This is a genomic window from Brachybacterium paraconglomeratum, assembly GCF_003994255.1.
Taxonomy (GTDB): Bacteria; Actinomycetota; Actinomycetes; order Actinomycetales; family Dermabacteraceae; genus Brachybacterium; species Brachybacterium conglomeratum.
This window is the reverse complement of sequence record NZ_ML133855.1, coordinates 114,692-230,034: the sequence shown is the minus strand read 5'-3', so window position 1 is coordinate 230,034 and position 115,343 is coordinate 114,692. Positions and strand designations below refer to the sequence as shown.

Genomic DNA, 115,343 nt, shown 5'->3' with positions numbered 1-115,343 from the left:
ATGTCGCCGTACTTGTCCGACTGCATGCCGGAGGAGCGCGTCGCGGCCCAGCCGCCGACGGTCGAGTACGTGAAGGAGTCGGGGAAGTGGCCGACGGTCCAGCCCAGCGCGTTCAGCTGCTCCTCGAGGTCCGGGCCGTACGCGCCCGCCTCCACGCGGGCGAGGCCCGCGGTGTCGTCGATCTCGAGGACCTCGCGCATGCGGCCGAGGTTCATGGTGAGGATCGGGCGCTGCTCGTCCACGTCGGGGGTGACGGAGCCGGAGATGGAGGAGCCGCCGCCGTAGGGGATCAGCACCATGTCGTGCTCGAGCACGAGGCGCAGGACCGCGGCGACCTCGTCCTCGGAGGCGGGGTACACGATCGCGTCGACCAGGCGCTCGAAGCGGCCATTGCGAACGCGGAACAGGTCCGGCAGGGAGCGGCCGAAGGAGTGGACGACCCGGTACTCGTCGTCGTCCAGCAGGTTGTCGGCGCCGACGACGGCGACCAACGCCTCGCGGGCCGGGGCGGGCAGCCGGCTCTCCGGCACCTCGAAGTCCGACAGCTGCGGCTCGACCGGCTGCTTCGAGTCGAGGTCGACGCCGATCTTGTTCCGCGCGAGCGGGGCGAAGGCGGGCTTGTTGTCGTAGCGGAAGGTGATGTCGTCCAGGCCCCAGCCCCACCACTTGTGCCGCTTGACCTCGCGTGCGCTCGGCCGATCGCTCATGCGTCCTCCTCCTCGTCCCGGACAGCGCTGCCCAGGACCTCGTCGTGGTGCTCGTCGTACAGGTCCTTCACGCTGTCACGGATGCGCGTGATGAAGTCGCTCGCGGGCTCGTCCACCCCGCCCAGCAGCGGCTCGCCGAAGACGACCCGCACGGGCGGGCGGCCCGGCACGGGCCAGCTGCGCCCCTTGGGCATCGCCTCGTAGCCGCCGATGATCGCGGCGGGCACGACGGGGACGCCGACGCCGAGGGCGAGCGCGGCAGCGCCGGCCTTGAACTCCGCCATGGTCCCGGTCTGCTGGCGGCCGCCCTCGGGGAACACGAGGATCGGCACGCCGCTGCGCAGCAGCCTCTTCGAGGTGCCGGCGTGCTTGCGGGAGCCGCCGCGGTCGATCGGGAAGGCGTTCATCATCAGGCGCACGAAGATGCGGCGGTGCCAGTGATCGAACCAGTAGTCGGCGGCGACGCCCGTGGACAGGAACCGTCCCTGGGTCCAGGGCAGGCTCATCGCGAGCAGCGGTGCGTCGACGTGGCTGGTGTGGTTGGCGACCAGCACGAACGGACCGCGGATGCTCTTCACACGGCGGTGCACCTGCACCTGCGGGCTCACGGCGGAGTTCACCACGGCCCGGAACAGCACCCGCTGCAGCACGAAGCGCATCCCGGCGCGCCAGCCGGAGCGGTACTTGGCCAGCTCGCCCGTCGGCTTCTCCCATCCCTCCCCGCGCGAGCGCGCGGAGAGCGAGGCCAGCAGCCGACGGGAGCGGTCCTTGAGGTCGTCAGCGGCCTTCGCGGTGGCGTCCGCGGCGCGGCTCGAGGCCTCGGAGAACCGTGCCGCGGCCTCGGCCCGTCGCGAGCTCTCCTGCTCCTCGGGCTCCTTCTCGCTGTCCTCGTCGGTCACGCGATCACTTCTCCCGGTTGCGGCGATGGCTGAGCAGCGCGCTGAGCCGCGCGACGAGTCCGCGCGGGGTGGTGCGCAGGACGGCGGAGATCAGCTTCCAGCGCTTCGAGGGGACCGAGACTGGCCTGCCGCGGGCGACGTCGCGCAGGCAGTCCTCGACCAGGCGGTCCGCGTCCAGCCACAGCACGCCCGGGATCGAGGAGCCCTTGATCCCGGCGCGGGAGTGGAACTCGGTGCGGACCCAGCCCGGCATCAGGGCGGTGACCTGCACGCCGGTGCCTGCGAGCTGCACGCCGAGGGACTCGGAGTAGTTGCCCACCCACGCCTTGATCGCGGAGTAGTTGTTCTGGGTGACCAGCGCGGAGACGGAGCCGACGTTGATGATCCAGCCGCGGCCGCGACGGCTCATCCCTCGGCCCGCCGCACCGCCGAGCTTGAGGACGGCGCGGATCATCACCTCGAAGCCGAGGTCGTGGGGGGTGAGGTCCTCGTCGAGCAGGCCTGCGCGCACGGAGAAGCCGGCATTGTTCACGAGGACGTCGACGGGGTCGGTGTCGGACTCGAGGCGATCGGCGACCCGCTGCTGGGCGTCGCGGTCGGCGAGATCCGCGACGATCGTCTCGACGTCGACGCCGTGCTCGCGACGGAGCTGCGCGGCCGACTCCTCGAGGCGATCGGGATCCCGCGCGACCAGCACGAGGGCGCTCCCCCGGCCGGCGAACGCTCTGGCGAAGGCCGCCCCGATGCCTGCGGTACCGCCGGTGATCAGGGCCCTATGCATGGCGGCTACGATACACTAGCGCCGCCCTGACCAGCGCGGAGAAGCCGCCGGGCAGTGACACCGCGGGCGCGTCGCGCGCGCAGGCCCGCCCGGGCCCTGCCGCTGGCCTCCCGGGTCAGTCCGGCACCTCCGCCCCCGTCCCCAGAGGATCCCATGTCGCACACCTCCCCCGCCGCCGCCCCGTCCACCCCCGGGGGCACCGGGGGTCGACGGATCCTGCTCACGGGCGTCACCGGATTCCTCGGCCAGGCCGTCCTGCGCTCGCTGCTGGAGACCACCGAGGACGTCCACGTCACCGCCGTGGTGCGCCCCAAGGGCTCCGTGACGGGCCGCAAGCGCCTCGAGCAGCTGCTGCGCAAGCCCGTCTTCGCCTCCTGGGGCGAGCTGCTGGAGAAGGAGGGCGCGCTCGGCGGCGCGGCCGACGGGAAGGCGCGCCTGAAGGAGATCTTCGACGCGCGCGTCGGCGTGCTCGAGGGCGACCTCACCGACATGCCCGCGATCACCGAGCCCGTCGACACGGTGATCCACTCGGCCTCCTCCGTCTCCTTCGACCCGCCGATCGACGACGCCTTCCGCACCAACGTCGGCGGCGCCCGCAACCTCTACGAGGCGCTGCTGGCCTCCGGCCAGGACCCGCACGTGATCCACGTCTCCACCGCCTACGTCGGCGGCATCTCCAAGGGGCTGCGCCAGGAGGGCTCGCTGCGCTCCGACGTCGACTGGCGCGCCGAGTTCGACGCCGCCCTCGCCGCCCGCGAGCGCGTCGAGGCGGAATCCCGGAAGCCCGAGACCCTCCGCTCCCAGATCCGCACTGCGAAGCTGCAGGTGGGCCGCATGGGCCCGAAGTCCGTCGCGAACGTCTCCGAGGAGGCGCGGCGCGACTGGGTCCAGCAGCGCCTGGTCGACTTCGGCCGCACCCGCGCCCAGTCCGTCGGCTGGACCGACATCTACACGTTCACCAAGGCGATGGCCGAGCAGGTCGCCGAGGAGCTGTGGGCAGGGAACGGCCATCGCGTCTCCTTCGTGCGCCCCTCCATCATCGAGTCCGCCATGAAGAAGCCCTACCCCGGCTGGATCGACGGATACAAGGTCGCCGACCCGCTGATCATGGCCTACGGCCGCGGCATGCTGCCGGAGTTCCCGGGCCTCGCGGACTCCATCCTCGACGTGATCCCCGTCGACCACGTCGTGAACGTCATCGTGGCGCTCGCGACCCAGGACGTCTCCCGTCGCGGCGACGACGCCTACTACCAGGTCGTCTCCGGCGCCTCGAACCCGATGCCCTTCCACGAGATGGTCACCGCGGTGCGCGAGTACTTCACGAAGCACCCGCTCGAGGATGAGAAGGGCCGTCCGATCGAGGTGCCCGAGTGGTCCTTCCCGGCGGTGGAGATGGTCGAGCAGCGCTTCCGCGCCAAGGAGCTCACCGCGAAGATCGGCTCGACCGCGGTCGCCTATCTCCCGGCCACCAAGCGCACCCGCGAGTGGACCTCGAACCTGCAGAAGGCCACCTCGGGACTGACGATGCTGCGCAAGTACATCGAGCTGTACCGCCACTACACGAAGACCGAGATGGTCTTCGACGACGCGAACACGCGGGCGCTGCGGGCCGAGCTGCCGGAGGAGTTCCTGGCCACCCACGACTTCGACGTCACCGGGATCGTGTGGAGGGACTACTTCCAGCAGCAGCACCTGCCCGCCGTCACGGAGCTCACCAAGGCGTACTCCCGGGCGAAGTCCGCCCAGAAGCGCCGCGCCTCCCGCCCGACGCCCGAGCTGAAGCAGTCCACGGACTCGCTCGCGATCTTCGACCTCGACGGCACCGTGCTGGCCACGAACATCGTCCAGCAGTACTTCGCCGTGGTCCGCGCGACCCGCCCCCGCCGCACCTGGCCGGCCGAGATCGGCGGCCTGCTCGCCGCGGTGCCGGGCTACCTGCGCGCCGACCAGCGCGACCGCTCCGAGCTGATCCGCCTGGTCAACCGCCGCTACAAGGGATACCGCGCCGAGGAGCTGCGCGCCCTCATGAAGGGCGAGGCCGGGCGTCGCATCCGCGCCTCGATCCGTCCGGAGGCGCTGGAGACCATCGAGCGCCACCGCGCCGCCGGGCACCGCACCGTGCTCGTCTCCGGCGCGCTGGACGTGCTGGTCGAGCCGCTTGCGGACCTCTTCGACGAGGTCGTCGCCACCCACATGGATGAGGACGGCAGCGGGGTCATGACCGGCTATCTCGCCACTCCCCCGCTGGTCGACGAGGCACGCGCGAACTGGCTGCGCAAGTACGCGGCCCTGCACGGCGCGGACCTGTCGACCTCCTACGGCTACGGCGACTCCCACGCCGACGCCGCCTGGCTCGCGCTCGTCGGCACCCCCGCCGCGGTCGCGCCGGACCTGGGGCTGTACGCCGTGGCGAAGAAGAAGCGCTGGCAGATCCTGGAGTGGTGAGCCGGGGCTGAGCCGGCGACGGCGTCCCGGCCCGGCCAGTTCAGCCCTGCCCGGCATCGGACAGGTTCGTACAACGCCCACGCCCACGCCCACGCCCACGCCCACGCCCACGCCCACGCCCACGCCCACGCCCACATAATTCTGCGTCCTGTGCGTGACCTCAGCCGCCTATGGCACGTGAGGTCACGCACAGGACGCATTTGTGTGCACCCCCTCTGCCGACCGCCCCGCGCACGCCCACCAGGTCCGCTACCCCGTCTCGTGACAACCCGGCAGGGCGCTCTCCGCGGCCGCGCCTCTCCTCCCCAGGCCGGCCCTGTCCACACCCGAGCCCAGCTTGCTGCAGCCGGTCGCCGGGCACGGCACGCTCGGGGCCATGCACCACGCCAGCGATCTCGTGCTCCCCGCGTCGGCCTGGCCCTGGCCCCGCCCCGTCGGCCCGCCGCAGGGCACCCGGCACCTCACCCAGGAGGAGCTCGGCCTCGCCTCGCGCCGGGAGCTGCTGGCGATGGGATACACCGACTCCCGGCTGATCCGATCCGTACGCTCGGGTCGGCTCCGACGCGTGGCACGCGGCTGGTACGGGAACGCGGTCGCAGTCCCGCGGGCCCGACGCGCCCTGCGCCACGGATACCGCCTCACGTGCATCGATGCCACTGAGCTGCATGGCGTGTGGACCCCGTACTGCGACGAGGAGGAGCGCCACACGCTGCACGTCTACCGTCCGAACGGTTCCACGGTCGCGCCGGGGAGGATGCTGACCCATTCCTCACGCAGCCGGTCGTGGACCGAGCCGGATGCCGTCGCCTCCCTGCCGCTCGCTCTCGAGCATGCGATGCGTTGCCTGAGCGGGGAGCGGGCAGCGATCCTGCTCGAGTCGGCGATGGCGCGTCGACTGATGGTGCCGGCCGAGGTGCAGAGGCTGCTCGATGACGCTCCCGCGGCAGTGCGCTCACGCATCGGCTCGCTGTCCACGGCGAGCGAGTCGGGATCGGAGACGCGTGTGGTCCGGTGGCTGCGCCGACGGGGCTTCCAGGTCGAGCAGCAGGTGTTCGTCGACGGTGCGGGCTACGTGGACCTCTACGTCGGCGGGGTCCTGATGGAGATCGACGGGCGCGACGGGCACTCCGGCCCCGACGCCTTCGCGAAGGACCGCCGGCGGGACCTGCGCACGGGCCGGCACGGACTGCAGATCCTGCGGCTGAGCTATGAGCAGGTCTGGCTGACCTGGGAGGACACCCAGGACGCGGTGCTCGAGACCATCGCCGAGGTCGGCCCCTTCGGCCGGCGGAAGATGGAGCGGCTGCTGGCGAGCTGAACCGTCGGCTCCCCTGCGTGGCCTGCCCTCTGCCCCGTCGGAGGTTGCCACGTCACAGCCCTGACCGTCGCCGCCGTTCTCGCCCCCCCCCCCCTGCCCGCACACAACTGCGCCCTGTGCAGGACCTCAGGAGCCATATGCACCTCAGGTCACGCAGGCGACGCAGAATTATGCGCGGGGATGGCGGGCAGGCAGCGGGCGTCGACGGGGACGGACAGGTCGGGGAGGGGCAGAGCTGCTCACAGCACCGAGGCGAGGAAGCCCTTCAGGCGCTCGGACTCGGGGTGGTCGATGACCTGCTCGGCCGTGCCGGACTCGAGGATCCGGCCCTCGTCCATGAACACCACCTGGTCGGCGACCTCGCGGGCGAAGCCCATCTCGTGGGTGACCACGACCATGGTCATCCCGTCGGCCGCGAGGTCCTTGAGCACGCTGAGCACCTCGGAGACCAGCTCGGGGTCCAGGGCGCTGGTGGGCTCGTCGAAGAGCATCAGCTCGGGGTCCATGGCCAGTGCACGGGCGATCGCGACGCGCTGCTGCTGCCCGCCGGAGAGCTCGGAGGGGTAGTGGTCGGCGCGGTCGCCGAGGCCCACCCGCTCGAGCAGGTCCCGTGCCTTCTTCTCCGCGGCGGCCCTCGGCAGTCCGCGCACCTGCACGGGCGCCTCCATCACGTTGGCGAGCGCGGTGAGATGCGGGAAGAGGTGGAAGCGCTGGAAGACCATGCCGATGCGGGAGCGCTGCGCGGCGATCTCGGCGGGACGGAGCTTCTGCCAGCGCCCGTCGGGCAGGGGCTCGGCGCGGTAGCCCTGCACCACCCCGTCGATCAGGACGCGGCCCGCGGTGGGCTCCTCGAGCTGGTTGATGCAGCGCAGCAGGGTGGACTTGCCGGAGCCGGAGGGGCCCACCAGCACGGCCACCTCGCCGGAGCGGACGGTGAGGTCGCAGCCCTTGAGGACGTGGAGGTCGCCGAAGGTCTTGCGGACGCCCTCGACCTGGATCACGACAGGGTTCTCGTCGTTCTGGCTCATCACAGCTCCACCTCCGGGAGCGGGTCCTGCGGGGTCGTGCCGGCGCTGTTCACGGCGGCCTGGCGGGAGCGTCCGCCGCGGCCGGGGCGGGCGGGGGTGCGGGCGTCGAAGCCGCGGCCGAAGTACCGCTCGAGGTAGTGCTGGCCCACCATCAGCACCGAGGTGATCGCGAGGTACCACAGCGCCGCGACGATCAGCAGCGGGATCGGGGTGAACAGCTTGTTGGCGATGCCGTTGGTGGCGAAGGTGAGGTCGAGGGTGAAGGGCACCGCGAGCACCAGCGAGGTGGTCTTCAGCATGCCGATGGTCTCGTTCCCGAGCGGCGGCACGATCACGCGCATGGCCTGCGGCACGATGATGCGGCGCAGGATCGTCCCGTTCCCCATGCCGAGCGCCTTGGACGCCTCGGTCTGGCCCTTGTCCACGGAGTTCAGGCCGGAGCGGATGATCTCGGCGAGATAGGCGCCCTCGTTCAGGCCCAGCCCGATCACGGCCGCCCAGAAGGCGGTGAGCAGGTCGCGGGTGGAGAAGCTCCACAGCTCGGGCCCGAACGGCACTCCGACCACGATCTTGGGGACGATCACGGTGAACAGGCCCCAGAACACGAGCTGCGTGTACACCGGGATGCCGCGGAAGACGAAGATGTACGCCCAGCTCACGCCGCGCAGCACGGGGTTCTCGGAGCGGCGCATGATCGCGGCGGTGAGCGCGACGACGGTGCCGAGGACCATCGACAGCAGGGTCAGCAGCAGCGTCCAGCCGACGCCCTGGACCACCTTCACGTCGAGGAGATAGGTCGCGACGGTGCCCCATTCGAGCACGGGGTTGGTCACCAGGAAGCCGACGAGGCCCGCGGCGAGCAGGGCCACGATCACGGCGGAGATCCAGGTGCCGGGGCGCGGCGCGGCCTTCGCGCGGATCGGGGTGAAGCCGCCCTCGGTCGCGGGACCGGCGGGGCTGGGGGTCTGGGTGGTGGTCACGGCTGGGGGTTCACTTCCGCGGTCGGGATCATTCCTGCCTCGTTGCCCCATGCAGCGAGGATGCGCTCCATGTGGCCGTCGTCGATGAGGTGCTGCACGGCGACGCGGATCGCCTCGGCCAGCTCGGGCTGGTCCTTGGAGACGACGATGCCGTTCAGCGCCGACTCCTCGATCTCGCCGATCGGCTCGAGCGTCCCGCGGGAGCGGGCCACGGCGTAGGCGGTGACCGGGGAGTCGGCCATGAGGATGTCGCCCTTGCCGCCGGCGACGTTGGTCGCGGCGTCGGAGTTCGAGGCGTAGGCGAGCATGTCGTAGCCGCCGAGGCCCTGGTCGCGGCACTCCTGGGAGCGCTCGATGGAGAGCTCCTCCTGGTAGGTGCCGACCTGGAGGGCCACGCGCTTGCCGCACAGGTCGTCGGGGTGGATGTCGTAGGGGTTCCCGGCCTTCACCGCGTAGGAGATGCCGGCCTGGAAGTAGGACACCATGTCCACGGCGGCCAGGCGCTCCTCGTTGACGGTGAAGCTCGACATGCCGACGTCGTAGGTGGAGCCGACGGCGGGGATGATCTGCGCGAACACCGCCGCCTCGGTGCGGGTGGCGAGGCCGAGGACGGCGCCGATCCCGGCGAGGATGTCGATGTCGTAGCCGATCGCCCTCCCGCTCGAGCCGACGAACTCGCCGGGGGCGTAGTTCAGGGCGGCGCCGTTGACCAGCTCGCCGCGCGCGCGGATGTCCGCGGGGACGAGGGCGGAGATCTCGGGGACCTCCTCGATGCCGGAGAGGTCCACCTCGGGCACGGCGTTCGACTCGGCGTCCAGGCGCTCGGAGGCGCGGGTGCAGGAGGCCAGCACCGGGGTGAGCGCGCCCGTGGCGAGGGCCAGGGGCGCGGCGCGCAGCAGGGTGCGGCGACGGGGTCGGAGGGAAGTCACCAATGAATAGTATTCATAACCCTGCATGGCCACAACTCGGTGTCAGGTCCCTCACCCCATCGCGATCGGCCCGGTCGTCGTCGGCGCCTCCTCGCCTCCGGCGTCCTGCGCGGCCAGCTCCTCCTCCGCGTCGAGGTCGACCGCCGCCCCCTCGAACTGGGAGCGGTACAGCCGCGCGTAGGCGCCGCCGGCCGCGAGCAGCTCCTCGTGGGAGCCCTGCTCGACGATGTCCCCCGCCTCCATCACGAGGATCAGGTCCGCGTCGCGGATGGTGGAGAGGCGGTGGGCGATGACGAAGCTGGTGCGCCCCTCCCGCAGGCGGTTCATCGCGTTCTGCACGAGCACCTCGGTGCGGGTGTCCACGCTGGAGGTCGCCTCGTCCAGGATCAGCAGGCTGGGCCGGGCGAGGAAGGCGCGGGCGATGGTGACCAGCTGCTTCTCGCCGGCGGACAGGGTGGATCCGTCGTCGTCCACGATCGTGTCGTAGCCGTCGGGCAGCTGGCGGGCGAAGTCGTCGACGTGGGTGGCGACGGCGGCCTCGATCACCTCGTCGTCGGTCGCGTCCAGCCGCCCGTAGCGGATGTTCTCGCGCAGGGTGCCCTTGAACAGCCAGGTGTCCTGGAGGACCATCCCGGTGCGTTCGCGCAGCTGGGCGCGGGTGAGGTCGCGGATGTCGATCCCGTCGATGGTGATCCGTCCGCCGTCGATCTCGTAGAACCGCATCACGAGGTTCACCAGCGTCGTCTTCCCGGCCCCCGTCGGCCCGACGATCGCGACGGTGTGGCCGGGGTCGGCGACGAGCGACAGGTCCCGGATCAGCTCGCGGTCGGGGCTGTAGGAGAAGCGGACGTGCTCGAACTCGACGCGCCCCTCGCGGATCCCGGCCGCGGCGGAGGCCTCGGTGGTCTCGGGCTCCTGCTCCTCGGCGTCCAGCAGCTCGAAGACCCGCTCGGCGCTGGCCACGCCGGACTGCAGCATCGTCGCCATCGAGGCGACCTGCGAGAGCGGCTGGGTGAACTGGCGCGAGTACTGGATGAAGGCCTGCACGTCGCCGAGGGTGAGCTGGCCGGAGATGATCCGCAGCCCGCCCACGATCGCGATGACGACATAGCTGAGGTTCCCCACGAACATCATCAGCGGCATGATCAGGGAGGAGACGAACTGGGCGCCGAAGGTGGCGCGGAACAGGCGGTCGTTCTTCTCCTCGAAGCGGGCGGCGACCTCCTCGCGGCGGCCGAAGACGGTCACCAGGGCGTGCCCGGTGTAGGCCTCCTCGACCTCGGAGTTCACCACGCCCGTGGCGTCCCACTGCTGGGCGAACAGCTTCTGCGCGCGGGCGCCGACCACGCCCGTGAGCACGAGCGCCACGGGGATCACGGCGAGCGCGATCAGCGAGAGCTGCCAGGAGATCAGCAGCATCATCACCAGCACGCCGAGCACGGTGAGGATCGAGTTCACCAGCCCCGTGACGGTGTTCATCAGGGTGTTCTGGATGTTGTCGATGTCGTTGGTGACGCGGGAGAGGATCTCGCCGCGCTTCATGCGGTCGAAATACTTCAGCGGCAGGCGGTGCAGCTTCTCCTCGACGTCGCGGCGCAGGCGGGAGACCATCCGCACCAGGATCCGGTTCAGGGCCACGCCCTGCAGCCACATCAGCAGCGCGGAGACGGCGAAGAGGCCGACGGCCAGTCCGAGGGTCTGGTAGAGAGCGCCGAAGTCGATGCCCTCGCCGGGGGTGAGGGTCATCCCCGAGAGCATGTCCGCGAACTGCTCCTCGCCCTGGGCGCGCAGCCCCTCGATGACCTGATCGGGCTCGGCGCCAGCGGGCAGCCCCTTCGAGATCAGGCCCGTGAAGATGATGTCGGTGGCGCGGCCGAGGATCCTCGGCCCCACCACGGAGAAGCCCACGGACACGACGCCGACGAGGATCGCGGCGATCAGGTACGCCCGCTCGGGGCCCATCTCGCGCAGCAGGCGCTTGGTCGAGGGCCAGAAGTTCTTCGCGCTCTGGCCCGGACGCAGCCCGCGCTCGGCGTCCTTCTCCGCGGCGATCTCGTCGGCGGGGGTGCTCTCCTCGGTGCTCATCACGCCACCTCCTCCTCGACGCCCTGGCTGCGGACGATCTCGCGGTACGTCTCCGAGCTCTCCAGCAGCTCGACATGGGTGCCCTGCCCGACGATCCGGCCGTTGTCCAGCACGAGGATCAGGTCCGCGCCGGTGATGGTGGAGACGCGCTGGGCGACCACGAGCTGGAGCGCGTCGCGGGTCTCGGGCACGAGCGCGGCGCGCAGGCGGGCATCGGTGGTGAGGTCCAGCGCGCTGAAGGAGTCGTCGAAGAGGTACAGCGACGGCTTCGCGGCGAGCGCCCGCGCGATGCAGAGCCGCTGCCGCTGCCCGCCGGAGACGTTCGTGCCGCCCTGCGCGATCGGGGAGTCGAGCTGCTCGGGCATCGCGGCGACGAAGTCCCGGCCCTGCGCGACGGTGAGGGCGTGCCAGAGCTCCTGCTCGTCGGCGGTCGGGTTCCCGAAACGGAGGTTCGTCGCGACGGTGCCGGAGAACAGGTAGGGGCGCTGCGGCACGAGGCCGACCCGGTCCCAGAGCACGCGGGCGTCGAGGTCGCGCACGTCGTGCCCGTTGAGCAGCACGCGTCCCTCGGTCGCGTCCATCAGGCGCGGGACGAGGTTGATCAGGGTGGTCTTGCCGGCGCCGGTGCCGCCGATGATCGCGACGGTCTGCCCGGCGCGGGCGGTGAAGGAGATGTCCTGGAGCACGGGTCGCTCGGCGCCGGGATAGGTGAAGGAGACGTCCTCGAAGGTCAGCTCGATCGGGCCCTCTATCTCGCGGATCCCGTCGGTGCGCTGGTGGACGCTGGTCTCGGTCTCGAGCACCTCGGTGATGCGCTCGGCGGAGACCATGGCGCGCGGGATCATCATCGTCATGAAGGTCGCCATCATCACCGCGATGAGGATCTGCATGAGATAGGCGATGAAGGCGGTGATCGAGCCGATCTCCATCTGGCCGGAGTCGATGCGCGGCGCGGCGACCAGCAGCACGAGGACGCTCGACATGTTCAGGATGAACATGATGATCGGGTTGATGAGGATCATCAGCAGGCCGATGCGACGGTTCAGCTCGGTCAGCTCGCCGTTGACCACGGCGTAGCGCTCCCGCTCGCGGTCCTCGCGCACGAAGGCGCGCAGCACGCGGATGCCGGTGATCTGCTCGCGCAGCACGCCGTTGATGTCGTCGATCTTGCCCTGCATCTGCTTGAACAGGGGCGCCGCGCGCGCGATGAGCAGGCCGACGGCGACGAGCATGACCGGCACCATCACCGCGATCAGCCAGGCCATCCCCGGCTCGACCCGCAGCGCGAGGATCACCCCGCCGATCCCCGTCACCGGCGCCTGGACCAGCATGTTCAGGGAGAAGAAGATCAGCATCTGCACCTGCTGCACGTCGTTCGTGGAGCGGGTGATGAGGGAGGGGGTGCCGAACTCGGCGAGCTCGCGCGGGGAGAAGGAGTTCACGCGGCGGAAGATCGCCTGGCGCAGGTCCTTGCCGACCCGCATCGCGGAGCGGGCGGCGAAGAAGTTCGCCGCGACGAGCGCGATGATGTTCACCAGCGAGATCACCAGCATGATCCGGCCGAGCTCCCAGATCACGGGGACGTCGGCCTTCGCGACGCCGTCGTCGATGATGTCGGCGTTGAGGGTGGGGAGGTAGAGGGCGGCCAGCACGCCGGCGATCTGGAAGAGCACCACGAGGAGCACCCAGATCGCGTACGGCTTCAGTCCCCCTAGCACGAGGCGCAGCAGGGTCACGAGATTCCTTCCGAAGGGCCGTCCGGGCCGGGCAGGATCCGGTCGGCCCCGGAAGCATAGGCACAGGCGCCTGACAGGGGCATCCGACTATCGACGGTTCCGCGCAGGGCGGAGCCGGTGAGCGTCGGGCGGGTCAGCCCGCTGCGCCGCCCGCATCGGAGGCCGCGCCCTCGGGCGGGGCGATGGACATGTCCGTCACGCGCCAGCGCTCCCCGTCCCAGGCGACCGTGGCGATCAGCTGCCCGGTCACCTCGTCGAGGGCGTTGGCCTGCAGGCTCGGGTCGTCGACGAGGATCGAGGCCTCCTGCGTGAACTGCGCGGTGACGGTGCCGGTCGCGGGCGGCTCCCCGGTGCCGGCGAAGCTGGTGGAGTGCACCTCGAAGGCGCCGCCGGTGAGATAGCCGTCCTGGGCGGCGAGCTGCTCGGCGTTCTGCAGGAAGGTTACGCACACCTGGCAGTTCGGGTCGACCTTGTCCTCCCAGACGGAGATGTCGCCGCTGCTCATCATGTAGTCGTAGGACCCGAGCAGGTAGGTCAGGGTCGCCTCGGCCCCGGCCTCGCTCTGCTCGGTCAGCTCTGCCGGCTCCTCCGGGCGCGGCAGGTCCGGGCGGGGCGGCTGCTCGGCGGGGTCGGCCGTCGGCCGGTTCTCCGGGTTGCCGGGATCAGCCGCGTTCTCGCTCGCCTGCTCCTCCTGGCCGCCGGGGTTCAGCAGCTGCGAGATGCCGAGCGCGCCGACGGGGACGAGCAGCACGAGCGCGAGGGCGACGACGATGAGGCGTTGGACGGGGCGGTTCACGGGCTCCACGGTAGAGGACGCGGCGGGGAGGCTCCCTCAGCCGGCGCGGTACAGGAACAGGTCGGTGCGGTAGGGCACGCCGACCCTCGCCCCGCGGGGGTGGCCGAGGTGGTCGTGGAGGTACCAGTCGAGGTTCGCGAGCACTTTCTGCCGCCGCTCCTCGGTGGCGGTGATCACGTAGCTGCGGGTGCGGGCGAGGTCGATGACGTCCTGGGTGGGCATCGGGTCCTCCCAGGTGAGGGCGCGGCGCTCGGTGAGCTCGAGCCCGGGGCCGACGGTGGGGTCGAAGTCCTCGCGATGGATGTCGCCGGCGTGCATGATCCGCGACAGCCGGTGCACCCAGGGGATCGTCACGTCGAGCATGTTCCACACCAGGGCGAGCACGCCCCCGGGAGCGAGCAGCCGCAGCACCTCGGCCGACGCCGCCTCCGCGTCGAACCAGTGCCACGCCTGGGCGACGGTGACCAGCTCGGCCGACGCCGCGGGCAGCCCGGTCGCCTCGGCGGGAGCGACGCGGGTGGCGAGAGCGCCACGGGCTCCGCGACGACGGGCGGTCTCCAGCATCGCCGCGCTGGTGTCCACCGCCGTCACCTCGAATCCCCGCTCCACGAGCGCCCACGACAGCTTCCCCGTCCCTGCCCCGAGATCCACGGCCCGGAGCGACGAGGAGGCATCGGAGGACGGCGCACCGTCGGAGGTCGACGCGGTGCCGGAGAGCGGTGCGGGGGCATCGGCCAGCGCCGCGAGCATCGCCTCCAGCGCCGCGGGCGGATACCCCGGCCGCAGCCGGTCGTAGTCCTCCCCCTGCCCCGCGAACGCCCCGGCGAGCTCCGTCTTCCGCTCCTCGCTCCCGAAGCGGGGTTCGTCGCGGGCGGAGATCGGCGGGGTCGGCGGGTGCAGGGGGTCGCTCATCGCACCGCTCACCGCTCCGCCCGGTGCGCGACCCAGGACCGGTGCAGCCCCGCGTAGATCCCGCCCTCGAGGTCGACGAGCTCGGCGTGGGTGCCGTGCTCGACGAGGTCGCCCTGGTCGAGCACCATGATCCGGTCGGCGCGCTCGGCTGTGGAGAGCCGGTGGGCGATGGTGATCGTGGTGCGGCCACGGGCGAGGCCGTCGATCGCCTGCTGGAGGCGCACGTCGGCGGCGGGATCCACGGCGCTGGTCGCCTCGTCCAGGACGATGATGTCGGGGTCGGCGAGATAGGCACGGGCGAGCGCGACGAGCTGCCGCTCCCCCGCGCTGAGGGACTCACCGCGCTGGCCGACAGGGGTCTCCAGCCCCTCCGGCAGCTCCTCGGCCCAGGTCCCGAGCCCCAGCTCGTCCAGCGCCTGCCGCATCTGCGCCTCGCTCGCGTCGGGACGTCCGTAGAGCAGGTTCCCGGCGACGGTGGTGTCGAAGAGGAAGCCCTCCTGCGGCACCATGATCACGCGGGAGCGCAGCGAGTCGTAGGGCACCAGGTGCAGCGGCACCCCGCCCACCTCGATGGTGCCGGAGGCGGGATCCATCATGCGGGTGAGCAGCTTGGCGAAGGTGGTCTTGCCGCTGCCGGTCTCCCCCACGATCGCGATGCGGGAGCGGGCGGGGATGGTGACGTCCAGGCCGTGGATGACCTCGGGGCCGGTCGGGTAGCGGTAGCGCAGCTCGCGGATCTCGATGTCGAGCAGCCCGTCCGGCAGCGGCGTCGCACCGGGGACGGGCTCGCCGCGCCGGCCGGTGCGGGGGTCGATGGCGCCGCCGGGGTCGGCGACGTCGGCCGGGGTGTCGAGCACGCCGAGCACGCGCCGCCACCCGGCCACCGCGTTCTGCGCCTCCGAGAGCATCTCGATGCCCATGCGGACGGGCTGGCTGAACAGGGAGACGAGGAAGACGAAGGCGACCACGCCGCCGGCGGTGAGGTCGGCGCCGGGCAGGTCGATCCCGAGCGCTCCGGTGCCGAGCACCACCCCGACCACGACCACGACGGCGGTCGCGAGCCCGTCGGCCGTCTCCGAGAGGAAGAAGGACGCGGACTGGGGGCGCAGCACCGCGAACTGGGCGTCGCGCACCGCACCGATCCGGCCGACCTGAGCCTGGCGGGTGCGCTCCTCGGTGCCGTAGGCGCGCACGGTCGCGGAGCCGACGAGGGACTCCGAGACGGTGCCGAGCATCTCGCCGACCTTCGTGCGCACCACCTGGTAGCGGGCGCGGATCCGCTTCTGCAGGGAGCCCATGATCACGAGGATCGGGAGGTAGCACAGCCACACCACGAGGGCGAGCGGCCAGGAGTAGAAGGCCATCACGGCGGTGGCGAGGACGAGCTGGAAGCTCATCACCACCAGCATGATCCCGCCGAAGCTCATGAACTGGCTGACGGTGTCGACGTCGCTGGTCACGCGGGAGACGAGGGCGCCGCGCTGCTCGGTGCCCTGGGTGAGCAGGGACAGGTCGTGGATGTGGCGGAAGGCGCGCTTGCGCAGGGTCGCCAGCGACGTCTCGGCCAGGCGGAACAGGCGCCGGTTCATGAGCACGTTGCAGGTCGCGGTCGCGAGCAGGACGAGGGCGGCGAGTCCCGCGGCGCCGGCGACGAAGGCGACGTCGGGGGTCTCGGGCGCGATGATGCCGCGGTCCAGGATGGCCTGGACGGCGATGGGCACGACCACCTTGCCGGCGGTCGCGATCACGGCCAGCAGCAGCGTGATCCACAGCCCGCGCAGCAGCTCGGGCGTGAGGGCGAGGCCGCGGCGGATGGTCGCGATCGCGCCCTCGTCGGCGGCGGCCTCCCCGCCGAGGGCGGAGGAGGTGCGGGATGCGGGTGCGGCGGTCATCGCCCGGCCTCCTGGTCGGCGTCGACGGCGGGGAGTCCGCCGGTGCGAGCGGGCGGCTCGCACTCGGCCTCGTCGGCCCCTGCCTCCTCGTGGCGGTGGCGTGTCGCGCCGTGGATCTCGATCGCGCCGGTGACGGGGTCGGGCTCCTCCTCGGGAGCGTCGCTGGGCGGGGGCTTGGAGGCCTCGAGCAGGCTGTGGGAGATCGCGGCCTCGTCGTAGGCGTCCACCAGCGCGCGGTAGCCGGCGCTGCGCGCCCGCAGCTCCTCATGGGGGCCGATATCGGCGACGCGGCCGTGGTCGAGGAACACGACCTGGTCGGCGAGCGAGATCGTGGACTTGCGGTAGGCGATCAGCAGCAGCGTCGACTCGGTCATCTCGCGGCGGATCCCGTCGAGGATGGCGAGCTCGACGCTCGGGTCGCAGGCGCTGGTGGCGTCGTCGAGGATCAGCAGGCGGGGCCGACGGGCCAGCGCCCGGGCGAGCGCGATGCGCTGGCGCTGCCCGCCGGAGAGGGAGCCGCCGCGCTCCCCGAGCTCGGTGTCGAGCCCGTCCGGCAGCGCGTCGACGAAGGCCTCGGCCTGGGCGACGCGCAGCGCCCAGCGCACGGTCCGCTCGTCGATGTCCTCGCCGAGGGTGACGTTCTGGCGCACGGTAGCGTCCATGACGAAGGCCTGCTGCAGCACGAGGGCGACGTCGGCCGTGAGCGCCTCGGCGGTGAGGCTCTCGAGGCGCGCACCGTCGAGGCTGATCGTGCCGCTGCTCGGCGGGACCAGGCCCGCGGCGAGCAGCGCGAGGGTGGACTTCCCTGAGCCGGTCGCGCCGACGACGGCCAGCACCCGGGTCCCGGCCGTCGGGTCGGCGCGCAGGGACACGTCGGTCAGGGCATGCCCCTCGCGCACGGCGAGCTGCTCCTCGCGCACGCCCCGGCCGAGGATCACGGCGGCGGGGTCGTCGCGGTAGACGAAGGAGACCTGGTCGAACGCGAGCACGCCGGGTCCGCTCGGCAGCGGGTCGGGGCCGTAGGTCCGCTCCTCCTCGACGTCGAGGATCTGCTGCACGCGGCCGCCGCCGACGACCGTGCGGGAGAGGTCCCCGAGCACCCAGCCGAAGGACCGGATCGGCAGGGACATCAGCGTGAACAGGTAGGCGACCTCGACGAGCTGGCCGGTGCTGAGGTGCCCCTCCCCGATCCGCCAGGCGCCGAGCACGGCGACGGCGAGGATGCCGAGGTTCGGGAGGGCGTCGATGGCGGGGTCGAACCAGCCGCGGATGTAGCCGAAGCGGATGCCTGTCTCGCGCAGGTCGTCGGCGGCGCGGGTGAAGCGCCGCTCCTCGACGTCCTCGCGGCCCAGGGACTTCACGACGTTCGCGCCGTCGAAGGACTCGTGGGCGATCTCGGCGACCTCGGCGCGCAGCTGCTGGGAGCGCATCGCGATCGGGGTCGCGAAGCGCTGCAGGAGCACGTTGAGGATGATCAGCAGCACGATCAGCGCGAGCATGACCAGCAGGATCACCGGGTCGATCCGGGCGACGACCACGGTCGCGTAGGCCAGCATCACCAGGGTGGACAGCGCGAAGGGGAAGGGCGCCATCGCGAAGAAGGTCGCCTCGACGTCGGAGTAGACGGAGCTGAGCAGGGTGCCGGTGGCCTGGCGGCGATGCCACAGCAGCGGCACCTTCGCGTAGACCTGGACGATCCGCTCGCGGTAGAGGCGGAAGAGGTCGAACTGGGCGGCGGCGGCGAAGACGCGCCGCGCCATGACGGTCACGGCGCGGGCGACGGCGATGCCGAGGATCGCCGCTCCCCCGCCGAGGACGAGCGCGGGGGCGACCTCGCCGCTGGCGAAGGAGGGGACGACGACGTCCTCGGTGACCCAGCCGATGATCGAGGAGGTCGCGATCTGGAGCAGCGCGAAGGCGGTCGCGCCGAGCACGGCGAGGACGAACCAGCGCTTCTGCTCCCACGAGCCCTTCAGCAGGCGCTTCAGTCCGGGGACGAGGACGGCGGGGTGCTGCGAGGTGGTCATGCGGTCACGAAGTGCACGATGACCGCGATCGCGAAGGTGAACGTGGACAGCACCGCCAGGGAGAACTCGATGAGGATCCCGGTGCCGAGGGCCTTCAGCGCGATCCATGTGTTGTCCAGGCCCTTCCTCCAGTCCTTCAGCCGCAGCGACTCGGCGACGTACAGTCCGGCGAGGAAGCCGATCGGCAGCCCGAGGAAGGGGATGACGAAGAAGCCGACGACCGCCGCGGCGATCGCGACGTAGACCGGCCACATCGGCACCTCGGCCGCGTGGAGGCGGCGCCCGGTGAGGACGTAGCTGGCGGTCATGCCGGCCGCGCCGAGCAGGAGCACGATCCCGAAGGCGACCCAGGCGGGCCAGCCGCCGATCAGGATCGCCCAGACCAGGGTCGCGATGACGATCGTGATGGTGCCGGGCAGGACCGGCACGATGATGCCGGTGAGGCCGACGGCGTAGGCGAGGCCGGCGAGGACCGTGACGATGATCTGGACGGTCAGGGAATCGACCACGAGGTCCTCCGGGGCGCGGGAGCGGATGGGGCCTCGTCGATCCTATCGGCAGCCCGTCAGGGCAGGCGCACCACCTGGCCGGCCCAGGAGAAGCCGCCGCCGAAGCCGACCAGCAGCGCGGTCGCGCCGGAGGGGATCCGCCCGGCCTCGCGCATCCGCGAGATCGCCAGCGGGATCGTCGCGGCGGAGGTGTTGCCGGAGGTGATGATGTCGTCGGCGACGATCGCGTCCTCGCGCAGGCCGAGCGCGGCGGCGAGCGGCTCGATCATGCGCAGGTTCGCCTGGTGGGGGACGAACACGTCGATGTCCTCCATGGTCAGTCCGGCGGCCTCGACGATCCGCTGCGAGATCTTCGGCGCCTCGCGCAGCGCCCAGCCGAGCACCTGCCGTCCCTGCTGGGCGAAGGCGGGGCCCTCGCCGTTGATGGTGACGGCGTCGGCGAGCTCGGGGACGGTGCCCCAGACGACCGGCGCGATGCCGGGCTGGTCGCTCGCGGTCAGCACCATCGCGCCCGCCCCGTCGGCGGTGAGGATGCAGGTGGTGCGGTCGGTGTAGTCGGTGACGGCGGAGAGCTTCTCCGCACCGATCACGAGGGTGGTGGTCGAGGCGCCGGTGCGGATCGACATGTCGGCCACGGCGAGCGCGTGCTCGAAGCCGGAGCAGGCCGCGCCCACGTCGAAGGCGGCGGGCGCGGGGATGCCGAGCTGCTGGGCGACGCGGCCCGCAGCGCTCGGGGAGCGCTCGTGGTTGGAGCAGGTCGCGACGATCACCTGCGTGATCTCGGAGGGGTCGACGCCCGCGTCGGCGAGCGCGCTGCGTCCGGCGATCGCGGCGAGGTCGCCGACGTCGACCCCGTCGGCCGCGATGCGACGCTCCTCGATGCCGGTGCGCTGGCGGATCCACTCGTCGCTGGTCTCGACGAGCTGCTCGAGGTCGGCGTTGGTCATCACGCGGTCGGGCCGGTGATGGCCGGTGCCGAGGATCCTCGATCCGGCCGCGGGGGCCTGGGCGGCGAAGGGGCGGGGGCTCGTGGTCATGGTGCTCTCCTGGTCCGACGGATGCATCGATGGTAGGCGCAGTCCTCAGCGCAGGTTCGCCAGCGGTTCCACGTGCCGCGGCTCGCGGCGGCGTCTCGAAGGTCTCCTCCCGCTTCGCGATGAAGGTCCTGAAGAGCCCTCGCCCCACGCGGGGTGGTCTCAGGCCGTGACGGTCAGGGTCGAGCGGGCGTCGGCGCCGCGGCGCACGTGGATCTGCTCGGCGATCTGGGACTTCATGTCGCCGACGTGGCTGACGATCCCGACGGTGCGGCCGCTCTCGGTGAGCCGCCCGATCTCCCGCACGACGGTCTCGAGGGTCTCGGGGTCCAGGGAGCCGAAGCCCTCGTCGATGAAGAGGGTCTCCATCTGCACCCCGCCGGCCTCCCCCATGACGATGTCGGCGAGGCCCAGGGCGAGCGCGAGGGAGACGAAGAAGGTCTCGCCGCCGGAGAGGGTCTCGGGCACGCGCACCTGGTCGGTGCGGCGGTCGAGGACCAGCAGGTCCAGTCCGGTCTTCCGCGCGCCGCGTGCGCCGCGGTCGCGCTGCAGCTCGAGCTCGGAGCCGGAGAACAGGGCGAGGCGGGCGTTGGCCGCGTCGATCACGGCGTCCAGCCGCCACATGAGCACGTAGGTCGACAGCTGCACCCGCTCGCCGTCGGCGGAGCGGCCGGTGGCGAGGTCGGCGACGCGCACCACGACCCCGGCGTCCTCGCCGACGGCGCGGACCTGCTCGGAGGCGGCGGCGAGGGCCTCGCGAGCGGAGCCGGCGCGCTGGGCCACGCCGGCGCTGCGGGCGGCGAGCCCCGCAGCCTCCCTCGCGGCGGTCTGCGCGGCGGTGAGCCTCTCCCCCGCGGCGACCAGCGCCGCCTCGGCCTGCTCGCGGGCCTCGTCGGTCGCGACGGTGTCCGCGATGCCGTCCTCGGCGAGACCGTCGGCGAGGCGGGTCTCGTCGACGGCGCGGGTCTGGACCTGCTTCTGCAGACGGGTGCGCTCCTGGGCGGGCAGGACTGCGGCGCGGGCGGTCTCGGCGGTGGCGAGGCCGCTGGCGGCGAGGGCGCGGTCGGCCTCGGCGGCGAGCTCGGCGGCGGAGCTCTCGGCCTGGACGCGGCTGCGCAGCGCCTCGCGGAGCGCGGTCGCGGCGCGGGCGCGGGCAGTGTGGCCGCGGCGGCGCGCTGCGATGGAGCCGTCCTCGCCGCGGGCCTCGTCGATCCGGGTGCGGTCGGCGGCGAGCGTGCGGCCGGTCTCGTCGATGCCGGTGCGCTCACGGGCGATGTCGAGGGCGAGCGCCTCCTTGGCGCGGGTGGCCTTCTCGGTCTCGGCGTCGAAGGCGTTCAGCTGCGTCTCGAGCTCGTCGGCACGGGCGGCGGCGGTCGTCGCGGCGGTGACGGCGGCGGTGCGGGTCGCGACCTCGGCGTGGGCGGTGTCGGGGGTGTGCTCCCCGGCGTCCTCGCGCAGCGCGGCGAGCTCCCGCTCGGCGAGGGCGAGGGCCTGTGCGTCGGCGGCCTGTGCCTGCTCGGCGGCGCGGCGGGCGGTCTCGGCGGCCTCGACCTGCTCAGGGCTGACGGCGTCCTCGGAGGGGTCCGCGGGGTGGGGGTGCTCGTGGGATCCGCAGACGGGGCAGGCGGAGTCGTCCTCGAGGTCGGCGGCGAGCTCGGCGGCGATCCCGGCGAAGCGGCGCCGACGCAGCGTGGCCTCCTCCTCAGCGCGGGCGCGGGCGGTGCGCAGGGAGCGCTCGGCCGTCTCCTTGGCCTTCGCGACGGCCTTGACCTGGGCATCTGCGGCGGTCGCGGCCTTCAGCACGTCCTGCGCGGCGGCGAGGGCGAGCCGCGCTTCGGCGAGGCCCGAGGCGGCGGTGCGGGCCTCCTCGCGCGCGGTGACGAGGGCACCGCGGGCAGCGGGGCGCTCCTCGAGCCGGACGGTCGCAGCCTTCAACTGCTCCTCCCGGGCCGTGAGGGCCTCGCGTCGGGCGTCGAGCTGCTTCTCCCGCTCGGGCAGCGCGGTCTCGAGGTCGACGAGGTCCTTGAGGGCGCCGGCGGCGCCGGTCGCCTCGTCGGCCGCGGCGGCGAGTGCGGCGGCGGGGTCCTCGGCCTGCTCCGCGAGGAGGTCGACGAGGTCGGGGTGCGCGGGTCGCGTCTCCTCGGCGCGCGCGGCGAGGGCCTCGATCGCGGCCGAGGCGGCCTGGGCGGCGGTGTCGCGTCGCCGCAGCACCTCGACGACGGGGCGGGCGGTCTCGTCGCGCTCGAGCGCGGCCGACGCCTTCGTGACCTCGGGCTTCTCCGTCTCGAGGCGGGTCGCGAGCTGGTCGAGCTCTCGGCGGCGATCGATTCGGGTGCGGGCGGTGCGGGCGGCCTCGGCGGCGGTCCGCGCGGTCTGCTCCACCTCCTGCGCCGCGGCGGAGGAAGCGGCGGTCTCGGCCGCGCGGGCGGTGACCTGCGCGAGCTGGGCGTCGGCCGCGGAGGCGAGGGACTCGAGGCGCAGTGCGGCGGCGTGCTCGGTGAGCGCGGCGGAGTCCTCGTCCTCGAGGGCGACGGCCTCGGTGAAGCGCGCCAGCGCTGTGCCGAGGGTCTGCTGGGCGGCGTCGACCTGGCGCTTGGCCTGTTTGCGCATCTCCTCGAGCTGCTTCTCGACGGCGGCGTAGGTCTCGGTGCCGAAGACGCGCTGCAGCACCTGCTGGCGCTCCCCGGTGCCGGCGCGGAGGAAGCGGGCGAACTCGTTCTGGGGCAGCAGGACGGTCTGGGTGAACTGCTCGCGGGTGAGGCCGACGGCGCGCTGCACCTCGCGGCCCACCTCGTCGAGGCGGCTGGCGATGACCTCGCTGCCGTCGCCGGCGCCGGCGGTGTCGGCGATCGCGGCGGGCAGGGCCTGTGGGGACCCGATCCGCCACATCAGGGCCTTGGCCTGCTCCTTCGTGGTGCCGGTGCCGCGCAGCTTGGGGCGCTGGAACTCCGGGGAGCGGCGCACGCGGTGCAGTCCGGAGGGGGTCTCGAAGACGAGGTCGACGATGCTCGGCTCCGTCGGCGCGGCGAACTGGGAGCGGATCCGGTCGGCGCTGGTGGCGGAGCCGGCGACCTGCCCGTAGAGGGCGTAGACGATCGCGTCGAGGATCGTGGACTTGCCGGAGCCCGTCGGCCCCTCGAGCAGGAAGGTGCCGGAGGCGCCGAGGGCGGCGAAGTCGATCTCGACGGTGCCGGCGAAGGGGCCGATCCCGGTCATGCGGAGGTGGTGGAGCTTCACGAGGCCTCCTGCTGGCGGCGGACGGCGGAGTAGGCGCGCTCGAGCACGTCGTGCTCCGCCGCGGTGGGGTCGCCGCCGGTGACGTGGGCGAGGAACTCGTCCATCACCTCCAGCGGGTTCTGCTCCCGGCGCACCACCGGGGTGCCGGCGCTCGCGGCGCGGCCCTCGGGGGCGTACTCGGTCAGGAGCAGGTGGGGGTAGGCCTCACGGAGCTGCTCCTGCAGGTGGGCTGGGCGGGCGGGGTCGGTGACGACGGCCTTCAGCCAGTCCCCGGCGTGCTCGTCCCGGCGGGCGAGGATCTCCTCCAGGGTGCCGCGCAGCTCGGTGAGACGGCGCGGGACGGGGGTCTCGATGCGGCGCACGTCGACCTCGGCCCGCTCCCCGTCGGCCCCAGGGGCGCCCAGTTCGACGAGGAGGACGGACTTGCGGTGGCTGCGCTCGGAGAAGGAGAAGGCGAGCGGGGAGCCGGAGTACCAGGCGGGGGCGCCGACGCTGCGGGTGAGGTCCTGGCAGCCGTGGAGGTGGCCGAGGGCGAGGTAGTCGATGCCGCCGAGCACCCCGGCGGGCACGGAGTCGACGCCGCCGACGGAGAGGTCGCGCTCGGAATCGCTGGCCTCGCCGCCGGTGACGAAGGTGTGGGCGAGGACGACGGTGCGGGCACCGGGCCGGGCCGCGGCGCGCTCGCGCACCCGGTCCAGGGCCGCGCGGGTGACGGCCTCGTGGCTGCGGGGCAGCGGCTCCTCGCCCTCGCGAGCGAGCTCGGTGCGAGCGCGGTCCGGCTCGAGATAGGGCAGGCCGAAGAACAGCACCTCGCCGTGCTCGTCCTCGACGGAGACGGGATGCTCGATCGCGGGCAGGTCGGTGAGCAGGTGGATGCCGGCGCGCATCAGGGAGCGGCCGAAGCCGAGCCGCTCCGGGGAGTCGTGGTTCCCGCTGGTGAGGACCACGGTCGCGCCGGTGTCGGCGAGGCGGGCGAGGGCCCGGTCCAGGAGGGTCACGCTGCTCACCGCGGGCACGGCGCGGTCGTAGACGTCGCCGGGGATCACGACCACGTCCACCCCCTCGGCCTCGACGAGGTCGACGAGCCAGTCGAGGAAGGCGGCCTGGTGCTCGTGCAGGTCGACCTTATGCAGGGTACGGCCCAGGTGCCAGTCCGAGGTGTGCAGGATCTTCATGTCATCGAGCCTAGGGGTGGGGTGCGACGGACGAGGGACGGGCGCGCGGCATCAGAAGGGCGGCGGACCGTAGTCGCCCCATCCCTCCGGCGGGGGCTCCGGGAGCTGGGCACGCGGTGTCGGAGTCTCGCCGCGCGAGGTCGTCGCGGTCGGCGGGGGCCCGGGCGGCGCCTGGGTCTGCAGGGTCGGCTCCCCGGCCACCGGTGTGGTGAGCACACGCCGGTCAGCGGGATGCCCCGGTGGGCTGTTCGGGCTGGTCGCGGGGCTGCCGACGTGGGCGCCGCGCAGGAATCCGGTCCAGGCGGCGGTGAGCAGCTCGACCATCTCGAGGCTGGCGTGGTCGAGGTCGTCGAGGACGGCGACGGCGTCGCCGTGGCGGCCGATCGTCCAGCGGGTGCGGCCGGGCTTGCCTGCCTGCGTGGGGAGCCGGGTGGGGTCCAGCAGGCCGCTCGTCTTGTCGAGGTGGTGCTGCCAGCACAGGAGGTGCAGGTTCTCGACCTCGGTGGCGCCGCCCTCGCCCGGGGTGCCGCGCAGGCACTCCTCGATGTGGTCGCACTCGGAGGCCCAGGAGGTGGGGCGCGTGCATCCGGGGACGGCGCACTGTCCGTTGCGGAGCCGGAGGTGCTCGAGCATCGCGGGGGTGGGGATGACGCGGTCGGCCGGGAGCGGGAGGAAGGCGCCGCTGCTCGCGCTGGTGAGGACGCGGTGCCAGACGGTGCAGCTGCCGGCGAGGGAACGCGCCATCGAGGGCGGCAGCGGGGTGACGCCGTCGAGCATGCCGGGCTGGTCGGAGGCGCCGAGCAGGGTCAGCACGGGCACCGTGACGTTGAGGCGGAACCGCTCGGCGGGGACGGCGACCCCGTCGACGTCGAGTTCGGCGGTACCGATCAGGGCGTAGCGCAGCCGGGTGAGCGGAAGGGCCCTGCCGGTCTCGAGGACGATGCCGTCGGGGTCGTGCGGGATCGGTGTGCCGTCGCGGAGCGCCGCACGCTGCGCCGCCTGGACGGCGCGGGCGGACTCGTCGATCGACTTCCACCGGGCGAGGATCTCGGGGATCGGGCCCGTGATCCTCAGGGTCCCGGTGCCGGCCTCCGCGCCGGGAAGCAGCTCGACGGTGCGCTCGAGCGCGGCGACGGGATCGGGACGGCTCTCGCGCTCGGCGAGATGCTCGATGAGGGCGCGCAGGAGCGTGAAGAATCGTTCCGGGCTGATATCCGTGGACCATGTCGAGATCACGGCATCGAGATCCCTCCTGGAGGATTCGGAGAGCTTCTGCGAGGTCTTCAGCATCTTCTGGAACCAGGCCGACGGCATGCTCCCGGATTCAAGGTTCTCGAGGGTGCGCGGGAAATGGTTCACGGCCTGGTATGCGTCGCGCAGTCGCCAGCTCGCGGCACTGCGAGTGACCCGGAGGCCGAGTGCGGCGCGGAGCGTCTCGACCTCGTCGAGCTCGCAGGCGTCCTCGTACTCTCCCTCGAACTCGTGCAGGGCGGCGAGGGCGCGGTACTGCGCCGCGAGCGCGAGGGCAGTGGCGCGCTCCGCATCCCACACGCGCTGCGCGGCCTCGCTCAGGGCGGGGTCGTCGGCGCAGCCGCCGAGATCGGGCAGCGCGTCACGAGTACGAGCCTGGCGTGCGCCGACCCGGCGGAAACGTGCAGGAAGCGACGCGATCAGGGCATCGTCGACGGGGTCCGGGGAGGTGGCGGCAGGAGCCGACGGTGATGCCGTCACCACCGGCGACGAGGCGGGAACCGAGGGCAGGGAGACCTCCCACGCGGAGGTATCTGGGGCGGCGGCATCCGACCGCTCGGAACGCACCGCGTCGCGTGCGCCGTCGGCGATCTCATCGCCCGGCGAATGCTCCGGCTGCGTGATGCCCATCGGCCCCTCCTCCCCGTCCGCGTCGGCGATGCGTCGATGCACCGCCCTTCTCGATCCGACCCCTTCAGACTAGGGACCGACACCGACAGAAGAAAGGCCCACAGAGAATATGTGGATAACTTTCTGATCGAGTGGCGGATCTCGAGCGCAATGCGGCTCTCGATCCACACCTTTCCTCCACAGCTCCTCGTTTTCCACAATGCCATCCACAGATTTCCGAGGGGCCGCCTCGTCTGTCGGACCCCTGCGGTAGAGGGGCATCGACCCCGGACATCCCGGCCCCTCCGCCGCCGCCTGGCCTACACTCGGCTGCTGGACACGGGGTGCGCCCGAGGCGCTGAGATCACACCCGTGGAACCTGATCTAGTTCGTACTAGCGAAGGGATGTCCGCATGAGCTCGGATCCTTGCACCCTCTTTCCCGCTGCCCTCCCCCGCGCCGCCGCGCCCGATCGGCCCGCTACCCGCCGGCCCGCGTCCGGCCATCCCGCAACGTGCCATCCGGTATCCGACCGCCCCGCGCCGTCGGCCCCGCGAGTGCTCTCGATCGCGGGCACCGACCCGACGGGCGGCGCCGGCACCGCGGCGGACCTCAAGTCGATCACCGCCGCGGGCGGCTTCGGCATGGCGGCGGTCACCGCGGTCGTCGCACAGAACACCCACGGCGTGAGCGACATCCACGTCCCTCCCGCGCAGTTCCTCGCCGCGCAGCTCCGCGCGGTCTCCGACGACGTCGAGCTCGAGGCGGTCAAGACCGGCATGCTCGGCACCGCCGAGATCATCGAGGCCGTCGGGACCTGGCTCTCCGCGCACCCGCCGCGGGTGCTCGTCGTCGACCCGGTGATGGTCGCGACCAGCGGCGACAGGCTGCTGGAGCCCGAGGCGGAGCAGGCGATGATCCGCTTCTGCTCCCTCGCCACCGTGGTCACCCCGAACATCGACGAGCTCGCCGTCCTCACCGGCGAGCCCCGCGCGCACGACGAGGACGAGGCCCTCGCCCAGGCCGCCCGCTGGTCGGAGGCGACCGGCGTCGCGGTCGTGGTGAAGACCGGGCACCTCGACAGCCGCGAGGTCACCAACACCTGGATCGGGACCGACGGTACCCGCCACCCCGTGCACTCGACGCGGGTGGACACGACGAGCACGCACGGCACCGGCTGCTCCCTCGCGGCGGCGCTCGCGACCCGGCTCGGCGCCGGTGAGGACCCGGCCACGGCCCTCGCCTGGGTCACCGACTGGCTCCACGAGGCGATCCTGCACGGCGCAGAGCTGCAGGTCGGGAGCGGGAACGGCCCCGTCGACCACGCCCACCGGGCACGGCGGCTCGCGGCGGCGGGATCGGCCGCGCCGTGGGTCGCCGGCGGCGCGGTGCCGGACCGGTGGGAGCAGCCGGCCCAGCTCGCCGCCCGAGCGACGGCCGACGGCCCGACGGGTCCTGCCGCCTCGGTCCCGCCCGTCGGCCCGTGGACCGAGGCGCTGTGGGCGGCCGGGGCGCCGCTCGCCGGCGCGATCGAGGGCTCCGGCTTCGTGGCGGCGCTCGTGGACGGGAGCCTGCCCGAGGGGCAGTTCTCCTTCTATCTCGCGCAGGACGCTCACTACCTGCAGCGCTACTCCCGCGCCCTCGCGACCCTCGCCGCGACCTCGGAGGACCCTGCCGCGCGGGAGTTCTGGTCGGACTCCTCCCGGCACTGCGTGGATACCGAGCTCGAGCTCCACCGCGGCTGGCTCGCGACCCGTCCTGACGCGGCGGAGGTGGCCGTCAGCCCGGTGACCAGTTCATACACCGACTTCCTGCTCGCCCGGGCGCTCGGGGACCCGACGGCCGTCGGAGCGGCCGCGGCGCTGCCCTGCTTCTGGCTGTACGCGCAGGTCGGGGCGAGCCTGCCCGAGGTACCGGACGAGCACCCCTACGCGGGGTGGCTCCTGACCTACCGCGACCCCACCTTCGTGGAGGGGGTGCGCGGGGCGCTCGGCGTCGTCGAGCGCGAGCTCGGGGCCGCCGATCCCGCCGTGCGGGCGGAGGCGGCGCGCGCCTTCCTCCTCGCCTGCCGCCACGAGCTGGAGTTCTTCGAGCAGGCACGGCGCGTGGCCCCCTCAGCCGTCGCCCCGAGCCCGGCCCTCGCGGGGGCGACCCGATGACCGCCGCCTCGATCGCCGCGACCGGCACCCGCGCCCTGCCGCCCGAGGGCCGAGCCGCGCTGCGCGCCGGCGTGGTCGGGAACTTCATCGACAACATCCACGTGTTCCTGCCGGTCACGGCGCTGGCCCCGGCGATGCTCGTGATCGCGGGCCCATCGGCGACCGCATCGGCGGCGGCGCTGATCATCGTCGCGATGCTGCTGGGTCGGCCCGTCGGCGGGGTGGTGTTCGGGCGGATCGCGGACCGCATGGGACGCACCCGCACCACCCGCCTCGCCATCGCGGGCACCGCGGCGTGCGCGCTCGCGATCGCCCTCGTCCCCACCCACCAGGTGCTCGGCCCGGGCACCGTCGCGCTGATCCTGGCGCTGCGCTTCCTCGGCGGGATCTTCGTGGCCGGCGAGTACTCTGCCGCGATCCCGCTGGCGATGGAGTGGTCGACGCCGCGCCGACGCGGGCTGATGAGCGGGCTGATCCTCTCGATGGCGCCGTGGGCGCAGGCCACGATCGCCTTCGCCGTCGCGGCGCTGCTGGCGGCCCTCGGGCCGGAGCAGTACGCGGCCTGGGGCTGGCGGGCGCTGTTCGTCGCGGGCGCGGCGCTGTCGATCGGGATGATGCTCTACTACCGGCGGCACGTGGTCGATGCGCCGCAGGCCCGGCGAGCACCGGCGTCGGCCGCCCCGTCGGCCCCGCGACCGGGCCTGCGCAGCCTGCTCACGGGACGCTGGGCGTCCGCGTTCTGGGCGGCGTTCGTGCTGATGACGGGGCTGTGGCTGCTCACCGACTCGACCGTGCTGCTGCTGACGGCGCGGCTGTCCACCGACTCGCCGATCGCCCCGGAGGCGGTGCCGCTGGTGATGGGCGCGGCCTCGATCGCGCAGGCGCTCGTGATGGCGCTCGCGGGGCACCTCTCGAGCCTCGTCGGGAGGCGGCGCCTGCTCGTGGTGTGGGGCGCCGTCGCGGGGATCCTCGGCCCGGTGCTGTGGTGGGCGGCGGTCACCGCGCCGACCCTCGCCGTGGCGGCGCTGCTCGCCGCGCTGCTGCAGGTCGCGACGGTCTCCGCCTACGGTCCGATCGCCGCCTATCTCTCCGAGCGGTTCCCCACCGCGATCCGCTCGACCGGCTACGGCTCCGCCTACAGCCTCTCCCTCGTGCTGCCGGCGCTGTACCCGTTCTACGTGCCGGCGCTCGAGCCGCTGCTCGGCCGGCACACGACGGTGATGGGGATGGTCGCGCTCGGCGGGCTGCTCGTGGTGGTCGGGGCGCTGCTCGGCCCGCGGCTCTCCCCGCGCGAGATCGACGCGGACCTCGACGCGGTCGCCGAGCGGAGCACGCGATGAGCCCCGCCGACGACCCCGATCTCGCCCGCGCCCTGCCCGTCCTGGCGGCGGTGCGGGAGGCGGCGCCGCTGGTCCACTGCCTCACCGCGACCGTGTCGATGCAGCTGGTGGCCGACGGGCTGCTCGCCGCCGGGGCGCGCCCGATGATGACCGAGACCGTCGTCGAGGCGCCCGTCGTCACGACCGTCGCGGACGCACTGCTGATCAACCTCGGCACCCTCTCGACCGACGCGATGGACGGCATCCCCGCCACCGTCGCGGTCGCGCGGGAGCAGCAGCGGCCCTGGGTGCTGGACCCGACGGCGATCGGGATCGCCCCGGTCCGCACCCCGCTCGCGCGGCGGCTGATCGAACAGCGGCCGACGGCGGTGCGGGGCAACGCCTCGGAGATCCTCGCCCTGGTGGGCGAGGCGGGAGGCGGGCGGGGCGCGGACTCGACCGCCGCCGCGGAGTCCGCCGCCGGCGCCGCGGCCGAGGTCGCCCGCCTCACCGGCGGGGCCGTCGCCGTCTCCGACGCGGTGGACCTGGTGCTGGATGCGAGCCGCGAGGCCCGCCTAGCCCGCGGCTCCGCGCTGCTGCCGCGCGTGACCGGGACGGGCTGCCTGCTGGGGGCGCTGACCGCCGCCTGCACCGCCGTCTGGGAGGATCCCTTCGAGGCCGCGCTCGCCGCGACCACCTGGATGGCTCTGGCCGGGGAGCGCGCCGCGTCGCGCGCGACCGGACCTGGCAGCTTCCGCATGCACCTGCTCGACGCCCTCGACGAGATCGGACGACGCCCATGACCGCCCCCTCCTCTCCGCTGGACCTGCGCTGCTATCTCGTCACCTCCGGCACGGGCCCGCGCACCGTCGAGGTCGCCGCCGAGGCCGCGGCGGCCGGGGCCGGGGTCGTGCAGGTGCGGGCGAAGGAGGCGAGCACGCGGGAGCTGCTCGAGCTCGTCCTCGCCGTCGCCGAGGCCGTCCGCACGGCGAACCCCACGACGAGGGTGCTGGTCGATGACCGGGCCGACGTCGCCGCGGCGGCCCGGGCCCGCGGGGCGCACGTGCACGGGGTCCACCTCGGCCAGGACGACCTGCCCGTCCCCGACGCCCGCGCCCTGCTCGGCCACGACGCGGTCATCGGGCTGACCACGGGCACGCTCGACCTGGTCCGCGACTCGGCCGGCGTCGCCTTCGACCTCGACTACCTCGGCGCCGGGCCGTTCCGCCGCACCCCCACGAAGGACTCCGGCCGGGAGCCGCTGGGCGTGGACGGCTATCCGGCGCTGGTGCGGGCGACGATGCTGCCGATCGTCGCGATCGGGGACGTCACCCCGGCCGACGCCCCGGCGCTGTCCCGCACGGGCGTCGCCGGGCTCGCGCTGGTGCGTGCGGTGATGGAGGCGCCCGACCCCGCCGCGGCGGTGCGCGAGGTGCTCGAGGGGATGGGCACCCGCCCCCGCCCCTGACGAGGCCGTGACAACGCCCGGGCCCGGGCGTAGCGTCGGACCATGGCTGCTGATGCTCCCTCCCCCGATGCTGCGACCTCCTTCGACGTGATCGTGCTCGGCGGCGGGGCGGTCGGCGAGAACGTCGCCCAGTACGCGACCGAGGGCACCGACCTCACTGCAGCGATCGTCGAGGGCGAGCTGCTGGGCGGCGAGTGCTCCTACTACGCCTGCATGCCCTCGAAGGCACTGCTGCGCCCCCTCGCCGTCGCGGACGCCGCCGCGAACCTGCCCGGGATCACCACGCCCGAGGTCGACGCCGAGGCGCTGCTGGCCCGGCGCGATACCTGGGTCTCCCACTACTCCGACGCCGGCCAGGTCGACTGGGCCGAGGGGGCGGGGCTGCAGGTGGTGCGCGGGCACGGTCGGCTCGTCGGCGAGCGCGAGGTCGAGGTCGTCGGGGCCGACGGGCGCGGCCCGCAGCGGCTGCGCGCCGAGCGCGCCGTCGTCCTCGCGACCGGGTCGGTGCCCGTGATCCCTGCGGAGCTGCGGGAGCTCGCGCCGTGGACCTCGCGCGATGCGACGGGCGTGGTGGAGGTGCCGGACGAGCTGGTGATCGTCGGCGGCGGCGTGGTCGCGGTCGAGGCCGCGACCTGGATGGCCGCGCTCGGCACCCGGGTGACGATGCTGGTGCGCGGGGACGCGCTGCTGCGAGGGCTGGAGCCCTTCGCCGGCGAGCACGTGCTCGAGGCGCTGCGGGGCCTCGGCGTCGACGTGCGGCTCGGCGCCTCGGTCGTCGGCGGGGAGCGCGAGGGCGCCCGGGAGACGGGGCTGGGACGGCTCCACGGCGGTCGGGTGCGGCTCGAGGTCGAGTCCGACGACCGTCGCGACACCCTCGAGGCCGACGAGGTGCTCGTCGCGACCGGGCGCCGGCCGCGACTGGACGACGTGGGCCTCGAGACCGTCGGCCTCTCCCCCGAGGACGTCACCGGCGGCGGGGCGCTGCCGGACTGGCTGCACGCGGTGGGCGATGCGAGCGGGGAGGCGCCGCTGACCCACTGGGGGAAGTACCGCGCCCGCGTGATCGGGCAGCGGATCCTCGCCGCCGCGACCGGGGAGGCGACGGAGCCGGTGCCCGACCAGGTGCCGGTGCCGCAGGTCGTGTTCACGGATCCGCAGGTCGCGGCCGTCGGCCTCACCGAGGCGGACGCCCGCGAGGCCGGACACCGGGTGGTCACCGCGCAGGTGCCCTTCAGCGGGGCGGCCGGCTCCGCGCTGCTCCGCGACGACGTCACCGGCACCGCGCAGATCGTCGTCGACCTCGGCACCCGCACCCTCGTGGGCGCCACGTTCGTCGGCCCCGAGGCCTCCGAGCTGCTGCACGCCGCGACGATCGCGATCGTCGGCACGGTGCGGGTGCACGCGCTGCGCCATGCGGTGCCGAGCTACCCGGCCGCCTCGGAGCTGTGGCTGCGACTGCTGGAGGAGCTGCCGCGGGCGCTCCGGGCCGGCTGAGCCGACCCCTCTCCCTTCCCCGCCGCTCCTCCCCCGCCGGCGCAGCTCCTCCCTTCGGAGGAGATGACAGATCGCACTGGCGTCGCTCCTCCGCATCCGATGGGATGGAGGCGTTCGACGCCCCACGGCCATGCGCCGCCTGCCCCGGGAGGACCATGTTCCAGCGACTGCGCCGACAGCGAAAGCTCGGCCGAGCAAAGCCCGGCGACGGCAGCGCACTGAAGGACCTGCGCTGGTGGCAGACGCTCACCCGCACCCAGTTCGCCCTGGACCCCGACCACGGGGCAGGTCGCGAGGCGTCGTACATCGTGGACGTGCGCTATCTGGCCACCGAGCTCGAGGGCGGGAGGATCGCCGAGGGCGTCCGGCACGCGCCGATCGCCTTCTACCGCGACGGCCGACAGCTCCACATCGCGAACTCGCCGGTCGCCTTCGAGGTGCCGGGAGGGACGGTCGAGGTCGCGATCGGCAGCTACGGCCTCTCCCGGATGCACCTCGTCCCCTCCGACGACGGCCCGGCCACGACCCTGCGCCCGCACCCCCGCTCCCTCGAGGGCCTGCGCGCCCGCTTCGGCCGACGCCACCCCGGGGCGAGCCGGCTGCTCGGCGCGCTCGCGATCGTGGTGCTGCTGATCGGGGTGGTGCTGATGCTGCCGCAGGCCGCGGAGCTGATCACGAGCATCCCGCCGGTGGCCGAACGGGTCGGCGCCTTCACCTCGCCGATCCAGCTTCCCGCCTGGCTGAACGTCACGGTCACGGTCGCCGGTGTGCTGGCCGCGGTCGAGCGCGCCCTGACACTGCGCAACCACTGGCTGATCGACGCCGAGACCACCTGGACCTCGTTCGTGTGAGCGCGGCGGAGCGCCGGACCGCCCGGGCAGGGAGTTCGTGGTGATCGCCCGGGCGGTCTGAAAAGGGCTGCGGGGATCAGGCCTCGGTGCCGGTGTAGAAGCCGTAGGTCGCGTCGGCCCGCTGCTGGGCGACGGCAGGGTCCTCGCCGGACGCCGCGTGCGCGACGGCCCAGCCGTCGGCGGCGCCGCGGTAGAAGGAGCGGCCCTCGTCGGTGCCGGCCCAGGCCTCCGCCTCGGCCGGGGAGAGCGAGCCCTCCACGCCGCCGAGGTGGAGCGAGAGACCCAGCAGGCCGCCGTCCCAGCCCACCCCGGTCGCGCCGGGGCCAAAGGTCTCCCACATCTCGGCGGGGACGTCGGCGACGCGGCTGGTGTGCTCGAGCTCGAAGCTGGTGCGCTCACCCCCGACCTCGGCCAGGCGCACGGTCAGCCATGACACGGAGCCCATGGCCTCCCAGGTCGCGGAGAACTCGGCGGCGCCGGCCGACGGCGGCTCGCAGGCGGTGATCTCGCCGCCAGCGTTGCCCTCGAACTGGTAGCGGCCGCCGAGACGGAGGTCACCGCTGACCGGCAGGAACCAGCGCTGGATGCGCTCGGCCGAGGTGACGGCCTCCCACACGTCGGCGAGCGCGGCGGGGTAGGTCTGCTCGAGGGACTGGACGTGCATCTGCTCGCCGTCGCGCTCCTCGGTGCGATAGGCGCGGGTGACGGACTGCAGCTGGGCGGGGACGTCGACCATGTCAGGTCTCCTTCTCGGTGGTGGGGGTCGTCGCGGCGGGCGGGGTGCCCGGCGCAGGGTCTGTGTGCGGCGCGTTCACCGCGGGGTCGGTGGGGCCGGCGGCGTGGCCGGAGCTCTCTGCACGCTCGGCGGCGAGGCGGCGCGAACGCTTGCCGCGGGCGAGCTCGGTGCCGAGAGCGTCGAGCTTCGGCAGCCAGAACCGCTCGAAGGGCGTCAGCCACTCCCTCGCCTCGCGCGGGCCGCGGGGGTCGAGGGCGTAGAGGCGCCGACGGCCCTCGGGGCGGACGGTGGCGAAGCCGTGTTCGCGCAGGACGCGCAGGTGCTGAGAGACGGCCGGCTGGCTGATCCCGAATTCCTGCTGCACGATCTCGCCGATCTCGCCCGCGCCGAGCTCCCCGTCGTCGGCGAGGAGCTCGAGGATCCGTCGCCGCACCGGGTCGCCGAGGACGTCGAGCGCGTGCATGCGCCCATGCTCCACGCGCACAGTCATATAAGTCAACCCTTATGCAACAAGGGAGTCGACGGCGACCCGACCCGGCCAGTTGATCGACCTCAGGTACCAGGAAAGCGGTACGGGACGTCGAACAACTCGGCGCTGTGCCCGCTGCGGCCCGCACCCGGCCAGTCGATCGACCTCAGGTACCAGGAAAGCGGTACGGGACGTCGATCGACTCGGCGGCGCAGGGTGGCGGGGCCGGCCGGCGCAGGGCAGCACGTTCAGCGGTGCCGGGCGGGAGGGCAAGCAGGACAGCGGGGGCACCAGGGCCGGGACGGGACACCGTCGGCGCCGGTCACCGCCGCACCGCGAGCACCAGGCCGCGGTAGGCGAGGCCGAGGGCGACGAGCACCAGGCCCGCCACGATCGTGCGTCCCGGCAGTGCGGCGACGAGCAGCACGCAGCCGGCGAGGCCGATCCACTGCATCGCCTTGGGGAACAGCCGCCACTGCCCGGTCTGGGTGAGCGCGGCGAGGTTCGCGACCGCGTAGTAGAGCAGCACGCCGAAGGACGAGGCGGCGATCGCGACCAGCACGTCGGAGGCGAGCAGCACCAGCAGCACCACCGCGATGCCGGCCGCGGCCTCCGCCCGCTGCGGGACCGAGAAGCGGGGGCTGACGTGCGCGAGCACGGGCGGCAGGTCCCGCTCCCGCGCCATGGCGAGCACGGTGCGGGAGATGCCCGCGACCAGCGCGAGCAGCGCACCGGAGGCCGCCGCGACCGCGCCGATGGTCACGACCACGGCCCAGACCCCGCCCGCGCCGACCGCGTCCAGCGCCGCACGGAAGGGCGCCGGGCCCCAGCCCTGCTCGCCCGGTGCCGGTCCCACCAGCACGAGGATCACCGACAGCACCAGGTAGAGCGCGCCGACCGCGGCGAGCGCGAGCAGGATCGCGCGGGGGATGGTGCGCCGCGGCGCGACGACCTCCTCGCCGAGCGTCGCCACCCGGGCGTAGCCGGCGAAGGCGAAGAACATCAGCGCCGCGGCCTGCGCGACGGCGAGGACGATGCCGAGCGCGCCACCCTCCCCCGCGCCGGCGACGGCCGCGATCCCGCCGTCCCACAGCCCGGCGGCCTGCCCGGAGAGGGGGCCGGGCACCTCCCACGTCCCGGCACCGGCCCCGTCGCCCGCGCCTCCCGTCGGACCGCCCGCCACGATCCCGGCGAGCAGCCGCACCCCGGTCAGCACGAGCGCGGCGAGCGCGACCGTGACCAGCACCCGGGCGAGCACCGCGGTGCGGGTGATGCCGACCAGGTTCACGGCCGTCAGCACCACGACCAGGAGCGCCGCGACGGGTCGCTGGAACGGCTCGGGCACGAGATACGCGGCGACGACCAGCGCCATCGCCGCGCAGGAGGCGGTCTTGCCGATCACGAAGCACCACCCGGCGAGGAACCCCCACCACGGTCCGAGCCGCTCCCGGCCGTAGTGGAAGGTGCCGCCCGCGGCGGGGTGCTGCGCGGCGAGCTGCGCGGTCGAGGTCGCATTGCACAGCGCGACCACGGCGGCGACCAGCACCGCCGCCGGGGCGAGCGATCCGGCGAGGTCCTGGGCGGCGCCGAGGGAGACGAAGGCACCCGCCCCGATCATCGAGGCGAGGCCGATCACCACCGCGTCGCGCAGTCCGAGGCGGCGGGAGAGGACGGCGGGAGAGGCGCCCGGACTCACAGCCGGTCGAAGCGGTACAGCCAGGCGGCGGTCTCGGCACGGTCGACGCGGGCGTTCGGGCGGAGCTCGTCCCCGTCCACGATGCCCTCGTCGAGGCCCTCGGCCTGCAGCCACGCGATGGCGTCGGCCTGGCCGTCACCGCTGGGCGACTCGACCTCGGGCGAGCCGGCCGCGGCGTACAGCGCCTCGGCGACCATGCCCCGGCTCAGCGCCGCGCTCGGGCGGAACGCGCCGCCCTTGTTGAGGGTGAGCACGCCCTCGGACTCGGCCCACAGCATCGCCTCGTAGTGCGGGTGATCGGCCTTCACGTCCTTGAACGGCGAGCTCGCGGGGACCTCCACCACGGGACGGCCCGCCAGCTCGTACAGGGCCGCGGCGAGGGTGACGCGGTCCGCGGCGCGGGTGGGACGGAAGGTGCCGTCCTCCCCACCGGGGACGATGCTGCTGCCGGCCGCCCACATGATCTCGTCGTAGTACGGGTGGTCGGAGCGCACGTCGGTGAAGTCCGGGAGGGTCGGCGCCTCCTCGTACCCGGCGTCCAGGCCCACGATCATCGGGTCGTGGTCGGAGGAGGCGAAGGGGCCCTCCTCGTAGAGGTCCACCGCGTTGTTGTTGTACCGGCCGTACTGGGCCATCACCGACTCGGGGCCGTTGATCTGCCAGTCGGTGGCGCCGGTGACGCGCTCGGCGGCCGACGGGGAGGCGATGACGTGGTCGAGCGAGCCGACCATGCCGCCGAAGCTGTAGGACCAGCCCTCCGGGTCGTGGGTCTCGCCGAGGTTGACGAAGCCCTGCTCGTAGAACGTCTGCAGGGGCTCCTCCTGGGTGTAGGAGTTGAAGTCACCGCCGTGCAGGACGTCCTTCACGCCGAGCTCGGATGCGGTCTGCTCGCCCCAGGTCAGCAGCGCCTCGGCCTGCTGGAGGCGGGAGGTGCGGGCGTTGCCCTGGACCGGGTCGGCCGGGAGGCCCGAGTCCTCGGCGTCGGCCGAGCCCTTGGACTTGAAGTGGTTGATGGTGAAGAAGAACGGCTCGCCCTCGACCTGCTGGGCACCGTCGCCGTCGATCGGCACGAACACCTGGCCGAGCGGCTCGCGGGCGTTGTCGAAGGCGGGGTCGTCGGCGAGGATCTGCATCTGCCCCTCGGGGCGCACCTCGGCGGGCTTGAAGATGATCGCGTTGGTGATCACGTCCTGGCCGCCGTCCAGACCCTGCGCGGCGTAGGCCTCACCGGTGGGGACGTAGGCCCAGGTGCCCTCGCCGTCCTTCTCGTTCAGTGCGGCGACGAGGGTGGCGGTGGCCTCGTCGGCCTCCTCCCCGAGGCGGGCCGAGTTCTCGATCTCGGTCAGGCCCACCACGTCGGCGCCGGTGCCGGAGATCGCGTCGACGATCTTGGACTGCTGGCGCTCGAGGTCGTCGGCGCCCCACGCGCCGCGCAGGTCGCAGCCGCCGCGCACGGTGGTGCCGTTCCCGTCGATGTCGGTGTAGGGCTCGCAGCCGGGGGTGTCCTCGCCGAGGGTGGTGAAGTAGTTCAGCACGTTGAAGGTGCTGACCTGCAGGTCACCGCCGACGGGGTCGGGCGTGTCCTGGCGGGTGTTCTCGAAGTCGACGCCGTCGGTCGAGGCCGACTCCCACGGGGTGGTGGTGTTCAGGCGCCACTGGTCGAAGGAGTAGGCGACCACGACGGGCTCGGTGAAGGAGGGGGTGGCCCCGACCCGGACGGGCTCCTCGGTGGTCAGCCAGCTCATCGGCTGGGTGGGGTTGTTCTGGAAGTTCGTGGTGCGGCCGTCGTCCAGCAGCACCTTGAGCGCATCGCGGCTCTCGTAGTAGGCGGTGGCCTCCGCGCCGGGGCGCATGATGTCACCGGCCTGCTGCAGCGGCTGGTCGCCGATCGCGAGGGCCACCTCGCCGAAGCGGTTGGTGCTGTACACGTCGGTGACGGTGAACTCCTCCGCGCCGGGCAGGTAGAGCATGTGCTCGATGCTCTCGCGCTGCGCCTCCTCGGTGGGGAAGCCACCGGCGAGGGTCGCGGGCTCCACGGGCTCGAGCGACTGTTCGAGCTGCTCGAGGCCCTCGGTGCCGACGGAGATCTGGGTGGAGTCGTAGTACTCGGAGACCTCGCCGGTCACGCGCACCGAGTCGCCGATCGCGACCTGGGAGGCGGTCTCCGGGGAGTGCACGAACACGGCGGTGGAGCCGGTGTGCGTGGAGAAGTCCAGCGCACCGCCGGTGCCGCCGGTCTGGATGACGTAGCCGTTCAGGCCGCCGGTCGCGTAGACCGCGGTGACCACGCCCTCGGTGACCACGTTCTTCCCGACCATCGGGCTCTGCGCGCCGGTGCCCTGGATCTCGGCGATGCTCGCCTCGACCGTCTCGCCGGGCTCGCCCGGCTCCTCGGGATCGGTGCCGTCGCCGCCGGAGTTGGTGGGCGTCGGCTCGCCGGCGACGAAGTCGGTGGAGTTCTCTCCGGTCGCGGCGACGCGCGCGACGGAGGTCGCGTTCGTGGTGCGCGGGGCGGGGGCGGTGCCGGAGAAGGTGGTCGCCCCGCCCCAGCCGACGAGGTCGACGACGGCCGGGTCGTCGGCGCAGGTCGCACCGGTGCAGACCAGGCGGCCGTCGGAGTCCGAGAGGGCGAAGACGCCCTGACTGCCGGAGACGGCGGTGGTGCCGGTGAGGTCCGGTTCGGGCAGTGCCTCGGTGCCGCCGGAGCCCTTCGCGAGCTGGATCAGGAAGGTGCCGCCGGCGGGGACGGTGCCCTCGAGGGCGAGCACGCCCGACGAGTTGAAGGTGCCGGTCGCGGAGGCGTACTGGAGGGACCAGCCGGCGAGGTCGACCGGCTCGTCGGAGGTGTTCACGAGCTCGACGAAATCGTGGGTGAAGGTCGAGCCGGAGTTGCCGCCGCCGCCGTAGATCTCGTTGATCTGCAGGTCGCCCGGGGCGACGACGGCGGCGTCGGCGGCGGGGGTGAGGCCGGGCAGGGCGGAGGCTCCGAGGGCGAGAGCGGCGACGGCCACCCCGACCCGCGTGAAGCGGAGGCGGAGGGCGTCGCCCGTGGTGCGCGGTGACATGCGGTTCTCCTTGGTGGGAGGGGCGGGGAGAGGAAGGCGGGTTGGCGGTGGGACGAGGGGCGGACAGGAGAGGAGGGGCCGGATCTCCGAGGAGGTCCGGCCCCTCCGTGATCAGGAGCTCATCAGCGTCGGCCGACGCGATGTCGAAGGGCGATCGCGCCCGCTCCTGTGAGGGTCAGCGCGCCGGCGATCGCGGCGAGGACGCCCGCGTTCGTGCCGGTGCGGGCGAGGTCGGAGCGGCCGTCAGCGGTGGTGGGGGCGTCGCCGACGGGGTCGCCCGTGGTGGAGCTGCCGGAGGAGGCGCCTGCCCCGGTGGAGCCGCCGGTGCTGGTGCCCTGGCCGTCTTCCGAGCCCTGGTCGTCAGAACCCTGGTCGTCCGCGCCCTGGTCGTCCGCGCCCTGGTCGTCCGCGCCCTGGTCGTCGGCGCCCTGGTCGTCGGAACCCTGGTCGTCGGAGCCCTGGTCGTCGCCCGCGCCCTGGTCGTCATCCGAGCCCTGGTCGTCGTCCTCGTCGTCACCGGGCGGCGGGGTGGTGGTGTCGCCCCCGTCGTCGCCGTCGCCCGGGGGCGGGGTGGTCGAGCCGTCGTCGTCGCATCCCTCGGGGGCGCCGCCGGTGATCTCGGTGTACGTGTCGAAGACGATCTCGGTGCCGGTCTCGGGGACGGCGGTGATGGTCAGCGGGACGACGGTGCCCTCGGGGGTGTCCGCCGGGACCTCGCAGTACCAGTCGGTGAGCGTGACCTCCGCGGCGAGGCCGCCCTCGGCCGCCATGGTGGAGGGCTGCTCGCCGTCGGCGGCGGCCTCGACGGGGCCGTAGGGCGCCTCGAAGGTGCCGTACTCCCCCGCGTCGACCGTCACCGAGGTGATCTCGGGGGCGCCGAGGCTCTGGGACTCGAGGCCGGAGAGGCGCAGCGTCGGGGAGCGCTCGTCATCGCCCTCGAGGAACTGCACGTCGATCTGGCGCTGCGAGTAGTCGGGCTCGAGCTCGGGGTTCGCCTCGAGATAGGAGATGAACGCGTCGCGGTCCAGCACGCCGGTGTCACGCACGTCCTGCGCCTCGGAGAGCGCCCACATGTTGTCGCCGCCCTCGAAGAGGAAGCTCGCGGTGACGATCGTGTAGGTCCCCTCGGGGTCGATCGGCTCGCCGTTCACGCGCACGTCGAAGACCCGCTCGTCCTGCGGGGCGCTGCTGTCGAAGGCGTACTCGACGTTCTCGGAGACGGAGAAGGCGAGGAAGGACTCGTCGCCCTCGTCCACGCCGCCGCCGTCGGCCGTGCGCTGCCACTGCTCCTCGAGCATCTGGAGGAACTGCGCACCGCTGACCTCGCCGGAGTTCAGGGTGTTGCCGAAGGGCACCATGCCGTTCGCCTCGGCGTAGGTGACCACGCCGTCGCCCTCGCCGGTGGGCGAGGAGGCGTCCCACAGCTCGGCGCGGATGCCGCCGGGGTTCATGAACCCGATGACCTCGTTCTTCCCGTCCAGGCCCGCGTCCTCGAGGTACCACTTCATGGAGTCGGCGAGCATGTTGCCGGCCGCGGAGTGGCGGAAGCGGTTGTCGCCCTTGGTGGTGGCCTGGTTGGTGACCGGGTCGTTCGCGACGCGCACGCCATCGGTGTACGAGGCCTTGGAGTCGTCCCACGAGGTGGTGATGTCACCGGCGATCGAGCCGACGGGCTCGGCGCCGACGACGGCGGCCTCGTCGATCGCGGCCTGCGCGATCGAGGTGACCTCGGTGGTGACGTCGGTGGAGGTCGTGCACTCCTCGCCGGTGGGGCGCAGCGCCGGCTCGACGGCGACGTCCCAGTCGGTGTCCTCGCCCTCGCCGCGCTGCAGGGTGACGGTGCCGAGGTTCGCGGCGCTGGAGCCGGTCTGCAGGATCGGGCGCGTCTCGCCGTCCTGGCCGGGGACCGGGGCCAGGTAGGCGTAGGTGCGGTGCGAGTCGCCGTTGAAGATCGCGTCGACCTCGGGATCGGTCTCGGAGACGATCTTCTCGAAGATCGGATCGCTGTTCGAGGGGGCGGCACCGGGCTCGCCGCTGCCGGAGGCGCCCTCGTGGTAGAGCGCGACCGCGGCGTCGTACTCGACCCCGTCGGTCTCGAGCTCGTCCATCACGTCGTTGACCGCGTCGACGGGATCGCCGAACTCGAGCCCCTCGATCGCGGCGGGGCTGACCTTGCCGACGGTCTTCGTGGTGACCGCCCCGATCACGGCGACCCTGACGCCGTCGCGCTCGACGATCGTAAACGCGTCGTGCACCCGTTCGCCCTCGGCGTCGTAGACGTTCGCGGCGAGGTCGGCGAACTCGGTGCGCGGCTCGATGCGCTCGAACAGGTCGTCCTGGCCCTGGTCGTACTCGTGGTTGCCGATCGCGGTGGCGTCGACGCCGAGCGCGTTCAGCACGTCGATCGTCGGCTCGTCGTTCTGCACCGCGGACTCGAAGGCGGAGCCGCCCACGTTGTCGCCGGCCGAGAACAGGAACGAGGTGTCGCTCTCCGCCCGCACGGTCTCGACCTGGCAGGCCAGGGCCGAGGCGCCGCCGAGCGCGCCGTGGAAGTCGTTGAAGCCCATCAGGGTGATCTGCTGGCCGGGCTCGGCGGCGACCGCGCCCAGCGGCACGAGGGCGCCGGAGACGGCGAGGGCGGCGGCGCCGAGGCCGACGGTCGCGCCGCGGACGGCGCTGCGGGCGGGGTGGACACGCATGGAGGAGGCTCCCGGGGACGAGGCGGAGTCGAGGAGGGCGCACGGGTGCGCCATGTCATCTCACCCCATCGGGAGGCGTCAGAACCTGTTTTCCCCGATCCGGTATCGAGCCGTCACCGAGAGTTCATCTGCATCACCCCACTGCGCTGGCTTCTTGACCTGCAACATTGCTGCGCTTGACGAACCTTTTGCCGATGGGGAGCTCCCCTGCGCACCCGTCGCCGACGGCGTCGCGCAGGGAGACCCGAGCCACCGCGGGAGCCGCGGAGGATGTGAATCGTGACGACCCGTCCCGCCGTCCGCTGTGCCGACGGGCGGCGGAGTGGGTAGCATCGGCGAGGACTCTGGACGGACCGGGTCGCCCGCATCGCGGCATCGGCCCGACGATCTCGGACCGGCCGACGGACACCCCGCCTCCGCCCGAAGCCCGCTCACTCCGCCGCTCTCCCTCTCGATCAGACGCGGTGCACGACCCGGCCGGCCACCGCCGCGCCCCGTCGGCCGACGCGTCGCCCCAAGGAGTCCTCCCCATGTCGCTGCCCTTCCTCACCCGCCGTCCCACGGTCCCCGCGAAGGACGGCGCGAGCTGGCCCCACGTGGTCATCGTGGGCGGTGGCTTCGCCGGCGCCAACGCCGTGCTGGGCCTGCGCGACGCCCGCGTGCGCGTCACCCTCATCGACCGCAACGTCTACAAGACCTTCCAGCCGCTGCTGTACCAGGTGGCCACCGCCGGACTGAACCCCGGAGACGTCACCATGTTCCTGCGCGGCCTCTCGCTGAAGGTCCCCAACATGCGCTATCGGCAGGGCGAGGTGGTCGGCGTCGACCCGGAGCGGAAGGTCGTCACGCTCAACGAGGGCCAGCGCGGCGATCAGGAGCTCTCCTACGACTACCTGGTGCTCGCCAACGGCGCCACCACCACCTACTTCGGCACCCCCGGCGCCGAGGAGCACGCGATGCCGATGTACACGCGCGCGCAGGCCCTCGCCATCCGCGACCGGGTCTTCTCCGAGCTCGAGCGCTCCAGCCGCGAGGCCGGCGTCACCCACGACAAGCTCCACGTCTGCATCGTCGGCGGCGGACCGACGGGCGTGGAGATCGCCGGCGCCCTGGCGGACTTCCGCATGCAGGAGCTGGACATCCTCTATCCCGAGATGGATCCGGGGACCCTGCAGCTCACGGTGCTGCAGCGCGGCGACGAGCTGCTCAAGGAGTTCAGCGACAAGTACCGCCAGTACGCCGCCGACGAGCTGCGCGACCGCGGCGTCGTGCTGCGCCTCGGCCACGGCGTGAAGGAGGTCGGCTACGACCACGTGATCCTCGACGACGGCTCGATCCTCGAGTCCGACATCACCATCTGGGCCGCCGGCGTCGCGATCCCCGAGGCGGTCTCCCGGTGGGGCCTGCCGCAGGACAAGCGCGGCCGCATCGCCGTGGACGACCACCTGCAGGTCAAGGGCATGCCGGGGGTGTACGCCGCCGGCGACGTCGCCGCCCAGGACGAGGCCCTCCCCCAGCTCGCGCAGCCCGCGATCCAGACCGGCTCGGCCGTCGCGAAGTCCATCGCCGCCGACGTGAAGGGCAAGCAGCGCCCGACCTTCACCTACACGAATCTCGGCACCATGGCCACGATCGGCCGCCACGCCGCGATCGCGGAGATTCCGGTGCTCGGCGGGCTCTCCGGATCGCTCGGCTGGGCGGCCTGGCTCGGCGTGCACATCACGAAGATGCTCGGCCACCGCAACCAGCGCGCGGTCGCGATGAACCTCGTCTCGCTGTACGGCGGCACCCGCGGCACCCACCAGCCGAACCCCGTGGTGGGCGAGGTCGACTCGCTGCGCGCGGCACGGATCTTCGAGGAGCAGGCCCCGCACCGCCTCTTCGGCCTGAATGCCGGGGCGCGGGAGAACCGGGCGGCGGCCGAGGACGCTCCCGGCGCGGCCGACGTCGCCGCCCCTTCCCAGGACTGATCCGGCCCCGCGCGGCTCAGCGCGCGGTGCGGATGAGCCCGACGATCCGGTCGGCGTCATGCCGCAGGGGGTGCTGAAGGCGCTCCTCCGCGGGGGCGGTCTCGGCGTCGTCCCTGGCCGCCGTGCCTGCCGGCGTGGCCCTCGCGCCGTCGTGCCCGGTCGTTCTCGCGGCTGCGGGCAGCGGTGCGGCGTAGGCGGCGGCGGTATAGGCATCGGCGAGGCGCGCGGCGGCGGCCCGGTCCTCGGCGGTGACCTCGGGCGTGCCCTCCGCGATGCGGTCCAGCAGCTGCTCGACGGCGCGGTGCGGGGGCAGCGCCGGGTCCATCGCGAGGCGCGTCGGCGGCCTGCCCCAGGCGCCGGTGAGGCCCAGCCAGCGGATCGCCGTCGCCCGCACCTCGAGCTCGTGGGTCAGCTCCGACCAGGCCAGCTCGCCGGCGGCGCGGCGCAGCCGCTCGGTCTCGAGCGCGGCGGCGGAGGCGTCGCCCGACGCACCGGAGCCACCGCCCCCGCCCTCCTCAGGGGGCTCTCCGTCGGCGCCTGCTCCTGCGCCTCGCTCCCCCGCGCCACCCCCGAGCGCCGCCCAGCGCTCCTCGCGATGGCGGATCCGTCGGCGCCGGATCACCAGCACCACGGCGGCCGCGGCGGCGGCCAGGAGCGCGCCGAGGCCGAGCACGCTCACTGTGCCCCACTCGATGCGCTGGACCGTCTGGGGTGAGGGGCCCGGCTCGGCGGCCTCGTCCTCCTCGGTGCTCGCGCTGCTCTGCTCCTCGGTGGTGCCCTCCTCGCTGCTCGCGCTCTCCTCGTCGGCGGTCGGGGTGTCGGAGGTCGTCTCGGGGGTCTCGACGTCCTCCTCGCTCGCGGAGAGGTCGGTGACCTCGGGGGTGCGCACGCCGTTGTTCGCGGCGGCGGGGGTGGGCTCGAACTGGACCCAGCCGTGCTCGGGGCCGAACCACACCTCGGGCCAGGCGTGGGCGTTGCGCGCGCTGACGGTGCGCTCGTCCCCGTCGGCGTCCCCGGCGGTGAAGCCGATGACGACCCGTGTCGGATACCCCTGCGCGGTCATCATCAGCGCGAAGGTCGAGGCGAACTGCTCGCAGTAGCCGATCCGGTCCTCGAGGAAGGACTCCAGCGGGTCCTCCCCCGGCGGGGTGTTCACGGTGAGGGAGTAGGCGAAGGCGCTGCGGAAGTAGTCCTGGAAGGCGACGGCCGCGTCGAAGCCGTTCTCCGCCCCGGCGTCCTGGACCAGCTGCTCGGCGAGGTCGGCCGCGACCTGCGGCACCTCGGCGCGGTCGGTGTAGCCGGAGTCGAAGGGGGCGCTCGCCGCGGCGGGCGTGACCGCGCGGAGCTGCTCGGGGGTGGAGGAGCGCGGCTCGGAGAGCACGGTGTACTGCTGCCCGGTCAGTCCCTCGGGGACGAACTCCAGCGCCGCCTCTCCGTCGACCGGCCGCAGGGTGAGCGCACGCGCCAGCGCCGGCGTCGGGGAGCTCACCTCGCGCACGTTCTCCGGCATCGGCAGCCGGTCCCCGCCCAGGCTCATCACCTGGACGTCGGTCTCCTCGAGATCGCCCGTGCCGCCGCTGACCGCCCTGCCGTCATCGCGGGCGTCGGAGAAGGAGGAGGCGAGGTTCGACTCCTCCTCGTCGCCGGCGTGGAAGGTCTCCCCGTCGAAGCGGTTCAGGGTGCGCAGGCGCAGGTAGGAGGGGTCCTCGGCGGTGGTGGTGTAACGCAGCACCTCGGTGTCGGACTGCTCGAGCAGGGAGCGGCGCACGGAGACGTCGTCGTCGATCATGACGGGGCCGAGCTGCGGGGTGTCGGGGTCCTTCCAGCGGTTCAGCACGTCGACGTTCAGCGCGATCCGCGGCGGGACCAGCTGGGGCAGGGCCGCGCCGAGCACGGGGGCGCCGGCGGCGACGAGCGCGACGCACAGGACCGCGGCGCCGAGGGTGCGGCCGGGCGCGGGGACGGGTCCGGCCTGCGGGCGGCGGTCCCCTTCGAGATAGCGCGGGTCCCCGTGGACGGTGCGGACGGCGAGGACGGCGGCGCCGGCGGCGACCGGCGCGGCCACCTGCCACCACGCCCCGCCCGAGGGCTGCTGCAGCGCGGGCACGAGCACGGTGCCCATCAGCAGCAGGGCGGTGGGGGTGTGCCAGCCGAGGTCGAGGTACAGCAGGTCCAGCAGCAGGGCGAGCAGCGCGACGAGCACGACGATGATCACGGTCCCGGGCGCGCCGAGCACCAGCGGCGGCAGGCCGGAGGCGAGCTCCCGCACCCCGAGCCGCAGCACCTCGGGCTGGGAGGCGAGAACCGCGATCGGACCGTCGGACCACGGGGCGAGCCCCTGCGCCGTCTCGACGACGAGCATCAGCACGAGGATCAGGCCCAGCTGGAGCAGCGGCACCAGCGCGGTCCGGGAGATCAGGTGGCGCAGCACGATCCCGCCGAGGATCACGGGGGCGGCGCCGGTCAGGGTCAGCACCAGCCAGGACGCGCCGGCCAGCAGCTGGGAGGTGGGCGCGGCGGCGAGCAGCAGTGCGACCAGGAGCAGCAGGGCGCGGCCGGTGAGGTGGGGGCCCTCGAGCGAGGGGCGGCCCATCAGCGGGCTCATCGCGGCTCCTCCACGGCGGTGGTGAGCAGGTCGTCGAGGGTGTCGGCGGAGGAGCCGCGCACGAGGGCCCAGGTGCCCAGGCGCGAGCGGCGCGGCGGCCGCTGGGCGCGCGCGGCGGCGAGCTGCTCGGCGTGCTTCTCGTGGGCGTGGCCGAAGTCGTCGCCGTCGGCGGGGCCGATGCGACGGGCACGACGGGGCGTCTCGGGCTCCTCCTCGGGCAGCGCCGCGTCCAGCGCGATCGCGGTGCGGCGCGTGGCGCGGCCGGCGAAGCGGTCCAGCTCGAGGCCCGCGAAGGGCTCGCCCAGGTCGGCGCCGAGCGCGATCGCGAGCTCGGCATGGCCGGCGGCGTGGTCGCGGCCCACGCCGTGCTGCTCGTCGTCGTCGAAGTCGACCTCGGCGAGCGCGAGGAGGGAGGCGCGGCGCTCGAGCGCGTCGGCCTCGCCGCCCAGCAGGGACGGGCCGGGGACTCCGCGTCGGCGCTGGGTGCGGGTGATCTCGTCGCCCGAGGCGTCCACGATCCGCACCTCCCAGCCGTTGCGGCCCAGGGAGTCCAGCACGGTCGCGGCATGGGAGACGAGCGCCTCCTCGACCTGCCCCTCGAGCCCGTCCCGCCGGGTGGTGTCCAGCACGACCACGGCGCTGCGGCCCGCGGTCGGCTCGTCCTCGCGGGTCATCAGCGTGCCGGTGCGGGCGCTGGCCCGCCAGTGGATGCGGCGGATGTCGTCGCCGGCGGCGTAGGGGCGGGCGATCGGGCCGATCTCCCCCACCCCCGCGACGGGCACCGCACCGGCCACGGCGTCGTCGGCGATGCCGGTCGAGCGCTCCGCGGCGGTCGACATCTCGGCGACCACGGGCAGGCCGGTGATCCGCAGCCCGTCCTCAACGGTGCGGCGGAGGTGGAACAGCCCGAAGACGTCGCGCACCAGGACCGAGTACGGGCCGAGCGCATGGCCGCCGCGCCGGCTCACGTGCAGCACGTGCGGCATGCGCCTCGCCAGCGGCAGGTCTCCCTGGCCCCCGAGCTCCTCCGGGAGATGCTCGCGCACCACGCCCCGGCCGAGCGGCACGACGGTGATCCACGGGCGGTCCTGCATCTCGAGCATCACGCGGGCGGAGCCGCCGACGGGCACCGCGTCGTCCACGACCCGGCGCCGCGGGGAGATGCCGCGGCCGGCGACGAGGATCCCGATCGCGCCGACGGCGAGGACCAGCACGAGGCCGGCGGCGAGCTGCCGGGCGGGCTCGATGCGGGTGAGGTCGCCCAGCAGCCACAGCGCCGCGCAGGCCACGAGCACGACGACGCCCCGCCCGGTGGGGCGGAGGATCGTGCGTGCGCGGCCCCTCACGTCTGCGGGGTGCTGCGCAGGACCTGGTCCACGAGCTCCCCGGCGCTCGCGCCGCGGGAGAGCGCCTGCGGGGTCAGATGGAGCCGGTGGCGCCAGACCGGGAAGATGACGTCGGCGATGTCCTGCGGGGTGACGAAGGTGCGGGCGGCGAGCGCGGCGTTCGCCTTCGCCGCGCGCACCAGATGCACGGCCGCACGGGGCGAGGCGCCGAGGGTGACCTGGGGGTGGGAGCGGGTCGCCTCCGCCAGGCGCACCACGTACTGCAGGATCACGGGCGAGGCGTAGACGCTGCGCACCGCCCGCACCTGGGCGGCGATCCGTTCGGGGCTGGTGCGTCGGCGGACCGCGTCGACCACCTCCCGGTCCCCCTCGGCCACGGGCCCGGCCTGCGCCTCGAGCATTCGCGCCTCGGCGGAGGCGACGGGATAGCCCATCGAGGTCTGTGCGAGGAAGCGGTCTCGCTGCGCCTCGGGTAGGCGGTAGGTGCCCTCCATCTCGACGGGGTTCGCGGTCGCGACGACCATGAACGGCTCGGCGAGCGCGTAGGTGGTGCCGTCGACGCTGACCTGCCGCTCCTCCATCGCCTCGAGTAGTGCGGACTGGGTCTTCGGGGAGGCGCGGTTGATCTCGTCGGCCAGCAGGATCTGCGTGAACACGGCGCCGGGACGGAACTCGAACTCGCCGCTGGCCTGGTTGAACACGCTCGCGCCGGTCACGTCGCCGGGCAGCAGGTCGGGGGTGAACTGGATGCGGTGGCGGTCCGCGCCGAGCGCGGCGGAGAGGGACTTGGCGAGCATCGTCTTGCCGACGCCGGGAATGTCCTCGATCAGCAGGTGCCCGCCGGCCAGGAGCACCAGCACCGCGATCCGGGCCACTTCCTCCTTGCCCTCGACGATGGTGGCGATCTCTCTCACCACCGCGAAGGCGTCCTCGGCGATCTGGTGGGCCCGCTGCTCCGACAGGACCTCGGGCGCCTCGCTCCCCTGCAGGTCAGGGGCGTTTCCGGCACCGGATTCTTCCAGGATCATCACAGGCTCCTCCGATGCGCACCCCAGCGGTGTTCATGAAAAGTTTGCCGGGGGATGAATTCGTTGAGGTCCCCCGGGGCGCCGTCGCCTCCTACAGTATGGCTGGTCCTCCCCAGCCTCCCGAAGGGTTCTGATGTCTGTCCGCCGTACCGTCGCCCAGTCCTCTGCCGGGCTGCTGCTGCTCGCGGCGTTCGCTGCCGGACCCGCTGTCGCGTTCGGTGATGCCCCCGCGACGCCGGGAGCGCCCGGGCCGTCCGACGGCGGCTGCGCGGCGGACGCGGCCGGAAATTACGAGACCACGCTCGCTGTCACGCCGAGCGAGGTCGCCCCCGGCGAGCCCGTCACGCTTACGGTGCAGTGTTTCCCTGGCCCGAATCGTGAATCCGCAACGGTCGATGTCACCGGGCCGGGAGGTTTCTCCGCCGAGCCGGGCTCGATCAGCGCGGCGCCTGGGGGTACGGCGACCCTGACCTTCGATGTCCCGGAGCTCGCCGAACCCGGCGACTACTCGTTTGTGGTCAAGTCCGATAACTTCAACAACAACGCAACTTTCAAGGTCGTCAAGGGTGAGGAGGAGCCCCCTCCCCCGACCACCGAGCCCGATAAGCCCAGCGAAGAGCCGGACCCTGGCGAGACCACCCCGCCAGCCGAGGGCGACGACGAAGGCCAGGGCAGCGGGGATGACGAGGAGCAGGTCAGCGACGCCCCGAACCCGGACGACGAAGAACCCGTCGGAGACGGCTCCGACACCGGCACCGGCGGCTCCGGCTCAGACGACGAGCAGAATCAGGACTCCGAGGACAACGGCAGGTCCGACGACACCGAGGACTCCGACGAGAAGCAGCAGGGCGGCGACACCAACGCTTCCGGCTACCCCACCAAGCCTTTCCCCGGCGACGAGGAGGACGGCGACACCTCGGCGTCGGCCGCGAACGACGACGCCGCGAGCAGGGGCGACGCGCCCGCGCAGCCGCCGGCCGCTCCCGGCTCGGCGACCAATGACTTCCCGGCCGCCCAGCAGGAGGCGACCGCTGACCAGAAGCAGTCGGCCGCGCTCGCGGTGCTGATGACTCAGCTGTTCGCGGGCGGGGTCTCCACCGGCTCGGTCGGCACGACTCCCGACCAGGCCCGCACGGTGATCGACCCGTCGGCCGAAGCCTCCGAGATCGAGGTGCCCGCAGGCTCCGACAACGGCAGCTCGAGCGACGACGGCTCGGGCTCCGAGTCCTCCGACGGCGATGCGCTCGCCGCGACCGGGTCGAACATGCTCGTCCCCGCCGGGATCGCGGCCGCCGCGATCCTCCTCGGCGCCGGACTGAAGATCCACCAAGTCCGTCGCGGACGCTGAGCCGCAGACGGACGGCCGCCGCCTCGGTCAGGCGGGGGCGCCGCGGCGGGTCTGCAGCGCGATGAGCACGCCGATCAGCAGCGCGCCGACCACGCGCGCGAGCCCGCCCACGGCGACCGCGCCGCTGACGCCGAGCAGCGCGCCGAGCCAGCCGATCGTGATGCCGTTGCCGGTGCGCATGCCGCTGCCGATCATCGAGTAGACGCCGACGACGCGGCCTCGCTGGTCCTCCGGGGCGCGCAGCTGCACGAGCGCCTGCCCGATCGCAGTCGCGGCGAGGTACGCGACGCCGCCGATCACCAGCGCGATCAGCGCGATCGGATAGCTGGTCGTGGTCGCGACGATCAGCGAGGTCAGCCCGAACATCACCGCCGCGATCACCGCGCCGCGCACGTCGACCTTCAGGATCCCGGTGGCCTCGAGCAGGAAGCCGCCCACCACTCCCCCGATCCCGTTGGCGAACAGGAGCGCGCCGTAGCCGAGGCCGCCCTCGTCCCCGGCGCCGAGCACCTGGGCGAAGTTCGGCATCGCCACCTGCAGCGACGCGCCGACGCACACCGCGATCAGACCGGCGAGCGCGATCATGCCCACCAGCACCTTGTCGCTGCCGACCGTGCGCAGCACCCGCGGGGTGTCCAGGATCGAGACCCGCTCGCGGCGCACGAAGCCGCTGCGGGAGTGGCCGGTGAACGGGGTGCGCAGCATCAGCAGCGTCATCGGCAGGTAGAAGACGATGTTGGCGAGGATCCCCCACGTCGGCCCCAGGAGCAGCAGCAGGAGCGAGCCGACGACGGGGCCCGCGAGCACGCCGAGGGACTTGAACGTCGCGTTCAGCCGCACCGCGCTCGGCAGCTCGGCGGGCTCGGCGAAGTCGTGCAGCATCAGCTGCTCGGCCGGGCCCCACAGCGCCCCGGCGCAGCCGTGCAGCACCAGCAGCACGCAGGCGCTCCACATCTCCAGCGTCCCCGTCAGGAACAGCAGGCCCCAGCTCAGGGACACGACAGCGAACAGGCCCTGGGCGATCTGGATGATGCGTCGGCAGTCGTACTTCTCCGCGAGCCCGCCGAACAGCACCGAGAACAGCAGGAACGGCAGCCAGTGGCTGATCACCTGGAAGCCCACCAGCCAGGGCGAGGCGAACACCTCCCACAGCACCCAGTAGGTGATCACGTGCTCGATGTTGTCGCCCATCATCGACAGGCCGGCGGTCATCAGATACGGGCGGGAGTGGCGGTCGCGGAGCGGACCGAAGCGGCGCAGGGTCGGCGTGGCCGTGGGGATCGACCTTCTTCGTGGGTCTCGTGGGCGGGACAGGCTGGTCGTGCGGAGCCCGTCTGCGCCGGAGAGGCGCTGGTCAGAGCGCCGGCGTCAGGCTCAGCCTACGGTCGGGCGCCGACAGCGGACCAGGGCGGCCCGGCAGGAGAGACTTCGTAGGTCGACTGATGTCGGAGGTCGAGGAGAGCCGCCGAGTCGCACGGCGACTGTCGGCGCCGAGATAACTCCTAAGGTGGCTCCCGTCGGCCATCCATCCAACTTTAAGAGTTATCCTTGGATCCTTGAGCTCTTCCCACCACCTTAGGGACTATCCATGGGGCACTACTCAAGCCACTACTGGGAGAACCCGCACGACTCCGGCATCCCTCGCTCCGATCGGCGTTCGGGCGGCTACCGCGCCTACACGCCCACGGCGCTCGCGGGCATGCGCCTCGCCGTCAGCCCCGCGGTGGACGCCGAGGTCGCCGCAGCCGAGCGCGCGGTCCGCTCGCTGAACCGTGGCACTCATGGAGACCTGGGACTGGTGTCGCGGTTCCTCCTGCGCTCAGAGGCGATCGCGTCGTCCTACATCGAGGGGATCACGCCCAGTCCGCAGAGCGTCGCCCTGGCCGAACTCGCGCTCGACGAGGACGTCCGGGGCCTGACCGAGACGGCCCAGCAGGTCGCGCGGAACATGACGATCGTGCGGGCCGCCTCCGACGCGCTCTCGACGAAGGACGCCCTGACCATCGGCGAACTCGAGACCCTTCAGTCCTCCCTCATCACCGACCCCACGGATCTGCAGGGGGTGCGCACTACGCAGAACTGGATCGGCGGCTCGCGCTATCACCCCCTCGAGGCGGCGCATGTGCCGCCTCCTCCGGAGCAGGTGCGGAGCCTGCTCGAGGACCTCGTGCTGTACATGGCCGGTGCCGCTCATTCCCCGATCGTGCAGGCCGCACTGGTCCACGCGCAGTTCGAGACGATCCACCCCTTCCCCGACGGGAACGGCCGTGTGGGGCGCGCCCTGATACACACCGTGCTCACCCGTCGCGGGCTCACCTCGGAAGTGATCCTCCCGGTGAGCCTGGTGCTCGCGACCCTCCACGAGCAGTACATCGCTGGCCTCGGCGCCTTCCGGGTCGAGGGAGGGCCTGGGTCTCCCGAGGTCTTCGCGGCATACGAAGTCTGGATCAGCACTTTCGCCCATGCCGTGCACATCGCTGCCGAGCAGGCTGCAGATCTGGAGCGCCGGCTCGCGGAGCTGCGTGAGGAGTGGGCCCGGATCATCACCGAGGCGCGGCACCGCGAGGGCAGGGTGCGCGCCACTCGTCGGGACTCTGCCCTGTCCACCATCCTCGACGCCCTGCCCGGCACGCCTGTGCTCACCACCTCCACGGTGACCCGGATGCACGGGGTGACGACGACCGCGGCCCAGAACGCACTGGCACGCCTGGCGGAGTACGGCATCCTCGACCCGATCTCGATCGGGCGGGCACAGCGCGCCTATGTGTCGCTCGACGTGCTGGACCTCATCACGCACAGCGAGCGGGCGATGGCGAGCCGAGACTTCGACACGGCGAGCTCACCACCAGTGCGTGCGGCGCCCTCTCGCCCTCAGCGATGAGTGCGCCTCGTCCCGATCACACCTCGCCGCGCCGTCGGCCGACGGTGCGGAAGCCGCCGTTGCCCATGGAGGAGTCGGGGGTGTTCTGGGAGCGGGCCGAGTTGCGGTAGCGGTTGCAGTAGGAGAGGTGGCACAGGTAGCTGCCGCCGCGCATGACGCGGGTCTGCCCTGTCTCGGGACCGACGGGGTCCGTGACCAGGGTGCGCTTCTCGGCGGTGGTGCCGCGGCGGTAGGTGGCGGGGTGGAACCAGTCCTCGCACCACTCCCAGACGTTGCCGACCATCTGCCACAGTCCGTAGCCGTTCGGTTCGAAGCTGCGCACGGGCGCGGTGGTGAGGAAGCCGTCCTCGCAGGTGTTCCGGCGCGGGAACTCGCCCTGGAAGATGTTGGCGCGCCAGCCGCCCTCGTCGACCTCCTGATCGCCCCAGGGGTACTTCGCGCCGTCGATCCCGCCGCGGGCGGCGTACTCCCATTCGGCCTCGGTGGGCAGTCGGCGCCCGGCCCAGTCGCAGTAGGCGATCGCGTCGTTCCAGGAGATGTGCACCGCCGGGTGGTCGCCGCGGCCGTCGAGATCGGAGAGGCGGCCGCCCGGGTGGCGCCAGTCCGCGCCCTTCACCCCGGCCCACCAGGGGGTGCCGTCGGCCGGACCCATCACGTCCTCCTCGGGCGCGGCGATCGCGAGGTGGAAGACGGCGGAGAACCCGAAGCTCTCGGCCTCGGTGACGTAGCCGGTCTCGTCGACGAAGCGGGCGAAGGCGTCGTTGGTGACGGTCGTGGCGTCGATGTCGAAGGCGCTGAGTGCGACCTCGTGGCGCGGCGTCTCGCCGTCGGCGCGGTTCTTGTCGCCGGAGGAGTCGCCCATCGTGAAGGTGCCGGCGGGGACGGCGATCTGCTCGATCGGGTGGCGACCTGCGCCGGCCGACGATGCCGGACCGGCGGCCGGAACGGCGAGGTCCCCGAGCAGCTGCTCCCGGCTGGGCGTCCCGCAGCCGCAGCCGCATCCGCTGGTCATCGGTGATTCTCCTGTCATCGGTGCGCGTCCCCCATACTGCCCCGTCAGCCCCTCACGGCTCCAGCAGCACCGCGAACAGCTCGAGGGTCCGCTGCAGCTGGATCGAGGGCTCGAGCAGCCACTGGATCTGCAGGCCGTCCGAGGCGGCGACGATCAGCGCCGCCATCTGCTCGGGGTCGACGTCGCCCCGCACCCGGCCCGCGGCCTGGTCCTCGCGCAGGCGGGTCGCGAGGCCGCCGCGCACGTTCTCGAAGCGGGCGGTGAAGAACTCCTTCGCCGGGCCGCGCTCGCTCTCGAGCGAGGTCGCCACCAGCGTCGAGTAGAGCTGGACGAGACCGGGCACCTCGAGGTTCGCCAGCGCCGCGTTGGCCATCACCTCGACGGCGCGCTCGTCGTCGAGGGCGCTCGGGCCCTCCCGCTCGAGCCGGTCGAGGTCGCGCCGACGCTCGGCGTGCTCGTAGACGGCGACCAGCAGCTCCTCGCGGGAGGAGAAGTAGTGCAGCAGCGCGCCGTGGGAGACGCCGATGGCCTCGGCGATCCGGCGCAGCGAGGTGCCGTCGGCCCCGCGGTCGCGGAACACCTCGATCGCGCGGTCGAGGATCTCCTGCCTCCGCGCGATGCCCTTGGAGTAGGAGCCCTGACGGCCGATGCCGCGGGGCCGCGCCGTTCCGGCGGCCGACGGACCGGCCGGTCCGGCGGCGTCGTCGGCAGGGATCGCGAGATCCCCGGCAGGGCTCGAGGCGGAGCTCGCGGCTGGGTTCGCGGGGTCCTCGGCGGGCTCGTCGTCGGTGCTCATGGCGCCACAGTATGCGCCGTCGGACGCCGATCCCAGACAAAACCTCCACCTGGTGGGATCCGGTGCTACGCTGTCGTCCACGCACCGCCCCACCCCTCGCGCGCCGCGGGCCGGCGAGTGCGACCCGCCCTCTGACGACGACGTACCGAAAGCAGGTCACCCGTGGCATTGCCCCTCGCCTCCGTCCAGCTGTACACGCTGGCCGCGGAGTTCTCCGCAGACATGAACGGCTCCCTCGACAAGCTCGCCGGCATCGGCCTGAAGAACGTCGAGGCCTTCGACTTCGTGCGCCGCCCGAAGGAGATCCGCGCGGCGCTGGACGCCTCCGGCCTCGCCTCCCCCACCGGTCACGCCCCGCTGCTCTCCGACGAGCTGTGGACCCCGGACGGCTCCATCCCCACCCCCTCCAACGAGGTCGTGTTCGAGGCCGCCGCCGAGATCGGCATGAAGACCGTCATCGACCCGATGGTCCCCACCGAGCGCTGGCTCACCGAGGACGGCGTGAAGGACATCGCCGAGCGCCTCAACGCCGCTTCCGAGAAGGCCAAGGAGTTCGGCCTCGCGGTCGGCTACCACAACCACGCCCAGGAGTTCCTCGCGGACTTCGACGGCCAGACCGCCTACCAGCGCTTCCTGTCGCTGGTCGATCCGTCGGTCGAGATCGAGCTGGACCTGTACTGGGCTCTCGTCGGCGGCCAGGACGTCGTCGCGCTGGTGCAGGAGCTCGGCGACCGCCTCGTCGCGATCCACGTCAAGGACGGCATCAAGCCCGAGTCCAACCCCTTCGCGCCCGGCGCCCCGAAGTTCAGCTCCTCGAGCCTGGACCAGCGCCACGCCGGCCAGGGCGAGGTGCCCACCGTCGAGGCGATGAAGGCGGCGTCGAACGTCAAGTACGCCGTCATCGAGTACGACAACGCCCCCGGCGACGTCTTCGCGGACGTCGAGAACAGCTACCGCTTCCTGATCGACGGAGGACTCGCAGCATGAGCACCCCTTTCAACGGCCCCGTGGGCGTCGGCTTCATCGGCACCGGAGTCATCTCCGACCAGTACCTGACGAACCTCACCACCTTCCCCGACCTCGAGGTCCTGATCCTCGGCGATCTCAACACCGAGGTCGCCGCGGCCCAGGCCGAGAAGTACGGCATCCCCGCCTCCGGCACCGCGCAGGACGTGCTGGACCACCCGGGCGTGCAGGTCGTCGTGAACCTGACCATCCCCGCCGTGCACACGGAGATCTCCTCGCAGGCGATCGCCGCGGGCAAGCACGTGTGGACCGAGAAGCCGCTGGGCCTGGACCGCGAGTCCACCGCCGCGCTGCTGAAGCAGGCCGACGAGGCCGGGCTGCGCATCGGCTGCGCCCCCGACACCGTGCTCGGCGCCGGCGTGCAGACCGCCAAGCGCGCGATCCTCGACGGCCTCATCGGCCGCCCGCTGTTCGCGCAGACCTCCATGCAGTGGCAGGGCCCGGAGGTCTTCCACCCGAACCCCGCCTTCCTGTTCGCCAAGGGCGCGGGCCCGCTGCTGGACATCGGCCCCTACTACTTCACCACCCTGGTGAGCCTCTTCGGCACCGTCGAGAAGGTCGCCGCGATGGGTCTGAAGGCGCAGGAGGAGCGCGAGATCCTCGTCGGCCCGAACAAGGGGCAGAAGTTCCCCGTCGAGCCGCCGTCGACCATCTCCGTGCTCACCCAGTTCGAGGGCGGCCAGACCGGCACCTCGCTGGTCAGCTTCGACTCGCCGCTCGCGCGTCAGGGCATCGTCGAGATCCACGGCACCGAGGGCTCGCTCTCGATCCCCGACCCGAACATGTTCGAGGGCCGCATCGCCTACGTGCGCCCCTTCGAGTCCTTCGGCGAGGCCCCGCCCGAGCAGGAGTGGATCGAGATCCAGCAGGAGGGTCCGGTCACCGGCCGCGGCCTCGGCCTGCTGGACATGGTCCGCGCCATCCAGGAGGACCGCCCGCACGTCGCCTCCGGCGCAGTGGGCTACCACGTCCTGGACATCATGCTCTCCGCCGAGGAGTCCGCCGAGCGCGGCGAGTTCGTGGACGTCGAGTCGTCGGTGGACACCGTGCCGGTGCTGCCCGAGGGCTTCGACCCGCTGGCGAGGACGCTCTGAGCAGGGGGTTCTCAGCAGGGCATCTGAGGGGGCTCTGACCAGGGCCTCCGCAGGATTCTGACCCGCCGGGGTCGGTGCGAGCGATCGCATCGGCCTCGGCGGGTTGTTGCGTGGGTGGGGTGGGGGCAGGACGGGACGGCGCGGGGGGCGGGCTGGACGGGGCAGACCGGGCAGCACGCGATCGAGACCTGAGTTTGTGACGGTATGAGGCCCAATACCGTCACATCGCCACGTCTCGGTGGCGGGAAGCGACGTCGTGGACCCGGCCGGCGCGGGGCCGGTGAGCTTTTGTGGCCGTGAGGACTCATCTGCGGGCTCGCATGACTCGCCGCAGGCACAAAACTTTCGGCCCGAGCGAGGTCCTGCATGACGCGCCGTCGCAGGTCGGCCGGTCAGCAGACATGGGCTTTCGAGCACGTCATTCGCCCATGTTCTGCCGGTCAGCAGGCATGGGCTTTCGAGCACGTCATTCGCCCATGTTCGCTATCCCTGCGTCGTGGATCTGTCCACCGGCCTGCCCGCGGCCCGGCCGCGTCGGCTCGGCGTCGGACCGCTCCCCTAGCCTGGGCGCCATGACGTCCCCGCAGCCTGCCGTCTCGCCCGACACCCCGCCGAGCGTCGCCCCGCACTCGAAAGATGAGGGCAAATCTGCGCACGCCGCGGCTGAGGGCAAATCTGCGCACGCCGGAGGCGAGGACCTCTCGAATCGGGTCGACCTCGTGATGGAGGGCGGCGGGGTCAAGGGCATCGCCCTGGCCGGGGCGATCGAGGTGCTCGAGGAGCGCGGCTACCGGGTGCACCGGGTGGCGGGCTCGTCGGCCGGGGCGATCGCGGGCGCGCTCGCGGCCTCGGGGATCGACGGGTCCACGATGGTGGAGATCCTCCGCGCCACCGACTACCGGCGCTTCGAGGACGGGCCCTGGTGGACCCGCACCCTGCCCGGCAAGGCGCTGTCGATCCTGCTGCACAACGGCATCCACCGCGGCGACTTCCTCCAGCAGTGGCTCGAGGAGCAGCTCGCCGAGCACGCCCCGGCAGGCAGCACCGGCACCTTCGGCGACCTCGTCATCGACGATCCCGAGGTGGACGTGGACAGGGACGATCCGCGCCGTCACCGCCTGGTGGTCACCGCCTCGGACCTCTCGGCCGGGAAGCTGCGACTGCTTCCCCGCGACGCGGCCGAGTTCGGGCGCGACCCGGAGCGTCTGCGGATCGCGGAGGCGGTGCGGGTCTCGTCCTCGATCCCGCTGTTCTTCCGCCCGGCGCGATGGAGGTCCCCCGCGGGCGGCAGTGCGGTGCTGGTGGACGGCGGGATGCTCTCGAACTTCCCGGTCTCCGTGTTCGACCGGCCGGGCGGCGAGATGCCGCGCTGGCCCACCTTCGGCATCAAGCTCTCGGCCAAGCCCGAGGCGGACTTCGGCCAGCGCAACCGGATCCGCGGCCCGCTCTCCTTCGGGAAGGCGCTCGTGGACACGGTCACCGGGTTCTACGACCGGATGCACATCGACGCCCAGCATGCGGTGGAGCGGACCATCTTCATCGACACCGCGGCGGTGCGCCCCACCCAGTTCGACCTCTCCGACGAGGACCGCGACCTGCTCCACCGCAAGGGGCGCAAGGCCGCGACGGAGTTCCTCGACGGCGACGAGCGCGGCCAGGAGCCGTGGGACTTCAGGCGGTACGTGGAGCGACACCGGAGCGGACCGGCCCGCCCAGGGGGAAGCTGACGCCGGTGAGCTCCTCGGAGAGGCTCCACAGGCTGCGGGCCATCTGGGTGTCCTCGGCGCGGGCGGAACGCTCGACGGGGCCGGGCTCGCCGCGGGCGCCGAAGCGCCCGGTGGGGCCGACGTACGTGTCCCCGGGGAGGTCCGCCGTGGCGGCCATCAGCGTGGGCTGGGCCCCGCCCACGTCGTCGTGGCCCAGCAGGCCGATGAGCGCGCTCTCCGCGGCCTCGACCAGCCGGCCGCGTCGGCCGCGCAGCAGCGAGGTCGCGGCGAGGCCGGGGTGCGCGGCCAGGGAGAGCACTTCGGAGCCTGCCCCCTCGAGGCGCCGCTGCAGCTCGGCGGTGAACAGGAGATTCGCGAGCTTGGACTGGGCGTACGCGCGCGGCGCTCGATAGGGGCGGCGCTCCCAGTTGGGGTCGTGGAGGTTGATCGCGCCGCTGCGGTGGGCGATGGAGGAGACGGTGACCACGCGGCCGACGAGCTGCGGCAGCAGCAGGTTGGTCAGGGCGAAGTGGCCGAGATGGTTGGTGCCGAGCTGGAGCTCGAAGCCGTCGGCCGTGCGTCCCAGCGGCGGGATCATCAGCCCGGCGTTGTTGATCAGCAGGTCGACGGGGCCGTCGATGCCGCCGGCGAAGAGCCGCACCGAGGCGAGGTCGGCGAGGTCCAGACGCCGCACCTCGACCTCGCCGCTCATCGTGGCGGCGGCGTCGGCCCCTCTGCGCGGATCGCGCACGGCCAGGATCACGCGGGCGCCGTGCTCGGCGAGGACACGGGCGGTGACGCGGCCGATGCCGCTGTTGGCACCGGTGACGATCACGGTGCGTCCGGTGAGATCGGGGAGGGCGTCCACGGAGAATGTTGTCATGGGCCACAATGTAGACAGTGGCAACTGGTGTTGTCAATGGAAACATCGATAGGATCCGGACGTGACCGAGACCGAGGAACGCCCCTACCACCACGGCAGCCTCCGTGATGCCCTGCTGAGCGCCGCCGAGCGGACCCTGCGCGCGCAGGGCCAGGACGAGCTCTCGCTGCGCGAGCTGGCACGTCAGATCGGGGTGAGCCATGCGGCGCCGCGACGCCACTTCCGCGACCGTCAGGCGCTGCTGGATGCGCTCGCCATCACGGGCTTCGAGCGCCTGGGGGCGAAGCTGGAGGCGGCGATCGAGGCGGCCGACGACGTTTTCGCCTCGCGCCTGCACGACGCGGTGGGGGCCTTCGTGCGCTTCGCGACCCAGGACGCCGCGCTGCTCGAGCTCATGTTCTCCACCAAGCACCGCGACGGGGCGGAGGAGGTGCGCGAGGCGGCGTCCGCGGCGTTCGCGACCCTGCCCGGTCTGATCGAGCAGGGCCAGGCCGAGGGGCTGCTCGCCGCCGGGACGTCCTCCCGGGCCGGGATCGTGCTGCTCGCGACCGTGCAGGGCATCGCCACGCTCATCAACGGCGGGATGGTCGAGGCCGAGCGGCTCGACGAGCTGGTCGACGCGGCGGTGGAGCAGTTCCTGCGCGGCAACCGTCCGGACTGATCGGGGCGGCGCGCGGCACGCAGCGGCGGCCGGGACCGCCGAGGACGGCTCACCGCCCGAAGCGGTCCACACGCTGCCAGGGCCAGGCCTCGGCGAGCCACTGGGCGAGAGCGTCTGCGAGGGGACCGTCGAGCTCGGCGTGGCTCGCGCGCACCCACGACTGGATCTCCGCCTCGTGGGCGGGGTCCTGGGCGGGGTAGATGTACACGCAGCCGATCACGTCGCCGTCGGCGGGGTCGAGGACGGTGAAGGTGAAGCCCTTCCGCGCGGCGAAGTCGGCGGCGTGGCGCTCGAGGTCCTGCCGGTTCCGTTCGGGAGTCATCCCCTCGGGCGGCGGCCAGGAGCCGTCCGGGTAGCCGGGGGTATCGCGGATTTGGTCGACGCTGCTGGTCCAGGCAGCGAGGTCGGCCTCGTTGTGCTGCGGACCGAGGGGCTCGAGGCGGAAGCGCTCGCGCACGAGCGACGTGGGCGGGGTGAAGTCGGCGGGGACGAAGACGTCGGTGTCCATTCCGCGACCGTAGCGAGCCCTGCCCGCGAGGACCAGCGGATTGAGAGGCCCGGGGATCCGAGAGCCGAGAGGTCGAGCGGCCACGGATCCGGGGGCCGGGCGCGCCCCCCTGCGCCTCGCGGGAATGTCATGGCGTCCGCTGCCGCGTCGCTCGTACGGTGGGTCTGCACCTTCCCTTCGTCGACAAGGCTCCACCGTGCCGTCACTGCTGAGACTGTCCGGACCTGCGCTCGGCCTCGGCGCCGTGCTGATCATCGTGACGGTCTCGCTGGGCCGAGGGATCGGTCCCGCCTACCTGCTGGGGGTCGCGCTCGTCGTGCTGAGCCTGGTCGGCCAGTTCCTGCAGACCCGCCTCCAGCGCCCCACGCAGGAACAGGACCCGGTCGCGGTCGCGGTGCCGGTGCGCGGGCGGTGGCGGGGGCTGAACTCACCGGCCTCATCGGTCCCGTCTCACACCCATCGTCTCGCGCAGACCTACGCCCTCGACATCACCCACGAGCCCGAGGGCGCCTCGCCCCGGGCCCTGGATCCGTTCTGGGCGCCGATGCGTCGGCCCGAGGGGTTCCCGTCCTTCGGGCAGGAGGTGCTCGCCCCGTTCGACGGGGAGGTGATCGCTGTGCACGGGACCAGCCGCGACCATCTCAGCCGCCTCTCCCTCCCGGGCATCGCGTATCTGCTGCTCGAGGGATTCGTGCGCAGTCTCGGCTCGCCGCGGCACCTGCTGGGCAACCACGTCATGGTGCGCGCGGCCGGGAGCGGGGCGGCCCACGACGACGAGGGGTCCGACGTCCCTGCCGGGACGGTCGCGGTGCTCGCTCATCTCCGGCGCGGCTCGCCCACGGTGCAGGTGGGCGAGCGGGTGCGGGCCGGTCAGGTGCTCGGGCAGTGCGGGAACTCCGGCAACTCCTCCGATCCGCACGTCCACGTCCAGCTCATGGACGGGTCCGACATCTCCACCGCGAAGGGTGTGCCGTTCACCTGGCGCTATCTCGACGAGGAGGGCGCGGTGCATACCGGGGTGCCCGCGAACGAGGAGCTGTTCACCGCGGTCGCGGAGGGCGCCTCCCACTGACACCGACGCGGCACACGCCGGCCCCAGCTCAGCGGCCGACGACTCCCAGGTGCGCGGCGAGCGCCTCGGCCTGGTCCCGCACTGCGAAGCCGGTCGCCTCGATCTTCGCGAGGTCCAGCACCGAGCTGCGGGGGCGCGGCGCGATGGTGCCGTCGCCCTCAGCCCTCCCCTGGGCGGCGTAGTACTCGACCGTCGGCACCGGGGTGACGCGCTGCGGGTCGTGGCCGGTCAGCGCATACACCTGGCGCGCGATCCCGGCCCAGCTCGTTGGCTCCCCGCCGGCGCTGAGGTTGTACACCCCCGGCTCGGGCCGCACCGTGAGCAGGTGCTCGATCGCGGCGGCGAGGTCGTCCGTGAAGGTCAGCCGGCCGATCTGGTCGTCGACCACGCTCGGGTCGATGCCGCGCTCTGCGAGGCTCGCCATGGTCGCGACGAAGTTCCTCCCCTCCCCCACCACCCAGCTGGTGCGCAGCACGAAGTGCTCCGGCAGGGTCGCCACCAGCCGGTCGCCGGCGGCCTTGGTCTGCCCGTAGACGCCGAGCGGGGTCAGCGGCTCCGTCTCGTCATGGACCTCCGCGGTGCCGTCGAAGACGTAGTCGCTCGAGACGTGCACGAGCGTCGCGCGCTGGGCGCGGGCGGCCTCGACGAGCCGGGCGAGGCCGTCGACGTTCACGGCCCAGGCCTCGGCCCGGCCCTCCGGGGTCTCGGCGGCGTCGACGGCGGTGTGCGCGGCGGCGTTGACGATCGTGCCGTACGGGGAGAAGTCGAAGGTGGCGACCGACTGCGCGGAGGCGAGGTCCAGCTGGTCACGGCCGACGAGGTCCACGTCGGCCCGCCTCTGCCAGCGCGCGGCGAGAGCGCGGCCCAGCTGACCGCTCGCGCCGACGACGAGGGTGCGGCGCGGCGGGACCGGGACGACGTCCGCCAGGCGCGGGTGGTTCAGGTCCTTCTCCGAGAGCTCCGCCTGCTCGAGCGGGATCGGCCAGGGGATCGCGGCGCTCTCGTCGGCGAGGTTCAGGAAGGTGTACTGCGACTGCGCGGCCGCGGACCAGTGGTCGTTGACCAGGTAGGTGTAGGCCGAGGGCGCCTCGAGGGTCTGGAAGGCGTTGCCCACTCCGCGCGGCACGAAGATCGCGACCTCGGGGGTGATCTCGTGCCAGTACACGGCGCCGAAGGAGTCGCCCTCGCGCAGGTCCACCCAGGCGCCGAACACGCGCCCGGTCGCCACGGAGATGTACTTGTCCCAGGGCTCGGCGTGGATGCCGCGGGTGACGCCGGGGGCCTGGTTGAAGGAGATGTTGTTCTGGACGGGGCCGAAGTCCGGCAGCCCGGCGGCGAGCATCTTCTCCCGCTGCCAGTTCTCCTTGAACCAGCCCCGCGCATCGCCGTGGACGGGCAGGTCCACCACGAGGAGGCCGGGGATCGGGGTCTCGTGGACGACGGGCAGGGCGGTCACTGGCCCGCCTTCGCGTACTTCGCCTCGGTCGCGGCCTTCTGGCCCCGCCACCACGCCTCGTTGCCCCGATACCAGTCGACGGTCGCGGCGAGGCCGGCCTCGAAGTCCGGGTAGGACGGGGTCCAGCCGAGCTCGGTGCGCAGCTTGGTGGAGTCGATCGCGTAGCGCAGGTCGTGGCCGGGCCGGTCGGTGACGTGGTCGAAGTCGTCGGCCTCCCGTCCCATCTGCTGCAGGATGAGCTCCACGACCTCCTTGTTCGACTTCTCCCCGTCGGCGCCGATCAGGTAGGTCTCCCCGATCCGGCCCTTCTCCAGGATCGTCAGGACGGCGGAGGAGTGGTCGTCGGCGTGGATCCAGTCGCGCACGTTCTCGCCCATCCCGTAGAGGCGGGGGCGGATCCCGTCGATCAGGTTGGTGATCTGGCGGGGGATGAACTTCTCCACGTGCTGGCGGGGGCCGTAGTTGTTGGAGCAGTTCGAGAGCGTCGCCTGTACCCCGAAGGACCGCACCCAGGCGCGGACCAGCAGGTCGCTGCCGGCCTTGGTGGCGGAATACGGGCTGGAGGGGTTGTACGCGGTGGTCTCGGTGAACCGCTCGGGGTCATCCAGCGCGAGGTCGCCGTAGACCTCGTCGGTCGAGATGTGGTGGTAGCGGGTGCCGTGCCTCCGCGCCGCCTCGAGCAGGGTGAAGGTGCCGGTGAAGTTGGTGTGCAGGAACGGGGACGGGTCTGCGAGCGAGTTGTCGTTGTGGGACTCGGCCGCGTAGTGCACGATCGCGTCGCCCTCGCCGGTCAGCGGCGCGACGAGCTCCTCGACCAGCGCCGCATCGGCGACATCGCCCTCGACCAGGCGCACCCGGCCCTCGGGCAGACCGTCGAGGGAGGCTGCGGAGCTGGCGTAGGTGAGCTTGTCCAGGACGGTCACTCGCGCGTCGGTGTGCGCGAGGACGTGGTGGACGAAGTTGGAGCCGATGAAGCCGGCGCCGCCGGTGACGAGCAGGTGGGGGGACATCAGCGGGAACCTCCGGGGATGCGTTCGCGGTCGAGGACGTCGAGCAGGTAGCGGCCGTAGCCCGACTTGACCAGGGGCTGCGCCCGCTCGCGCAGCTCCTCGTCGCTCAGGTGGCCCATCCGCCAGGCGACCTCCTCGGGGGAGCCGATGGACAGGCCCTGCCGCTTCTGGACTGTGGCGATGAACTCGCCGGCCGCGGCGAGGTCGTCGAAGGTGCCGGTGTCGAGCCAGGCGGTGCCGCGGGTGAGCACCTCGACCTGCAGCTGTCCGTCCTCCAGGTATCCGCGGTTCAGGTCGGTGATCTCGAGCTCGCCGCGGGCCGAGGGCCGCAGCGCCTTCGCCCGCTCGACGACGGTCTCGTCGTAGAAGTACAGGCCCGGCAAGGCGAGGTTCGAGCGGGGCTGGGCGGGCTTCTCCTCGAGGGAGAGCGCACGGCCGTCCTCGCCCATCTCCACCACGCCGTAGGAGCGCGGGTCGCTGACCCAGTAGCCGAACACGGCGGCGCCCTCGACCTCCGCGTAGCGGCGCAGCTGGGTGCCCATGCCCTGGCCGTAGAAGAGGTTGTCGCCGAGGATCAGCGCGCAGCGCTGCCCGTCCAGGAACTCCTCCCCCAGCACGAAGGCCTGGGCGAGGCCGTCCGGGGAGGGCTGGACGGTGTACTCGAGCTCGATCCCGAAGCGGGACCCGTCGCCGAGGACGCGCTGGAAGGCGGCCTGGTCCTCGGGGGTGGTGATGATCAGGATCTCCCGGATCCCCGCGAGCATCAGGGTGCTCAGCGGGTAGTAGATCATCGGCTTGTCGTAGACGGGCATGAGCTGCTTGGAGACGCCGAGGGTGAGCGGGTGCAGCCGGGAGCCCGTGCCGCCCGCGAGGATGATTCCGCGCATGTGCTCATGATGGCAGGCGGGGGCGGGATTCCAGAGGGCCTTCCGGGGATGTGGCCGACGCGGCAGGGGAGGATCGGCCGACGGAGGACGGCGTCGGTGCCGGCCCGTTCGCCGCCGTCACCCGGCCGGGGTCGTCAGGAGCAGGGACGAGTTCGTCCGGTGCACGACGACCGGGGCAGGTCCGTCGTTGTGCACTGCGAGCGTCACCCGAGCCTGCCGACCGCACGGCCGCTCCGGGAGGGAGGTCTCCAGGGCGAGGGACAGCAGCCGGTGGTGGCGGTGGAGCTCGATGCGGTCCGCGGGCAGCGCCTGCGCGGCGAGCTCGGCGCAGGCGTTGCCGTCCTCGCCGACGAGCTCCATCCGGGCCCGGAGCGTGACCGTGCTGCCGCCCTCGTCGAGCGCATCCTCCCGGCACCAGGCCCGTCCGTCCTCCCGGGAGCCGTTCACGCCGGTGCAGGCGGTCAGGTGCAGGGAGGAGAGGGCCTCGAGGCCCTCGCCGGCCTCATCGATCGGGAGCTCGGCGGTGAGCACGTCCTCGGTCGCGCCGGCTGCGATCGTCGTCGGCAGCACCGTGTCCGTCGGTGCCTGCGCGGCGGCATCCGCACGACGCACCTCCCAGCTCGCGCCAGCGGGGAACGTGGTGTCCCTCGAGGCGACGTCGTCGTAGGGGGCGGAGAGCTTGATGCTGCAGTCCACGCCGCCGTCCTCGGGCATGCTGATCAGGCCCTGATTGCGGTAGGTCGTCTCCTCGCCGGTGAGCATGTTCTGGGTCCCACCGACGCTGATGCCGGGGCCTCCGGCCCGGGGTGAGCAGCTGAGGGTCACGCCGAGGTACATCGAGCGGCCGCCGCTGCCCTCGGGCATCGTGCTGCGCAGGTCCATGGTGACGACGTACTCGGCGCCGGCCTCCGCCCAGAAGGTTCCCTGCGCGATGCGGGTCTCCTCGGGGACGGTGAGCAAGGCCTCGTCCGAGACGGCGTAGGGGGCTGCCGGGAAGGGCGGTGGGGTGGGAGCGGCGGTCGACGGCGCAGTCCGCGAGGTCGGGTTCCCGTCCCCGCCTCGTCCGGCGAGCCCCACGACGCCGACGACGAGCACGACCGCAAGTAGGAGGATCAGCGCCCCTCCACCGAGGAGCCATGCCCGGCCTCGCCTAGGACCGGTCTGTCCGGACTCCTGAATCCCGCTCATCGTCCCTCGCATCTCCCCGCCCCGAGCTCTCCCTGCCGATCAGGGCCGCGACCAGGCTACGGGCACCGCGATCCGCACCGGCGCCGACCGTAGACTGGACTCCCACCGTTCACCGTCGGAGGTCATCCGTGCCCAGCCCCCTGTCGTCCCGCCTCGAGTCGTTGAGGAAGGGGCTGTGGCATCTGCGGCACGGCGGCCTCTCACAGCTCCGCCTGTGGTGGAGCCGACAGGAGCCCCGGCGCGCGAAGCCGTCCGCCGTCTCGCACACGCCGGCCGGTGATGCGAAGCCCACTGTGGTGCGCAACTCCGACCTCGCCCGCGACGGCTTCCCCCTGCCGGAGATGCGGGAGGCACCCGAGTACGAGCCCCGACGTGATCACGTGCTCTACATGCTGCACAACGCCCTCCCCCACCACTCCGGCGGCTACGCCACCCGCACCCACGGACTGCTCACGGAGCTGGGCCGGGCGGGCTGGGACGTGGACGGGGTGACCCGGCTCGGCTACCCCTACGACATGCCGAAGATGGCCGATGTCCCGGACCTGCCCCCGCACGAGGTGGTGGGCGAGGTGGACTACCACCACCTGCTCACGGGACGGCAGATCGAGAAGAAGAACCCGATGCACGACTACGTGAGCCGGTACGTGGATGCGCTGCTGCCGCTGGCCCGCGAGGAACGGCCCGCGATCCTCCACGGCGCCTCGAACCACTGGAACGGGCTCGCCGCGGTGATGGCCGGGCGGATCCTCGGGATCCCGTCCGTCTACGAGGTGCGGGGGCTGTGGGAGGTCACCCGCGGCTCCCGCGACCCCGAATGGGGCCGCAGCGACCAGTACCGGTACATCGCGCGCATGGAGGCCGACGCCGCCCGGGGCGCGACGAAGGTCCTCGCGATCACGCAGGCGCTGAAGGACGAGCTGATCGAGCGCGGGGTCGACGAGGACAAGATCGTCCTGGTCCCCAACGGCGTGGACACCGAACGCTTCACCCCGCTCCCCCGCGACGAGGAGCTCGCATCCGAGCTCGGCGTGGACGGGAGGACGGTCATCGGCTACGTGGGCACGATCGTGGACTACGAGGGCCTGGACCTGCTGCTCGAGGCCACTGCCAGGCTGAAGCGCAGCCGTGAGGACTTCCGCGTGCTGATCGTCGGCGACGGCGCGAAGCTCGAGGAGCTGCAGGCGAGCGCCGCCGAGCAGGGGCTCGATGACGTGGTTACCTTCACCGGACGCGTCCCCCACGAGGAGGTCGAGCGCTACTACTCGATCATCGACGTGACCCCGTTCCCGCGCCTGCCCCTGCCGGTGTGCGAGATGGTCTCGCCGCTGAAGCCCTTCGAGGCGATGGCGATGGGCAAGGCGGTGATCGCCTCGGACGTCGCGGCCCTCGCGGAGATCGTGACGCCCGAGATGAACGGGTTGTTGCATGAGAAGGGCAGCGCGGAATCGCTGACCGAACAGCTCACGGCGCTGCTCGACGATCCCCCGCTTGCCGCGCGATTGGGCTCCCGGGCCCGGGATTGGGTGGTCGCCGAGCGGGACTGGACGGCGATGGCTGCACGGATCGCCAAGGCTTACGAGGAGATCTCCCGCTGACTCACGTAGAGCGAGACGCCATCATTCGACGGCGCCGCACGTGGGGGCGTTCGCGCATCCGGCACAGCTGTATTTTCCCTGCCTACCGGACCCGCGGCATCATCACAGAGCCTCAACAGGGGCTACGGTAAGGGATGCCTGTCCCTCAGGTGATACGCACCGGTTTCCCCCTCCTTTCTTTCCTTTCCCGCTGTCCCCAGGAGACTCCATGACCCCACGAATCCCCTTGAACACCGTCTGTGTGGTCGGGCTGGGGTACATCGGCCTGCCGACGGCCGCGGTGCTCGCGCAGGCCGGCAAGACCGTCGTCGGGGTCGACGTGGAGCAGACCACCGTCGACGCCATCAACGACGGACGAGTCCCCTTCGCCGAGGAGGGGCTCGAGGCGGTGGTCGCCGGGGTCGTGGCCCAGGGTCGGCTCTCGGCGGGGACGGTCATGCCTCGAGCAGACGCGTACATCGTCGCCGTCCCCACCCCCTTCAGGGGCGATCGCGCGATCGACCTCTCCTACATCGAATCGGCCGCCGAGAGCATCGCCCCGAGACTCGAGGGAGGCGAGCTGATCGTCCTCGAGTCGACATCGCCCCCGGGGACCACCGAGCACATGGCGGGTGTGCTGCTCCGCGCGCGCCCTGATCTCACGGACGCGCCGGGGTCGCCTGCCTCCCTGCACTTCGCCCATGCCCCCGAACGCGTGCTGCCCGGTCGGATCATGATCGAGATGGTCGACAACGACCGCATCATCGGAGGGACGACCCCGGAAGCAGCGGAGCTGACACGAGATCTCTACGCGAGCTTCTGCCACGGGGAGCTGCTGCTCACCGACGCCCGCACCGCCGAGATGGCGAAGCTGACCGAGAACGCCTTCCGGGACGTGAACATCGCCTTCGCCAACGAGCTCTCGATCATCGCCGAGCGCCAAGGCATCGACGTGTGGGAGTTGATCGAGCTGGCGAACCATCACCCCCGGGTGAACATCCTGAAGCCCGGCCCGGGGGTGGGCGGTCATTGCATCGCAGTGGATCCGTGGTTCATCGTCGCGGCCGAACCCGAGGCCTCGCGATTGATCGCCACCGCCCGAGAGGTGAACGACGCGAAGCCCGACCACGTTCTTCGCAAGGTCCTCGAGAGGGCCGACCGATTCAAGAAACCGACCGTCGCGGCACTCGGGATATCATTCAAGCCGGATATCGACGATCTGAGAGAGTCCCCGTCGAAGGAGATCTGCATCGCGCTCGCTGATCAGCTGCCGGACGCGGTGGTGCTCGTCGTCGAGCCCAACATCGACCAGCTCCCCTCCGAGCTCGACGGGCGCGACAACGTCGAGCTCACCGAGATGGACGACGCCGTCTCTCGAGCCGACATCGTGCTGCTGCTGGTCGACCACACGCCGTTCAAGAATTTCGACCGCGACAGGTTGCGGGAGAAGGTGCTGATCGACACCAGGGGGCTGTGGCGTTGAGCGACGGCCCCGAGAGCGTCAGGTCCAATCGCGCTCCAGCTCGGCGATGCTCAGCTCGGCCTCGTCGACAGCGACCTCCCAGACACGGGGACCTCGTGTGACGACCATGGTGAGTCGGCCGGCAGTCGTGATGTAGGAGCGCACCACGGCGAGCTCCTGCGGCGCCGACGGGGCGATGAGGACCACGCACCGCTGGCGATTGTGTGACGTCCGGGCTGTCAGGGCCGTCGCTGGTTCCAGGGTCTTCCACTTCGTCGCGATCCAGCCGTGGGGATCACCTTCCTTCGCCACGTGGCGAGAGAAGGCGGGAACGTTGCCGAGCCAGGTCATCGTCATCGACTGCCCCTCTGCCAGGAGTTCGAACCCACGATCGTGGCGGCGCATCCTCACTCCGATGTCGACGATCCAGTTCTGTTCGATGCTCGACGGCTCGGAGACCTGGTCCCAGATGATCCAGCAGTCGGGACCCGTGAGGTAGAGGATCCTGCGACGCATCTCGACGTCCCGGTACCCGTGATCACGAAGCAGGATGTCATGGACATCCGCGGTGGCCTCGAACCTCTCGAGCTCGACCTCGGCGCGCAAGGAATGAGCGTGGTCGGGGAGTCTCGCGACATTGTGCGCCTCGGGGGACAGGAAGTACGTGCGGGTCAGGTCCCCTGTCTGGTAGCTGAAGAAGCCGCTGTCCGTCAACCAAGGGCGGCCACGCGTATACAGGTGCACGCTGCCCCGGTCCTGGTGCGAATGGGAGAGGACGTCGTGGCCGAAGCGCACGATCATGTGTGACTCGTCGGCCAGAGGGCGGTCCGTGCCCCAACCGCTGCGTGAGACGACGTACCCACGGTCGAAGGCGACTGCAGTCTCCCGAGGGGGCGTGCCTTCGGCACCTTGGGTGGCGACGTACTCGACCTCCGGCCCGAGCCCTCGCGAGACGGGAACCCGTTTGGTGTCGCCGATCTGCGAGAGCGTGCCGTCGGGGAGCACGAGCTGCGCCAGAGCGGCGCGACCGGCGGCGAGCTGGGCCTCGACCGTGGCCGGTATCTCGAGGCCCTCCACCTTCACCCGCTGCCACGCCTGGCCCCACCATTTCAGGTTCATCTCGTGGTATCCGGTGGCGCCCTCGTCGTTCGCACCCTGGCTGTCGAACGTGCTGCCGAACTGAGCGACCATTCGGGCGTGTGCGATGTCCAGCGCCGTCTCATCACGGAGGAGGGCAGCGGCGACGACGAGCCCTGAGTGCTGGTGGAGCGCGTGGTTCTTCTGGACGATGTGGTCCTCGTCCATGAGCCACTCGACGTGGTAGCGGATCGAGGAGATGTACCAGTCGTCCTCCGGGCGGATGAGCGGTGCGCCGAGGCTCAGCTGGATGGCACGGTTGCCATCTGCCATGTCCTTCCACGCGAAGACCCCGCGGGCGCGCTTCGCGGGGATGTTCGCCTCGGCCCAGGATCTCGCGACGCGACGCCATTCGGTGGCGGCCTCTTCGTCCCCCTCGAGCGCGGCCCATCGCAGCGGATTCAGCCACCGGAGTGTGTGGTGCTGGAACTGCCAGTTCCGGTCGCCGTAGGGATCGGCGGTCCAATCGGTCGTGTCACCTGTCCAGTTGGGGTGCGGCGGAAGACGCAACGTCCCACCCTTGACGAGCTTGGCCAGCAGTTCGTGCTTGGCGGGCTTTCCGTACACGGTGCCGAATGCCTGGCGTTCGGCGACGCCGAGATCCAGTTCGGCAACGTTCGCGACGCCTCGGGCAGACACGTAAGGACCTCCAGTGATGTTCTCTGTCCTGCCCAGTGTATTGAGCAGACCTGGGCGCGGCGTCTGCCGCGCGGGCTCACGGGGGCAGCAGGCCGAGCATCAGGCCCGGACTGATCCGCCCAGCGCCACCGACTGCTCCGTCTCCGCCGACTCGAGCACGGCCTCGACGGTTCGCACGGTGTGCAGGCCTTCGCGCATGGTCACGATGTTCGAGGCATCACCGAGGACCGCGTCGCGGAAGGCCTCGTGCTCGGTCACCAGCGGCTCCTTGCGCTGGAGGGCATAGGTGATCGAGTCACCCTCGCTGACCCCGCGGAACGAGGCCATCGACTCCCACAGGTTCGTGGCGGTCTCCCCGTTGGCGTGGAAGGTGAGGTCCGCGCTCAGCGTGTCGCCGATCAGGGCTCCCTTCTCCCCGGTGACCACGGTGACCCGCTCCTTGAACGGGGACAGCCAGTTCACCAGATGGTTCGTGATCGTTCCGTCCTCGAGCTGACCGGTGATCGACACCATGTCCTCGTCCTGCCGTCCCGAGCGCCGTGTAGATGTGGCGGCGACGGAAGAGAACTGCGACTTCGCGACCCAGGCGGTGAGGTCGAGGTCGTGAGTGGCGAGGTCCTTGACCACTCCCACGTCGCGGATACGCGCGGGGAACGCCCCTTGACGACGGGTGACGATCTGGTAGATCTCCCCCAGCTGCCCCTCGGCGATGCGCTTGCGCATCGCCTGGAGCGCTGGGTTGTACCGCTCGATGTACCCCACCGCGCCGACCAGCCCCGCCGTCTCGTAGGCGGCGGTGATCTCCTCGGCCTCTCCGATGTCGAAGGCGAGCGGCTTCTCGACCAGGGTGTGGATCCCGGCCGAGGCGAGCGCGAGTGCGACATCGCGATGGAACTGGGTGGGCACGGCCACGATCGCGTAGTCGATGCCGGCCGCGATCAGCGCGTCGACATCGGGCAGGACGTCGAGCCCGGGCGCGGCGCCATGAGGATCGCCCTGCGCATCGGCGACCGCCACGAGATCGACACCGTCGAGTGCGCGGAGGTTGCGGGCGTGGTGGCGGCCCATCATGCCCAGGCCGATCAGTCCGGCCCGCAGTGTCTTCGTGGTCATGATCAGGCTCCTGCCTTCGCCACGGTGTTCACGGCCGCGACGATCCGCTCGCGGTCCAGCTCGGAGAGCGAGGGGTGCACCGGCAGCGAGAGCACCTCGCGTGCGAGCAGCTCGGTCACGGGCAGGTCCAGGTCGATCTGGAAGGTCTCCAGACGGTGCACCGGCGTGGGGTAGTAGACGCCGCAGCCCACCTTGTGCTCCTCGCGCAGCGCGGTCGCGAAGGCGTCGCGCTCCGCGGCGGTGGCGCCCTCGATGCGCACCGTGTACTGGTGGTAGACGTGGCTCGCGTTCTCACGGACCACCGGCGTCACCACCCCCTCGAGGTGCGCGTCGAAGAACGCGGCGTTCGCCTGACGGGTCGCGGTCCAGGCGGGGAGCTTGCCCAGCTGGACGCGACCGATCGCGGCGTGGATGTCGGTCATGCGGTTGTTGTATCCGGCGACCTCGTTCGCGTACTGCTTCTCCATGCCCTGGTTGCGCAGCAGCCGCACCTGACGTGCGGTCTCGCTCGAGGCGCAGCCGACCATGCCACCCTCACCGGAGGTCATGTTCTTCGTCGGGTACAGCGAGTACATCACCGCGTCACCGAAGGTGCCCACCTGCGCACCGTTCCAGGTCGCACCGTGCGCCTGCGCCGCGTCCTCGAAGAGCCACAGCCCGTGCCGCTGCGCGATCTCCACCAGCTGATCCATCGACGCCGGGTGCCCGTACAGATGCACCGGTTGGATGCCGACGGTGCGCTCGGTGACCGCCGCCTCGACCGCGGCAGGATCGAGGGTGAAGGTCTCGGGGTCCACGTCCACGAACACCGGCACCCCACCGGAGACGGCCACCGAGTTCGCGGTCGCCGCGAAGGTGAAGGACGGCACGATCACCTCATCGCCCGGCTTCAGCCCCAGCGCCAGCATCCCCAGATGCTGCCCGGAGGTGCCGGAGTTCACCGCGACGACCTCGCGACCGCCCACCAGCGCGGCCGAGAACTCCTGCTCGAACGCGGCGGCCTCGGGGCCCTGGGCGACCATCCCGGAAGCGAGCACACGATCCACCGCCTCCCGCTCCTCGGTGCCGATGATCGGCTTGGCCGGCGGGATGAAGTCGAGTTCGGTGCTCATGCGATAGGTCCGTCCTGTTCGTCGGGGGCGGCCGGACGCAATGCGCCGGCCGCGGATGCGGAGGCGAGCTGCAGCCCGCCGGTGGAGTCATCGGGGACGTACCAGTCACCGGTGGTGGGGCACACCCAGGCATCGGTGCCGTCGGAGGCCGGGACCAGCTTCTCCCCGGAGCGGCCCACCCAGCCCAGACGCCGCGCCGGCACCCCGGCGACCAGGGCGTGCGGAGGGACGTCCTTGACCACCGTCGCGCCGGCGGCGACCATCGCCCAGGCACCGATGGTCACCGGGGCGACGCACACCGCACGGGCACCGATCGAGGCGCCCGTCTCGCAGGTCACACCCACAGGCTCCCAGTCCGAAGCGGACTTCGGGGAGAGGTCGGGATTCACGGCACGGGGGAAATGGTCGTTGGTGAACACCGCCGCAGGCCCCACGAACACGCCGTCGGCGAGCACTGCGGGCTCGTAGACCAGGGCATAATTCTGGACCTTGCAGCCATCGCCCATCCGCACCCCGGAGCCGATGTAGACGCCACGGCCCACGATGCAACCCGCGCCGAGCCGGGCCCCCTCCCGCACTTGCGCGAGATGCCAGATCGCGCTGCCGTCCCCGATAGTCGCGTCGTCCGAGATGTCCGCCCCCGGGGCGACCCGGTAGGAAGGGGTGTCAGCCATGGGCCCGACGATACCGCGCCGCGCCCCGGACACAGGCAAGCCGGACACAGGCAAGTGATTCCCCTTGCTTATAGATCTGTCGGCTGATCGGTACAGCTGCCCTGATCATGTTGCGTTCATACACCGTTCGATGCTTCTCTTCCGACTAGTCAGGCCTCCTCGGCCTGCTGGTGGGTGGAGGTGGAGCCGTCGCCGAGCACGAGGCGGGGGGTGCCGGCCCAGTTCTCGGCGGTGGTGATGTTGCGGCCGTCCACGATCAGCTTCACTCCGGGCACGTCCTCGCTGCCGAGTTCGCGGTAGTCGGGGTGATTGGTCTGGACGATCACGAGGTCCGCGGCGTCGCCGATCGTGTAGGGATCCCAGCCGAAGCCGCGGATCTCCTCGTCGTCGTAAAAGGTGTCGTGCACCGCGACGTCGGCCCCGTGCCCACGCAGCGCATCCACGACCGGGAACACGCCGGAGAACGCGGTCTCCTTCACGCCGGTGCGGTAGGAGGCGCCGAGCACCACAGCCTTCAGGCCCTTCAGGGAGCCGAGCAGGCTCGCAGCCCGCTCCACGAGGAAGGCGGGCACCGAGGCGTTCAGGGTTCGGGCGGTGCGCACGGTGGTCGCCGACGGGTCGCCCGAGAGGTAGAGCCGCGGGTAGACGGGGATGCAGTGCCCGCCCACGGCGATGCCGGGCTGGTGGATGTGCGAGTAGGGCTGGGAGTTGCTGGCCTCGATGACCTTGTACACGTCGATGCCGTGGTCCTGCGCGAACAGCGCGAACTCGTTCGCGAGCGCGATGTTCACGTCCCGGTAGGTGGTCTCGGCGAGCTTTGCCAGCTCGGACGCCTCGGGAGATCCGAGGTCCCACACGCCGTTGGGCTGCGTGAGGTCGGGACGCTCGTCGAAGGAGAGCGCGGACTCGTAGAACTCGCGGGCCCGACGGGCGCCCTCCTCGGTCAGCGCGCCGATGAGCTTGGGGTACTTGCGCAGGTCCTCGAAGACCCGCCCGGTCAGCACGCGCTCGGGGGAGAACACGGCGAAGAAGCCCTCGGACTCCTTCAGCCCCGAGATCTGCTCGATCATCGGCACGAAGCGGGTGCGCAGGGTGCCCACGGGCAGGGTCGTCTCGTAGGAGACGAGGGTGCCGGGAGTGAGGTGCTCGGCCAGCGAACGGGTCGCGGCGTCCATCCATCCGAAGTCCGGTGCCCAGGTGGCGTCGTCCACGAAGAGCGGGACGACGATCACGACCGCGTCCGCCCCCGGGATCGCCTCGGCGTAGTCGGTGGTCGCGCGGAGCTTCCCGGCGGGGACCAGCTCGGAGAGCTTCTCCTGCAAGTGCGCCTCACCGGGGAAGGGCTCGGTCCCCTTGTTGATGAGCTCCACCTGACCCGGGTTCACGTCCACGCCGATCACCTCATGACCGGCATCAGCGAACTGCACCGCGAGCGGCAGCCCGATCTTCCCCAGGGCGACAACAGCAGTCTTCACGGTGAGCCTTTCGATGACGGATATCGGCGTGGATGACGCACTCCCGACGATACGTGATCCTCGACCTCCACCACCCCGGTGAGGGCTCTCATCACCCGTGTGACTCGCTGCTCATTTCGCGGTGTTCACCCGCTGTTTCACTTTCAGGCCCGCCGGCCGGATCCCACGCCACCCCACGATCGGGAGGAAACTGAGCCGAACTGTGCTCGCCCGCTACTGTGGAGCGTCGTGAGTGACATCTTCCCCGGCCTCGACCAGGAGTCCGACGAACCTCGCCCCGGCCCCTCCCGGACGGCGCGATGGGTCGCCCTGGCCGCCTACTCCCTCGCGTTGGTCCTCGTCGGAGTCCTCTGCACCCTGGCCTTCAGCGGCTCCGATGACCAGACCTCCGAGGATCCCGGCGCGTCGTCCACCGGACCTGCGAGCAGCACGAGCACGGTCCCCCTGTCCTTCGGCGCGAAGGACGAAACGGTCGCGAGCGTGATGGTTCCCGCGGACGCCACCGGACCGGCGCTGCTGCACTTCGATCTGACCACCGAGGGCGTCCCGACCTCGACCGTCCACGCGATCATGATCTCGGGGCGCGTCGAATGTCGCAGCGGCGAGGCAACCGTGGAGATGCATGCCTCCGGCAAGGTGAGCACGAATGTATTCGTCTCCCGCGGCGGATCCATCTCGGGCCAGGCCCTGACCGTGGAGACCGGCGAGTCGATGGAGTGCGATTTGCTCGCCTCCGCCCCCTTCGCCGAGAGCTCGGACGGCGAGCTCACCTCGCTCCCCCTCCGCGCCACGCTAGAGGCCGACAGAGGAAACGGTGCACATGTCCCGGCGCTGCACCGCCTCGAGGACGCCACCCTCTTCACGCCCGGCACGAAGAAGACCATCCTGAGCCGACGTGTCGACGATCCGTCTTCGCTCGACCAGATGAGCTCGACCGTGCGACTGACCTCGTGCACCGTGGTCGGCGGGTCCCGCGACGGCGACGGCGCGAACAAGTGCCGGGAGGGGATGACCGGCAAGGAATCGTCCACGGCGAGGGTCCAGGTGATCGCCCGATGGCTCGACGAGGACGGCGAGATCGCGTCGACCACGACCTACTGGGACGAGACCCTGGCGATCGACTACAGCACGCACCACGTCCCGTGGAACCTGCGGCAGACTGGCATGGCGGACCTGGTGCCGGAGGACGCCGCGGGCGTCGTCCTCACCGTCCAGGTGGAGAGCGTCGCCGGCACCCCGTTCGTCGTACATGCCGACGGCACGGACAGCGTAATCACGACGGGAACCTGAACCGGTCCTCGTCCACAGATTTCGAGGATAGGCTCCCCGGGACTGCAGCGCTCGACGGAGACCGGTGCCAGCGTCGCACTTCGATCACATGACGGCGACAACGGATCGTGAACTGCGGCCGCTCTTCACGCGAAGGGCGGTCGCGACCGCCGCGGAGGACTCTGACGGTGTCGTCGACGTGCTCGCCTGACTCCATGGAACGACCAGCAGTCCTCGGACCAAGACACTATCGTCCAGCTCCTGAGTGATTCAGTCGCTGTCGACCGAAGTAGGGGGAAAGCCCGATGGACCACGACGCCGTCGCGTCCCGTGCAGACGGCCCGAAGAGCCACCGCATGTCCGATGTGCGCGCTGCGAGCGAGGACTTCGTCCATGAGGCCCTGACTGTCATGGACGAGGTGATCGGTACCGAGCCCGCATACGAGTCCAACGAGAGCGGCCATTTCACCTGGGACGTCTCGCTCCTGATCCGCGCTGCCGTGCTCACCTGGCGGGTCACCGGAGACATCGAACAGCTACGCCGCGCCGCTCGGTGGGCACAGCACATGGTCGAGAGGACCGACGAGGCACGAGGACTCGAGAACTGGCAGGGCCGTATCGTTCCCGCATGGTCCTCGGGCCCTCGGTACACCGCCGGGAGCGCTGTCATGGGCTCAATCGGCGGAGCCCCGATCAGCGTGCAGGCCGCTTCGGAGCGCATCGTCATCGAACGTCCGAGTCCGACCACTGCGATCATACGTTCCTACCGCGGCGACGGCGCGACCTGGTCATCCCCCGAAGGATCGCTCGACCCGGCTGACCAGGACTACCTGCCCGATGTCCTCGCCAGGCGCAGCTCGATTCATTCGGTGCTGATCCGTGGATTGCCCGCACCGATCGACCTCTCCTTCATTCCCGCCGGGGAATGGCCCATCGAGCCTCAGCGGGGCGCCCACCTCGTCCACTCAGGAATGATCTCCCGATCACTGATCAGCGTCGCAGAAGAGCTCGAGCGCTCTCCGGCCTCCGCCGGAGTCTCCGACATCTCGCCCGAAGAGCTGTACACCGCGGCGCGCCGCGCCCTGCTGCTCCACGATGATGAAATCCGTGTTCGCTCAGGCCAGACGTGGTACATCACCCTTCGGGCATTTCCATCTCGCCGATTGGGCCTCGAGCTGCCGCACAACCACGTCGTCGACGCGGCGACCTCGTTCATGATCCTCGGACACCGATACTCGGACAAGGGATTCCGACGCCTGGGGAGCTCCCTGGCCCACCGCTTCCTCTCGGAGATCGGCGCCTATGAGTCAGGGGAACTGAAGCACCCTTGGTACTACTACCCCGTCGATAGCGATGCCTTCGCGGGCGTGACCCGAGACGATCCGCTGGAGGAGCGCCAGATCCCTCCCGTCCAGCGTGCCGAGGACAGCTCGCACGCCACGCTCAGGGTCAGGGCACTCCTCGAGTGGCGAGCGATCGACCCCCAGCTCGTGACCGACGAGAACCTGCATACCGTCGCTCTCTCGTTTCGTCGCCACTACCTGGCAGCGCACAAGAGGATCACGACCGTCCGCTGGCTGGCCCAGGACCCTCCGGATGCGCCCCGGCTGGGCAGGTCGAACACGTACGTCGGCGCATGGGGCGCCCTGGCACCCTGGGAATCGACGATCAAGCGGCGCATCAATTCGCTGGCCTACCGACATCCACCCACCGAGATCTTCGGCGCCACCGCCCTCTCGTCCGCGGAGATCCTCGCGATGAACACGGGAATTCCTACTTATGCCTCTTCGGGTCGAAGCGCTCGAGAGTAATCCGCTCATCCTGGTACTGCGGCATCTCCGGCCACTTCTCCGGGTAACGCATCCACTTCTCACGGTAGTAAGCAAGGATATCGCTGCCGGTCTCCTCGACGATCTTCCCGAGGGTGTCCACATGAATCCAGTGGTACTGATTGAACTGCCGACCGGCCAGCGCCTTGCCGAAGCCCGTCGGGTAGGAGACGAGCTCCGCATCATTCCAGGGGATCGCCACTGAGACTCGGTTCTCACCGGCCTCGACCGGCACCGTGGCGAGTTCTCGGAAGGAGGAGACGGGGAGATCCTTCGACATCGGGGAGTACTCGCCATCGCCGATGCCGAGCATCACCTCGCCCGGTTCGGAGGCGCGGATCGTGAGGTGGACGGTGTTCGGCGTGGGCCAGGTCAGACGGCTCAGCGACAGGACCAGCGCTTCCGCATTGCCATCGGCCACGTGCCTCGGGCCCGACTTCAGCGCTTCGCCCGCGGGATCCCGCACATCCTTCGCGGAGAAGGTGCCGCTGCCTGGCATCTCGACCTCGCAGTCGACGACTTCGAGATCGGCCCCCTTCGCCGCGACCTGGATCGACGCCACACCGGTAAGACGGTACCGGGAGTTGGCCAGCTCAGGCACGTCATAGATCGGGATCAGCCGCTCCAGCCCGCGGACGGACTTCCGAAAGATCTCCCACCCCAACTCATCACCGGTGAGCCGCGCATAGTCGCGGAGGATGACTGTGGCGGTCGTCCAACCGTTCAAGGTGCAATCGGGCGCGAGCGACGGGTACTCCTCGATGATCAGCCCACCATCATCGGTGTAGCGCGCCACACCTCCCTCCTCGGCAGGGACGAGAAGACTCTTCAGGACCCGGGAGAGGGGCTCCTGGAACCGTTCGGTGTCGGGCAGCTGCACCAAGTTCTTGAGGCACTCGACGTAACGGGCCTGCGTCAGACCGCTGTAGAACGTGTGCGACCTCGAGGAGACAGCAGTCTTGTCCTGGCTGTACAGAAACGCCAGGCCGTCCCCGACCGGGGTCATCTGCTCGACCGCGGCGTCTGTGACGTGCTTGGCGGCCTCCAGGAACACGTCATCCTTCGTCCGGCGGTACTGCGCGATGTAGTCCGCGATCACATACGGGCCGTAGATCGGGTGGGCATACAGCACATCGCCCGTGCGCCGGCCGGGGTACCCGTGGGGCAGGAACTCGATCCTGTAATAATTCCACACCGTCCGCCGGGACGACTGCAGCGGGGGGAGCCCGACCTCCGCCTCATTCGTGATGTACTCGATCTCGGAAGTCACGGCCCACCTCACCCACCTCATGCTCACTGGAACTGTCAAGAATACTGCAAGATCGCAATCCCATTCGTGGCGCGATCCATGCTCACAGCTAATTACCGGTGCGTACGCGCTCGACTTCCCGCGACGTCGCGGCTGCCTGGCGGCCAATCTCGTCCGCATACTCCCGGAAGCTCATCTCCCACAGTACGCGAGCGAAGGCGGTCTCGTGGCGACCGTTCCCTCCGCCGTCACGCACTTTGCCCATGAAGTTCTCGATCTCCTGGAGGGAAAACGTCTCCAGTGCCGCGGCACCCTCCATGATCAGGGGCTCGATACCTTCCCAGTCCGCGTTCTCCCACATCCAGGGAGTCGCACGCGTCCTGGCCGAGCCCTTGTAGAACGGCTCGTCGGCCCACTGCGGCATCAGCTCCCGCAGAACGTCTCGGTGCAGCCGCCCATACTCCGTCATGGCATTCGGAATCGCCCACATCGTGCGCGGGAGCATCTGCGGCGCGTAGAAAGGCAGCAGAGTGCTCCCCGTCGCCTGGGGCATCGACCAGTACGGCATCTTGCTGAAATGGTAGAAGAAGTCGACCACGTTGAACGCGGACTGGAGGCCGACCTCCCCGGACTGATCAGCAAGTCGGAGCGTCGAGGCCACGGAGTCCTCGATGACCTCGCCCCCCACTCCGCCGCCGCCGGACCGGACCATCTGCGTGAGCCGCTCCCGTCCGACTTCCGCGCCCTGATCTGTCATCTTCTTCTCCCACGCCGGGTTGAGAAGAGTGCGTCCCTGGACCGCTTCGCCGCCGAGACCGTTGATACGCGGCGCCGACGCGGGACGGAACCCGGTGAACGGCCTGGAGCGATACGCCGACCGCGCGTTGTATGCACCCTCCCATGCCCGCTGCATGGAGATGTATCGATCCATCGCCGAACCTTCCGGCTTCTTCGGCTCGACGACGCTGTCCACGCGATGGCGGACCGGATCGCCGGCCAGCGCGAGAAGACGACGAGCGGCCTCCACCTCGCCCGTGTCCGTGTTGACGGTCCTCACTGTATCGACCACTCCGGCACGGATGGCCGCAGCGGCGGTCACCCTCGAGTCCTTCCCCCCGGAGAGGTCTGCCACGGGCCTCCCCTCCCACCACGCGGCGGTGCTCAAGGAGTCGACCATGCCGAGTCCACCCTCGGCGAGTGACGGGACGCCGTCCTCGATGATGGAACGGATCCACTCGTCCCGGTCGCACTGCGAGCTCGTCGTCCCGTCCGCACCCGCATGGACCGAGGTGCTCGCCGGCATCTGTCCGCCGTTGCCCAGGTGCGCTGTGCCATGTGAGGGCCATCCGAGCGTCGCCATGTCGTTCCAGGTCGACTGCGACAGCGCTGGCTGAAGTCCGGCGAAGATGTGCGCTAGCCCCGGTCTGCTGCTCCAGACCATGCCGAAACCTGGCACGACGATCTCGTAGAGACGGACCATCCCGAGGCGGTCGTTGACGATCCGCAGGCCGTCTTCGGACCAGTGCACGGCCGCTGCAGGTGCCCCCATCGTGACGCGATCGATCGCACCGGTGGACAGACCACGCGCGAGCTCGACAGCATCGACGCCATCCTCAGGTCTCCCCGCGGCCGCCGGGACGTGCAGCCACCCTGCAGCCTCTCCCCCGCGTTCGGCGAACATCGGCCATGTCATGACCTTTCGCGCGTGCTGCCATACCGCGAAGCCGGTCCTCCCGTCGCCGGCCCTAGAAAACTCGAGGCTCGTGGCCGCGACGTCCTCAAGATGGCGCGTCGCCGCGTTCCACCGGATCGCGAGCTCTTCCGCGGACATCTCCTCCTTACGCTCGCAGGCGTAGGCGAGGATGAACTGGCTGCTCGACATGGTTCACCGCCCCCGGAAGAAGTCGACGACCTTGGACCAGAGTGTCGCCGGTGCCCGCTCCGCAGCTCCTGCCCCCGGCCCCTTCTCCTCCTGCACGCCAGAGACCCGCTCGTGCAGTGAGATGAGCCGACCCTCGTACTTCTGCCAGTTCTCCGAGGCCGCGTAGGTCGCGCAGTTCGCCGCCATCTGCTCGAGATCGGCATCGCTGAGGGCATTGACCGTGTCGGCGATCTGCGCCGGGTCGAGTGCCATGGGAAACGTGACACCGATCCCGTACTTCTTGATCTGCTTCTCCATCTCCGGCATGTCGGTCGCCAGGATCGGCACTCCGGCCGCCGGATACTCCCACAACTTGTTCGGCGAGCAGTAGAGATGATTGAGACCGGTGTTCTCGTACGGGATCGTGCCGAGAGCGGCCCCGGCCGTCCAGCTCAGGAGCTCGTCGTGAGGTGCACTGGGCACGGCTGCCACCCGCGCTCGACCGTCGGGCCTGTCGGTCTCGGACTCGGCGTACTCACGGATGCTCTCCTCGAGTTTCCCCCAGCCCATGAACACCAGCGACCAGTCCTCCCGCAGAAGCTTCGACGCCTCGAGGAGCGCGGGAATGCCGCGGTGCGGCGAGAAGCCGCCTTGGAAGAGGAGGATCTTCTGCTCGGGTTCCAGACCAGCCGCCTCGTGCAGACGGCCGTCGTACTTGGTCTGCGTGACACGTTCGACCGCGTTGGGGACCAAGACCGCCTCGGGCAGGGCCTCGTACTTCTCACGGTAGAAGTCGGCGATGCTCTGGTTCAGGGTGATGAAGCCATCGACGTACTGGACGTTGTCGGCGATGATGCGTGAGTTCACCGCGGCACGCTCGGGCTCGATGCTCGCCAGGTCCTCATAGATCTCATGAGCGTCCCAGATGATCGGCACGTCGAACGCTTCTTTGTACATCGCCGCGGCGGCGAGGGTCAGATGATCGTGCATGTGGACGATGTCCGGCACGAACGTCGATCGCACGCTCTCGAAGACTGTCTCGCCCTGAATCCGGAAAGACGTCCAGATCGAGCTCACACGCCCCTTGGGCAGATCCTCGCGCTCGACGCGCGGCTTCAGATCCGACAGATCCCTGTGCTGAAGGTGGACGGGGATGCCGTTCGGAAGCACGAAGTCCTCGGACTCGTCGGCGGTGAGCCCGAACAGTCGCACGTCGTGTCCTTGTGCCTTGAGGGACGCCGCCCCCTTGAGGACTCGCGCATCATGCTTGACCCCGTTGTGGACGACGGCCGCAATACGCATGGCTCTTCTCTCCTCGGTCAGGACTGTGGGCGGCACGGCAGTCGGTGCGCCGCACTGATGATATCGATCGAACGCCGTCCCCCGAACACGCCCGCAGGTGTATCACTGCGCACAGCTCCCGGGAGGTGTGTAGGGAGGACGAGCTGCTCGCCCGTCCGCCCGCGACAGAGCATCCCGCCAGCGCGCACCCACCTGGGAAACGCACCGACGGGGCTGTCGCCGAGTGAACCACCGAGGGGCGGTCGCATGCCCGACGTCGGCCTCAGATGAAACGGCGTCGTCGGCCGTCCTTCGGTAGCCGGCTGCGCATCACGCGATACCGGACCAGGTTCGTCTGCGAGCAGTCTCGAGGAACGACGCGTGGTCAGGGATAGCGTCGACGATGAATGCCTTGTTGAGCGTCGACTCCTGCACTGTGGCGGCCTCACCGGAGTGGACCACCTGCTCGAGTTCGAGCATCTTCGTCTCGTCGAAGGCGCCCTTCCAGTTCGAGCGCTCGTGCAGCAGCCGCTCCATTGACCCCGGCGATGTGTTCCAGATGCGGTTCGCCTGGACGATCTCAGATTTCTTGAAATCTGAGACCCCACCCTTAAAGTACGGGATGCCGGACCACCGCGGCACGAGCTCTTCGGTGAGTGCGCGCTGCATCGTCTTCTCCACTCGCTGCTCGGGGGTGAGATCGATGGCCGACCGCACGAAGACGGGGTTGAGAAGGAGGACGAAGGCGGAGCCCACGAGCTGCGAGCTCGGCCAACGGCGGAACTTCCCCATCATCTGGAAAACGTTCAGCGACGAAGCATCGTGCTGGCCGATCGACTGCATCTCCTCGACCTGCCGACTGATGTAGAGGTCCGTGTGAGCGATCGCGCGATCCGTGTTCCAGCGGGGAGGAAGCGCCTGGGGGACCCGCCAGAGCGGGTGGGGGAACTCCCTGACCTTCTTCAGGATGTGCGGCGTCGAGTAGTAGAGAGGATGCATCACCTCTCCGTTCCCTCCGCCGACGGCGAAAGCGCTGACCCGAGGCGGGCGCTTGATCGGGGCCTTGAGGTTGATGTGCGCGAAATCCCCGTCCCACTGGCGCATACCCGCCTCGAGCCGCTCCTCGAGCGAGAACCTCGCGTTGCGCTTCGGATCCGAGTGGACGATCTGATGCGAGAGCCCTCGATCCTCGAGCGGCCGCTCGGCGGCGAGGACATCCATGAGCTCCGAGGCGATGTCCGCCTCTCCCTGCAGATTTCCCAGTGTGTGGACCAGCCCCGGATGCCCTCCGGCGATCCAGGCCGCAGCCGTCAGGCGCGAGTCCTGTCCGCCGGAGAGGTCCACGCGGGGACGGCGAGACGCGATTTCACCGATGTTGGACGTCGACGTGGCGAGCGACCGAGCGGCGGCCTCGATGTCAGGGATGCTGTCCCGGTGGCCAAAGGTCTCCTCGAGCTGCGTGTAGCGACGGATCGATACCTCGTCGTGGGTCCCCACCGCGATCACTTCAGCTGCCGACAGCCGGCGGATCCCGGTGAAAGGTGAGTTCTCCTCCGGCCAGAAGCCGAGCTGCGCGAACACGTCGGCCCCGTAATCGTCGGCTTCGATCGGCTGGTCCGCGAACATCGCGAGCATGCCGATGTGATTGCCTACGGCGACGAAGTGCTCGTTGTGGACGACGAAGGCACGGGCGAACCCGAAGTAGTCGTTCCACAGCTCCATGCCGTCATCGTTCCAGTGGGCGATACCGAGGTATCCGGGGTGCACGGTCCGACGCCCCTCGTCCGTACGGAGGGTGTCGAGCGCCCACCGCTCCCACCCGGAACGAGGAACCTCTGTCGTGTAGGAAACCGGAGGCTGGGACAAGGACAGGATGCCGTGCTCGTCCTCCAGCCAGGTCGGCACCTCCCACGTCTTCTCCAGGAACTGTGCATTCAACGTCGCACGACGAGGGGTCCTGCGCACGATCGCAGTGTCGAGGTCGTACGCCTCGCCACCGATGCGAAGCGCCTCGTCCCAAAGCCGCGGCAGCATAGCGCAACCGTGCTCCGATATCGCCGCAACACCGAGATTGATGTTCACCCGATCAGCCTTTCACTTCACCTCGACCGAGCCGTGCGGGCTCGTACTGCGAGAGTACGTTCTTGCGCTCCGGTAGCCGGCGTCGGTCTCATGTCGACTGCCTCAGTGCTCGATTGCCCCGGCGATCGTCTCGCGCAGCTCGATAAACTCCGCGGTGCGGCGCATCTCCTCGCCGAGCACCTTGCCCGCCTGCGCGGAGAGCGTCACCTCCTGGTCGAGCACCACGCGGCCGGGGCGTGCGCTCATCACGAGCACCCGGTCCCCGAGGAACACCGCCTCGTCCACGTCGTGGGTGATGAAGAAGACCGTGCGCCGCTGTCGGCGCTGGATCGACAGGAGGTCGGCCTGCAGGCGGGCGCGGGTGATCGCGTCGAGCGCCCCGAAGGGCTCGTCCATGAGGATCACGTCGGTCTCGTTGGCGAGCACGCGCGCGATCTGGGCGCGCTGCTGCATGCCGCCGGAGAGCTCGTACGGCTTCGCGTCGCCGAAGTCCCCCAGTCCCACGAGGTCGAGGTACTCCTGCGCCTTCTCGCGGCGCTCCTGCTTGCCGACCTTGCGCAGCCTCATCCCGAGCGCGACGTTGTCACGCACCGTGAACCACGGGTACAGGTTGGGCTGCTGGAACACGACGCCGCGCTCCGCACCCGGTGCCGTGATCCTCATGCCCCGGTAGTGGGCGCTGCCGCCCGTCGGGGCCAGGAAGCCGGCGAGGATCTTCAGCAGCGTCGTCTTGCCGCAGCCGGACGGCCCGACCACGCACACGAACTGCCCCTCCGGGATCTGCAGGTCGGTCTCGTCCAGGGCGTGCACCACCTCCCCGGAATCGGTGACGAAGCGCTGGGAGACACCGTCCAGGGCGACGACGGGGGTCGCCGTGTCGGTCACCGGATCGTTCACTGGGCGGCCTCCTCGATCGCGTCGCCGTGGGACATGCGGGAGTAGACCTCGTCCTCGGCGAGGGCGTCGATCTCTCCCTGCGCCTCGAGGAACTCCGCGGTGCTGGCGAGGTCCTCCGCGAGGCCGTCCCCGCCGAAGTAGTCCTCGCCCGACTGCTCCTCGAGCGTGGGGTAGGTGTATCCCTCGAGGAGCTTCTCGGACTCCTCCTTGGAGACGTCCAGCTGCACGGCGATCGACGTCGCGGCCGTGTCCGGCTCCTCGTTCAGCAGGCGGGTGCCCTCGGCCTGGACCGTGGTCCACATCCGCATCAACTCGGGGTTCGCCTCGATGAAGTCCCCGGTCCCGGCGATGAGGTCGAAGGTGGGGGCGCCGAGCCCCGCGCTGTCCTCGCTGGAGAGGATCGTGTGGCCCTCGTTCTCGAGCAGCTCGGTGAGGGTCGGCTCCCACACCCAGGCCGCGTCGATCTCGTCGCGCTGCCAGGCGGCGAGGATCGCGTCCGTGGCCAGGTTGACCACCCGCACCTCGCTGAGCAGGTCCTGGTCACCGAGAGCGGTGAGCAGGGAGTAGTGGGCGGTGGAGCCGAAGGGCACGGCGATCGTCTTCCCGGAGAGGTCCGCGAGCGTCTGGGCCGCCGGGTCCTTGACCACGAGGGACTCGGCCGCGCCGATGACGTCTCCGATCCAGATCACCCTGACGTCCTTGTTCAGCGGCGGGGAGGCGGACTTCACGGCAGGGCTGGAGCCCACGAGGGAGATGTCCAGGGAGTTCGAGCCGAACGCCTGGATGACGTCGCCGCCGGAGTTCATCTTCAACCAGGAGATCTCCGCCTCCGGCATGCAGCGCTCGAGGAGCTGGAGGTCCTTCACCACGAGGTCGCCGTTGGGGATCGCCTGCCATCCGATCCGCACTGACGCCGTGATGGAGGGGTCGGGGTCGACGGGGCAGGCGATCTCGCCCGCGAAGTTGTCGGGGTGCGTGGTGCGACCGGACTGCACGCACCCGCTAAGGGCCAGGGCGAGGCCGAGCGCGGCCGCGGCGAGGCGCAGCCCGGGTCGGCGCGGGGTGGTCGATGTGCTCACGGGTCAGACCTTTCCGTGCCAGGGCACCAGGCGGTCCCCGATCCAGCGGATGATCGCGTCGAGCGTGACGGCGACGAGGCCGATCACGATGATGCAGGCGATGGTGAGGGCGGTGTTCAGCTGCGTGCCGGAGATGTAGGCGAGGCCGCCGATGCCGGGGATGCCGTTGTTGAGCTCGGCCGCGACCACGGTGGTCCAGGCGAATCCGATGGCGAGGCGGACGCCCGAGAAGATCGAGGCGGTCGCGGCGGGCAGCACCACGAAGCGTGCGACCTGGCCGGGCCCGGCCCCCATGGAACGGGCGGCGGCGAGATAGTCGCTCCTCACCCCGCGCACGCCGTCGATGGTCGCGATGACGATCGGCGGGAAGGCCGCGAGGAAGAGCAACAGGTACTTCGAGGTGTCCCCGATGCCCACCCACACGATGATCAGGCCGATGTAACCCAGCGGCGGCAGGGCGCGCAGGAAGTTGAGATAGGGCGCGAGCGCCGTGTTCGCGGGCTCCCACATGCTCATCAGGAAGCCCAGCGCGATGCCCGCGACCGCGGCGAGGGAGACGCCCACACCGATGCGCTGCAGGGAGGCGATCAGGTGCTCCCACAGGTAGTAGTTCTGCACCCCGCACACCGTGCGCCCGGTCGCGTCGTCCACGACGAGGCATCGATTGGCGTCGAGGAAGGCACCGGCGACGGCCTGAGGGCTGGGCAGGTAAAGGGGATCGACCAGCTCGATCGCGGTGATCAGCCACCACAGCGCGAGGATCCCCACGAGCACCCCGGCCTGCAGGAGCCGATTGCGTCGCGCCCGGCGGGATCTGCCCGCGCGAGCGGACCTCTTGACCTGGCGCGACTGCGCGCTCTCCTCCGCCGTCTCCGCATCGGTCGCGGTGGAGGGCTCGGTCCGTCTCGTGCCGACTCCGTCGTCCATGCTCCGTCCCGCCCCCTTCGTCGCAGATCGTCTGTGCGCTGAAGGGACAGTACCCTGCGCTCGAGGGCTTGCCCCCTGACGTGAAGCCTCCACGATCCTCGGGGCACGGCTCCTGCCCGCGCACCTCGCGATGGCAGATCGTTATCCAACTGTGCACGTCCAGGACATGAGAGAGCACGGTCCCGGCAAGCCCGATTGCCTATCGTCCTCCCACACGACACCACACCAGCGCATGCCCGCCGCGCCCTGTGAGCGAGGCCGCCGCTGCGAGGAGCCCTCCCCATGCCCGCACTGTTCGGTCTCGCCCTCATCGGCATCTTCTGCCTCATCGGCATGGGGCTCCGGCGCTGGATCCCAGCCTTCCGCACCACCATGGTCCCCGCCTTCGTGATCGCCGGGTTCCTCGGCGCGATCGCCATGAACGTGGGCCTCTCCGGTGTCCTGGAGGGCGTGGATCAGGAGCTGTTCACGTCGCTCACCGCGCAGCTGTTCACTCTGTCCTTCATCTCGATCGGCCTCACCCCTCCGCCGCCGAGCACGAAGGACGACGGCGGCCGCACCCAGAAGGTGCTGCTGCGCGGTGCCTGGGCGATGGGGCTCACGTGGGCTTTCGTGTTCGTGGTGCAGGCGCTCATCGGCGTGGGCGTTGTCGCGGCGACCGGCCGCTTCGGCGGCATGGACGCGATGTACGGCTTCATGGTTCCCTTCGCCTTCGCCCAGGGCCCCGGCCAGGCCGTCACCTTCGCCGGGATCTTCGAGCAGCAGGGCTGGGACGACGCGGTGAACGTGGGCCTCGCCTTCGCCTCCGCCGGATTCGCCGCCGCCTTCCTCGTGGGCGTCCCGCTGGCGAAGTGGGGCATGAGCAAGGGCCTCGCCTCCCACTCGATGGAGATCTCCGACTCGGTGGGCAAGGGCTACTTCCGCGAGGACGAGGAGACCGAGTCGATGGGCACGGAGACCACCTTCTCCGGGAACATCGACACACTCACCGTGCACATGGCGATGATGGGACTCGCCTACCTGCTGGCCCACGGCCTCGCCTGGATCTTCGCCTTAATCCCCGGCTTCGTGGGCGACACCATCAGCGGGATGATGTTCATGAACGGTCTGTTCGCGGCGTACTTCGTGCGCTGGGTGCTGCGCCGGCTGCATGCCGAGCACCTGCTGGACCGGCAGATGCAGGCAAAGATCACCGGGTTCACCACCGACTACGTCGTGGTCGCGTCCTTCATGGCGGTGCAGGCCGCGGTCGTCGCCGCCTGGCTGGTGCCGATCCTCGTCACCTGCGTGCTCGTCACCGCCGTGACCGTTGCGCTGTGCTTCCTGATCGGTCAGCGCTACGGCAGCGATCACGACTTCGAGCGCACGATGGGCATGTACGGGACGCTCACCGGCACCACCCCCACCGGCCTCGCCCTGGTGCGGATCCTCGACCCGCGCATGCGCACCACCACCATGGCGGAGATGGGCCTGATGAACCTCCCGGAGCTGCTGTACATCCCCGCGATGCTCGCGATCTCCGCCGCCTTCGCGGGCGAGCTGGGCCTGGTCCCGGCACTCGGCGTGATGGCGGCGCTGACCGTCGCGTACTTCGTGATCCTGCTCCTCACACGCAGTATCGGGAAGCGCACCTGGACCCTGCACGGGAGCGTGGACGCCGCGGAGGAGCGCACGGCGGAGCCCGCCCCCGTGGGCTGACCGCCCCTCCCGGCTTCGTGCCGAGAGCCGCCGCGCCACATTCACGACTCGAACCAAGGAGCTCTCACCGTGGAGACGATCTTCCACTCCGGCCGCATCCTCACGATGGTCGCCCCGGAGGACGCCCCGGAGGCCGTCCTCGTACGCGACGGACGCATCGCCGCCGTCGGCCCGCTCGAGGAGATCCGGCAGCTGGCCACCCCCGCGGTCGAGGAGGTGGATCTCGCCGGTCGCACGCTGATGCCCGCGTTCATCGACCCCCATGGGCACCTGCTGCAGCACGGGACGCTCGCATCCCTCGTCGATCTAGAGAATGCCCGCAGCATCGCCGAGGTCGTCGCCGCGTTCCGCGAGCGCCTCGCCGAGCGTGACCCCTCCGACCGCACCCCGCTGATCGGTGCGAAGTACGATCCGCAGCTGTTGGCCGAGGGCCGCCATCCCACCCGCACCGACCTCGACCAGGTCTCCACCGAGGTGCCCGTCTTCGCGCTGCACCGCAGCATGCACGTGGCGGTCGGCAACTCGGTGCTCGTCGACGGCGCCGGCCTCACGGCCGAGACGCCCGACCCCGACGGCGGCCGCTTCGGGCGCTTCCCCGACCGGACCCCGGACGGGTACGTCGAGGAGAACCCGGCGATGGCCGCCTACATGCCGCTCCTCTCTCCCGGCGGCGGGGGCGGGCTGCTGCCCGCCGGCGTCGCGAACCCGCTGCGCGCTGCGGAGCTGGCGAGCGCCGACTACCTCCGCCACGGCATCACCACCGCCCAGGAGGGCGCCGCGGACCCGGCCACGGTCACCGGGCTCATCGAGGCGTCGAAGGCCGGAAAGCTCGGCCTGGACGTCGTCGTCTACCCCGTGGTGCAGTCCGGCACCCGGTACTTCCAGGAGCACCCCGAGTTCGCCGACGACTACCGGGACCGGCTGCGCCTGGGCGGGTACAAGATGATCCTCGACGGCTCCCCGCAGGCTCGCTCCGCCTGGATGAGTGAGCCCTACGAGCCGATCGAGGGGGATGAGGACCCCGGCTGCGCCTACCCGATCCACTCCCCCGCCGAGGTGGAGGAGTTCACCCGCGCCGTTGCGGAGCAAGGCCGACAGCTGATCGCGCACTGCAACGGGGACGCCGCCGCACAGCTGTGGGTGGACACCGTCGAGCGGGTCGGCGCCGAGCACCCAGCGTTGCTCGAGGCCCGCCCGGTGATGATCCACGCCCAGACCGTGCGCGACGACCAGCTCGAGCGCATGGCGGAGCTGGGCATGATCGCCTCGATCTTCTCCGTCCACACCTGGTTCTGGGGTGACGTGCATCTGCAGAACTTCGGTCCCGTCCGGGGCCGGCGCATCTCCCCCGCCCGCTCCGCTCTGGACCGCGACGTGCGCGTCACCCTCCACCAGGACACCCCGGTCACTCCCCCGGACATGCTGCTGACGACCTGGGCGGCCGTGAACCGGATCAGCCGCACCGGCAAGGAGATCGGACCCGAGGAACGGATCTCCACCTGGGAGGCGCTGCGTGCGGTCACCGTCGAGGCCGCCCACCAGTACGGCGAGGAGGGCTCCAAGGGGCAGATCCGCGAGGGGATGCGGGCGGATCTGGTGATCCTCTCCGCGGATCCGCTGGCAACGGCCCCCTCGAACTTGCGCGAGATCGACGTTCTCACCACCATCAAGGATGGGACGGTGGTCTTCGATGCGGGGCCCGCCTCTCCCCCGACCCGCTGGATCCAGCCGGCCACCCCTACTCTCCGCTGAGGACCCCTCATGAAGATCCTGTCCGTCGTGGGCGCGCGCCCGCAGTTCGTCAAGCTCGCCGCGATCGCGGATGCTGCAGCGCAGCGGGACGACGTCGAGCACGTCATCGTCCACACCGGCCAGCACTACGACGCGGCGATGAGCGACGTGTTCTTCGCGGACCTCCGGATCCCGGCCCCGGATGTGAACCTCGCCGTCGGCTCAGGCTCCCACGGCCGCCAGACCGGCGCGATGCTCGCCGGGATGGACGAGGTGCTCGAGGAGCACCGTCCGGACTGGACCCTCGTCTACGGCGACACCAACTCCACCCTCGCTGGCACCCTCTCCGCAGTGAAGATGCACCTCAAGGTCGCCCATCTAGAGGCCGGCCTGCGCTCCTTCAACCGTCGCATGCCCGAGGAGCACAACCGCGTCCTCACCGACCACGCAGCCGACCTGCTTCTGGCCCCCACCGAGGTCGCCCGCGATCACCTCGCCGCCGAGGGGCTCGCCGAGCGCACGATAGTCACCGGGGACGTGATGACCGACGTGTGCCTGCGCGTGGCCCAGTCGGTCAAGAACGCCCCCGTCGCGCTCCCCGAGGGGATCGACCCCACGGGCGACTACGCCGTGGCGACCATCCACCGCGCCGACAACACCGACGATCCGCAGCGTCTCGCCGCGATCATCACCTCCCTGCAGCGGCTCGACATGCCGCTCGCCCTGTTCGCACACCCCCGCCTCGTCGCCAAGGCGAAGGACGCCGGGATCGAGCTCGCCGGGGGCGCTGTCCACGTGGGTGAGCCCGTCGCCTACCCTGACCTCGTCAACGCCGTGCAAAACGCGGCCGCGGTCGTCACTGACTCCGGTGGCCTGCAGAAGGAGGCCTACCTGCTCGGAACGCCCGCCTCGACGGTTCGCACCGAGACCGAGTGGGTCGAGACCCTCGAGAACGACTGGAACCGCCTCGTGATGAACCCTGTAGAACTCCCCTACGCGGTCGCCCGCCCCCGCCCGACTGCTGAGCGTCCGCCCCACTACGGCGACGGCCACGCCTCCTTGCGCAGCATCGATGCCCTGCGCGCGCGGTCTTGAGAGACATGGCGACGTCTTCTCGCTACCGGCTGGGGAGCTGAGCTTCAGGTGAGGCGATCCAGTGAGCCGGTAGTAGCTCACGAAGGCTCCGGCGAACGCAACACTCGCCGGCCAGCCGGCAGGCGTCGCGGCAGAGCCTACGCAGAGCGACACCGGTAGAATTCGCCTCGGCGGCCGCGGGTATCACCCTCGAGCAACGGCACCGCTGGGCTTCTGCGGCTTCCCGCGGGCCAGGGTTGCGAAGCCGCCGTCGTGATCTCGTGAAAGATTCTCTCGTACTCGTGGTAATCCTGCCTCAGAGCGCAGAGGAAGTGGATCGTGGGCTTTGCCGGAGTTTGCTGGAGGTGATACTCCCTGACCATGGCGAAGAAGCGCCTACGCAGCGCGTCCGAGAGGTGCGGGTGCGAAGCTTCCAGCCAGATCTCCGCTTCAATCTGCTCGCTCGGGGTGCTCATTGATCGTTCTCTCTCTAAGTAGCGTCATCCCGGCTGCTCGAGAGGAGTAGAACGTACCGCAGAAGCGTCTCGCCCGCTCGGCAGGCTTCGCGATCTCGACCGAGCGGAAGGTGATCGCAACAGGGCGCGGGAACGCCGGCCGGGGCTGGTGCTAGCGCTCAACGTCCCCGAGCAGTCCCCTGATCTGCCGCGTAAGGATCTCCCGCTCGGACTCCCACGTGTTCGCCCTGCCGTAGCGCTCCGCGTTGCGGCGATACGCGTCGGTCCTCTCCGTGCTCAGCACGTCGCGGAGAGCTCTCGCGAGGTCGACGGGATCGAACGAGTCGTAGGTGACCCCGCACTCGGACGTGCTCACGATGCGACGCAGCTCGGGAAGGTCCGAGGCCACGACGGGTATGCCGGCACCCGTGTACTCGAAGATCTTGTTGGGCAGGGCGTACTCGTTGTTGCGCGAGACCGGCTGGTACGGGATCACGCCGACGTCCGCGGCGCTCGTGTACGCCGGGAGCTCTCCGGGCTCGACTGCGGGCAGGAAGTGGACGCGGTCCCCCACCCCGGCCTCCTCGGCCAGCATCACGAGCTCGTCCCGGGACCTGCCCTTGCCGATGAGGACGAGGTGCACGCCGTCGTCGAAGTGCGCTGCTGCCCGTACGCACACGTCGAGGCCCCGTCCCGGGACGAGCCCGCCTTGATACAGAACGACCTTCGCCGTGCGGTCGAGGCCCGCCAGCGCCCTGATGTCCATCGGATTCGAGCGGACCGACTCCGGAACCGCGGGGGCGGCATTGCGCAGCACGGTCCCCTCGACGCCGTAGCGGTCCCGGTACTCGTCGCGGATGGTCTCGTTGACGACGACCACTGCGTCGGCCCGGCGCATGTAGGCCTTCTCGACGGGCCAGAGCAACCGTTGCTCGTAAGGCCGGAGGGACGTGCTCTCGAGATACAGCTCGTGGCAGTCGTGCAGGTGTGGGACGCCGAGCCGTCGCGCCGCGATGCTTGCGCCCACCAGTCCAGGAAGGTCGGAACTCACCACGAGGTCGGGCGCGTGCGCCGCGATCCGCTCCGGCGACAGCCGCCAGAACTCGATGAAACGATTGATCAGATGGACCTGCTTCAGCTGGTCCCTGATCGCGAGATCCCGTGTGCTGCGGGAGCTCCTCACGAACTTCGTGACCCGCTTGTCCGCCGTCGTCCACGCCAGTTCGAGGCGCTCGCGGACGTCACGAGCGCGCGCGGACGTCCACAGCCGCAGAGGGAGCTCCGCGCCCGGAACATCGCTCGTCGTCCGCGCCGACGCCTTGCGAGACGGCGCGGCCGCTCCGGCCGCTCTCCGCGCCCGCTCCAGCTTCTTCTGCTCATCCCACCTGGCCTGGCGCTCGTTCTTCTTGCGCGTCATGCGCGACTGATACCGCGTCGCCAACGAGTGCACCTCGATGAAGTCCGCCGAGAGGAGCGGATGAGCGAGACCCTGGAAGAAGTCCGCTCGAGGGGTCGAGTTCACGACCGTGACCTCGAAGCCGAGTTCGAGAAGGGTGATGATGTTCCGTCGTATGCGCCCGGCGATCTGCGGCTTCATCGCCACGACGACGGCGCGCCTGCCCGTGCCCGGACGTTCCGATGACGGCGCGAGGTCGAGAGGTGCCGAGATCTGGGCGCGGCCGATCTCCGAGATCCGAGAGGTGCCTCGTGGTCCGCCCTCCGAGGACCCGGCGAGGCGCTGGGAGCCCGCACGGCGCCCAGTTCGTCGACGCCCCCCTCGCGAGGAGCTTGCGACGTCAGCACCGTCCGCGTCATGAGGGGGCGTCTCGACGACCGGGTCCGCAGGTCCTCGGTACCCGAGCCGTCGGTACACAGTGAGGTACGCGGCGACGTTCTCGTCCCAGGTGCGGTGGCCTCGCACCCATCGAGCTCCCCGCACGCCCAGGTGGCGGCGACGCTGCGGGTCCCTTGCGAGAGTAGTCAGTATCCGGGTCAGATCGTCGGCATCGCCGGCGCGGAACGTCTCCGCCGCTCCGGACTCCTCCGCGATCTCCTTCAGCGCCGCGACGTCCGAGAGCACCACGGCGCGCCCGGTCGCGAACGCCTCGAAAGGCTTCAGCGGGGTGACGAGTTCCCCAACCGGGGAGCGTCGCCGTGGGACGACGAAGATGTCGATGAGGCCGTAGTAGCGCAACACGTCCGCGTGCGGGACCGCACCGACGAAGTGGATGTTCTCGGCTCCGCTCTCTTCGGCATGACGCCTGAGCGCCGCGAGATGGTCCCCCGCGCCCACCAGCAACAGGTGGAGCGGAACCTCGACCTCGGCCGCCGCTCCCCGGAAGCCGTCGATCAGAGTCTCGATGCCCTCGTACTCCACCATCGAGGAGATGTACCCGATGATGAGGGCATCTTCGGGGAGGTCGAGTCCGGCGGCGAGCTCCGGGTCGCGCTGCTGGACAGGGAACTCCTCGGGGTCCACCGCGTTGGGGACGACCGTGACCTCCTCGGGTGCGAGCCCCTCCGGGGCGCAGTCGAGGATATGGTCCTTCATCACCTCGGCAAGCGTGAAGTTGTGGTCAGGGAGCGTACGGGCCACCTCCTCGGCGTGCTTGCGCAGCGCATACGCCTCCGGTGCACCGTACGTCGCGAATATGGAGTCGGTGTCGCCCTGCCAGCCGTGACGCGCGATGGTCCGAGTCAGCCAGGACTCCTCCCAGAACCCTCGGCTCTCGTACACCGTCGGCACCCCGTGCGCCCTTCCCACGACATCGGCGATGACGGCGTTGTGGAAGTCGGAGTGGGCATGCAGGACGCTCGGTCGCAGTTCACGGACGATCCGCGAGAGCTCTTGGATGTCGTGGCGCAGCCAGCTCTCGGTATCCGTCTCTCGGCGATGCGGGCCTCGGAGGCGTCGGTACTCGATGCCGTCGTGGCTGTAGCTGTCCGGGGTGTCCTCACCCTCCGCGATCCCGGACTGCCCCACGACGACGACGGGAAGTCCTCGGCGTGCCTGCGCCCGAGCCGTGTAGTGGGTGCGCAAGGTGTATCCGGACTGAGTGTCCGGAAGCATCTTGCCGACCATGTGCAGGACCGGCCCCGTCGCGGAGTGGGCATTCACCGACGGGAGGTCGGCGGTGACGGACGCAGGGTCGGAGAACACGTCGATGTCACACCGAAGCCGGTGCAGGGTGCTGCGGTCGTTGTCCCCTTGCGAGGCCGTGGCGATCTTCTCGAGCACCGTCTCGGCGAGGCCCCAGTACCCCGCCGAGCGGTAGAACCGGTAGAGGGAGCGCAGCGTCCCGAGCTTCTGCGTGGCGAGGACCGGGTAGCCCTTGAGCAGCGGGCCAGCCTCCAGCAGACGATTCGAGTCGAGGTAGTGCTGGAAAAGGTCCTGCGCCTGGGTGCCGCTGAGGAACGACTGCGGTCGTCGTCCGAGCTGCAGGGCGGACTGCGTGCTGAGCGCCCAGGTGTCCGCGGTCCTGGCGTCGAGTCCGTCGAGTTCCCGGCGGATGGACGCCTGAAGTTCCTGGAACGATGCTCCACGCGCCTCCTCCGCAACGGCGGCGCTCTGCGCGCGACGTTCGAGGTTGGTCAGCCTCGTGGCGCTCCGGTCGCGGGTGCGAGCCGCCCTGCGCAGGATCAGGTCGACGAGGACCACGACCCCGATCACACCGAGGACGCCGACCGCCCCCGTGACGGCGGCGAGGCGGATCGATCCGGTCACGGCGGTAGCGATCAGCAGCGCGAGCAGGATCACCGCCAGAACTCCGCAGATCGCCGAAGCGACTCGGACCATCACGCGCATAGATCTCTCCCTCATCCTTCGGTGAACCCGGTCTTGCGTGCTCGCCCCTTGAGCCGTCCCGGCTCTCTCAGCCGATATCGCCGGTGAAGTCCTCGGGGCGCCTCCCGCCCCGGAACCTCCATCGGAGCGCAGCGACGGTGCGCTCGGCGGCGCGTCCATCACCGTAGGGGTTGACGGCATTGGCCATGGCAGCATGCGCCTCCGTGGAGCTCAGCAGCAGGGACACCTCGTCCACCAGGCGCTGACTGCTCGTCCCGATCAGTTTCACCGTGCCCGAGAGCACGGCCTCGGGACGCTCGGTGTTCTCCCGCATCACGAGGACGGGCTTGCCCAGGCTGGGAGCCTCCTCCTGGACCCCGCCCGAGTCGGTGAGCACGGTGTGGGCCAGGCTCAGGGCACGCGTGAACTGTGCGTACGGGAGCGGTTCGGTGAGCAGGACATTCTCGAGATCGTCAATCGCCGGCAGGATCACCTCACGCACCTTGGGGTTCCTGTGGAGGGGGAAGACGACCGTGAGATCAGGGTGCATGCGGGCAAGCTCCGCCACGGCCTGACCGATGTCCTCCATGGCGGAGCCGAGGTTCTCCCTCCGATGCGCGGTGACCAGCAGGATGCGTCGTCGCTCGCCGGCGGCGATACTGCGCTGGAGATTCTCGAGACGTTCATCGTCGAACGAGACGTCCAGCACAGCCGTGGCGAAGAGGAGCGTGTCGATCACGCTGTTGCCGGTGACCACGACGTCATCCTCGCTGAAACCTTCACGCAGGAGGTTCGCCTTGCTCGTCGAGGTCGGGGCGAGATGGAGGGAGGTGACCTGGGCGGTGATCTTGCGGTTCGCCTCCTCGGGGAAGGGCGACCCGATGTCCCCCGAGCGCAGCCCGGCCTCGAGATGGACGACGGGGACCTGCCGGTCGAACGCGGCGACCGCCGCACCCATGGCCGTGGAGGTGTCACCCTGGACGATCACCGCATCCGGACGCTCCTGCTCGAGGGCCGCATCGACGCCGCCGATCACTTTCGCGACGATGCCGTTGAGGCTCTGACCGGCGACCATGATGTCCAGATCATGGTCGGGACGGATCGCGAACATGTCATTGACCTGATCGAGCATCTCCCGGTGCTGGCCGGTGACCACCACGACGTTCTCGAGATCCGGGTCGGCATCAATCGCCCTGATGATCGGGGCGAGCTTGATCGCTTCGGGCCTCGTGCCGTAGATCGTCATGATGCGCAGTGCCATAGGTGTTCGCTTCCTCGAGGGTGGGGACGTCAGGAATTCGTCGAGCTGTCGGAGCGCCCGCCAGGGAACCGGCGTGCTGCCGTCTCCTGCGTGAAGATCCCCGTGAAGGGGTCCGGTCCGCGGCCAGGAAGCCCGCTTCGGACTTCCGATGCCCCGTCGGGAGAAGTGAGTCTCGATGCGGCGCGCTGCTCCGCGCCCTCCTCGAAAGCGTCCCTCAAGTATTCCATCGCCTCCTCTTCGCGATTCTGTGCCATCCGGTACGCGAATGACCTGTACCGCTTGGTGACGTCGAAGGTGTCGCCGTCCATGACGATGCGGCCCTTCTCCATCCAGATCGCTCGGGAGCACATGTTCTCGATGGTCTTCGCGCCATGGTTGACCATGAAGACCGTGCCGGCGGCTCCGAGCATCTCATCCATCTTCCTCTTCGAGCGCTCGGCGAAGGTCGCGTCACCGGTCGAGAGCGCCTCGTCGATCATCAGGATCTTCGGCTCCGCCATCACCGAGATCGCGAACTTCAGCCGTGCGCCCATCCCCGAGGAGTAGGTGCGCATCGGCAGGTCCACGGCGTCCCCGAGCGCGGAGAGCTCGGCGGCAGCCTCGAACTTCCCGTCCGCCTCGTCCGGGGTCATCCCCAGTGCGAGAAAGCCCAGCTTGATGTTCTCCGCACCGGTGAGCTCACCCATCAGGGCCGCGCTCACTCCGAGGAGCTGGGGCCGTGCGCTGGTCAGCACCACGCCCGACGTGGGCGGTTCGATACCCGCGAGCATGCGCAGCAGCGTGGACTTCCCCGACCCGTTCCGCCCGATGATCCCGACGAACTCTCCTTCGCGCACCGTGAGGTCCACCCCGCGCACAGCGGCGACCGCCACCATGTGCTTGCGTGGGAGCAGCTTGGCGGCTATCCCCTTGCGTGGGGTCCGATCCGTACGCGGGACCTTGTAGCGCATGCGCAGGTTGTGGGCGGCGACGGTGACGGGTGATCGCTCCGGAGCGACCCAGGGGCTCTCCGCGAGAGTCGACTCCTCATCGTGATCTGGGGCGTCATCCGAGGTCTCGGCCATAGTTCGCCTCCTTGCTCCAGAAGAAGAGGAACCCTCCTACGGTGAGGAGGACCCCCCACGCGAGGACCACGAGCCATGAGCCGAGGTCGGGGACGGCTCCATCGATGAGTGCCGTTCGTGCCATGTCGATGATCCTGAACAGCGGATTGAGAGTGATGATGTCCATGAAGAGCCCCGGGTTCAGGAAATGGCTGATCGGGAACATGACGCCCGATCCGTACATGAGGAACCGACCGATCACGGACATCATGTTAGACAGGTCGGGGAAGTAGAAGCCGATCCTTGCCGTGATGAGCGTGATACCGAGGTTCACGAGAGTATGGAGGAGGAAGATCGGCACCAGGAGCAGCCAGGTCATCTGGGGCAGGGCGAAGGGCGGCACGACGACGATCGCCGCACACATCGCAAGCATGGTGTACACCGCGGTCAGAGCGCTCTGGAGCGCATTGGAGATGGGGATCGAGGCGCGGGGGAACGTGAATGCCTTGATCATCGATCGGCTTCCCCGCATCGAGTTCGCACCCGACGAGATGGCCGTCGTCGTGGAACGGAACATCAGTACACCGATGAGGAGGAAGGCCGGGAAGTTCTCCAGGCCACGGTCGGTCTTCAGGATGTATCCGAAGATCACGTAGTACGCGGCAGCATCCAGGAGGGGGCGGAGAACCAACCAGAGGTTTCCCAGCCGGTTCCTGCTGTTCTGGTTCGCCGCACGATGCCGCGAGTCGAACCAGATGAAGTGTCGTCGGCCCCACAGCAGCGCGAGGTACTCACCCAGATTCGGGCGGACCCCGATGGGACTGAGCGCGCTCGCATCATGGCCCCTCGCTTCGAGAGCGCGGATCACCTCGCCAGAGCTCTTCACCTCATTCGCCATCGTGGTTCTCCTCGAAAGACTTCTGAACTGCTCCACAGTAGGCGAGTTCGTACCGTGCCATCAGAACCGGCCACGTCCTCTCCTGCGCGGCACGTCGAGCTGCGGCGCGCTCGCCCTCAGGAGGGGCTCCACCGACCAGATGCTCGGCCACGGCCTCCGCCAGTGCACGGGGGTCATCCGGAGGCACCAGCGTCCCGTGCACCCGACCTGCTGCATCGGTCACAGTCTCCCGCAGTGCCGGGAGATCGCTCACCACCACCGGGCGTCCCAGAGCCATGGCCTCCACCGGCTTCTGCGGGGTGACGGTGCGGGAGACGTCGAGGTCCCTGCGCGGGACGACGACCAGGTCGAGAGCCTGCACCCAGAGCCGAGCCTCGGAGCGAGGGACCCTTCCGGGCATCAGGATCCTGTCAGCGAGTCCGAGCTCCCGAGCGGATTCCGCGAGAGCAGGCGCAGCGGATCCGTCACCGACCAGGACGACATGGAGACGATCGCGCACCTGCCGCGGCAACGAGTCGTCATGGATGATCTGCGCGGCCGCGTGGAGGAGGGTGTCGAAGCCCTCGTAGTCGACGAGTGCGCTGACCGCGCCGACGGCGAGCGTGTCAGCGGGCAGATCGGCGGCGACATGAGCCCGCGCCTGTCGAGGAGTCATCGTCTCGCGGAGCAGTGCCGTGTCGATGCCGTTCGGCACGAGGACGATCCGATCAGCTGGGACGCCCCGTCGCACGAGCACATCGGCCATCGTGCGGCTGAGCGTCACCACGCTCGAGGCGGTGCGCACGAGATCACCCTCCGTGGCGACGATGCGCTGCACCTTCTCCGATCGGGCGGCGCGTCGCCGGAGCTCCTCGGAAGGATGCGACGCGATCCACGTCTGCTCCATGAGGCCGCGCACCTCGAAGATCCACGGTATGCCCGTCGCGGCGCTCACCGCCTGGGCGACGAGCGCGTTACGGTAATCAGTGGTCGCGTGCAGGACGTGAGGCCTGAACTCACGGACGATGCGAAGCGCCTCGTCGACCTCCTGCTCCAACCTCTCCGTGGGCGTCATGCCCAGGCGCGTGGGAAGAGTTCTGCGGTACTCGATGCCGTCCACGACATCGACGTCGGCACACAGCGGCTTACCGACCATGACCGGGTAGCCGGTGCGCGTGAGGGCCACGGAGTCTATGCCGCGGTCGCGCAGCCCGATGAGAATGTTGTGCGTGCGCAGGGAGTATCCGGACTGCGTATGCGGCAGGGAGTTCGTGAGCAGATGGAGAACCCGTACTCTCTCCTCGGGCCCCGGCACGGGGGCAGCCCCCGACTGTCGCCGTTTCGCTAGCCGGAACCCAGGGGTGAGCATCGCGAGTTCGCTGCGGAGGCGCCGTGCCTGCGTGGTCGTGCCGCTTCCTGCGGCATCCAGCAGCTGCACCGCTCCCTCGAGGTCTCCGAGGGACCACGCGGCCCGCGCCCTCGTAGCGGCAGGAGCCGACGACGGGACGAGATCCGGCCGTCCCAACAGCACAGCGACCTCACTGCGCAGGCGTGATCCGGGAGCGGGATGTCCTGTCAGCTGCGACTCGGCGCGCCCGTTCTCCCCCGCCATCACGGCGCCGAGTGCCGCTACCCCGGCCCCACCGTGGAGTCGCGAGCCGAGGTGGAACAGCGACCGGCCGACGCTCACACGCATTCTCAGCGGCAAGCGCCGACTGACTTGCATGACGAACAGTGCTGGATCGTCGATGAGATGCTGGACGACCGAAGCACCCAGGAGCCGTGCGTTGCGTGCTGTCCGCGCGGCCGCCGACAGGGCCGAGGCCGCGACGGACTCCTCCCTCTCCGTTTCACATTTCACGACCCCGAGAGTAGCCACCCCGGGGAGCATTCCTCGCAGTCACCCGTTCGGCGGACGAGCAGCGCGGCGAGATGGACTCAGAGGGCAACCGCATCAGGGGCCGCAGGCAGGCCCCGTCCGCCTCCGCCGGCTTCTTGCCACTCTGCTTGAGAACCTTCCTGAAATCGAGGTCCTCGCGATGATCAGGGACGGCGTGTTCGTCGACGAGGGACCACGCGCCGGAGGCCTCGATGCCGCACCGGCCAGCTCAGCATCTGCCGTCAGGCAGCCTTCGGCGCGCGCTGCACCGCAGCGACCACGTCCTCCCCGCCCAACGAGTTCTCGGCGATATCGAGGAGTACCTCGAGCACCTCCGGTGACACCATCACGTTCTCCCGGTCTGCGCGGCACTCGCTCATCAGTCGTCGGAGCCGATCAAGAGTCACCACGGGTCCTCCTCTGTCCGTTCCGGCGACCATAGCTGTCTGTTTTGCCGCATTCAAGGGGTTTGCGTCCACTGCCTCCCACCCGCAGCGGCCCTGGAGGAACCCCCACCACGTCCCTGCAGGTCGCCGTCTCGTCCCGGATCCCGCTGCGACATAACCTTCCCCCATGACCTTCGCCGGCCTCCTCGCCTTCCTCGGCCTCGCCGTGGTGACGATGGACGTGCTGGGCGGCGTGCTCGCGATGGGGATGCTGCTGCGCGGCGGCACGATACGTCACCTGCTGGCCTTCGCCGCGGGGTACGGCGCGGTCGTGGTCGGGGCGACCCTGGTGCTGCACTCGCTGCTGACCCTGCTGGGACGCTGGCTGCACCCCGTGCTGGAGTCGAACGATGCGATCGGCGCGGTCGAGGCGGTCGTGGGCCTCGCGCTGATCGGGTTCGGCGTGCACCAGTTCCGCGGCGCCTCGCAGCCGCCCGGACCGCACGGCCCGCTCGAGGAGAGAGCCGCTCCGGCGCGTCTGGCCACCGTCCCGCTGGTCCTCGGCGGGGTGGCCTTCGCCGGGACCGCGCTGGCCGATCCGGCGTTCACGATCGCCGTCGGGATGGCGTCCCAGGAGCAGCACCTCACGCTGCGGATCGCGCTGCTGGTGGTGTGGAACCTCGTCTACCAGCTGCCGCTGGTGACGGTGATCGTCGCCGCCGCCGTCGGCCGCCACGAGCAGATCGTGGTGCGGCTGCTCGAGATCTCCTCCCCGCGCCGGCGCATGCTGCAGACGGTGCTGGCGACCGTGCTCGCCCTGGCCGGCCTCGCCGTGCTGGCCGACGGCGCGGTCGCCCTGCTGAGCGGGCACGTGCCCTGGCTGCGCCAGCTGATCATGCTGCGCTGAGGGGGGGCCGAGCGCTCAGCAGCGCAGCCGCCGCGGACGACGCCCCGCCCCGCCCGGTCTCACCCCCGCGCGAACAGACCCAGCGCGTCCCAGGCGACCCAGCCGCCCTCGGCGAGCTCGAGCTCGATCACGTTCCGCCCCTCCTGCAGCGCGGCGGCCGGGACGGGCAGCTCGAGCAGGGCGCGGCGCAGCGCCGTGCCGGGCACCGTCGCGTCCCCCTCGCGGGAGCCGCGGGTCGCGCCGACCGGCAGCTCGAGATCGGTGACGTGCTCCCCGTTCGCCGCGATGCGCAGCAGTCCGCCGAGGCGGGTGGTGTCCACGAGCCAGAGAGCCAGGTCGTGGTCCTCGCTCGGTGCGCTCTCGAGCGTGACGGTCCAGCGGGCGCGGTAGGCCTTGCTCCCCGCCCAGGCATCGCCCGGTCCGGGCAGCAGGTAGGGCCAGGCCTCGCCGGGTGCGTCGGTCCCGTCCACGTACTCGATCAACGCATCCGGGAACCGCTCGGGGATCTGCGCGTAGGAGGCGGGGGCGAGGAGGTGCTCGAGGGTGCGGCCGTCGAAGTCCCCGATAGTCGCGACCGGGGTCCCGGTCGCGGTGACCGAGGGCTCGGAGGCGGCGGTGACCGGGGCGGAGGGCTCGCCCCGCTCCCCGGCGTCGGTGACGGCGAGGACCGCGTAGGTCCAGGTCTCGCCCGCGACGTCCAGGCCGGTGTGCCGGAATCGGGGGTAGACGGACTTGCCCAGCAGCGCGGTCTCGTCGGCCGTGTCGGGGGCCGTCTCGCCGGGGAGGCCGTAGATGCGGTAGTGGTCGATCAGCGGGTCGAAGCCGAGCGAGTCCCAGGAAAGGGAGATCGCGACGAGGGCGGGCTCGGCGGCGAGGCCGGTGACGACGGCGGGGCGCGGGCTCATGGCGGTGCTCCTTCGTCCGGCTCAGGCCGGGATCAGGCGGGGCTCGCCCGCGGGGGTGGTGAAGCGGGCGGTGAGCTGCTTCGGGGCGGTGTCGTCGGCCTCGATCCACTCCACGACGTGGAAGCTGGAGACCATCTCCTCGGGGGTGAGGCGCACGTGGACGTAGCCGCGTCGGCCGTCGTAGAGCTTCACGTAGTCGTGCCGGGTCCAGGTCTCGGGGCTGCCGGCGTCCTCGGCGCCGTCCCCGTCCGAGGCGACCGAGGTGCACACCAGCTCCACGCCCAGCCGCTCCTCGCCCGGGTCGTCGGGGTCGGCGGGGATCTCGGCGGCGACGTGCTTGTGGATGTCTCCGGTGAGCATCACCGGGTTCTGCGCCTCGGCCATCTGGGCGAGCAGGCGCCGGCGGGCCGCCGGATAGCCGTCCCACATGTCGGTGCTCTTCTCGTTGATCGGCACCAGCACCACGCCGTTGGCGAGCAGGTTCCAGGTCGCCTCGGAGCTCGCGAGCCGCTCCCCGACCCACTCCTCCTGCGCGGCGCCGAGGATGGTGCGGTTTTCGCGCTGCTGCTCGGCGGCGTCGGCCGGCTCCGCGTCGCGGAACTGGCGGGAGTCCAGCAGCGAGAAGCGGGCCAGCGCCCCGACGTCGAAGCCGGCGGTGATGTCGGTGTCCGGGCCCTCGGGCAGCGCGGCGACGTCCAGCGGCATGTTCTCGTAGAACGCGCGATAGGCGACCGCGATCCGGTGGGCGAAGTCCTCCTCGCCGATGCCGGTGTCGGAGAGGGGGCCGGTGTAGTTGTTCTGCACCTCGTGGTCGTCCCAGACGGCGACCGCCGCGGCGCGGGCGTGGACGGCCTGCAGGTGCGGATCGGACTTGAACAGGGCGTACCGCAGACGGTACTGCTCGAGCGTCTCGATCTCGACCCGATGCGCCTCGCCCACCTCGGCCCCCTGGCGCCACAGGTTCGTCTCCGTGATGCCGTACTCGTAGATGTAGTCGCCGACGAAGACGACCAGGTCGAGGTCCTCCTCCGCCGCGAGATGGCGGTGGGCGGTGAAGTGGCCGTGGTACCAGGCCTGGCAGGAGACGAGCCCGAAGGAGAACGACTCCGGGGTCTCGCCCGCACCGGGCAGGGTGCGGAAGCGGCCGACGGGGCTGAGCTCGCGCCCCACCCGGAAACGGTAGAAGTGCTCGGTGCCGGGCTCGAGCCCCTCGACGCGCGGGTGCACGGAGTGGGCGAGGCCGGGCTGGGCCAGTGCCCGGCCGTGGGCGACGATGTCGCGGAAGTTCTCGTCGGTCGCGACCTCCCAGCGCACCGTCACCTCCTTCAGCGGCATCCCGCCGTGGCCGTCCTCGGCCAGAGGCTCCGGGGCCAGGCGGGTCCACAGCACCGCCCCGTCGGGGCGCGGAGCGCCGCTCGCGACGCCGAGGGAGAACATCCCCTCGGTCCCCGGCGGCGGGGCGGCCTCGACCGAGGGGGCGTCGATGCCGAGCGCGAGCATGGCGGCGGAGGCGCCGCTGAGCTGGAGCAGGCGGCGACGGCTGACGGGGGCGGCGGTGGGCGCGCTGGGCATGGGGACTCCCGGTCGGGGGCAGTGGTGCTCCCTCACCGTCACCGCCGCAGATGGACGCGGGATGAACCGCGGTGGACATCGGTCGGACGATCCCGCGACGCCTCGCCCGATTCCCGACACAGCGTGCTCAGGGCCCCGGAGGACTCAGCCGATCCCGTAGTGGGCGTAGAAGAGGCCGACAGTCAGGATCTGGCGACGTCGTCACGCGGCGGTCAGCTCGACGCTACGCGTCCTACGCGCCGGTGGTGCACGATCCGGTGCGGGCCACCCCGAGAGAACTGTCCGCAGAGAGGAATCGTCCGGCGAGCGCTGACCACTCGGCCGAACCCGCTCAGGCCGCTCGCGCACCCTCTCGCTCCCCCTGCAGCGCCGCCCCGGGCGGGTCTGCCTCGCGCGAATGTACCGTTGATGTCAAGACCGTCGGTCGTCCCGGGCCACGACCGATCACCCGCACGGCAAGAACGGAGCCGAGATGACCGATGACGTAGTCGCGATGGATCGACAGGAGCTCCAGGATCTTCTCCTGCACAGCGACGACATCTCCGCGTTCCTCGAGGACTTCACCGCGATGCTCGCTCGGGAGATCTCAGATGGCGACGCCCCGGCGTGGTGCGCGGTGACTCTGCTGCGGAAGAGGAAGGCGAGCACCGCCGCGGCCTCCGGGCTCGAGGCGCAAGCCCTCGACGAGCTGCAGAACAGCTTCACCGACGGGCCCTGCATGACGGCGATCCGGGAGGACACCGTGATCAGAGTGGGCGACGTGCGCGAGGACACGCGGTGGCCGGACTATCTCCCCGCGGCCGCGGAACAGGGCGTGCGCTCCATCCTCGGCGTCCCTTTCGACTTGGGCGACGATGCCTGGGCCGGCCTGAACGTCTACTCCCCCGCGCCCCACCATTTCGAGGCGGACGTGATCGCGAGCATCCAGCAGGAGGTCGACCGGGCCTCGGGCGCCCTGCGTCTCGCCGTCCGCCTGGCCTCTCATCGCGAGGCCGAGCACGACCTGCACGCGGCGATGAGCTCCCACACGGTGATCAGTCTCGCGGCGGGGATCATCATGGGCCAGAACCGCTGCACCCACGCCGAGGCGATGCGCATCCTCAAGGACGCCTCCAACCACCGCAACGTCAAGCTCCGCGATCTCGCCGTCGAGCTCGTCTCGTCCCTGGACCCGGACTACCTCGAGAACCACTTCCGCGCGTAGGACGGCTCCTGCGGGTGCCCGAGGGATGCGGACGGCATGCGGTTCTGGACCGGGCACCACGTCGTGGTGGACCGCACGCTCGATATCCATACGATCGGTCCGGCCGCTTCTGGTCGGGGCCCGAGCGTGCCAGGGTGGTACGCACACCGAGATTCCGAACATCGCCTCCTCGAGGAGGTGGGCGTGATGGCGAACCACATGTACGCCGCCGGCCTCGTCTCCATCGGCCTCTCCCTCGTCCGCATGGGGGATGTCGGCGATGAAGGCCGAGGACTCCCGCGCACAGGCCGACCGGTGGGGCCTGTTCGTCGGCGAGTGGGCACCGACCTTCTTCGCCATCGGCATCGCGCTCAGGCTCGAGGAGCAGGGAGGCCTGCCGCACCGCGACAAGGGCTGACCGCAGGCACTCATCGTCCCGTGCCGGAAGGCAGGCCTACCCTCCCGAACGTCCGCGCACCTCTGGACCGGGGAGAGTGGAAGCCTTCATGACACTTCACAAGCATCAGAACTCCGAGATCTTCCCGCGCAGATGCGAGGTCCGTCGATGCACGGCGCCACCGCAGATGTGGTACTCCGCCGGGAGCTTCGAGTACGAGATATGCGGCAGGCATGAACTCGAGCTGCGTGCCGGCGAACCCTACTCGGTCGACGAGGGAGAGATCCTGGTGGGTCAGGACGCCACCGGCGAGCTCCTCGCTGTCGAGGTGGATCGGACGGCGGGCAACGTTCTGCTGCGCCTCGGCCGGTTCGGTGCGGTGAACCAGGTGGTGCGCCTCGACATGCCGTCGGGGCTGGCCTCCGCCCTCGATGCTCTGGGCGCCGACGAGAGCGCCCTCTCCGACCACTATCGAGACGACCGCTGAGTCACGTCCGCGAGGGCAGGGCGGCCGAGGAGCACACCACCGTCAATCGACCGAGAGCTGCTCCTCGAGGAAGAAGATGTCCACCTGCATGGCGAGGTCCTTCAGCGGCGCATCGTCGTGGGAGCGGTGCTGCAGCGGCTGCACGGTCTTCTCACGGACGGCGAGATTGAGCACCTGGGCGAACAGGGCGCGGCCCGCGAAAGCCGGATCCGTTCCGGCACGCAGGAGCCCCTGCTCGGCGAAGCTCGTGAAGCAGTCCTCCAGGATGTGCTCGTGCACCTTCCGCAGCCTGGCCATCCGGTAGCGACCGGGGTGGTCCTCGCTGACGGATTCCGCATCCAGCGTGGCGAGCAGACGAATCGGAAGAGCAGCGGGGTGCCAGAGCTCGACCAGCCCCTGCAGCAGCGCACCTCGGTTCGCGCGCAGCTCGGGAGCGCGGTCGAGTGCGCTCTGGGCGTGCTCCTCGAGCCGATCGATCACGCCGTCGAGCAGCGCAGTCTTGCAGTCGAAATGGTGCAGCATCCCGGAGTGGGAGATACCGATGTGCTTCGAGATCTCGCGCAGGCTGGAGCCGTGATAGCCGTGGTCCGCGAACATCTCCGCTGCGCCGTCGATGATCTCCTCGCGGCGTCCTCGAGCACCGGTGCGGATCTCGGGGGATTCCTCACCGGCCGGTCTCGCCGACGTCGTGGCGCCCGACCCTTTCGCGATCGGCTGCGGGGCCTCCGGACTGTCGACCGTGGATCCTTGTGCAGACATCGTTCTCCTCATCTGTGGTCCCGCGGGGCCGAGGCAGCAGCCGACGACCTGGCTGCAGGCGCCGACCGCGATCGGTGTCATGACGCCGTGATTGAAGATTACTGCATATCCGCCCGGACGCAGCCGTTCTCCACGATCACCTGCACGGAGGCTCGCGGCTCCGGGAGTCGATGACCGGCTGCGTCCACTCGCCATCCACGCCGGTCCTCCCTCCTCTGGTCCGACCCGGTCACGATCCAATCGGTCCGTGTCCTTCTCAGCGGCCGAGTGCATGCGTAGCGTGCGAGACAGCGCACGACTCCGAGAGACCCGGCGGAGGTCGGGCCGACCGGTTCCATACCGCCCCTTCTGCCTCACCACCGATGTCGACGCGCTGAGGACCAGCGGGCACCGCTCGGGGGCGATGCTGCTGGGCCTGCGTCCTCTTCGACGGCAACACCTCCGAGGCGAATCTGATCGGCATCGAGTACATCGTCTCCGAGTCGCTGTTCGACACCCTCCCCTAGGAGGAGTGCGGGTACTGGCACCCGCACAACTACGAGGTCCTCTCCGGTCAGCTCATCGCTCCGGGCCTGCCGGCGTTCGCGGAGCAGCAGCTCATGGCCGAGCTGGTGAACTCGTACAGGAAGACCTGGCACACCTGGCACACGGGACGGCATGACAAGGGAGGCGGGCATCCGCTCCCCCTGGGCGACCCGATGCTGATGTGGTCGTTCAACCGCGACGGCGAAAGCGACCCTGGCCTCGCCTCCGATCGCGCCCGGGTCCTGGGCGTGGAGCCCGATGCGACCCGGGAGCGGCGGCAGCAGCTGCTCGACCGAGCGCATCCTCAACGCGGCGTCGACGCCCTCGCGTCCGAGTTCTCCGGCACGACCCCGGTCCCCGGGGTGCGGGAGGCCGCGCCCGGGCACGGTCGCGACGAGGCACGGGACGCGTCACCGGCTCCCCGGCCCGATCGGGACGGCTGACGCCGGCGCGATCCCCGCGACGCCGATGCCCCTCACGACCGGAGGCTGCCCGCCGTCTCCGGCGACTGCGCACCCCGGTGTCGCAGCGACAGCGCGCCGCCGACCGCGAGGGTGACGAGCACGCCCAGCAGCGGGTACCACTGCCAGGCCACCCACACCTCGCCGATCACGTACTTCTCCATCACGAAGAAGAATGCATTGACCGCGACGGCGAGCACGAAGGCGATGTTCGCGTCGCCCGCCCGAGCCCGCCCGTTCACGATCCCGAGCACGAAGGCGCCCAGCAGCCCGCCGTACGTGATGCCGGCGACGCCGAGGGCGAGCACCACGATGCTGCCCTCGTCGGAGCGGAAGATCGTGGCCGGGGCGATGAAGGCCAGGCCCCAGCAGATCGTGGCCCAGCGGCCGATCCGCAGGCCCTCCGCGTCGCTGAGCGGGATGCGACGCAGCTTCGCGACCACGTCGGTGACGGTCGAGGAGCTCAGCGCGGACAGCGAGGAGGACAGGGTCGACATCGCGGCGGCGAGGATCCCCGCCAGCAGCAGCCCGGACAGCCCCGTCGGCATCTCCTCGACGATGAACAGGGGGAAGATCTCGTCGTCGCGGGTCAGGCCCAGCTCCGCCGGGGCGGTGGCGCCGTACCAGCCCCACAGCGCGAGGCCGACCAGCAGGAAGACCCCGAACTGCACGGTGACGATCACACCGGAGACGATGATCGCCTTCTGCGCCTCGACCTTCGAGCGGCAGGCGAGCAGGCGCTGGACGACGAGCTGGTCGGAGCCGTGGGAGGCCATCGCGAACACCGTGCCGCCGAGCACGGAGACCAGGAAGGTGTCATCGCCGCTGAGCGGGCTGCCGGACCACACGAAGACCTGGGCCTTGCCGGCCTCGGCCGCCGCGCCCAGCCAGCCGGCGCCGATCGAGGAGACGACGACCGCGATCGCGATCAGCCCGCCGACCACATAGAGCAGCATCTGGACCACGTCCACCCACACCACTGCCGTGATGCCGCCGATGAAGGTGTAGAGGATGGTCACCACGGAGAGGATCACCGTGATCGCGAAGTACGAGAGGTCCACGCCCAGCCCGTCGAGGATCACCTTCAGAGGGATCGCCGCGGCGATCACCCGGATCCCGTCGGCCAGCAGGCGGGTGATCAGGAAGGTGACCCCAGCGGTGGTCTGGGTGCTCGTCCCGAACCGCTTGCCCAGGTAGGCGTAGGCGGTGATCATCTCGCCGTCGTAGTAGCGCGGCAGCATGAAGAAGGCGACCACGACCCTGCCCAGGATGTAGCCGAGCCCGAGCTGCAGGTACGAGAGGTTGCCCAGATAGCTCATCACCGGGATCCCGATGACGGTCAGGGCGCTGGTCTCGGTGGCCACGACGGACAGGCACACCGCCCACCACGGCAGGTCGCGCCCGCCCAGGAAGAAGTCCTTCAGCCCGGTCTGCTTCCCGCTGAGCTTCAGGCCGAGCCAGGCGGTGGCGACCAGATAGGCCGCGATCACCAGGAGGTCGATCGTCTGCATGTCCGCTCCCCTTCGAGGTCCGTTGTCGACTGCGGCCCCGTGGTGGTCGGGCGGTCGGCGGACGATCCGTCGGCGCGGCCGACGCGGGCCACGGCCGCCCATTCGCTCACAACCCGGCCGACGGGGCAAGCCCGGGACGGCGCCGGGGCCGCGGCTCCCGGTGGCGGGACGCCCGGCTCCCGGTGACCGGGCGCCCGGTCTCGTGCGGCGGGGCCCGGGCCTCCTTCGACAGGGCGCTCGACCCCTGCCTCGTGGCACAGGTCACCGCCGACGCATAGGCTAGGGGCAGATCCGCCCCGCCGTCGGCACCGTCGCCGACCCCGGCACCGGGCGCACCGACTGACAGGAGGGACATCGATGTCGAAGGTCTCGGACGACATCGCCGCCGTGCTCGGCGAGACGCTGCGCGACGGGATGACGATCGCGGTCGGGGGATTCGGCCTCTGCGGCATCCCCAGCGATCTCATCGAGATCGTGCGCGACAGCGGGGTCGGCGGTCTCACCGTCGCCTCGAACAACCTCGGCGTGGACGGCAAGGGACTGGGGATCCTGCTGGAGAACGGCCAGATCGACAAGGTCCTCTCCAGCTACGTCGGCGAGAACAAGTACTTCATGCAGCAGTACATCGACGGGAAGCTCGACGTGGAGTTCGTGCCCCAGGGCACCCTCGCCGAGAGGATGCGCGCCGGCGGCTCCGGCATCCCTGCCTTCTACACCGCCACCGGCTACGGCACCCCCATCGCCGAGGGCAAGCCCGTCGCCGAGTTCGACGGCCGCCACTACGTCCTCGAACGCGCCATCGACGCCGACATCGCCCTCGTCCACGCCCACACCGCCGACACCTACGGCAACCTCCGCTACCGCCTCACCGCCCGGAACTTCAACCCCCTGGCCGCGATGTGCGGGCGCATCACCTTCGCCGAGGCCGAGCACCTCGTCGACCCCGGCGGGATCGGCCCCGACGACATCCACACCCCCGGCGTGTTCGTGCACCACCTGGTGCGCTCCACCGCCGCCAAGGACATCGAGCAGCGCACCACCCGCCCCCGCCCCGACGCGGCCGACCAGAAGCAGGAGGTGGCCTGACATGGCCTGGACCCGTGACGAGATGGCCGCGATCGCCGCGGCCGAGCTGCGCGACGGCGACTACGTCAACCTCGGCATCGGCATGCCCACCCTGGTCGCCAACAACCTCCCGGGCGGCGTGGACATCACCCTCCAGTCCGAGAACGGCGTGATGGGCATGGGCCCCTTCCCCTACGAGGGCGAGGAGGACCCCGACCTCATCAACGCCGGCAAGCAGACCATCACCCTCCGCCCAGGCGCCGCGATCTTCGACTCCGCCACCAGCTTCGGCATGATCCGCGGCGGGAAGATGGCCACCGCGATCCTCGGCGCCATGCAGGTCACCGCCACCGGCGACATCGCCAACTGGCAGATCCCCGGCAAGCTCGTCAAGGGCATGGGCGGCGCGATGGACCTCGTCGCCGGCGCCCGCCGCGTCATCGTGATGATGCAGCACGCCGCCAAGGACGGCACCCCCAAGATCGTCCACGAATGCACGCTCCCGCTGACCGGCGTGGGCGTCGTCAACCGCATCATCACCGAGCTCGCCGTCCTCGACGTCACCGCCGACGGACTCGTCCTCACCCAGCTCGCCCCCGGCATCACCGAGGACGACGTCCGCGAGGTCACCGAGCCGGAGTTCACCGTCCGCCTCGCCGGCTGAGGTCCGCCGCGCGCCCGGACCGGTCCTGCGCACGTGCCGGTCCGGAGTCAGCGCACGAGCCCGGGCCGGTTCTGCGCACGAGCCCGACCGACGGGCCCGACCGACGGAGCCGGACGCGGGTCAGCCCTCCACGCGCGCCTCACCGCCGCCGGTCTCCCCGCCGCCGTCGCTGGACGGCGGGGAGTCACTGGGGGGCTTGGTCGGGAGCGGTATCAGCACTCCCGGCCCCTTGGACGCCGGCGGCAGCATGGGCCCGGGACCGGTCCCCTGCTGCGGCGGCATCGGCCTGATGATGATCTGCCCGCCGCTGCCGCCGGTGCCGTCTCCGGAGCCGTCCTGGACGGGAGTGCCCTCCGCCGAGGTGCCGCCGCCGGGCCCGCCGGCGGCGCCCTCGCCGACCACGGTCTCGGGGTCCGTGTCCCCGGGCGGGAGGGTGGGCCGGGGCAGGCCGGGCAGCGGGACCTGCGCGGGGCGATCCGGCGGGGTGGGGCGGGTCGCCGGATCCTTCTCCGGGTCGTCCGACGTGCCGCCGCCCGACGGGGAGCCGTCCGCCGGGGTCTCGCCGTCCGAGGGGTCACCGTCCGAGGGCGTGCCCGTCGAGGGTCCGTCCGTCGCCGGGGTGCCCGTCGGGGTGCCGTCGGGCGTCGTCCCGCCGGTCGCGCCGTCCTCGGCGCCGCCGGGAGCGGTGGGAGATCCGGGCGCCGCGCCCTCCTCGGTCGCGCCGCCTCCCGGGGCCTGCGTCGCGGACGGGGCGCCGGTCTCCTGGCCCGCCCCGATCGGCGCGAGACCGGTCGGCGAGTCGGGTAGGGCGGGGCCCTCGTCGGCGGTGCCGCTCGCGGTCGTCGTGGTGTCTGCCTGGTCCTCGTCGACCGCGGGGACCTGCACCGGGGCGGTGGTGCCGTCGGATGTGGCGGGCGTCGCCCCTGCCGTCCCCGTGCCGCCCGAGCTGGACGGGGATCCGGTCGTCGCAGCGTCGTCCTGCGCCCGGCCCGCCGCGGTCCCCTCGCCGTCCTCGGGCTCGTCCTCGTCGGTCCAGGTCGCCGCGGTGCCCAGCACCGGGCCGCTCACGCTCGAGGGGTCCAGCAGCACCATGCCGCCGACGACCACGGCGGCGATGGCCCCGGCGGTCGCGAGCGCCCCGGCGTGGGCGGAGACCGCGGACTGGAGAGCGCCGGGACCGCCGCCCCCGACCGGCTCGAGGGCGCGCAGCGCGGTGCGCGGTGCGGGAGCCCCGTCGGCCGCGGGGCCGACGGCGGCCACGTCGGAGGTGAGGTGCTCGAGCAGCAGCGGCGAGCCGAGCACCACCGGCAGCAGCACCGAGCGCATCTGCACGGCGAGGCCGCGCAGCTCCTCGCGCGCGGCGGCGCAGCGCGGGCAGGCCGCGAGATGCCGTTCGACGCCCGCGGCCCGGGCGGGCGTGAGGCGGCCGCGCTCGAGGTCGTCGAGATCCCGGGCGGTGCTGCGGCAGAGCGGGGAAGCACGGGCGGTGTCGAGATGGGCCTCGAGCCAGGCGGCACGCAGCCCCTCGCGCGCCCGGCGCGAGAGCTGCGAGATGGCGTTCGGGCTGCGGCCCAGCTGCGGGGCGAGGGCGCGGGGCGTCTCCCCCTCGACCTCGGTCAGCCACAGGATCCGCTGCCAGGTCTCGGGCAGGCGGGCGAAGGCGGTGCGGACCAGCTGGCGGTTCAGCAGCTCGTCCATGCCGTCGGAGGAGACGAAGCGGCCCGGCGCGGCGCGCTCGAGGTCCTCGACCGCGTCCTCGTGGGCGCGGCGTCCGCGGTCCACGGCCTCGTTGCGCACCACCCGCATGAGATAGGGCGCGAAGCCGCGGCGCGGGCCCGCTCCTCGCAGGATCGACTTGAGGATCTTCAAGAACGCCTCCTGCGCGACGTCGTCAGGGTCGTGGTGGCCGGGGAGGCTCCGCGCCAGGCGCAGCGCCTCGTGATGATGGCGGTGGTACAACTCCGCATAGGCGCCCATGTCGCTTGCACGCACGGCGTCGAGCAGGGCGTCCTCGGAGAGCGCTTCGGAGGCGCTGCCGCGGCGGCGAGGACCCGGCTCCGACACCGACTCCGACTCCGTCATCATTCGGCCATTCCCTTCTCGGAGCCGCGACGTGCGGCTCCACCGGTGACGTCGCCGACGGCCCTCAGGAGGACCACGAGCGACTTGCGCCAGTATGTCCTATTTGTGTAGAAGGTCACCAGTGGGACACGAATCCGGCGACGCGCGTCACGAAGCGCGTGCCGGCGCGTGGAACGGTCAGGGCGCCCACCGGG

86 protein-coding genes, 1 pseudogene and 1 riboswitch (1 of these 88 cut by a window edge) are annotated in these 115,343 nt (G+C 71.1%); of the genes and pseudogenes, 30 read left to right on the top strand and 57 right to left on the bottom strand.

Going from position 1 to position 115,343, the window contains the following annotated elements; genetic code table 11:
* The 3 genes in view from DS079_RS09890 to DS079_RS09880 are tightly spaced (at most 4 nt apart) and all read right to left on the bottom strand, a layout consistent with a single transcriptional unit that may run on beyond the window.
* Positions 1 to 707, bottom strand: partial view of an FAD-binding oxidoreductase gene (locus tag DS079_RS09890; protein WP_126987029.1) — the 5' portion only. Its footprint begins 1,000 nt before the window's first position; 707 of the gene's 1,707 nt are visible here — the first part of the coding sequence; the start codon lies at positions 705 to 707; its stop codon lies beyond the left edge, outside the window.
* Positions 704 to 1,606, bottom strand: a complete 903-nt coding sequence (locus tag DS079_RS09885) for a lysophospholipid acyltransferase family protein (protein ID WP_126987026.1) — start codon at positions 1,604 to 1,606, stop codon at positions 704 to 706. Before DS079_RS09885 ends, DS079_RS09890 begins: the two co-directional genes overlap by 4 nt.
* A gap of 4 nt (positions 1,607 to 1,610) precedes the next feature.
* Complete coding sequence (locus tag DS079_RS09880) at positions 1,611 to 2,387, bottom strand: SDR family NAD(P)-dependent oxidoreductase (protein WP_062947318.1); 777 nt, start codon at positions 2,385 to 2,387, stop codon at positions 1,611 to 1,613.
* 153 nt (positions 2,388 to 2,540) lie between these two features.
* On the opposite strand from DS079_RS09880, the gene DS079_RS09875 reads away from it, so the two are divergent.
* Both DS079_RS09875 and DS079_RS09870 read left to right on the top strand, forming a co-directional pair.
* A complete protein-coding gene (locus DS079_RS09875) occupies positions 2,541 to 4,832 on the top strand; it encodes an HAD-IB family hydrolase (protein WP_126987024.1) in 2,292 nt (763 codons plus the stop codon).
* 376 nt (positions 4,833 to 5,208) lie between these two features.
* Positions 5,209 to 6,150, top strand: a complete 942-nt coding sequence (locus DS079_RS09870; protein ID WP_241237620.1) for a type IV toxin-antitoxin system AbiEi family antitoxin domain-containing protein — start codon at positions 5,209 to 5,211, stop codon at positions 6,148 to 6,150.
* A 239-nt stretch (positions 6,151 to 6,389) separates the two neighbouring features.
* Here DS079_RS09870 and DS079_RS09865 read toward each other — a convergent pair whose 3' ends face one another.
* From DS079_RS09865 to DS079_RS09800, 14 genes are all read right to left on the bottom strand, one after another.
* Entirely contained in the window at positions 6,390 to 7,178 is a 789-nt protein-coding gene (locus DS079_RS09865) for an amino acid ABC transporter ATP-binding protein (protein WP_126987018.1), read from the bottom strand.
* Positions 7,178 to 8,158: an amino acid ABC transporter permease gene (locus DS079_RS09860; protein ID WP_126987017.1), complete on the bottom strand. Its 981-nt coding sequence runs from the start codon at positions 8,156 to 8,158 to the stop codon at positions 7,178 to 7,180. The genes DS079_RS09865 and DS079_RS09860 overlap by 1 nt, the downstream gene beginning before the upstream one ends.
* The gene (locus DS079_RS09855; RefSeq protein ID WP_010549428.1) at positions 8,155 to 9,087 is read right to left on the bottom strand and encodes an ABC transporter substrate-binding protein; all 933 of its coding nucleotides are present in this window, start codon (positions 9,085 to 9,087) and stop codon (positions 8,155 to 8,157) included. The genes DS079_RS09860 and DS079_RS09855 overlap by 4 nt, the downstream gene beginning before the upstream one ends.
* A 51-nt stretch (positions 9,088 to 9,138) precedes the next feature.
* Positions 9,139 to 11,172 (bottom strand): ABC transporter ATP-binding protein, encoded by a 2,034-nt coding sequence (locus DS079_RS09850; RefSeq protein WP_126987015.1) that lies wholly within the window; start codon positions 11,170 to 11,172, stop codon positions 9,139 to 9,141.
* A complete protein-coding gene (locus DS079_RS09845) occupies positions 11,172 to 12,908 on the bottom strand; it encodes an ABC transporter ATP-binding protein (RefSeq protein ID WP_126987014.1) in 1,737 nt (578 codons plus the stop codon). The genes DS079_RS09850 and DS079_RS09845 overlap by 1 nt, the downstream gene beginning before the upstream one ends.
* Before the next feature lie 133 nt (positions 12,909 to 13,041).
* Positions 13,042 to 13,704, bottom strand: coding sequence for a DUF6318 family protein (locus DS079_RS09840; protein ID WP_164736189.1), 663 nt, complete (start codon positions 13,702 to 13,704; stop codon positions 13,042 to 13,044).
* A gap of 36 nt (positions 13,705 to 13,740) precedes the next feature.
* Positions 13,741 to 14,616, bottom strand: a complete 876-nt coding sequence (locus DS079_RS09835) for a class I SAM-dependent methyltransferase (protein ID WP_126987010.1) — start codon at positions 14,614 to 14,616, stop codon at positions 13,741 to 13,743.
* A gap of 8 nt (positions 14,617 to 14,624) precedes the next feature.
* On the bottom strand, positions 14,625 to 16,508 hold the full coding sequence (locus DS079_RS09830) for an ABC transporter ATP-binding protein (protein WP_126987007.1): 1,884 nt from the start codon (positions 16,506 to 16,508) through the stop codon (positions 14,625 to 14,627).
* On the bottom strand, positions 16,505 to 18,535 hold the full coding sequence (locus DS079_RS09825; protein WP_126987004.1) for an ABC transporter ATP-binding protein: 2,031 nt from the start codon (positions 18,533 to 18,535) through the stop codon (positions 16,505 to 16,507). The genes DS079_RS09830 and DS079_RS09825 overlap by 4 nt, the downstream gene beginning before the upstream one ends.
* Complete coding sequence (locus tag DS079_RS09820; protein WP_126987001.1) at positions 18,532 to 19,044, bottom strand: DUF456 domain-containing protein; 513 nt, start codon at positions 19,042 to 19,044, stop codon at positions 18,532 to 18,534. Before DS079_RS09820 ends, DS079_RS09825 begins: the two co-directional genes overlap by 4 nt.
* Positions 19,045 to 19,100: 56 nt before the next feature.
* Positions 19,101 to 20,081, bottom strand: a complete 981-nt coding sequence (locus DS079_RS09815) for a beta-ketoacyl-ACP synthase III (protein WP_126986998.1) — start codon at positions 20,079 to 20,081, stop codon at positions 19,101 to 19,103.
* Positions 20,082 to 20,240: 159 nt separating this feature from the next.
* Entirely contained in the window at positions 20,241 to 23,315 is a 3,075-nt protein-coding gene (locus DS079_RS09810) for an AAA family ATPase (RefSeq protein ID WP_126986995.1), read from the bottom strand.
* A complete protein-coding gene (locus DS079_RS09805) occupies positions 23,312 to 24,490 on the bottom strand; it encodes an exonuclease SbcCD subunit D (RefSeq protein ID WP_126986992.1) in 1,179 nt (392 codons plus the stop codon). Before DS079_RS09805 ends, DS079_RS09810 begins: the two co-directional genes overlap by 4 nt.
* A gap of 51 nt (positions 24,491 to 24,541) precedes the next feature.
* On the bottom strand, positions 24,542 to 26,371 hold the full coding sequence (locus DS079_RS09800; protein ID WP_126986989.1) for an HNH endonuclease: 1,830 nt from the start codon (positions 26,369 to 26,371) through the stop codon (positions 24,542 to 24,544).
* A 309-nt stretch (positions 26,372 to 26,680) separates the two neighbouring features.
* Positions 26,681 to 26,773: riboswitch (TPP riboswitch) on the top strand.
* 134 nt (positions 26,774 to 26,907) lie between these two features.
* Here DS079_RS09800 and DS079_RS09795 point away from each other — a divergent pair.
* The 6 genes from DS079_RS09795 (at position 26,908) to DS079_RS09770 (ending at position 33,641) form a co-directional block, all read left to right on the top strand.
* A complete protein-coding gene (locus tag DS079_RS09795) occupies positions 26,908 to 28,509 on the top strand; it encodes a bifunctional hydroxymethylpyrimidine kinase/phosphomethylpyrimidine kinase (RefSeq protein ID WP_126986985.1) in 1,602 nt (533 codons plus the stop codon).
* Positions 28,506 to 29,849, top strand: a complete 1,344-nt coding sequence (locus DS079_RS09790; RefSeq protein ID WP_126986983.1) for an MFS transporter — start codon at positions 28,506 to 28,508, stop codon at positions 29,847 to 29,849. Before DS079_RS09795 ends, DS079_RS09790 begins: the two co-directional genes overlap by 4 nt.
* Entirely contained in the window at positions 29,846 to 30,631 is a 786-nt protein-coding gene (gene thiM / locus DS079_RS09785; protein ID WP_126986981.1) for a hydroxyethylthiazole kinase, read from the top strand. Before DS079_RS09790 ends, thiM begins: the two co-directional genes overlap by 4 nt.
* Positions 30,628 to 31,296, top strand: a complete 669-nt coding sequence (locus DS079_RS09780; protein ID WP_126986980.1) for a thiamine phosphate synthase — start codon at positions 30,628 to 30,630, stop codon at positions 31,294 to 31,296. The genes thiM and DS079_RS09780 overlap by 4 nt, the downstream gene beginning before the upstream one ends.
* A gap of 42 nt (positions 31,297 to 31,338) precedes the next feature.
* Positions 31,339 to 32,790: a dihydrolipoyl dehydrogenase family protein gene (locus tag DS079_RS09775; protein WP_126986979.1), complete on the top strand. Its 1,452-nt coding sequence runs from the start codon at positions 31,339 to 31,341 to the stop codon at positions 32,788 to 32,790.
* 155 nt (positions 32,791 to 32,945) lie between these two features.
* Positions 32,946 to 33,641 carry a hypothetical protein gene (locus tag DS079_RS09770; protein WP_126986978.1) on the top strand — a complete coding sequence of 232 codons (696 nt, stop codon included), beginning with the start codon at positions 32,946 to 32,948 and terminating at the stop codon, positions 33,639 to 33,641.
* A gap of 76 nt (positions 33,642 to 33,717) precedes the next feature.
* Here DS079_RS09770 and DS079_RS09765 read toward each other — a convergent pair whose 3' ends face one another.
* The 5 genes from DS079_RS09765 to DS079_RS09745 form a co-directional block, all read right to left on the bottom strand.
* Entirely contained in the window at positions 33,718 to 34,377 is a 660-nt protein-coding gene (locus DS079_RS09765; RefSeq protein ID WP_126986977.1) for an SRPBCC domain-containing protein, read from the bottom strand.
* A 1-nt stretch (position 34,378) separates the two neighbouring features.
* On the bottom strand, positions 34,379 to 34,840 hold the full coding sequence (locus tag DS079_RS09760) for an ArsR/SmtB family transcription factor (RefSeq protein ID WP_126986976.1): 462 nt from the start codon (positions 34,838 to 34,840) through the stop codon (positions 34,379 to 34,381).
* 328 nt (positions 34,841 to 35,168) lie between these two features.
* Entirely contained in the window at positions 35,169 to 36,542 is a 1,374-nt protein-coding gene (locus DS079_RS09755) for an APC family permease (RefSeq protein WP_126986975.1), read from the bottom strand.
* A complete protein-coding gene (locus tag DS079_RS09750) occupies positions 36,539 to 39,607 on the bottom strand; it encodes an ExeM/NucH family extracellular endonuclease (protein ID WP_126986974.1) in 3,069 nt (1,022 codons plus the stop codon). Before DS079_RS09750 ends, DS079_RS09755 begins: the two co-directional genes overlap by 4 nt.
* Before the next feature lie 122 nt (positions 39,608 to 39,729).
* Positions 39,730 to 42,306, bottom strand: a complete 2,577-nt coding sequence (locus DS079_RS09745; protein WP_126986972.1) for a bifunctional metallophosphatase/5'-nucleotidase — start codon at positions 42,304 to 42,306, stop codon at positions 39,730 to 39,732.
* A 530-nt stretch (positions 42,307 to 42,836) separates the two neighbouring features.
* Between DS079_RS09745 and DS079_RS09740 the strand changes: the two genes are divergently transcribed.
* The gene (locus tag DS079_RS09740; protein WP_126986970.1) at positions 42,837 to 44,276 is read left to right on the top strand and encodes an NAD(P)/FAD-dependent oxidoreductase; all 1,440 of its coding nucleotides are present in this window, start codon (positions 42,837 to 42,839) and stop codon (positions 44,274 to 44,276) included.
* A gap of 16 nt (positions 44,277 to 44,292) precedes the next feature.
* Here DS079_RS09740 and DS079_RS09735 read toward each other — a convergent pair whose 3' ends face one another.
* From DS079_RS09735 to DS079_RS09725, 3 genes are read right to left on the bottom strand one after another with little or no spacing between them, the layout of a single operon-like run.
* A complete protein-coding gene (locus DS079_RS09735) occupies positions 44,293 to 46,881 on the bottom strand; it encodes a transglutaminase TgpA family protein (protein WP_126986968.1) in 2,589 nt (862 codons plus the stop codon).
* Positions 46,878 to 48,227 (bottom strand): DUF58 domain-containing protein, encoded by a 1,350-nt coding sequence (locus DS079_RS09730; RefSeq protein WP_126986966.1) that lies wholly within the window; start codon positions 48,225 to 48,227, stop codon positions 46,878 to 46,880. Before DS079_RS09730 ends, DS079_RS09735 begins: the two co-directional genes overlap by 4 nt.
* Complete coding sequence (locus DS079_RS09725) at positions 48,224 to 49,255, bottom strand: AAA family ATPase (RefSeq protein WP_126986964.1); 1,032 nt, start codon at positions 49,253 to 49,255, stop codon at positions 48,224 to 48,226. Before DS079_RS09725 ends, DS079_RS09730 begins: the two co-directional genes overlap by 4 nt.
* A 133-nt stretch (positions 49,256 to 49,388) precedes the next feature.
* Here DS079_RS09725 and DS079_RS09720 point away from each other — a divergent pair, with 133 nt between their 5' ends.
* Positions 49,389 to 50,603: a COG1361 family protein gene (locus DS079_RS09720; RefSeq protein ID WP_126986962.1), complete on the top strand. Its 1,215-nt coding sequence runs from the start codon at positions 49,389 to 49,391 to the stop codon at positions 50,601 to 50,603.
* A 27-nt stretch (positions 50,604 to 50,630) separates the two neighbouring features.
* Here DS079_RS09720 and DS079_RS09715 read toward each other — a convergent pair whose 3' ends face one another.
* Positions 50,631 to 51,863: an MFS transporter gene (locus tag DS079_RS09715; protein WP_271190689.1), complete on the bottom strand. Its 1,233-nt coding sequence runs from the start codon at positions 51,861 to 51,863 to the stop codon at positions 50,631 to 50,633.
* A gap of 328 nt (positions 51,864 to 52,191) precedes the next feature.
* Between DS079_RS09715 and DS079_RS09710 the strand changes: the two genes are divergently transcribed.
* A complete protein-coding gene (locus DS079_RS09710) occupies positions 52,192 to 53,484 on the top strand; it encodes a Fic family protein (protein ID WP_126986958.1) in 1,293 nt (430 codons plus the stop codon).
* Positions 53,485 to 53,500: 16 nt separating this feature from the next.
* Here the strand turns inward: DS079_RS09710 and DS079_RS09705 are convergent, their stop codons facing one another.
* Both DS079_RS09705 and DS079_RS09700 read right to left on the bottom strand, forming a co-directional pair.
* Positions 53,501 to 54,496: a formylglycine-generating enzyme family protein gene (locus tag DS079_RS09705; RefSeq protein ID WP_241237618.1), complete on the bottom strand. Its 996-nt coding sequence runs from the start codon at positions 54,494 to 54,496 to the stop codon at positions 53,501 to 53,503.
* Positions 54,497 to 54,548: 52 nt separating this feature from the next.
* Positions 54,549 to 55,292, bottom strand: coding sequence for a TetR/AcrR family transcriptional regulator (locus DS079_RS09700; RefSeq protein WP_241237617.1), 744 nt, complete (start codon positions 55,290 to 55,292; stop codon positions 54,549 to 54,551).
* 162 nt (positions 55,293 to 55,454) lie between these two features.
* Here DS079_RS09700 and DS079_RS09695 point away from each other — a divergent pair, with 162 nt between their 5' ends.
* The 3 genes from DS079_RS09695 to DS079_RS09685 all read left to right on the top strand — a co-directional run bounded on the left by DS079_RS09695 (position 55,455) and on the right by DS079_RS09685 (position 59,139).
* Complete coding sequence (locus tag DS079_RS09695) at positions 55,455 to 56,279, top strand: sugar phosphate isomerase/epimerase family protein (RefSeq protein WP_126986954.1); 825 nt, start codon at positions 55,455 to 55,457, stop codon at positions 56,277 to 56,279.
* Complete coding sequence (locus tag DS079_RS09690) at positions 56,276 to 57,412, top strand: Gfo/Idh/MocA family protein (RefSeq protein ID WP_126986952.1); 1,137 nt, start codon at positions 56,276 to 56,278, stop codon at positions 57,410 to 57,412. The genes DS079_RS09695 and DS079_RS09690 overlap by 4 nt, the downstream gene beginning before the upstream one ends.
* A gap of 572 nt (positions 57,413 to 57,984) precedes the next feature.
* The gene (locus DS079_RS09685) at positions 57,985 to 59,139 is read left to right on the top strand and encodes a patatin-like phospholipase family protein (protein ID WP_241237616.1); all 1,155 of its coding nucleotides are present in this window, start codon (positions 57,985 to 57,987) and stop codon (positions 59,137 to 59,139) included.
* Here the strand turns inward: DS079_RS09685 and DS079_RS09680 are convergent.
* Complete coding sequence (locus DS079_RS09680; protein WP_126986950.1) at positions 59,084 to 60,001, bottom strand: oxidoreductase; 918 nt, start codon at positions 59,999 to 60,001, stop codon at positions 59,084 to 59,086. The two genes, DS079_RS09685 and DS079_RS09680, sit on opposite strands and share 56 nt — an antisense overlap.
* Before the next feature lie 61 nt (positions 60,002 to 60,062).
* On the opposite strand from DS079_RS09680, the gene DS079_RS09675 reads away from it, so the two are divergent.
* Positions 60,063 to 60,662 (top strand): TetR/AcrR family transcriptional regulator, encoded by a 600-nt coding sequence (locus DS079_RS09675; RefSeq protein ID WP_126986948.1) that lies wholly within the window; start codon positions 60,063 to 60,065, stop codon positions 60,660 to 60,662.
* Positions 60,663 to 60,711: 49 nt separating this feature from the next.
* Here DS079_RS09675 and DS079_RS09670 read toward each other — a convergent pair whose 3' ends face one another.
* Positions 60,712 to 61,170 (bottom strand): GNAT family N-acetyltransferase, encoded by a 459-nt coding sequence (locus tag DS079_RS09670; protein ID WP_126986946.1) that lies wholly within the window; start codon positions 61,168 to 61,170, stop codon positions 60,712 to 60,714.
* A gap of 196 nt (positions 61,171 to 61,366) precedes the next feature.
* On the opposite strand from DS079_RS09670, the gene DS079_RS09665 reads away from it, so the two are divergent.
* The gene (locus tag DS079_RS09665) at positions 61,367 to 62,242 is read left to right on the top strand and encodes a M23 family metallopeptidase (protein WP_126986944.1); all 876 of its coding nucleotides are present in this window, start codon (positions 61,367 to 61,369) and stop codon (positions 62,240 to 62,242) included.
* 28 nt (positions 62,243 to 62,270) lie between these two features.
* Here DS079_RS09665 and DS079_RS09660 read toward each other — a convergent pair whose 3' ends face one another.
* From DS079_RS09660 to DS079_RS09645, 4 genes are all read right to left on the bottom strand, one after another.
* Positions 62,271 to 63,698 carry a sugar nucleotide-binding protein gene (locus tag DS079_RS09660; protein WP_164736188.1) on the bottom strand — a complete coding sequence of 476 codons (1,428 nt, stop codon included), beginning with the start codon at positions 63,696 to 63,698 and terminating at the stop codon, positions 62,271 to 62,273.
* Complete coding sequence (rfbB, locus tag DS079_RS09655; protein ID WP_164736187.1) at positions 63,695 to 64,708, bottom strand: dTDP-glucose 4,6-dehydratase; 1,014 nt, start codon at positions 64,706 to 64,708, stop codon at positions 63,695 to 63,697. The genes DS079_RS09660 and rfbB overlap by 4 nt, the downstream gene beginning before the upstream one ends.
* Positions 64,708 to 65,595: a glucose-1-phosphate thymidylyltransferase RfbA gene (gene rfbA, locus DS079_RS09650; RefSeq protein WP_126986940.1), complete on the bottom strand. Its 888-nt coding sequence runs from the start codon at positions 65,593 to 65,595 to the stop codon at positions 64,708 to 64,710. The genes rfbB and rfbA overlap by 1 nt, the downstream gene beginning before the upstream one ends.
* Positions 65,596 to 65,712: 117 nt before the next feature.
* Entirely contained in the window at positions 65,713 to 66,555 is an 843-nt protein-coding gene (locus DS079_RS09645) for a hypothetical protein (protein ID WP_164736186.1), read from the bottom strand.
* Between the two features lie 356 nt (positions 66,556 to 66,911).
* Between DS079_RS09645 and DS079_RS09640 the strand changes: the two genes are divergently transcribed.
* Positions 66,912 to 68,378, top strand: coding sequence for a glycosyltransferase (locus DS079_RS09640; protein WP_126986936.1), 1,467 nt, complete (start codon positions 66,912 to 66,914; stop codon positions 68,376 to 68,378).
* Positions 68,379 to 68,586: 208 nt separating this feature from the next.
* Entirely contained in the window at positions 68,587 to 69,840 is a 1,254-nt protein-coding gene (gene wecC / locus DS079_RS09635; RefSeq protein ID WP_126986934.1) for a UDP-N-acetyl-D-mannosamine dehydrogenase, read from the top strand.
* Positions 69,841 to 69,858: 18 nt separating this feature from the next.
* Here wecC and DS079_RS09630 read toward each other — a convergent pair whose 3' ends face one another.
* The 5 genes from DS079_RS09630 to DS079_RS09610 form a co-directional block, all read right to left on the bottom strand.
* Complete coding sequence (locus tag DS079_RS09630) at positions 69,859 to 71,595, bottom strand: heparinase II/III domain-containing protein (protein ID WP_126986932.1); 1,737 nt, start codon at positions 71,593 to 71,595, stop codon at positions 69,859 to 69,861.
* Positions 71,596 to 71,694: 99 nt separating this feature from the next.
* Positions 71,695 to 72,708 (bottom strand): Gfo/Idh/MocA family protein, encoded by a 1,014-nt coding sequence (locus DS079_RS09625; protein ID WP_126986930.1) that lies wholly within the window; start codon positions 72,706 to 72,708, stop codon positions 71,695 to 71,697.
* A 2-nt stretch (positions 72,709 to 72,710) separates the two neighbouring features.
* On the bottom strand, positions 72,711 to 73,820 hold the full coding sequence (locus DS079_RS09620; RefSeq protein ID WP_126986928.1) for a DegT/DnrJ/EryC1/StrS family aminotransferase: 1,110 nt from the start codon (positions 73,818 to 73,820) through the stop codon (positions 72,711 to 72,713).
* Positions 73,817 to 74,494: an acyltransferase gene (locus tag DS079_RS09615; RefSeq protein WP_126986926.1), complete on the bottom strand. Its 678-nt coding sequence runs from the start codon at positions 74,492 to 74,494 to the stop codon at positions 73,817 to 73,819. Before DS079_RS09615 ends, DS079_RS09620 begins: the two co-directional genes overlap by 4 nt.
* Before the next feature lie 149 nt (positions 74,495 to 74,643).
* Positions 74,644 to 75,969 carry a nucleotide sugar dehydrogenase gene (locus DS079_RS09610; RefSeq protein WP_126986924.1) on the bottom strand — a complete coding sequence of 442 codons (1,326 nt, stop codon included), beginning with the start codon at positions 75,967 to 75,969 and terminating at the stop codon, positions 74,644 to 74,646.
* A 228-nt stretch (positions 75,970 to 76,197) separates the two neighbouring features.
* On the opposite strand from DS079_RS09610, the gene DS079_RS09605 reads away from it, so the two are divergent.
* Together DS079_RS09605 and DS079_RS09600 are read left to right on the top strand one after the other, a co-directional pair.
* The gene (locus DS079_RS09605; RefSeq protein ID WP_126986922.1) at positions 76,198 to 77,259 is read left to right on the top strand and encodes a hypothetical protein; all 1,062 of its coding nucleotides are present in this window, start codon (positions 76,198 to 76,200) and stop codon (positions 77,257 to 77,259) included.
* Positions 77,260 to 77,543: 284 nt separating this feature from the next.
* On the top strand, positions 77,544 to 79,049 hold the full coding sequence (locus tag DS079_RS09600) for a hypothetical protein (protein WP_126986920.1): 1,506 nt from the start codon (positions 77,544 to 77,546) through the stop codon (positions 79,047 to 79,049).
* Here DS079_RS09600 and DS079_RS09595 read toward each other — a convergent pair.
* From DS079_RS09595 to DS079_RS09565, 7 genes are all read right to left on the bottom strand, one after another.
* On the bottom strand, positions 79,012 to 80,337 hold the full coding sequence (locus tag DS079_RS09595; protein ID WP_164736185.1) for a D-glucuronyl C5-epimerase family protein: 1,326 nt from the start codon (positions 80,335 to 80,337) through the stop codon (positions 79,012 to 79,014). The genes DS079_RS09600 and DS079_RS09595 overlap by 38 nt on opposite strands.
* An 88-nt stretch (positions 80,338 to 80,425) precedes the next feature.
* Complete coding sequence (locus DS079_RS09590; RefSeq protein WP_126986916.1) at positions 80,426 to 82,198, bottom strand: hypothetical protein; 1,773 nt, start codon at positions 82,196 to 82,198, stop codon at positions 80,426 to 80,428.
* Positions 82,199 to 82,201: 3 nt separating this feature from the next.
* The gene (locus tag DS079_RS09585) at positions 82,202 to 83,479 is read right to left on the bottom strand and encodes a glycosyltransferase (protein ID WP_126986914.1); all 1,278 of its coding nucleotides are present in this window, start codon (positions 83,477 to 83,479) and stop codon (positions 82,202 to 82,204) included.
* Positions 83,480 to 83,788: 309 nt separating this feature from the next.
* Positions 83,789 to 85,540, bottom strand: coding sequence for a hypothetical protein (locus DS079_RS09580; protein WP_126986912.1), 1,752 nt, complete (start codon positions 85,538 to 85,540; stop codon positions 83,789 to 83,791).
* A gap of 102 nt (positions 85,541 to 85,642) precedes the next feature.
* Positions 85,643 to 86,437 carry an ABC transporter ATP-binding protein gene (locus DS079_RS09575; RefSeq protein WP_164736184.1) on the bottom strand — a complete coding sequence of 265 codons (795 nt, stop codon included), beginning with the start codon at positions 86,435 to 86,437 and terminating at the stop codon, positions 85,643 to 85,645.
* Entirely contained in the window at positions 86,434 to 87,516 is a 1,083-nt protein-coding gene (locus tag DS079_RS09570; RefSeq protein WP_126986910.1) for a taurine ABC transporter substrate-binding protein, read from the bottom strand. The genes DS079_RS09575 and DS079_RS09570 overlap by 4 nt, the downstream gene beginning before the upstream one ends.
* Positions 87,517 to 87,519: 3 nt before the next feature.
* Complete coding sequence (locus DS079_RS09565) at positions 87,520 to 88,443, bottom strand: ABC transporter permease (RefSeq protein WP_126986908.1); 924 nt, start codon at positions 88,441 to 88,443, stop codon at positions 87,520 to 87,522.
* A 282-nt stretch (positions 88,444 to 88,725) separates the two neighbouring features.
* Between DS079_RS09565 and DS079_RS09560 the strand changes: the two genes are divergently transcribed.
* The 3 genes from DS079_RS09560 (at position 88,726) to wecB (DS079_RS09550) (ending at position 92,967) form a co-directional block, all read left to right on the top strand.
* Entirely contained in the window at positions 88,726 to 90,141 is a 1,416-nt protein-coding gene (locus tag DS079_RS09560) for a sodium/glutamate symporter (protein ID WP_126986906.1), read from the top strand.
* 69 nt (positions 90,142 to 90,210) lie between these two features.
* A complete protein-coding gene (locus tag DS079_RS09555; protein WP_126986904.1) occupies positions 90,211 to 91,893 on the top strand; it encodes an amidohydrolase in 1,683 nt (560 codons plus the stop codon).
* Between the two features lie 9 nt (positions 91,894 to 91,902).
* Complete coding sequence (gene wecB, locus DS079_RS09550) at positions 91,903 to 92,967, top strand: non-hydrolyzing UDP-N-acetylglucosamine 2-epimerase (RefSeq protein WP_126986902.1); 1,065 nt, start codon at positions 91,903 to 91,905, stop codon at positions 92,965 to 92,967.
* Positions 92,968 to 93,573: 606 nt separating this feature from the next.
* Here the strand turns inward: wecB (DS079_RS09550) and DS079_RS09545 are convergent.
* The 6 genes from DS079_RS09545 to DS079_RS17095 all read right to left on the bottom strand — a co-directional run bounded on the left by DS079_RS09545 (position 93,574) and on the right by DS079_RS17095 (position 102,655).
* Complete coding sequence (locus DS079_RS09545) at positions 93,574 to 97,158, bottom strand: glycosyltransferase (RefSeq protein ID WP_164736183.1); 3,585 nt, start codon at positions 97,156 to 97,158, stop codon at positions 93,574 to 93,576.
* Between the two features lie 115 nt (positions 97,159 to 97,273).
* On the bottom strand, positions 97,274 to 98,446 hold the full coding sequence (gene wecB, locus DS079_RS09540; RefSeq protein WP_126986898.1) for a non-hydrolyzing UDP-N-acetylglucosamine 2-epimerase: 1,173 nt from the start codon (positions 98,444 to 98,446) through the stop codon (positions 97,274 to 97,276).
* A 29-nt stretch (positions 98,447 to 98,475) separates the two neighbouring features.
* Positions 98,476 to 99,396, bottom strand: coding sequence for an ABC transporter ATP-binding protein (locus DS079_RS09535; protein WP_241237615.1), 921 nt, complete (start codon positions 99,394 to 99,396; stop codon positions 98,476 to 98,478).
* 94 nt (positions 99,397 to 99,490) lie between these two features.
* A complete protein-coding gene (locus DS079_RS09530; RefSeq protein WP_126986894.1) occupies positions 99,491 to 100,387 on the bottom strand; it encodes an ABC transporter permease in 897 nt (298 codons plus the stop codon).
* Complete coding sequence (locus DS079_RS09525; RefSeq protein ID WP_164736182.1) at positions 100,377 to 101,804, bottom strand: glycosyltransferase; 1,428 nt, start codon at positions 101,802 to 101,804, stop codon at positions 100,377 to 100,379. Before DS079_RS09525 ends, DS079_RS09530 begins: the two co-directional genes overlap by 11 nt.
* Before the next feature lie 683 nt (positions 101,805 to 102,487).
* The gene (locus tag DS079_RS17095) at positions 102,488 to 102,655 is read right to left on the bottom strand and encodes a hypothetical protein (protein ID WP_164736181.1); all 168 of its coding nucleotides are present in this window, start codon (positions 102,653 to 102,655) and stop codon (positions 102,488 to 102,490) included.
* Positions 102,656 to 102,818: 163 nt separating this feature from the next.
* Between DS079_RS17095 and DS079_RS09520 the strand changes: the two genes are divergently transcribed.
* Positions 102,819 to 103,538, top strand: coding sequence for a hypothetical protein (locus DS079_RS09520; protein WP_126986890.1), 720 nt, complete (start codon positions 102,819 to 102,821; stop codon positions 103,536 to 103,538).
* Positions 103,539 to 103,597: 59 nt separating this feature from the next.
* Here the strand turns inward: DS079_RS09520 and DS079_RS09515 are convergent, their stop codons facing one another.
* Positions 103,598 to 104,443, bottom strand: a complete 846-nt coding sequence (locus DS079_RS09515) for a polysaccharide lyase family protein (protein WP_126986887.1) — start codon at positions 104,441 to 104,443, stop codon at positions 103,598 to 103,600.
* Between the two features lie 21 nt (positions 104,444 to 104,464).
* The gene (locus tag DS079_RS09510; protein WP_126986885.1) at positions 104,465 to 106,015 is read right to left on the bottom strand and encodes an alkaline phosphatase D family protein; all 1,551 of its coding nucleotides are present in this window, start codon (positions 106,013 to 106,015) and stop codon (positions 104,465 to 104,467) included.
* Positions 106,016 to 106,487: 472 nt separating this feature from the next.
* On the opposite strand from DS079_RS09510, the gene DS079_RS09505 reads away from it, so the two are divergent.
* From DS079_RS09505 to DS079_RS09495, 3 genes are all read left to right on the top strand, one after another.
* Positions 106,488 to 107,219, top strand: coding sequence for a GAF and ANTAR domain-containing protein (locus tag DS079_RS09505; RefSeq protein ID WP_126986883.1), 732 nt, complete (start codon positions 106,488 to 106,490; stop codon positions 107,217 to 107,219).
* 259 nt (positions 107,220 to 107,478) lie between these two features.
* The gene (locus tag DS079_RS09500; RefSeq protein WP_241237614.1) at positions 107,479 to 107,616 is read left to right on the top strand and encodes a hypothetical protein; all 138 of its coding nucleotides are present in this window, start codon (positions 107,479 to 107,481) and stop codon (positions 107,614 to 107,616) included.
* A 166-nt stretch (positions 107,617 to 107,782) separates the two neighbouring features.
* Positions 107,783 to 108,082 carry a hypothetical protein gene (locus DS079_RS09495; RefSeq protein ID WP_126986881.1) on the top strand — a complete coding sequence of 100 codons (300 nt, stop codon included), beginning with the start codon at positions 107,783 to 107,785 and terminating at the stop codon, positions 108,080 to 108,082.
* A 42-nt stretch (positions 108,083 to 108,124) separates the two neighbouring features.
* Here DS079_RS09495 and DS079_RS09490 read toward each other — a convergent pair whose 3' ends face one another.
* Entirely contained in the window at positions 108,125 to 108,841 is a 717-nt protein-coding gene (locus tag DS079_RS09490; protein WP_241237613.1) for a TetR/AcrR family transcriptional regulator, read from the bottom strand.
* A gap of 425 nt (positions 108,842 to 109,266) precedes the next feature.
* Here DS079_RS09490 and DS079_RS09485 point away from each other — a divergent pair.
* Positions 109,267 to 109,809, top strand: a pseudogene (locus tag DS079_RS09485) (DUF1264 domain-containing protein); the annotation flags it as partial.
* A 32-nt stretch (positions 109,810 to 109,841) separates the two neighbouring features.
* Here DS079_RS09485 and DS079_RS09480 read toward each other — a convergent pair.
* The gene (locus DS079_RS09480; protein WP_126986879.1) at positions 109,842 to 111,338 is read right to left on the bottom strand and encodes a sodium:solute symporter; all 1,497 of its coding nucleotides are present in this window, start codon (positions 111,336 to 111,338) and stop codon (positions 109,842 to 109,844) included.
* A 357-nt stretch (positions 111,339 to 111,695) separates the two neighbouring features.
* Between DS079_RS09480 and DS079_RS09475 the strand changes: the two genes are divergently transcribed.
* Positions 111,696 to 112,424, top strand: coding sequence for a CoA transferase subunit A (locus DS079_RS09475; RefSeq protein WP_126986877.1), 729 nt, complete (start codon positions 111,696 to 111,698; stop codon positions 112,422 to 112,424).
* A 1-nt stretch (position 112,425) separates the two neighbouring features.
* Positions 112,426 to 113,067 carry a CoA transferase subunit B gene (locus DS079_RS09470; RefSeq protein ID WP_126986875.1) on the top strand — a complete coding sequence of 214 codons (642 nt, stop codon included), beginning with the start codon at positions 112,426 to 112,428 and terminating at the stop codon, positions 113,065 to 113,067.
* Between the two features lie 120 nt (positions 113,068 to 113,187).
* Here DS079_RS09470 and DS079_RS09465 read toward each other — a convergent pair whose 3' ends face one another.
* Entirely contained in the window at positions 113,188 to 115,152 is a 1,965-nt protein-coding gene (locus DS079_RS09465; RefSeq protein ID WP_126986873.1) for a sigma-70 family RNA polymerase sigma factor, read from the bottom strand.
* Positions 115,153 to 115,343 lie beyond the last annotated feature (191 nt).

Excerpts from the sequence above, each read along its gene's own strand:
- DS079_RS09880 (WP_062947318.1), bottom strand. The coding sequence starts at position 2,387 with ATGCATAGGGCCCTGATCACCGGCGGTACCGCAGGCATCGGGGCGGCC.
- DS079_RS09875 (WP_126987024.1), top strand. The coding sequence starts at position 2,541 with ATGTCGCACACCTCCCCCGCCGCCGCCCCGTCCACCCCCGGGGGCACC.
- DS079_RS09870 (WP_241237620.1), top strand. The coding sequence starts at position 5,209 with ATGCACCACGCCAGCGATCTCGTGCTCCCCGCGTCGGCCTGGCCCTGG.
- DS079_RS09865 (WP_126987018.1), bottom strand. The coding sequence starts at position 7,178 with ATGAGCCAGAACGACGAGAACCCTGTCGTGATCCAGGTCGAGGGCGTC.
- DS079_RS09850 (WP_126987015.1), bottom strand. The coding sequence starts at position 11,172 with ATGAGCACCGAGGAGAGCACCCCCGCCGACGAGATCGCCGCGGAGAAG.
- DS079_RS09835 (WP_126987010.1), bottom strand. The coding sequence starts at position 14,616 with ATGAGCGACCCCCTGCACCCGCCGACCCCGCCGATCTCCGCCCGCGAC.
- DS079_RS09830 (WP_126987007.1), bottom strand. The coding sequence starts at position 16,508 with ATGACCGCCGCACCCGCATCCCGCACCTCCTCCGCCCTCGGCGGGGAG.
- DS079_RS09825 (WP_126987004.1), bottom strand. The coding sequence starts at position 18,535 with ATGACCACCTCGCAGCACCCCGCCGTCCTCGTCCCCGGACTGAAGCGC.
- DS079_RS09815 (WP_126986998.1), bottom strand. The coding sequence starts at position 20,081 with ATGACCACGAGCCCCCGCCCCTTCGCCGCCCAGGCCCCCGCGGCCGGA.
- DS079_RS09805 (WP_126986992.1), bottom strand. The coding sequence starts at position 24,490 with ATGAAGATCCTGCACACCTCGGACTGGCACCTGGGCCGTACCCTGCAT.
- DS079_RS09800 (WP_126986989.1), bottom strand. The coding sequence starts at position 26,371 with ATGGGCATCACGCAGCCGGAGCATTCGCCGGGCGATGAGATCGCCGAC.
- DS079_RS09790 (WP_126986983.1), top strand. The coding sequence starts at position 28,506 with ATGACCGCCGCCTCGATCGCCGCGACCGGCACCCGCGCCCTGCCGCCC.
- thiM (WP_126986981.1), top strand. The coding sequence starts at position 29,846 with ATGAGCCCCGCCGACGACCCCGATCTCGCCCGCGCCCTGCCCGTCCTG.
- DS079_RS09780 (WP_126986980.1), top strand. The coding sequence starts at position 30,628 with ATGACCGCCCCCTCCTCTCCGCTGGACCTGCGCTGCTATCTCGTCACC.
- DS079_RS09775 (WP_126986979.1), top strand. The coding sequence starts at position 31,339 with ATGGCTGCTGATGCTCCCTCCCCCGATGCTGCGACCTCCTTCGACGTG.
- DS079_RS09770 (WP_126986978.1), top strand. The coding sequence starts at position 32,946 with ATGTTCCAGCGACTGCGCCGACAGCGAAAGCTCGGCCGAGCAAAGCCC.
- DS079_RS09765 (WP_126986977.1), bottom strand. The coding sequence starts at position 34,377 with ATGGTCGACGTCCCCGCCCAGCTGCAGTCCGTCACCCGCGCCTATCGC.
- DS079_RS09760 (WP_126986976.1), bottom strand. The coding sequence starts at position 34,840 with ATGCACGCGCTCGACGTCCTCGGCGACCCGGTGCGGCGACGGATCCTC.
- DS079_RS09750 (WP_126986974.1), bottom strand. The coding sequence starts at position 39,607 with ATGTCACCGCGCACCACGGGCGACGCCCTCCGCCTCCGCTTCACGCGG.
- DS079_RS09745 (WP_126986972.1), bottom strand. The coding sequence starts at position 42,306 with ATGCGTGTCCACCCCGCCCGCAGCGCCGTCCGCGGCGCGACCGTCGGC.
- DS079_RS09740 (WP_126986970.1), top strand. The coding sequence starts at position 42,837 with ATGTCGCTGCCCTTCCTCACCCGCCGTCCCACGGTCCCCGCGAAGGAC.
- DS079_RS09735 (WP_126986968.1), bottom strand. The coding sequence starts at position 46,881 with ATGAGCCCGCTGATGGGCCGCCCCTCGCTCGAGGGCCCCCACCTCACC.
- DS079_RS09725 (WP_126986964.1), bottom strand. The coding sequence starts at position 49,255 with ATGATCCTGGAAGAATCCGGTGCCGGAAACGCCCCTGACCTGCAGGGG.
- DS079_RS09720 (WP_126986962.1), top strand. The coding sequence starts at position 49,389 with ATGTCTGTCCGCCGTACCGTCGCCCAGTCCTCTGCCGGGCTGCTGCTG.
- DS079_RS09710 (WP_126986958.1), top strand. The coding sequence starts at position 52,192 with ATGGGGCACTACTCAAGCCACTACTGGGAGAACCCGCACGACTCCGGC.
- DS079_RS09705 (WP_241237618.1), bottom strand. The coding sequence starts at position 54,496 with ATGACCAGCGGATGCGGCTGCGGCTGCGGGACGCCCAGCCGGGAGCAG.
- DS079_RS09700 (WP_241237617.1), bottom strand. The coding sequence starts at position 55,292 with ATGAGCACCGACGACGAGCCCGCCGAGGACCCCGCGAACCCAGCCGCG.
- DS079_RS09690 (WP_126986952.1), top strand. The coding sequence starts at position 56,276 with ATGAGCACCCCTTTCAACGGCCCCGTGGGCGTCGGCTTCATCGGCACC.
- DS079_RS09685 (WP_241237616.1), top strand. The coding sequence starts at position 57,985 with ATGACGTCCCCGCAGCCTGCCGTCTCGCCCGACACCCCGCCGAGCGTC.
- DS079_RS09680 (WP_126986950.1), bottom strand. The coding sequence starts at position 60,001 with ATGACAACATTCTCCGTGGACGCCCTCCCCGATCTCACCGGACGCACC.
- DS079_RS09670 (WP_126986946.1), bottom strand. The coding sequence starts at position 61,170 with ATGGACACCGACGTCTTCGTCCCCGCCGACTTCACCCCGCCCACGTCG.
- rfbB (WP_164736187.1), bottom strand. The coding sequence starts at position 64,708 with ATGTCCCCCCACCTGCTCGTCACCGGCGGCGCCGGCTTCATCGGCTCC.
- rfbA (WP_126986940.1), bottom strand. The coding sequence starts at position 65,595 with ATGCGCGGAATCATCCTCGCGGGCGGCACGGGCTCCCGGCTGCACCCG.
- wecC (WP_126986934.1), top strand. The coding sequence starts at position 68,587 with ATGACCCCACGAATCCCCTTGAACACCGTCTGTGTGGTCGGGCTGGGG.
- DS079_RS09625 (WP_126986930.1), bottom strand. The coding sequence starts at position 72,708 with ATGACCACGAAGACACTGCGGGCCGGACTGATCGGCCTGGGCATGATG.
- DS079_RS09620 (WP_126986928.1), bottom strand. The coding sequence starts at position 73,820 with ATGAGCACCGAACTCGACTTCATCCCGCCGGCCAAGCCGATCATCGGC.
- DS079_RS09615 (WP_126986926.1), bottom strand. The coding sequence starts at position 74,494 with ATGGCTGACACCCCTTCCTACCGGGTCGCCCCGGGGGCGGACATCTCG.
- DS079_RS09600 (WP_126986920.1), top strand. The coding sequence starts at position 77,544 with ATGGACCACGACGCCGTCGCGTCCCGTGCAGACGGCCCGAAGAGCCAC.
- DS079_RS09590 (WP_126986916.1), bottom strand. The coding sequence starts at position 82,198 with ATGTCGAGCAGCCAGTTCATCCTCGCCTACGCCTGCGAGCGTAAGGAG.
- DS079_RS09585 (WP_126986914.1), bottom strand. The coding sequence starts at position 83,479 with ATGCGTATTGCGGCCGTCGTCCACAACGGGGTCAAGCATGATGCGCGA.
- DS079_RS09565 (WP_126986908.1), bottom strand. The coding sequence starts at position 88,443 with ATGGACGACGGAGTCGGCACGAGACGGACCGAGCCCTCCACCGCGACC.
- DS079_RS09560 (WP_126986906.1), top strand. The coding sequence starts at position 88,726 with ATGCCCGCACTGTTCGGTCTCGCCCTCATCGGCATCTTCTGCCTCATC.
- wecB (WP_126986902.1), top strand. The coding sequence starts at position 91,903 with ATGAAGATCCTGTCCGTCGTGGGCGCGCGCCCGCAGTTCGTCAAGCTC.
- wecB (WP_126986898.1), bottom strand. The coding sequence starts at position 98,446 with ATGGCACTGCGCATCATGACGATCTACGGCACGAGGCCCGAAGCGATC.
- DS079_RS09535 (WP_241237615.1), bottom strand. The coding sequence starts at position 99,396 with ATGCGCTACAAGGTCCCGCGTACGGATCGGACCCCACGCAAGGGGATA.
- DS079_RS09530 (WP_126986894.1), bottom strand. The coding sequence starts at position 100,387 with ATGGCGAATGAGGTGAAGAGCTCTGGCGAGGTGATCCGCGCTCTCGAA.
- DS079_RS09520 (WP_126986890.1), top strand. The coding sequence starts at position 102,819 with ATGACCTTCGCCGGCCTCCTCGCCTTCCTCGGCCTCGCCGTGGTGACG.
- DS079_RS09515 (WP_126986887.1), bottom strand. The coding sequence starts at position 104,443 with ATGAGCCCGCGCCCCGCCGTCGTCACCGGCCTCGCCGCCGAGCCCGCC.
- DS079_RS09510 (WP_126986885.1), bottom strand. The coding sequence starts at position 106,015 with ATGCCCAGCGCGCCCACCGCCGCCCCCGTCAGCCGTCGCCGCCTGCTC.
- DS079_RS09505 (WP_126986883.1), top strand. The coding sequence starts at position 106,488 with ATGACCGATGACGTAGTCGCGATGGATCGACAGGAGCTCCAGGATCTT.
- DS079_RS09500 (WP_241237614.1), top strand. The coding sequence starts at position 107,479 with ATGAAGGCCGAGGACTCCCGCGCACAGGCCGACCGGTGGGGCCTGTTC.
- DS079_RS09495 (WP_126986881.1), top strand. The coding sequence starts at position 107,783 with ATGTGGTACTCCGCCGGGAGCTTCGAGTACGAGATATGCGGCAGGCAT.
- DS079_RS09490 (WP_241237613.1), bottom strand. The coding sequence starts at position 108,841 with ATGTCTGCACAAGGATCCACGGTCGACAGTCCGGAGGCCCCGCAGCCG.
- DS079_RS09480 (WP_126986879.1), bottom strand. The coding sequence starts at position 111,338 with ATGCAGACGATCGACCTCCTGGTGATCGCGGCCTATCTGGTCGCCACC.
- DS079_RS09475 (WP_126986877.1), top strand. The coding sequence starts at position 111,696 with ATGTCGAAGGTCTCGGACGACATCGCCGCCGTGCTCGGCGAGACGCTG.
- DS079_RS09470 (WP_126986875.1), top strand. The coding sequence starts at position 112,426 with ATGGCCTGGACCCGTGACGAGATGGCCGCGATCGCCGCGGCCGAGCTG.
- DS079_RS09465 (WP_126986873.1), bottom strand. The coding sequence starts at position 115,152 with ATGATGACGGAGTCGGAGTCGGTGTCGGAGCCGGGTCCTCGCCGCCGC.